General features: G+C 70.1%; 117 protein-coding genes, 1 tRNA gene and 2 pseudogenes (2 of these 120 running past the window's edge). 52 read left to right on the top strand and 68 right to left on the bottom strand.

Annotated elements, in window-relative coordinates; all coding sequences use genetic code 11:
• Positions 1-1,103: the 3' portion of a serine/threonine-protein kinase gene (locus OG194_RS22510; protein WP_327402622.1), read on the top strand. It extends 841 nt beyond the left edge of the window; 1,103 of the gene's 1,944 nt are visible here — the last part of the coding sequence; its start codon lies beyond the left edge, outside the window; the stop codon is at positions 1,101-1,103.
• A gap of 37 nt (positions 1,104-1,140) precedes the next feature.
• Here OG194_RS22510 and OG194_RS22505 read toward each other — a convergent pair whose 3' ends face one another.
• On the bottom strand, positions 1,141-2,481 hold the full coding sequence (locus OG194_RS22505) for a lipase family protein (protein ID WP_327407166.1): 1,341 nt from the start codon (positions 2,479-2,481) through the stop codon (positions 1,141-1,143).
• 160 nt (positions 2,482-2,641) lie between these two features.
• Positions 2,642-3,382 (bottom strand): alpha/beta fold hydrolase, encoded by a 741-nt coding sequence (locus OG194_RS22500; RefSeq protein WP_327402621.1) that lies wholly within the window; start codon positions 3,380-3,382, stop codon positions 2,642-2,644.
• 63 nt (positions 3,383-3,445) lie between these two features.
• Here OG194_RS22500 and OG194_RS22495 point away from each other — a divergent pair, with 63 nt between their 5' ends.
• The 5 genes from OG194_RS22495 (at position 3,446) to OG194_RS22475 (ending at position 5,818) form a co-directional block, all read left to right on the top strand.
• Positions 3,446-4,066 (top strand): TetR/AcrR family transcriptional regulator, encoded by a 621-nt coding sequence (locus OG194_RS22495; protein ID WP_327402620.1) that lies wholly within the window; start codon positions 3,446-3,448, stop codon positions 4,064-4,066.
• Between the two features lie 98 nt (positions 4,067-4,164).
• The gene (locus OG194_RS22490) at positions 4,165-4,632 is read left to right on the top strand and encodes a hypothetical protein (protein WP_327402619.1); all 468 of its coding nucleotides are present in this window, start codon (positions 4,165-4,167) and stop codon (positions 4,630-4,632) included.
• On the top strand, positions 4,629-4,973 hold the full coding sequence (locus OG194_RS22485; protein ID WP_327402618.1) for a winged helix-turn-helix domain-containing protein: 345 nt from the start codon (positions 4,629-4,631) through the stop codon (positions 4,971-4,973). Before OG194_RS22490 ends, OG194_RS22485 begins: the two co-directional genes overlap by 4 nt.
• A 13-nt stretch (positions 4,974-4,986) precedes the next feature.
• Positions 4,987-5,118 carry a hypothetical protein gene (locus tag OG194_RS22480; RefSeq protein ID WP_327402617.1) on the top strand — a complete coding sequence of 44 codons (132 nt, stop codon included), beginning with the start codon at positions 4,987-4,989 and terminating at the stop codon, positions 5,116-5,118.
• 61 nt (positions 5,119-5,179) lie between these two features.
• Entirely contained in the window at positions 5,180-5,818 is a 639-nt protein-coding gene (locus tag OG194_RS22475) for a DUF6518 family protein (RefSeq protein WP_327402616.1), read from the top strand.
• A gap of 213 nt (positions 5,819-6,031) precedes the next feature.
• On the opposite strand, the pseudogene OG194_RS22470 reads toward OG194_RS22475, so the two are convergent.
• A pseudogene (locus tag OG194_RS22470) lies at positions 6,032-6,394 on the bottom strand (winged helix-turn-helix transcriptional regulator); the annotation flags it as partial.
• Between the two features lie 117 nt (positions 6,395-6,511).
• On the opposite strand from OG194_RS22470, the gene OG194_RS22465 reads away from it, so the two are divergent.
• Positions 6,512-7,381 carry an SDR family oxidoreductase gene (locus OG194_RS22465; RefSeq protein WP_327402615.1) on the top strand — a complete coding sequence of 290 codons (870 nt, stop codon included), beginning with the start codon at positions 6,512-6,514 and terminating at the stop codon, positions 7,379-7,381.
• A 47-nt stretch (positions 7,382-7,428) separates the two neighbouring features.
• Here OG194_RS22465 and OG194_RS22460 read toward each other — a convergent pair whose 3' ends face one another.
• Positions 7,429-8,022 (bottom strand): TetR/AcrR family transcriptional regulator, encoded by a 594-nt coding sequence (locus tag OG194_RS22460; RefSeq protein WP_327402614.1) that lies wholly within the window; start codon positions 8,020-8,022, stop codon positions 7,429-7,431.
• 74 nt (positions 8,023-8,096) lie between these two features.
• On the opposite strand from OG194_RS22460, the gene OG194_RS22455 reads away from it, so the two are divergent.
• Positions 8,097-9,065: an alpha/beta fold hydrolase gene (locus OG194_RS22455; protein WP_327402613.1), complete on the top strand. Its 969-nt coding sequence runs from the start codon at positions 8,097-8,099 to the stop codon at positions 9,063-9,065.
• Positions 9,066-9,158: 93 nt separating this feature from the next.
• Here the strand turns inward: OG194_RS22455 and OG194_RS22450 are convergent, their stop codons facing one another.
• The 6 genes from OG194_RS22450 to OG194_RS22425 form a co-directional block, all read right to left on the bottom strand.
• Positions 9,159-10,211, bottom strand: coding sequence for a lactonase family protein (locus OG194_RS22450; RefSeq protein WP_327402612.1), 1,053 nt, complete (start codon positions 10,209-10,211; stop codon positions 9,159-9,161).
• A 47-nt stretch (positions 10,212-10,258) separates the two neighbouring features.
• The gene (locus OG194_RS22445) at positions 10,259-11,230 is read right to left on the bottom strand and encodes a sugar kinase (protein WP_327402611.1); all 972 of its coding nucleotides are present in this window, start codon (positions 11,228-11,230) and stop codon (positions 10,259-10,261) included.
• Positions 11,227-11,913 (bottom strand): bifunctional 4-hydroxy-2-oxoglutarate aldolase/2-dehydro-3-deoxy-phosphogluconate aldolase, encoded by a 687-nt coding sequence (locus OG194_RS22440; RefSeq protein ID WP_327402610.1) that lies wholly within the window; start codon positions 11,911-11,913, stop codon positions 11,227-11,229. Before OG194_RS22440 ends, OG194_RS22445 begins: the two co-directional genes overlap by 4 nt.
• Complete coding sequence (locus tag OG194_RS22435) at positions 11,910-12,827, bottom strand: carbohydrate ABC transporter permease (protein WP_327402609.1); 918 nt, start codon at positions 12,825-12,827, stop codon at positions 11,910-11,912. The genes OG194_RS22440 and OG194_RS22435 overlap by 4 nt, the downstream gene beginning before the upstream one ends.
• Positions 12,828-12,894: 67 nt before the next feature.
• Positions 12,895-13,767 (bottom strand): carbohydrate ABC transporter permease, encoded by an 873-nt coding sequence (locus OG194_RS22430; protein ID WP_327402608.1) that lies wholly within the window; start codon positions 13,765-13,767, stop codon positions 12,895-12,897.
• A 190-nt stretch (positions 13,768-13,957) separates the two neighbouring features.
• Positions 13,958-15,226 (bottom strand): ABC transporter substrate-binding protein, encoded by a 1,269-nt coding sequence (locus OG194_RS22425; RefSeq protein ID WP_327402607.1) that lies wholly within the window; start codon positions 15,224-15,226, stop codon positions 13,958-13,960.
• Between the two features lie 363 nt (positions 15,227-15,589).
• On the opposite strand from OG194_RS22425, the gene OG194_RS22420 reads away from it, so the two are divergent.
• The 4 genes from OG194_RS22420 (at position 15,590) to OG194_RS22405 (ending at position 21,962) form a co-directional block, all read left to right on the top strand.
• Positions 15,590-16,675: a LacI family DNA-binding transcriptional regulator gene (locus OG194_RS22420; protein ID WP_327402606.1), complete on the top strand. Its 1,086-nt coding sequence runs from the start codon at positions 15,590-15,592 to the stop codon at positions 16,673-16,675.
• Positions 16,676-17,126: 451 nt separating this feature from the next.
• On the top strand, positions 17,127-17,942 hold the full coding sequence (locus OG194_RS22415) for an SDR family NAD(P)-dependent oxidoreductase (protein WP_327402605.1): 816 nt from the start codon (positions 17,127-17,129) through the stop codon (positions 17,940-17,942).
• 154 nt (positions 17,943-18,096) lie between these two features.
• On the top strand, positions 18,097-19,242 hold the full coding sequence (gene dgoD / locus OG194_RS22410; protein ID WP_327402604.1) for a galactonate dehydratase: 1,146 nt from the start codon (positions 18,097-18,099) through the stop codon (positions 19,240-19,242).
• A gap of 206 nt (positions 19,243-19,448) precedes the next feature.
• Positions 19,449-21,962, top strand: coding sequence for a carbohydrate binding domain-containing protein (locus OG194_RS22405; RefSeq protein ID WP_327402603.1), 2,514 nt, complete (start codon positions 19,449-19,451; stop codon positions 21,960-21,962).
• A gap of 67 nt (positions 21,963-22,029) precedes the next feature.
• Here the strand turns inward: OG194_RS22405 and OG194_RS22400 are convergent, their stop codons facing one another.
• From OG194_RS22400 to OG194_RS22385, 4 genes are all read right to left on the bottom strand, one after another.
• Positions 22,030-22,707 (bottom strand): hypothetical protein, encoded by a 678-nt coding sequence (locus tag OG194_RS22400; RefSeq protein ID WP_327402602.1) that lies wholly within the window; start codon positions 22,705-22,707, stop codon positions 22,030-22,032.
• A 96-nt stretch (positions 22,708-22,803) separates the two neighbouring features.
• Positions 22,804-23,094: an Imm32 family immunity protein gene (locus OG194_RS22395; RefSeq protein WP_327402601.1), complete on the bottom strand. Its 291-nt coding sequence runs from the start codon at positions 23,092-23,094 to the stop codon at positions 22,804-22,806.
• 119 nt (positions 23,095-23,213) lie between these two features.
• Positions 23,214-24,062, bottom strand: coding sequence for an LppX_LprAFG lipoprotein (locus tag OG194_RS22390; protein ID WP_327402600.1), 849 nt, complete (start codon positions 24,060-24,062; stop codon positions 23,214-23,216).
• A 49-nt stretch (positions 24,063-24,111) separates the two neighbouring features.
• Positions 24,112-24,597 (bottom strand): DUF6221 family protein, encoded by a 486-nt coding sequence (locus OG194_RS22385; protein WP_327402599.1) that lies wholly within the window; start codon positions 24,595-24,597, stop codon positions 24,112-24,114.
• A gap of 304 nt (positions 24,598-24,901) precedes the next feature.
• Between OG194_RS22385 and OG194_RS22380 the strand changes: the two genes are divergently transcribed.
• The 3 genes from OG194_RS22380 (at position 24,902) to OG194_RS22370 (ending at position 26,441) form a co-directional block, all read left to right on the top strand.
• Entirely contained in the window at positions 24,902-25,243 is a 342-nt protein-coding gene (locus tag OG194_RS22380; RefSeq protein WP_327402598.1) for a hypothetical protein, read from the top strand.
• A 129-nt stretch (positions 25,244-25,372) separates the two neighbouring features.
• Complete coding sequence (locus OG194_RS22375) at positions 25,373-25,726, top strand: hypothetical protein (RefSeq protein ID WP_327402597.1); 354 nt, start codon at positions 25,373-25,375, stop codon at positions 25,724-25,726.
• 238 nt (positions 25,727-25,964) lie between these two features.
• A complete protein-coding gene (locus OG194_RS22370; protein WP_327402596.1) occupies positions 25,965-26,441 on the top strand; it encodes a hypothetical protein in 477 nt (158 codons plus the stop codon).
• Between the two features lie 87 nt (positions 26,442-26,528).
• Here the strand turns inward: OG194_RS22370 and OG194_RS22365 are convergent, their stop codons facing one another.
• Positions 26,529-27,371: an alpha/beta fold hydrolase gene (locus tag OG194_RS22365; protein WP_327402595.1), complete on the bottom strand. Its 843-nt coding sequence runs from the start codon at positions 27,369-27,371 to the stop codon at positions 26,529-26,531.
• A gap of 247 nt (positions 27,372-27,618) precedes the next feature.
• Here OG194_RS22365 and OG194_RS22360 point away from each other — a divergent pair, with 247 nt between their 5' ends.
• Entirely contained in the window at positions 27,619-27,894 is a 276-nt protein-coding gene (locus OG194_RS22360) for a hypothetical protein (protein WP_327402594.1), read from the top strand.
• Positions 27,895-28,054: 160 nt separating this feature from the next.
• Here OG194_RS22360 and OG194_RS22355 read toward each other — a convergent pair whose 3' ends face one another.
• Complete coding sequence (locus OG194_RS22355; RefSeq protein WP_327402593.1) at positions 28,055-28,234, bottom strand: hypothetical protein; 180 nt, start codon at positions 28,232-28,234, stop codon at positions 28,055-28,057.
• Between the two features lie 3 nt (positions 28,235-28,237).
• Between OG194_RS22355 and OG194_RS22350 the strand changes: the two genes are divergently transcribed.
• Together OG194_RS22350 and OG194_RS22345 are read left to right on the top strand one after the other, a co-directional pair.
• The gene (locus tag OG194_RS22350) at positions 28,238-28,738 is read left to right on the top strand and encodes an RNA polymerase sigma factor (protein WP_327402592.1); all 501 of its coding nucleotides are present in this window, start codon (positions 28,238-28,240) and stop codon (positions 28,736-28,738) included.
• The gene (locus tag OG194_RS22345; protein ID WP_327402591.1) at positions 28,735-29,685 is read left to right on the top strand and encodes a hypothetical protein; all 951 of its coding nucleotides are present in this window, start codon (positions 28,735-28,737) and stop codon (positions 29,683-29,685) included. The genes OG194_RS22350 and OG194_RS22345 overlap by 4 nt, the downstream gene beginning before the upstream one ends.
• Positions 29,686-29,841: 156 nt before the next feature.
• Here OG194_RS22345 and OG194_RS22340 read toward each other — a convergent pair whose 3' ends face one another.
• The 4 genes from OG194_RS22340 to OG194_RS22325 form a co-directional block, all read right to left on the bottom strand.
• A complete protein-coding gene (locus OG194_RS22340; RefSeq protein WP_327402590.1) occupies positions 29,842-30,465 on the bottom strand; it encodes an NADPH-dependent F420 reductase in 624 nt (207 codons plus the stop codon).
• Positions 30,466-30,489: 24 nt separating this feature from the next.
• Entirely contained in the window at positions 30,490-31,224 is a 735-nt protein-coding gene (locus OG194_RS22335) for an SDR family NAD(P)-dependent oxidoreductase (protein WP_327402589.1), read from the bottom strand.
• 101 nt (positions 31,225-31,325) lie between these two features.
• On the bottom strand, positions 31,326-32,261 hold the full coding sequence (locus tag OG194_RS22330; RefSeq protein ID WP_327402588.1) for an SDR family oxidoreductase: 936 nt from the start codon (positions 32,259-32,261) through the stop codon (positions 31,326-31,328).
• Between the two features lie 23 nt (positions 32,262-32,284).
• Positions 32,285-32,428 carry a hypothetical protein gene (locus OG194_RS22325; protein ID WP_327402587.1) on the bottom strand — a complete coding sequence of 48 codons (144 nt, stop codon included), beginning with the start codon at positions 32,426-32,428 and terminating at the stop codon, positions 32,285-32,287.
• A gap of 229 nt (positions 32,429-32,657) precedes the next feature.
• Between OG194_RS22325 and OG194_RS22320 the strand changes: the two genes are divergently transcribed.
• Positions 32,658-33,560, top strand: a complete 903-nt coding sequence (locus OG194_RS22320; RefSeq protein ID WP_327407165.1) for a LysR family transcriptional regulator — start codon at positions 32,658-32,660, stop codon at positions 33,558-33,560.
• A 169-nt stretch (positions 33,561-33,729) separates the two neighbouring features.
• Here OG194_RS22320 and OG194_RS22315 read toward each other — a convergent pair whose 3' ends face one another.
• Positions 33,730-35,106: an IS1380 family transposase gene (locus OG194_RS22315; RefSeq protein WP_327402586.1), complete on the bottom strand. Its 1,377-nt coding sequence runs from the start codon at positions 35,104-35,106 to the stop codon at positions 33,730-33,732.
• Between the two features lie 173 nt (positions 35,107-35,279).
• Here OG194_RS22315 and OG194_RS22310 point away from each other — a divergent pair, with 173 nt between their 5' ends.
• The gene (locus tag OG194_RS22310) at positions 35,280-35,750 is read left to right on the top strand and encodes a GNAT family N-acetyltransferase (protein WP_327402585.1); all 471 of its coding nucleotides are present in this window, start codon (positions 35,280-35,282) and stop codon (positions 35,748-35,750) included.
• Between the two features lie 236 nt (positions 35,751-35,986).
• Here the strand turns inward: OG194_RS22310 and OG194_RS22305 are convergent, their stop codons facing one another.
• The 4 genes from OG194_RS22305 to OG194_RS22290 all read right to left on the bottom strand — a co-directional run bounded on the left by OG194_RS22305 (position 35,987) and on the right by OG194_RS22290 (position 40,199).
• Positions 35,987-36,667: a hypothetical protein gene (locus tag OG194_RS22305; RefSeq protein ID WP_327402584.1), complete on the bottom strand. Its 681-nt coding sequence runs from the start codon at positions 36,665-36,667 to the stop codon at positions 35,987-35,989.
• Between the two features lie 154 nt (positions 36,668-36,821).
• Positions 36,822-38,009 (bottom strand): serine hydrolase domain-containing protein, encoded by a 1,188-nt coding sequence (locus OG194_RS22300; protein WP_327402583.1) that lies wholly within the window; start codon positions 38,007-38,009, stop codon positions 36,822-36,824.
• Between the two features lie 155 nt (positions 38,010-38,164).
• Positions 38,165-38,824, bottom strand: a complete 660-nt coding sequence (locus OG194_RS22295; protein WP_327402582.1) for a response regulator transcription factor — start codon at positions 38,822-38,824, stop codon at positions 38,165-38,167.
• Between the two features lie 79 nt (positions 38,825-38,903).
• Positions 38,904-40,199 carry a sensor histidine kinase gene (locus tag OG194_RS22290; RefSeq protein WP_327402581.1) on the bottom strand — a complete coding sequence of 432 codons (1,296 nt, stop codon included), beginning with the start codon at positions 40,197-40,199 and terminating at the stop codon, positions 38,904-38,906.
• A gap of 176 nt (positions 40,200-40,375) precedes the next feature.
• Here OG194_RS22290 and OG194_RS22285 point away from each other — a divergent pair, with 176 nt between their 5' ends.
• Genes OG194_RS22285 through OG194_RS22275 form a run of 3 tightly spaced genes read left to right on the top strand, consistent with a single transcriptional unit; the run spans position 40,376 to position 43,863 of the window.
• Positions 40,376-40,588: a hypothetical protein gene (locus tag OG194_RS22285; RefSeq protein ID WP_327402580.1), complete on the top strand. Its 213-nt coding sequence runs from the start codon at positions 40,376-40,378 to the stop codon at positions 40,586-40,588.
• Positions 40,585-41,328 carry an ABC transporter ATP-binding protein gene (locus OG194_RS22280; RefSeq protein WP_327402579.1) on the top strand — a complete coding sequence of 248 codons (744 nt, stop codon included), beginning with the start codon at positions 40,585-40,587 and terminating at the stop codon, positions 41,326-41,328. Before OG194_RS22285 ends, OG194_RS22280 begins: the two co-directional genes overlap by 4 nt.
• A gap of 3 nt (positions 41,329-41,331) precedes the next feature.
• Positions 41,332-43,863, top strand: coding sequence for an ABC transporter permease (locus OG194_RS22275; RefSeq protein ID WP_327402578.1), 2,532 nt, complete (start codon positions 41,332-41,334; stop codon positions 43,861-43,863).
• A 67-nt stretch (positions 43,864-43,930) separates the two neighbouring features.
• Here the strand turns inward: OG194_RS22275 and OG194_RS22270 are convergent, their stop codons facing one another.
• Positions 43,931-47,185 (bottom strand): FG-GAP-like repeat-containing protein, encoded by a 3,255-nt coding sequence (locus OG194_RS22270; RefSeq protein WP_327402577.1) that lies wholly within the window; start codon positions 47,183-47,185, stop codon positions 43,931-43,933.
• 334 nt (positions 47,186-47,519) lie between these two features.
• On the opposite strand from OG194_RS22270, the gene OG194_RS22265 reads away from it, so the two are divergent.
• From OG194_RS22265 to OG194_RS22235, 7 genes are all read left to right on the top strand, one after another.
• Positions 47,520-48,749: a serine hydrolase domain-containing protein gene (locus tag OG194_RS22265; RefSeq protein ID WP_327402576.1), complete on the top strand. Its 1,230-nt coding sequence runs from the start codon at positions 47,520-47,522 to the stop codon at positions 48,747-48,749.
• Between the two features lie 169 nt (positions 48,750-48,918).
• Positions 48,919-50,199, top strand: coding sequence for an NAD(P)/FAD-dependent oxidoreductase (locus OG194_RS22260; RefSeq protein ID WP_442811607.1), 1,281 nt, complete (start codon positions 48,919-48,921; stop codon positions 50,197-50,199).
• 47 nt (positions 50,200-50,246) lie between these two features.
• Positions 50,247-50,984, top strand: a complete 738-nt coding sequence (locus OG194_RS22255) for a DUF1365 domain-containing protein (protein ID WP_327407163.1) — start codon at positions 50,247-50,249, stop codon at positions 50,982-50,984.
• Positions 50,981-52,267 carry a cyclopropane-fatty-acyl-phospholipid synthase family protein gene (locus OG194_RS22250; RefSeq protein ID WP_327402575.1) on the top strand — a complete coding sequence of 429 codons (1,287 nt, stop codon included), beginning with the start codon at positions 50,981-50,983 and terminating at the stop codon, positions 52,265-52,267. The genes OG194_RS22255 and OG194_RS22250 overlap by 4 nt, the downstream gene beginning before the upstream one ends.
• A complete protein-coding gene (locus OG194_RS22245) occupies positions 52,264-53,070 on the top strand; it encodes a DUF1295 domain-containing protein (protein ID WP_327402574.1) in 807 nt (268 codons plus the stop codon). Before OG194_RS22250 ends, OG194_RS22245 begins: the two co-directional genes overlap by 4 nt.
• A gap of 62 nt (positions 53,071-53,132) precedes the next feature.
• Positions 53,133-53,801 (top strand): alpha/beta hydrolase, encoded by a 669-nt coding sequence (locus OG194_RS22240; RefSeq protein ID WP_327407162.1) that lies wholly within the window; start codon positions 53,133-53,135, stop codon positions 53,799-53,801.
• Positions 53,802-53,885: 84 nt separating this feature from the next.
• Complete coding sequence (locus tag OG194_RS22235; RefSeq protein WP_327402573.1) at positions 53,886-54,323, top strand: VOC family protein; 438 nt, start codon at positions 53,886-53,888, stop codon at positions 54,321-54,323.
• A gap of 24 nt (positions 54,324-54,347) precedes the next feature.
• On the opposite strand, the gene OG194_RS22230 is transcribed toward OG194_RS22235, so the two are convergent.
• A complete protein-coding gene (locus tag OG194_RS22230; protein ID WP_327402572.1) occupies positions 54,348-54,617 on the bottom strand; it encodes a DUF7848 domain-containing protein in 270 nt (89 codons plus the stop codon).
• Positions 54,614-54,850, bottom strand: a complete 237-nt coding sequence (locus OG194_RS22225; RefSeq protein WP_327402571.1) for a hypothetical protein — start codon at positions 54,848-54,850, stop codon at positions 54,614-54,616. The genes OG194_RS22230 and OG194_RS22225 overlap by 4 nt, the downstream gene beginning before the upstream one ends.
• Positions 54,851-54,954: 104 nt before the next feature.
• On the opposite strand from OG194_RS22225, the gene OG194_RS22220 reads away from it, so the two are divergent.
• The 3 genes from OG194_RS22220 to OG194_RS22210 are packed head-to-tail and all read left to right on the top strand — an operon-like array spanning position 54,955 to position 56,245.
• Positions 54,955-55,794, top strand: a complete 840-nt coding sequence (locus OG194_RS22220; protein WP_327402570.1) for a helix-turn-helix domain-containing protein — start codon at positions 54,955-54,957, stop codon at positions 55,792-55,794.
• Positions 55,791-56,000 (top strand): DUF397 domain-containing protein, encoded by a 210-nt coding sequence (locus OG194_RS22215; protein ID WP_327402569.1) that lies wholly within the window; start codon positions 55,791-55,793, stop codon positions 55,998-56,000. Before OG194_RS22220 ends, OG194_RS22215 begins: the two co-directional genes overlap by 4 nt.
• Positions 56,001-56,035: 35 nt before the next feature.
• Positions 56,036-56,245: a DUF397 domain-containing protein gene (locus tag OG194_RS22210; protein WP_327402568.1), complete on the top strand. Its 210-nt coding sequence runs from the start codon at positions 56,036-56,038 to the stop codon at positions 56,243-56,245.
• 1 nt (position 56,246) lies between these two features.
• On the opposite strand, the gene OG194_RS22205 is transcribed toward OG194_RS22210, so the two are convergent.
• A complete protein-coding gene (locus OG194_RS22205) occupies positions 56,247-57,260 on the bottom strand; it encodes a helix-turn-helix domain-containing protein (protein WP_327402567.1) in 1,014 nt (337 codons plus the stop codon).
• Positions 57,261-57,531: 271 nt separating this feature from the next.
• Between OG194_RS22205 and OG194_RS22200 the strand changes: the two genes are divergently transcribed.
• A complete protein-coding gene (locus OG194_RS22200; protein ID WP_327402566.1) occupies positions 57,532-59,010 on the top strand; it encodes a short-chain fatty acid transporter in 1,479 nt (492 codons plus the stop codon).
• Positions 59,011-59,104: 94 nt separating this feature from the next.
• On the opposite strand, the gene OG194_RS22195 is transcribed toward OG194_RS22200, so the two are convergent.
• From OG194_RS22195 to OG194_RS22165, 7 genes are all read right to left on the bottom strand, one after another.
• Positions 59,105-59,998, bottom strand: a complete 894-nt coding sequence (locus tag OG194_RS22195; protein WP_327402565.1) for a YihY/virulence factor BrkB family protein — start codon at positions 59,996-59,998, stop codon at positions 59,105-59,107.
• Positions 59,988-60,572: a hypothetical protein gene (locus OG194_RS22190; protein WP_327402564.1), complete on the bottom strand. Its 585-nt coding sequence runs from the start codon at positions 60,570-60,572 to the stop codon at positions 59,988-59,990. The genes OG194_RS22195 and OG194_RS22190 overlap by 11 nt, the downstream gene beginning before the upstream one ends.
• The gene (locus OG194_RS22185; protein WP_327402563.1) at positions 60,572-61,567 is read right to left on the bottom strand and encodes a DUF6286 domain-containing Asp23/Gls24 family envelope stress response protein; all 996 of its coding nucleotides are present in this window, start codon (positions 61,565-61,567) and stop codon (positions 60,572-60,574) included. Before OG194_RS22185 ends, OG194_RS22190 begins: the two co-directional genes overlap by 1 nt.
• Positions 61,564-61,749 carry a hypothetical protein gene (locus OG194_RS22180; RefSeq protein WP_327402562.1) on the bottom strand — a complete coding sequence of 62 codons (186 nt, stop codon included), beginning with the start codon at positions 61,747-61,749 and terminating at the stop codon, positions 61,564-61,566. Before OG194_RS22180 ends, OG194_RS22185 begins: the two co-directional genes overlap by 4 nt.
• Positions 61,750-61,811: 62 nt before the next feature.
• Positions 61,812-62,303 carry an Asp23/Gls24 family envelope stress response protein gene (locus OG194_RS22175; protein WP_327402561.1) on the bottom strand — a complete coding sequence of 164 codons (492 nt, stop codon included), beginning with the start codon at positions 62,301-62,303 and terminating at the stop codon, positions 61,812-61,814.
• A 126-nt stretch (positions 62,304-62,429) separates the two neighbouring features.
• Positions 62,430-63,080, bottom strand: a complete 651-nt coding sequence (locus OG194_RS22170; protein WP_327402560.1) for a fasciclin domain-containing protein — start codon at positions 63,078-63,080, stop codon at positions 62,430-62,432.
• A 105-nt stretch (positions 63,081-63,185) separates the two neighbouring features.
• Positions 63,186-64,784, bottom strand: a complete 1,599-nt coding sequence (locus OG194_RS22165; protein ID WP_327402559.1) for a sulfite oxidase — start codon at positions 64,782-64,784, stop codon at positions 63,186-63,188.
• Positions 64,785-64,999: 215 nt separating this feature from the next.
• Between OG194_RS22165 and OG194_RS22160 the strand changes: the two genes are divergently transcribed.
• The 3 genes from OG194_RS22160 to OG194_RS22150 are packed head-to-tail and all read left to right on the top strand — an operon-like array spanning position 65,000 to position 66,578.
• Positions 65,000-65,584 carry an RNA polymerase sigma factor gene (locus OG194_RS22160; RefSeq protein WP_327402558.1) on the top strand — a complete coding sequence of 195 codons (585 nt, stop codon included), beginning with the start codon at positions 65,000-65,002 and terminating at the stop codon, positions 65,582-65,584.
• A complete protein-coding gene (locus OG194_RS22155; RefSeq protein ID WP_327402557.1) occupies positions 65,581-66,222 on the top strand; it encodes an Asp23/Gls24 family envelope stress response protein in 642 nt (213 codons plus the stop codon). The genes OG194_RS22160 and OG194_RS22155 overlap by 4 nt, the downstream gene beginning before the upstream one ends.
• The gene (locus OG194_RS22150) at positions 66,219-66,578 is read left to right on the top strand and encodes a hypothetical protein (RefSeq protein WP_327402556.1); all 360 of its coding nucleotides are present in this window, start codon (positions 66,219-66,221) and stop codon (positions 66,576-66,578) included. Before OG194_RS22155 ends, OG194_RS22150 begins: the two co-directional genes overlap by 4 nt.
• 95 nt (positions 66,579-66,673) lie before the next feature.
• On the opposite strand, the gene OG194_RS22145 is transcribed toward OG194_RS22150, so the two are convergent.
• The 9 genes from OG194_RS22145 to OG194_RS22105 all read right to left on the bottom strand — a co-directional run bounded on the left by OG194_RS22145 (position 66,674) and on the right by OG194_RS22105 (position 73,134).
• Positions 66,674-67,426, bottom strand: coding sequence for an anti-sigma factor (locus OG194_RS22145; protein WP_327402555.1), 753 nt, complete (start codon positions 67,424-67,426; stop codon positions 66,674-66,676).
• Positions 67,423-67,566: a hypothetical protein gene (locus tag OG194_RS22140; RefSeq protein ID WP_327402554.1), complete on the bottom strand. Its 144-nt coding sequence runs from the start codon at positions 67,564-67,566 to the stop codon at positions 67,423-67,425. Before OG194_RS22140 ends, OG194_RS22145 begins: the two co-directional genes overlap by 4 nt.
• A complete protein-coding gene (locus OG194_RS22135) occupies positions 67,563-67,706 on the bottom strand; it encodes a hypothetical protein (RefSeq protein ID WP_327402554.1) in 144 nt (47 codons plus the stop codon). Before OG194_RS22135 ends, OG194_RS22140 begins: the two co-directional genes overlap by 4 nt.
• Entirely contained in the window at positions 67,703-67,861 is a 159-nt protein-coding gene (locus OG194_RS22130) for a hypothetical protein (RefSeq protein WP_327402553.1), read from the bottom strand. Before OG194_RS22130 ends, OG194_RS22135 begins: the two co-directional genes overlap by 4 nt.
• The gene (gene sigK / locus OG194_RS22125; protein ID WP_327402552.1) at positions 67,858-68,442 is read right to left on the bottom strand and encodes an ECF RNA polymerase sigma factor SigK; all 585 of its coding nucleotides are present in this window, start codon (positions 68,440-68,442) and stop codon (positions 67,858-67,860) included. Before sigK ends, OG194_RS22130 begins: the two co-directional genes overlap by 4 nt.
• Positions 68,443-68,586: 144 nt before the next feature.
• Positions 68,587-69,729, bottom strand: a complete 1,143-nt coding sequence (locus OG194_RS22120) for a lactonase family protein (RefSeq protein WP_327402551.1) — start codon at positions 69,727-69,729, stop codon at positions 68,587-68,589.
• 167 nt (positions 69,730-69,896) lie between these two features.
• A complete protein-coding gene (locus OG194_RS22115; protein WP_327402550.1) occupies positions 69,897-70,214 on the bottom strand; it encodes a hypothetical protein in 318 nt (105 codons plus the stop codon).
• A gap of 86 nt (positions 70,215-70,300) precedes the next feature.
• Positions 70,301-71,995: a transglycosylase domain-containing protein gene (locus OG194_RS22110; RefSeq protein ID WP_327402549.1), complete on the bottom strand. Its 1,695-nt coding sequence runs from the start codon at positions 71,993-71,995 to the stop codon at positions 70,301-70,303.
• Positions 71,992-73,134, bottom strand: coding sequence for a sigma factor-like helix-turn-helix DNA-binding protein (locus OG194_RS22105; protein ID WP_327402548.1), 1,143 nt, complete (start codon positions 73,132-73,134; stop codon positions 71,992-71,994). Before OG194_RS22105 ends, OG194_RS22110 begins: the two co-directional genes overlap by 4 nt.
• Positions 73,135-73,292: 158 nt before the next feature.
• Here OG194_RS22105 and OG194_RS22100 point away from each other — a divergent pair, with 158 nt between their 5' ends.
• Together OG194_RS22100 and OG194_RS22095 are read left to right on the top strand one after the other, a co-directional pair.
• Positions 73,293-73,868, top strand: a complete 576-nt coding sequence (locus tag OG194_RS22100) for a SigE family RNA polymerase sigma factor (RefSeq protein WP_327402547.1) — start codon at positions 73,293-73,295, stop codon at positions 73,866-73,868.
• A complete protein-coding gene (locus OG194_RS22095; RefSeq protein ID WP_327402546.1) occupies positions 73,861-74,598 on the top strand; it encodes a hypothetical protein in 738 nt (245 codons plus the stop codon). Before OG194_RS22100 ends, OG194_RS22095 begins: the two co-directional genes overlap by 8 nt.
• 17 nt (positions 74,599-74,615) lie before the next feature.
• Here OG194_RS22095 and OG194_RS22090 read toward each other — a convergent pair whose 3' ends face one another.
• The 11 genes and pseudogenes from OG194_RS22090 to OG194_RS22040 form a co-directional block, all read right to left on the bottom strand.
• Positions 74,616-75,209, bottom strand: coding sequence for a hypothetical protein (locus OG194_RS22090; protein ID WP_327402545.1), 594 nt, complete (start codon positions 75,207-75,209; stop codon positions 74,616-74,618).
• A 375-nt stretch (positions 75,210-75,584) separates the two neighbouring features.
• The gene (locus OG194_RS22085; protein WP_442811797.1) at positions 75,585-76,970 is read right to left on the bottom strand and encodes a hypothetical protein; all 1,386 of its coding nucleotides are present in this window, start codon (positions 76,968-76,970) and stop codon (positions 75,585-75,587) included.
• Positions 76,971-77,035: 65 nt separating this feature from the next.
• Positions 77,036-77,845, bottom strand: coding sequence for an ABC transporter ATP-binding protein (locus tag OG194_RS22080; protein WP_327402543.1), 810 nt, complete (start codon positions 77,843-77,845; stop codon positions 77,036-77,038).
• Positions 77,846-77,901: 56 nt separating this feature from the next.
• Positions 77,902-78,747: a zf-HC2 domain-containing protein gene (locus tag OG194_RS22075; protein WP_327402542.1), complete on the bottom strand. Its 846-nt coding sequence runs from the start codon at positions 78,745-78,747 to the stop codon at positions 77,902-77,904.
• Positions 78,744-79,304, bottom strand: a complete 561-nt coding sequence (locus OG194_RS22070) for an RNA polymerase sigma factor (RefSeq protein ID WP_327402541.1) — start codon at positions 79,302-79,304, stop codon at positions 78,744-78,746. The genes OG194_RS22075 and OG194_RS22070 overlap by 4 nt, the downstream gene beginning before the upstream one ends.
• Positions 79,305-79,780: 476 nt before the next feature.
• A pseudogene (locus tag OG194_RS22065) lies at positions 79,781-80,172 on the bottom strand (fasciclin domain-containing protein); the annotation flags it as partial.
• Positions 80,173-80,349: 177 nt separating this feature from the next.
• Entirely contained in the window at positions 80,350-81,102 is a 753-nt protein-coding gene (locus tag OG194_RS22060; protein WP_327402540.1) for an anti-sigma factor, read from the bottom strand.
• Positions 81,099-81,683, bottom strand: coding sequence for a sigma-70 family RNA polymerase sigma factor (locus OG194_RS22055; RefSeq protein WP_327402539.1), 585 nt, complete (start codon positions 81,681-81,683; stop codon positions 81,099-81,101). Before OG194_RS22055 ends, OG194_RS22060 begins: the two co-directional genes overlap by 4 nt.
• A 329-nt stretch (positions 81,684-82,012) precedes the next feature.
• The gene (locus tag OG194_RS22050) at positions 82,013-83,416 is read right to left on the bottom strand and encodes a VanZ family protein (protein WP_327402538.1); all 1,404 of its coding nucleotides are present in this window, start codon (positions 83,414-83,416) and stop codon (positions 82,013-82,015) included.
• An 84-nt stretch (positions 83,417-83,500) separates the two neighbouring features.
• Positions 83,501-83,908 carry a hypothetical protein gene (locus tag OG194_RS22045; RefSeq protein ID WP_327402537.1) on the bottom strand — a complete coding sequence of 136 codons (408 nt, stop codon included), beginning with the start codon at positions 83,906-83,908 and terminating at the stop codon, positions 83,501-83,503.
• A gap of 353 nt (positions 83,909-84,261) precedes the next feature.
• Positions 84,262-84,393, bottom strand: a complete 132-nt coding sequence (locus tag OG194_RS22040) for a hypothetical protein (protein WP_327402536.1) — start codon at positions 84,391-84,393, stop codon at positions 84,262-84,264.
• Positions 84,394-84,448: 55 nt separating this feature from the next.
• On the opposite strand from OG194_RS22040, the gene OG194_RS22035 reads away from it, so the two are divergent.
• From OG194_RS22035 to OG194_RS22025, 3 genes are all read left to right on the top strand, one after another.
• A complete protein-coding gene (locus OG194_RS22035) occupies positions 84,449-85,006 on the top strand; it encodes a TetR/AcrR family transcriptional regulator (protein ID WP_327402535.1) in 558 nt (185 codons plus the stop codon).
• The gene (locus tag OG194_RS22030; protein WP_327402534.1) at positions 85,003-85,905 is read left to right on the top strand and encodes an aldo/keto reductase; all 903 of its coding nucleotides are present in this window, start codon (positions 85,003-85,005) and stop codon (positions 85,903-85,905) included. Before OG194_RS22035 ends, OG194_RS22030 begins: the two co-directional genes overlap by 4 nt.
• 134 nt (positions 85,906-86,039) lie before the next feature.
• Positions 86,040-87,056 carry an NADPH:quinone reductase gene (locus OG194_RS22025; protein ID WP_327402533.1) on the top strand — a complete coding sequence of 339 codons (1,017 nt, stop codon included), beginning with the start codon at positions 86,040-86,042 and terminating at the stop codon, positions 87,054-87,056.
• Between the two features lie 320 nt (positions 87,057-87,376).
• Here the strand turns inward: OG194_RS22025 and OG194_RS22015 are convergent, their stop codons facing one another.
• Positions 87,377-88,012, bottom strand: a complete 636-nt coding sequence (locus OG194_RS22015; RefSeq protein WP_327402532.1) for a hypothetical protein — start codon at positions 88,010-88,012, stop codon at positions 87,377-87,379.
• A 185-nt stretch (positions 88,013-88,197) separates the two neighbouring features.
• Here OG194_RS22015 and OG194_RS22010 point away from each other — a divergent pair, with 185 nt between their 5' ends.
• Positions 88,198-88,797 carry a hypothetical protein gene (locus tag OG194_RS22010; protein ID WP_327402531.1) on the top strand — a complete coding sequence of 200 codons (600 nt, stop codon included), beginning with the start codon at positions 88,198-88,200 and terminating at the stop codon, positions 88,795-88,797.
• Positions 88,798-89,370: 573 nt separating this feature from the next.
• Here the strand turns inward: OG194_RS22010 and OG194_RS22005 are convergent.
• Positions 89,371-89,444 (bottom strand) — tRNA-Gly (locus tag OG194_RS22005).
• Positions 89,445-89,993: 549 nt separating this feature from the next.
• Between OG194_RS22005 and dcd the strand changes: the two genes are divergently transcribed.
• Together dcd and OG194_RS21995 are read left to right on the top strand one after the other, a co-directional pair.
• Positions 89,994-90,569 (top strand): dCTP deaminase, encoded by a 576-nt coding sequence (dcd, locus tag OG194_RS22000; RefSeq protein WP_318017687.1) that lies wholly within the window; start codon positions 89,994-89,996, stop codon positions 90,567-90,569.
• A 2-nt stretch (positions 90,570-90,571) separates the two neighbouring features.
• A complete protein-coding gene (locus OG194_RS21995) occupies positions 90,572-91,069 on the top strand; it encodes a phosphoribosyltransferase (protein WP_327402530.1) in 498 nt (165 codons plus the stop codon).
• 111 nt (positions 91,070-91,180) lie between these two features.
• Here the strand turns inward: OG194_RS21995 and OG194_RS21990 are convergent, their stop codons facing one another.
• The 4 genes from OG194_RS21990 to OG194_RS21975 all read right to left on the bottom strand — a co-directional run bounded on the left by OG194_RS21990 (position 91,181) and on the right by OG194_RS21975 (position 98,176).
• On the bottom strand, positions 91,181-92,200 hold the full coding sequence (locus OG194_RS21990; RefSeq protein WP_327402529.1) for a Yip1 family protein: 1,020 nt from the start codon (positions 92,198-92,200) through the stop codon (positions 91,181-91,183).
• 116 nt (positions 92,201-92,316) lie between these two features.
• Positions 92,317-93,813, bottom strand: a complete 1,497-nt coding sequence (locus OG194_RS21985; RefSeq protein WP_327402528.1) for an FG-GAP and VCBS repeat-containing protein — start codon at positions 93,811-93,813, stop codon at positions 92,317-92,319.
• A 1,472-nt stretch (positions 93,814-95,285) separates the two neighbouring features.
• Positions 95,286-95,687 (bottom strand): hypothetical protein, encoded by a 402-nt coding sequence (locus OG194_RS21980; RefSeq protein ID WP_327402527.1) that lies wholly within the window; start codon positions 95,685-95,687, stop codon positions 95,286-95,288.
• Positions 95,688-95,884: 197 nt separating this feature from the next.
• Positions 95,885-98,176: a (Fe-S)-binding protein gene (locus tag OG194_RS21975; RefSeq protein ID WP_327402526.1), complete on the bottom strand. Its 2,292-nt coding sequence runs from the start codon at positions 98,174-98,176 to the stop codon at positions 95,885-95,887.
• A 240-nt stretch (positions 98,177-98,416) separates the two neighbouring features.
• On the opposite strand from OG194_RS21975, the gene OG194_RS21970 reads away from it, so the two are divergent.
• From OG194_RS21970 to OG194_RS21950, 5 genes are all read left to right on the top strand, one after another.
• Positions 98,417-99,439: an MraY family glycosyltransferase gene (locus tag OG194_RS21970; RefSeq protein ID WP_327402525.1), complete on the top strand. Its 1,023-nt coding sequence runs from the start codon at positions 98,417-98,419 to the stop codon at positions 99,437-99,439.
• A 96-nt stretch (positions 99,440-99,535) separates the two neighbouring features.
• Positions 99,536-101,380: a molecular chaperone DnaK gene (gene dnaK / locus OG194_RS21965; protein ID WP_327402524.1), complete on the top strand. Its 1,845-nt coding sequence runs from the start codon at positions 99,536-99,538 to the stop codon at positions 101,378-101,380.
• On the top strand, positions 101,377-102,039 hold the full coding sequence (gene grpE / locus OG194_RS21960; protein ID WP_327402523.1) for a nucleotide exchange factor GrpE: 663 nt from the start codon (positions 101,377-101,379) through the stop codon (positions 102,037-102,039). The genes dnaK and grpE overlap by 4 nt, the downstream gene beginning before the upstream one ends.
• 33 nt (positions 102,040-102,072) lie before the next feature.
• A complete protein-coding gene (dnaJ, locus tag OG194_RS21955) occupies positions 102,073-103,263 on the top strand; it encodes a molecular chaperone DnaJ (RefSeq protein WP_327402522.1) in 1,191 nt (396 codons plus the stop codon).
• Between the two features lie 5 nt (positions 103,264-103,268).
• On the top strand, positions 103,269-103,721 hold the full coding sequence (locus OG194_RS21950; RefSeq protein ID WP_033284884.1) for a heat shock protein transcriptional repressor HspR: 453 nt from the start codon (positions 103,269-103,271) through the stop codon (positions 103,719-103,721).
• 76 nt (positions 103,722-103,797) lie between these two features.
• On the opposite strand, the gene OG194_RS21945 is transcribed toward OG194_RS21950, so the two are convergent.
• Positions 103,798-105,495, bottom strand: a complete 1,698-nt coding sequence (locus tag OG194_RS21945; RefSeq protein ID WP_327402521.1) for a PA14 domain-containing protein — start codon at positions 105,493-105,495, stop codon at positions 103,798-103,800.
• Positions 105,496-105,789: 294 nt separating this feature from the next.
• Between OG194_RS21945 and OG194_RS21940 the strand changes: the two genes are divergently transcribed.
• Positions 105,790-106,896: a sugar ABC transporter substrate-binding protein gene (locus tag OG194_RS21940; protein ID WP_327402520.1), complete on the top strand. Its 1,107-nt coding sequence runs from the start codon at positions 105,790-105,792 to the stop codon at positions 106,894-106,896.
• An 87-nt stretch (positions 106,897-106,983) separates the two neighbouring features.
• On the opposite strand, the gene OG194_RS21935 is transcribed toward OG194_RS21940, so the two are convergent.
• A complete protein-coding gene (locus OG194_RS21935; RefSeq protein ID WP_327402519.1) occupies positions 106,984-107,166 on the bottom strand; it encodes a DUF397 domain-containing protein in 183 nt (60 codons plus the stop codon).
• A gap of 9 nt (positions 107,167-107,175) precedes the next feature.
• Positions 107,176-108,057, bottom strand: coding sequence for a helix-turn-helix domain-containing protein (locus tag OG194_RS21930; protein WP_327402518.1), 882 nt, complete (start codon positions 108,055-108,057; stop codon positions 107,176-107,178).
• 227 nt (positions 108,058-108,284) lie between these two features.
• On the opposite strand from OG194_RS21930, the gene OG194_RS21925 reads away from it, so the two are divergent.
• Positions 108,285-108,743 (top strand): ATP-binding protein, encoded by a 459-nt coding sequence (locus OG194_RS21925; protein ID WP_327402517.1) that lies wholly within the window; start codon positions 108,285-108,287, stop codon positions 108,741-108,743.
• 405 nt (positions 108,744-109,148) lie between these two features.
• Here the strand turns inward: OG194_RS21925 and OG194_RS21920 are convergent, their stop codons facing one another.
• The 3 genes in view from OG194_RS21920 to OG194_RS21910 are tightly spaced (at most 1 nt apart) and all read right to left on the bottom strand, a layout consistent with a single transcriptional unit that may run on beyond the window.
• On the bottom strand, positions 109,149-109,991 hold the full coding sequence (locus OG194_RS21920) for a transglutaminase family protein (RefSeq protein ID WP_327402516.1): 843 nt from the start codon (positions 109,989-109,991) through the stop codon (positions 109,149-109,151).
• A 1-nt stretch (position 109,992) separates the two neighbouring features.
• Positions 109,993-110,925, bottom strand: coding sequence for an alpha-E domain-containing protein (locus OG194_RS21915; protein WP_019063003.1), 933 nt, complete (start codon positions 110,923-110,925; stop codon positions 109,993-109,995).
• Positions 110,922-112,056, bottom strand: the 3' portion of a protein-coding gene (locus tag OG194_RS21910; RefSeq protein WP_327402515.1) for a circularly permuted type 2 ATP-grasp protein. It continues 413 nt past the right edge of the window; 1,135 of the gene's 1,548 nt are visible here — the last part of the coding sequence; its start codon lies beyond the right edge, outside the window — the gene reads right to left on this strand; it ends in the stop codon at positions 110,922-110,924. Before OG194_RS21910 ends, OG194_RS21915 begins: the two co-directional genes overlap by 4 nt.

The raw sequence follows: 112,056 nt of genomic DNA, 5'->3' as shown, positions 1-112,056 counted from the left end.
GCCGCACCCTGGACCTGGAGTCGTCGACACTCCGGCTGGGCCGGCTGTCCCGCCGCACCCGGGACGTCCTCACCCTCTCGCTGCCGCGCCGCGTACGACGACGCCCCGTGGCGATCACGGCGGTGTCGCTGGTGACGGCCGCCGCCGTCGCGGGCGGCCTCGTCCTCTTCGGCCCATGGGGCTCAAAGGGCGGCCACGACAAGGGTGTCGGCCTGGCCGACGCGAAGCCCTCGGCCTCGGCGCGGGCCGGCACCATGGGCGACGAGCGGACGGCCGACCCCTGCGGGCTGATCGACACCGCCTCGCTGAGCCGCTTCGGCGACACCGTGCTGGACCCGGACTACGGCGAGATCGACCGGTGCGACGTCCTGGTGCACAACACCAGCGGTGACGACATCGCGGACCTCCAGGTCAACCTCGACGCGGACCGGGACGACTTCGACGACATCCGGTCCACCCGCCTGGTCGGCAGCCTCACGGTCGTGACCCTCAAGCGGGACGGGGAGACCTGCGAGCGGGCCGTCCTGCCCACCGACGGCACGCAGATCCGGGTCGTCGGACGGCAGTTGGCCCCGTCGTCGCCCGACCCGTGCCAACTGGCCGACGCCGCCACCGATCACGTGGTCGGCGTCCTGGCCGACGGCCCGGTACCCCGCCGCGCGTCGGCACCGGCCGCGAACTCCCTGGCCCGGCTGAACGCGTGCACGCTCCTCGACGCCGCCGACCTCAAGAGGGTGCCCGGTGTCCGACTCGCGAACCAGGAGCCCGGGTTCGGCTCCTGGGACTGCGACTGGTCCAGCGACGACGGCAAACGCGAGGTGGAGATCCAGTTCAGCCGGGACAACTCGCTCGACGCCGACGACGGAACGCCCGTGAACGTCGCCGGCACCAAGAGCTACTACGTCGCGGACGAGGCCGAGGACGACAGCTGCACCGTACGGACTCCGCATCGCACCTACCCGGACTCCGTCGGCGAGGACACCACCGAACTGTTCCAGCTGACCGTGTACGCACCGCAGCCGGGTAAGCAACTGTGCGACACCGCGGCCGAGTTGGCGGTGGCGGTTGTGGGGAATGCGGCGAGGGAACTTCCGGCACGGTGACGGTTCGGCGATGACGGCCGGACCCGTCCGGCCGGTCTCAGGGCTGGACGGGCATGGTCCAGCAGTTGGAGGCGGTGGACCGGCCCGCTAGGCGGTCGGTGAGCCAGGAGATCGCGTCGCCCTGGTCGGTGAGGAGGGGCGCGAAGTGGTTGAGGAGCGCGCTGCCGACACTGGGCAGGACGACGGCCTTGTACGTGACGTCACCGCCCAACGCGCACCAGTCGAGGGCGAGTTGGCGGGCCTGCGCGTGCGGGACGAGGTTGTCGCTGACGCCGGTCGCGAGCCGGACGGGCCCGGACGGCTTCAGCGTGCCGATACGCTGCTCGTCGAGGAACTTCCGCAACGCGGGAGTCGAGGCGATGATGTCGCTGATGGACGACCCGTCCGTGGTCCAACTGCTGCTCCGCGTATAGCCGTAGCCGAGCAACGCGTCCCCGACACACATGGTCGACAGATCGGTGAGCGCGGCCTTCCCGGCATCGTTGAGATGCGCCTCGGCGAGTGGCTTCAGATCCGGGTCGGACTGGAGGAACCCGTTGAGCGACCAGCCGAGCGCGCCCGCGAGTTCGCTGCCGTCGATGGCCTTGGTGACGGAGGTCAGATCGGCGGGCGGGGCACCGGCGTACGTCCCGGCGAGGGTGATGTCCGGGGCGTAGGAGGACCGGAGTTCGGCGGCGGCCGCGGTCGCTCCGCCGCCCTGGCTGTAGCCGTAGAGCCCGACGGGTGAGCCTGCGGTGACCGAGGCGCCGGTCACCGCACGGGCCGCGCGTACGGCGTCCAGCACCGCGTGCGCCTCGTCGATCCGGTTGACGTAGGTGTGCAGCCGGTCGGTGGCGCCCAGTCCGACGTAGTCGGTGACGACGACGGCGACGCCCTCGGCGAGGAGCCGGTAGATCGCCAGATCCTCGTAACCGACCGACACTGTCTGGCTGTTGAGGGACAGCGGATGCTCCAGGCCCATGGACGCGGAGCACTGGTCGCCCTGTCCCAGGGTGCCGGGGGCGACGGCGACGAGGGGGCGCGGGCCGGTGCCGGACCAGTCGGCGGACGGTTCGACGTAGGCACCGGTGACGGCGACGGGCTGCCCGTTCGAGTCGGTGGACTTGTACATCAGCCGGGTCGCGGTACCGGGCAGGGTGCTGCCGTCGAGGCCGGGCAGGCTCAGGGCGAGGGGGAGGGGCTCGCTGCGGACGAGGGTGCCGTCGGCGGCGGGCAGGGTGCTGGGCGGGTTGTAGAACTCGGGGATGGTGACGCCTCTGGAGACGACCTCGTCCGAGGCGGTCGCGGGGCCTGCGGTCGTGAGGGCGAGGGCCTGGGTGGTGAGGCAGGCGGCCGCGGTGATCGCGGCGGCGAGCAGGTTTCGTCGGCGTGCGGGCATGCGTGCGGGCATGGCGAACCTCCTGTGGAGCGGCCGTCCGGAGAATGGTTCGCCTGGAACTTACCTGCGGGTAAGTTACTCGTGATACCTGTCGGTAGGTTACGTTTCGGTAATGTGACTGACTGTCAGCCGATTCTGTGAGCGGGGTGTGGGGCGGCCGTCACTCCGCCGCCGCCGCGTCCGTCGCGGCCGCCACCAGCTCCAGGAACCCGGCGACGGCCTGCGGCTCGCTCACCATCAGATCGTGACCGGTGTCGATGTCCCACAACCGCCCGGCGGCGCGCGCCGGTTGAAGGTCCGCCGGGTCGCGGTACGGCAGCGTCGACGTGCATACGATCTGGGACTGCGGAAGCGCCCGTACCCCCGCCTCGTCGTGGAGCCGCAGCGGCTGGTCGAAGCACTTCCACGGATGCGGCGTGATCTTCGGCGCCAGCCAGGCGATGTCGTCCGGATCGGTCAACCCGTAGTAGGGCATGGGTCCTTCACCGGGAAAGTTCACCAGCTCCACCCCGTCGACCACCCGCCCCATGGCACGCGACGCGGCCATCAACTCCGGTGCCAGTTCGGCGAGGGACTGCCCGTTCGCCGGGGTGGCCGCGTCCAGGTAGACGAGGTGGCCGACACGGTCGAGGGCGCGGTCGGCGACACCGGTGATGACCATCCCGCCGTAGCTGTGCCCGACGAGGATGGCGTCGAACAGCCCCTCGTACACGAGGAGTTGGACGACATCGGTGATGTGGGTGTCGAGATCGACACCGGGCCCGAGCAGATGGGCCCGCTCACCGAGCCCGGTGAGTGTCGGGGTGTAGACGTCATGCCCGCTCGCCCGCAGGATCCGCGCGACGCGCTGATAACACCAGCCGCCGTGACTGCCGCCGTGCACGAGAACGTACGTGGCCATAGGGCGCTCCTGTCCAACAACTGTCGGATAACCGTCAGGTGTTGGGGAGAATACTGTTACCGCATGCCAGCGCAACCCCCCGAACGTCACGGAGTTCCCGACCCTCGCGTCCTCCGCTCCCGCGCCGCCCTCGAAGCCGCCCTCCGCGACCTGGTCACCGAGCGCGACCTGCGCCAGATATCCGTCGCCGACCTCACGAAACGCGCCGGCGTCAACCGCTCGACGTTCTACGAGCACTACGTCGACGTCCACGACCTGGCGGTGGCGGCGTGCACGGCGACGTACGACGAGTTGGTGGCCGTGGCGCCGATCCCGCACAGCCAACTGACTCCCGACGGAACCCCGTTGCCGAACCCTCTGCCCGCTCTCTTCACCCATGTCGCGGCCAACGCCCCGCTCTACCGCGCCCTCCTCTGCGACGAGGGCAGCGCCCGCATGATCAACCACCTCCTCCACCGCATCACGCTGGCGGCCCGCATCAGTCGCGGCCTGGACACCGATGAGGGAACCGCCGCGGACGACTTCCCGCACGACCCGGTCTCCGCCTTCCTGGCGGGCGCGGTCCTGGGCACGATCATCGACTGGCTGCAACGGGACTGCCCGGGGACGCCGGAGGAGATCGGGGGTGCGGTGTGGCCGTATGCGGTGGCTTGTGCGGAGGTCTCGGACATCCCCTCGACCTGACCAACTCCCGGGTGCGGCCTGGGGTGTTGCGGCCCTTCCTTATGGCATGTACTTTCCACTATGGAAAGTACATGCCATGCCATGCGGTGGAGGTTGTCATGAACGACGGCTCGCGGGACCTGGATCTGCTTCAACAGCAGCGGACGGCGTTGGCCCAGCGGTTGAGGCTTCCGTGGTGGTACCTGGCGGTGACCGCGCTGCTGCTGGCAGCGGTGCTGGCCCTGCCGTTCCTACAGCCGCGATACATCTCCGAGGAGGTGGGCCAGAGCGCATTGCTGGTGCTGATCCTGGTCCAGATAGGCCTCAGCCGGCTTCTGGTTCACACCACCGGTGTGAAGTACCGGGGCCGGGACACGATCTACCCGTCGGCCCGACCCGTCATGTGGGTCACGTTCGGGTTGGCGCTGGCATCCGTCGCGGGCGAACACGTGCTGCTCGGAAGAGGGGACACCGCACTCGCGATCACGCTGGGCATCGTCGTGGTGGCGGCGGTAGTGGGCATTCTGCTGTGGCAGAACGCGGCGATCCGTCACGACATCCGGCAAGGACGAGCGGTTTCGCGATGACCGGACATGAAGGACGCGGGCGACTGGACGAGATCATCCATCCGGTGACCCGGCTGTCGATCTGCGGACTGCTTGCCGCCGGCCCGCAGTGGGTGGAGTTCTCCGTTGTGCGGGACACCGTGGGGGTGAGTGATTCGGTGCTGTCCAAGCAGTCCCGGATCCTCGAAGACGCCGGCTACCTCGAAGTACGCAAGGGCGCGGTCGGACGACGTCCACGGACCTGGTTCCGGCTCACCGACGAGGGCCGCACCGCGTTCACCGAACACCTCACCTGGCTGCAGAACGCCGCGCGACTCGCCGCCGACCGGGCGCCGGCCGACGACGGCGACCCGGGGGGCTGAGGAAGGGGGCAAGGTGAGTGCGAGCGAGGAACGGGGGCGCCGGGAGCTGCTGCTCGCGGGTACGGAACCGGCCGGCCGCGATACAGAGCAGGCGCACCGGTTCCTCTTCGACTACGCGGCCGAGCCGCGCCGGCCCCCTTGGTGAAATCGACAGAGCCCCAGTGGCTATACACTGAGAGTATACGTCATGTGTATAGTGCTGAGGTATGACTACGGCAACCGCGTCCCGTTGCGACACCCCCGTCACCGTCCTCACCGCGACCGCGGCCTTCGGGCTGCTGCTCGGCTGGGCGACGTACGGACTGCACGGGACGACGCCCCTGTTGGAGCGGGCGACCAACTCGGTGTCCACCTGGATCATCTGGACTGCCGCGGCCGGTGCGCTGATCCGTGCCCGGCGGCTCGCCGTCTGGGGTGGGGCAGTCATGATGCTCGCCACCTGTGGCGGCTACTACGCGGCGTCCACGCTCGGGGAGACGTTCGGGGCCGGGGGGCTCGGAACCGCCGCCGTGTGGTCGGTGGCGGGGCTGGCCGGAGGTCCGCTGCTGGGGTGGGCCGGGTGGACGCTACGGCGCGGGCGGGGGGACGTGCGGGCAGTGGCCGGGGCGGTCATCGCGACGGTGGTGCTGGGGGAGGCGCTCTGGCTGGCTCTGGCGCTCCACTACTGGGGAGAGGCGGTCGTCTTCCTGGCCGCCGGCGCGCTGCTCACCGCTCTCCTGACCGTCTACCTGGCGCGCGCAGGGGTGCACCGTTACTGGCTGTGCGCCGTGCTCGCACCCGTGGGCGGCCTCGCCTTCTACCTCGCCGAGCAGGGCATCCTCGGCGGCCTGCTCGGATCGGTGTGACTCTGTCCAACTCCTCGCTCAGTCACATGTGTTGATCGCATGTGTTGGTCGCATGTGTTGGTTACAACCACTCGTTGATGGCCGCTACGAGGGCCGTGGCCTCGTAGCGGACTGCGAGCTCGTCGTACCTCGTGGCCACGGCGCGGTGCTTTTTGAGGCGATTGACGCCGCACTCGGTTCTTGCGGGAGGCGTACGCCTTGGCGCTGGCCCGCGTCCCCCGCCGACAACCGTCGCGTGATCCGGTCGAACAGTTCCGACAGCGGCTCGCCGACCTCCCGGCCGAACTCCGTGAGCCCGTACGTGACTTGGGGCGGTGTGGTCGGTTCGACCTCGCGCCAGAGGAGGCCGTCCCGGACCAGGGTGCGGAGGGTCTGCGCGAGCATCTTCTCGCTGATGCCCTGGATGCTCTCGCGGAGTTCGTAGAAGCGGAGGCTGTTGGTGCGCAGGGAGATCAGGACCCAGACGCCCCATCTGCTGGTCACGTGGTCGACGACATCGCGGGCGAGGCAGTCGGTGTGAAACACCTCATACCGGGGCCCTGTCCCGACCCCTCTCTCCTGCACGCCTTCCGTCATGTTATGAGCTTACCTCTTGGTATGTCCTTACCGAAAGTTAGCCCGACTCCTAGCGTGAGGGCCGTAGAGCGGATGCGGAACGCGCACCGCGTGCGACACATGTGACAGGAGCTGAACATGATCGTGGTGACCGGGGCTACCGGGAACATCGGCCGGCCGTTGACGCGGGCGTTGGCCGAGGCGGGACAGCAGGTGACGGCGGTGTCGCGGCACGCGGCGACGGGGACGGATACGGGTACGGGGGCGGGGAAGGTGCCGGACGGCGTCCGGCATGTCGCCGCCGACCTGGCCGAACCGGCGGGCCTCGAACCCGCGTTGGCCGGAGCGAAGGCGCTGTTCCTCCTCCTCTCCGGCGACCTGCACGCCGGCGGAGCCGACCCGGCCGACATCATCGCCGTGGCCGAGGCCGCCGGGGTCCGCCGGGTCGTCCTGCTCTCCACCCAGGGCGTGGCGACCAGGCCCTTCGGCCCGACACGGATCGCGATGCGCGCGCTGGAGGACGTACTGCGGGAGTCCGGCCTGGAGTGGGCGATCCTGCGGCCGGGCGGCTTCGCCTCCAACGCCCTGTGGTGGGCCGAGTCCATCCGTACGCGAGGGGTCGTGGCCGCGCCCTTCGGCGACATCGGGGTACCGATCGTCGACCCGGCGGACATCGCCGAGGTCGCGGCCGCCTGCCTGCTGGACAACCAACACACGGGCGGTGTCTACGAGTTGACCGGCCCGGAGGTGATCACGCCGCGCCGGCAGGCGGAGGCCATCGCCGCCGCACTGGGCTCGCCGGTACGGTTCCACGACCTCACCCGCGAGGAGGCCAAGGCCGCCATGTCCCAGAGCATGCCGCCCGAACTCGCCGAGGACACCCTGACCATCCTCGGCGCCCCCAGCCCCGCCGAACTGCGCATCAGCCCGGACATCGAACGGGTCCTGGGCCGCACCCCGCGCCCGTTCGCGGACTGGGCCGCGCGCCATGTCGCCGCGTTCCGCTGACACCGGACGCGTTATCTCCCGTTCCCCCTATGGCAGTTGACGGCGCTCTAGTCCCGGCCGCGCAAAGCCTGCGAGAGCGCGTTCATGCTGATGCCGACGATCGCGCCGAGCTGCCTGCCGCTCGCCCCGGCCCTGCTCATCACGGCCAGCGACTGGTTGACCGCCGTGATGTGAGTGGCGTGGTCCTCGGCGTCACCCTCGCTCAACTCCGCCGTGTGCAGGGCCGTTCGCAGCCGCGCGCGCTGAAGCCCCACGGCTTCGACCGCGCGCGCGGCGATGGCGGGGCTGAGCACGGGCGTCGCCATCGCGGTCTGGGCGACCAGGCATCCGTCCGGTACGTCGGGGTCGGCGATGCGGTGAAGGGTGACCTCGAAGAACGCCCGGATCGCCGACAACGGTTCCCCGAACACCCCGGAGGAGAGCGCCTGTTCGTACTTGTCCCCGTACCGGAGGGCGTACCGGTCCAGGCAACGCAGATAGAGCGACTCCTTGTCGCCGAACGAGGAGTAGAGCGAACTCCGGTTCAGCCCGGTCGCGTTGGAGAGGTCGTCGAGCGAGGTGTCGGCGTATCCGTCCCGCCAGAACTGAACCATCGCCGCGTCGAGCGCGACCTCCACGTCGAACTGCTTCTTCCCGGCCATCCGCACGCACCCCGTCCTCGATCCAGCCCATCGTATCCTGAACCGAACAGTCCAAGATGAGTTAGCCTGGATACATGACCGAAGCCGACGTCACCCCGAACGGCTCACCCGACCAGAACGCGACCCCCACCTCGGCCGGCGTCGCCGGTCTGCCGCTGCGCGACCTCCCCGGTTTCACCCACCGCTGGGTCGACGCGGACGGAATCCGCCTGCACGCCGTGGAAGGCGGCAGCCCGAGCGCCCCTACGGTCGTGCTGCTCGCCGGATTCCCGCAGAACTGGTGGGCCTGGCACCAGGTGATGCCCCGCCTCGCCGAGCGCTTCCACGTGATCGCGGTCGACCTGCCGGGCCAGGGCCACTCCGACCGCCCCGACGAGGGCTACGACAGCCACACCCTCGCCTCCCGCGTGCAGGCCGCGCTGACCGCACTCGACGTGCCGAAGTACTGGCTCGCCGCCCACGACATCGGGGCCTGCGTAGCCTTCTCGCTCGCCCTGAAGTACCAGGACCACCTGCACGGCGTCGCCCTCCTCGACGCCGGCATCCCCGGCATCACCCTCCCGGACACCATCCCCACGGACCCCGAACGCGCCTGGAAAACCTGGCACTTGGCCTTCCACCTGGTCCCCGAACTCCCCGAGACCCTGATCACCGGCCGCGAACGGGAGTACGTGGGTTGGTTCTTGAGGACGAAAACCCTCTCCCCGACGACTTTCAGCGCCGCCGAGATCGACTACTACGCCGCCTCCATCGCAGCCGAGGGAGGCCTCCGAGCGGCCCTCGCCTACTTCCGCGACGCCGAGGAGTCAGCCCGCGAGAACCGTGCCGCCCTCGCTTCCCTGGGCGGCCACCTGACCCTCCCGGTCCTCGGAATCTCCAGCTCCCACGGCTCGATCCCCGACATGGCCGCCTCCCTCGGCCCCTGGGCGAAGAACATCACCGGCGTCGTCGTCCCGGACGCCGGGCACTTCATTCCGGAGGAGCAACCCGACGCGGTTGTAAGGGCGTTGGGCGCGTTCGTCGATCACGTGGGAGTCGGGTAAAGGGCGGACGTGCGAGCTTGCCCGGCAGATGGCCGCGGCCTGACCGGCCAATCGTCCGTCTCTCAGATCTCAGCCAACCGCCCCCCACACCGCTCAGATCACCAACGCACACACCACCGACGCCACGGCGACCACCACCCCCGACTCCACCAACGACCCGTCCTCCAATATCCCCAACGCCGCGACAGTCCCGCTGTGTTGGTTGGCCACCAGCAGATGCCCCGCCGCCGTGGTCAGCCCCCGAGGCCAGTTACCTCCGCTGGGAATCTCCCCGAGGGGCTCAAGAGCCGTACCCGTGATCCGGAACGCCGCCACCGTGTCCGGGCCCCGGTTGGTGACCCAGACGTAGCGTCCGCAGTCCGAAGTCACGATGCCGGCGGGCTGGTTGGGGATGTCCGCTACGGCCGTTGCCGGTATCCGTGACACCTCGTGCAGGGTGCCGGTCTCGGCGTCGTAGCGGTGGCAGGTCACCGTCGAGGAGAGTTCGTCGGCGCTGAGGACCAGGTCGCCGCTCGGGGTGAAGGCGAGGTGGCGGGGGCCGGAGCCCGGGCGGAGTCGGGAGGCGGCCACGGGCTTCAACTTGCCTGGATCCGGCTCCAGTTCGTACGTGAACACCGTGTCCGCGCCCAGGTCCGTGGCCAGGACGTAGCGGCCGGCCGGGTCCACGACGACCTGGTGGGCGTGGGTGCCCTCCTGGCGGCCGGTCACCGGGCCCGAACCCTCGTGTTCGACCACGTCCGTCAGGTCCGTGAGCCGGCCGTCCGCGTCCAGGCGGTGGACCGCCACCGTGCCGGGCAACGTGTCCGTGCCGTAGTTGGCGGTGAGGAGGTAGTCGCCGCTCGGGTGGACGGTCAGGTGGCAGGGGTTCGCTCCACCGCTGGTCAGGGGTGCTCCCAGCGGTACCGGCGCCGCCCCCTCCCGCAGACCGAACGCGCTCACCGCGCCCGGCGTCGACTCGTGCGTCGTGTAGACGACGGGCAGGGTCGGGTGCGCCGCCAGGTACGACGCCCCGCTCGCCGCCACCGCGTCCACCACGCCCAGGCCGTCCCCCGGAGTGAAACGCAGCGCCGTCACACCGACGCCCTCACCACCCGTGTCCGGCGTGTACGAACCGGTCAGAACAACAACTCGCCCTGCTTCAGCCATGATTGATGAGTCGTCAACTGTCTTTTGTGCCATCGGAGTTCAGCTCCTCAGCGGAGTACGTCGTCGTGGTGGTCGAGCAGTGCGAGTTCGGCTCGGCGCGGGAGGCCCTCCCAGTCGCCCTCCGTGCCGACCGCGAACGCGCCCAGCCGAGCCGCCGTGTCCAACCGGAGTTCAGGCGCGGCGCCCGCCAGCAGCTCGGCCAAGTAGCCCGCCACGAAGGCATCTCCGGCGCCCACCGAGTCGTGGACGCGGGCGGGCAGCGCGGGTTGGCGGTACGGCCGGCCGTCGACGAGCGCGAAGGCTCCCTCCGCGCCCAGTTTGATGACTGCCCCCGACGGGCCCAACTCGCAGATTCCCTTGGCCAGTTCCTCGGGCTCGTGGCGGTCCGGTACCGCGAGCCGCGCCTCGTGCGGGCCCGCGAACACCAGGTCGCTGTCCCGGAGGAGAGGCAGGACCGCCTCCCTCGCCTCGTCCTCGTTCCAGAGGAGGGAGCGGAAGTTGATGTCGAGCGACACCAACACCCCCGCGCTTCTTGCCACATCCACCGCACGGCGGACCGCCCGTGCCGGACCCTCCCCCAACGCCGGTGTGATGCCGGTGATGTGGAGGACAGCCGCCCCCGCCACCACCTCCTCCGGAATGTCCTCGGGGGACAGGCGCACCCCCGCCGTCGCCGTCCGGTAGTAGCGCATCCGGTGATGCGTACTGGTGCGTTTCTCCTTGAGGAGAAGGGAAGTCGGCGCCGGATCGCGTACCGCGAGGGCGGTGACGCCCTCGGCTCGCAGCTCGCGCAGCACCAGCTCGCCCAGTTCGTCGTCGCTCACGCGGCCGATCCACGTCGCCCGGCCGCCCAGACGGCTGACGCCCACGGCCACGTTCGACTCGGCGCCGGCGATGCCGAGGCGCAGGGTGGTGCCCAGGGCGAGCGGGCCGGGGCCGGCGGCGGACAGGACGCCGAGGGTCTCGCCCACGGTGACGAGGTAGGGCTCGTCACCCTCAACTGGCTTGCGGGTGTTCACAGATGCTTCTCCTCGGCCCCGGTGTCGGGCCTGACCGTCTTCAGCAGTGCGCGTGCCCGTGCCGTGAGGGCGCTCAGCGCCTCCGGAGCGGGGTCCCGGTCGGCGCCGCGCAACAACGGGGACCCGACGCCCACGGCGAGTGCCCCCGCGGCCATGTACAGTCCCGCCGCCTCCAGGTCCACGCCGCCGACCGCCATGAGCGGTATCTCCGGTAGCGGGGCCCGGAGTTGGGCCAGGTGGGTCGGACCTCCCGTGCACGCCGGGAAGAGTTTCACGGCCGCCGCGCCCGCCCGCCACGCGGTGATCACCTCGGTCGCCGTCCAAGCGCCGGGGTAGAAGGGGACGTTGAGATCCGCAGCGGCGCGGATGACGTCCGGTTCGACGTTGGGGGCGACCAGGAACTCCGCGCCCGCCGCCAGCGCGTCCCGGGTGTCGGACGCGGTGAGGACCGTACCCGCGCCCACCGAGACGGCGGCGCCGAGTTCGTCCTTGATACGGGCGATCGCGTCCAGTGCGCCCCCGGTGGTGAGGGTGACCTCCAGGCAGGTGACCCCGCCGGCCGCGAGGGCACGGGCCGCGGCGGGCAGCCCGGAGGCGTCGGCCGACCTGAGGATGGCCATGACCCGGGTACTGGTCAACTGGGTTGTGAGAAAGGGCCGTTCAGGGATGTGATGCTGCGTCACTTCACCGCTCCCGCCGACATTCCGGCGACCATCTGGCGCTGGAAGAAGATGAAGATGACGAACAGGGGCAGCACGCCCAGCAGCGCGGCCGGGAAGAGAGTCGTCGGCTGCACGGTGTGCGGGTCGATGAAGGAGTACGCGTTCACCATGACCGTGCGCTTGCCCGGGTCCTGGAGGAACACGAGGGGGACGAGGAGGTCGTTCCAGATCTGGAGCGAGATGAACGTCAACAGGGTGCTGGTGACCGGCCGTAGCAGCGGCAGGATGATGACGAAGAACGTGCGCAGCGCGCCGCAGCCGTCGAGGGCCGCCGCCTCCTCCAGGTCGGTCGGGACCTGGCGGATGAAACTGGTGTAGAAGAACACGGCCAACGGCAGGTTGAGCGCGGTGTAGATGAAGACGACACCCGCGTATGTGTCGAGCAGGTTCAGGTCGCGCATCAGCAGGTACAGGGGTGCCACGACGACGAACACCGGGATCGACGTGCCGAGGATGAACAGCCGGTACACCGCCGTCGACCAGCCCGCGGTGATCCGGGCCAGCGGGTAGCCCGCGAGCGCGCCGAGCACGGTGATGAGCACGCACGAAAGCCCGGTGATCAGAAGGGTGTTGAGGGTGCTGGTGCCGTAGTGGATCTGGCTGAAGGCCTGCGTGAAGTTCTTCAGGGTGAACGAGTGCGGGATGCCCAGCGGGGAGCGCGCCACGTCCGCCGCCGTCCGCAGCGAGGTCACGATCGTGAAGACGAACGGCAGCACGAAGAGGACCGTGCCGAGGCAGAGCACCGTGGTGCCGAGGCCGGCGGCGAGCCTGCGCGGGGTCCATGGTTCGGCGGTGCGGGGCCGGGGCGCGTCACGCTTTCCGGCGGGGCGGCCGACTTCGGTCGGGGGGACCGTAGTTGAGAGGGGTGAGGTCATGGGGTGATCCGTCCGATTCCAACGGTGCCGACGGGGTGCGTACGTCCTTGGAGGCGTCCGTACGGCGTCACACGCGCCGTTCGCGCAGCCTGAGCAGGGAGTTGGTCGCGCTGGACAGGACGACCACGGTCACGAGGAGCAGCACCGCGAGGGCGACGCCGTAGGCGAACTTCCCGCCGCCGAAGATGTTCCGGTACACGAGCAGGGTCAGGGTGTCGGTCGCGCCGGCCGGGCCGCCGTTGGTCAGGACGAGCGGGAACTCGAAGACCTTGAGCGAACCGATCAGGCTGAGCGTCACGTTGACGGTCAACGCCGGTGCCAGCAGCGGCCATTCGACGCTGCGGAAGCGCCGCCAGCCGCTCGCGCCGTCCAGGGCGGCGGCCTCCAGGAGTTCGGTGGGCATGCTCAGGTAGCTGGCGAGGAAGATCGCGCACGAGTAGCCGGTGAACATCCAGATGTTGACGGTCGCGACCGAGTACAGCGCCGTGGACGGGTCGCCGAGCCAGACGTGCTTGAGCGCGCCGAGGCCGACCCCGTCGAGCAGCGCGTTGAGGCCGCCGTTCGGCGCGAAGAGGTACGACCAGATGAACGCGGCCATCAGCGGCGAGATCAGCGTCGGGGTCAACAGGACGACGTTCAGGGCCTTTCGGACTCGCGGGCGGCGGAACAGCATCGACGCGAAGAGCAGCCCGAGGCCGTTCTGTACGACGACGACCACGACGGCGTAGAGGACCGTGTGCCACAGGGCCGCGGAGACCTGCGGGTCGTCGGCCATCGCCTTGTACTGGTCCGTGCCGACGAAGTGGGAGATCGGGCCGCCGACGCTGTCGGTGAAGCTCAAGTACACGCCCTTGAACAGCGGATACAGGATGAAGAGCGCGTACACGGCGATCGCGGGGAGCAGGAAGGCGGCCATGGTGGCACGCCGTCGGTGGAACACGGGGGATCAACCTCCTTGGCCGACAGGCCCCTTGGGGGAGTGGGCGTAACGGGAGTGGGCGTAACGAGGGCGAGCGAGACGGGAGGTGGCGGGCTGCGGCGGCCCGTACGGCCGGCTCGATCATCCGGCCGGTCTGGTCACCCGGCCGGTGTTCGACGGGTCGGGCAGCGCAACTGCCCGACCAGTGCGGCTACTTGGCGGATGCCGCCGTCTGGATGTCCTTCAGCGTCTTCGCCGCGTCGGACTGGCCCAGCAGGAACGACTGGATCTTGGAGCCGGTGTCCGTCTCCGCCTGGGTGCCGTACCAGGTGTTGGAGGGCAGCACCCGGTAACGGCCCTCGTTGAACGCGGTGTTGAAGATGGTCGTCTCCGTCGAGTCGGGCGTGGTGCCACCGGTGAACGGGGACTCGGCGTGCTCGGCGTCCAGGTACTTCGCCAGATTCGCGCTCTGCGACCAGAACTTGACGTACTCCTTCGCGGCGTCCGCGTGCTGCGACTGGGAGTTGACACCCCACGCCGTACCGGAGAACAGCATCGCGTTCGGCTTGGTGCCCGCGGCACCGCCCGGCCAGGGCGCGAACGAGACCGGGAAACCGGCCTTCTTGATGTTGGAGACCTGCCAGGCACCCTGGTACCAGAACGCGCTCTTGCCGGCGCTGAAGTCCTGTGGGCCCTGCGACCACTCGTCGACGCCGAGCTCGTTCTTCCAGTTCACATAGCCCTTGTCGCCAAGGGACTTGAGCTGGGCGAGCGGCTCCTTCCAGTCCGAGCCGAAGGAGGCCTTGCCGGCCAGGAAGTCCGCGTCCCACTGCTTGTTCTTCTGGTAGACGGTCGTCGAACCGCTCGCCTGGAAGATGGAGCTACCGGTCCAACCCGCCTTGTCCGGAAGCGAGATGGGCGTGATCCCGGCCTTCTTGATCTTCGCGAGGTCGGCGAGGAACGTCGGCCAGTCGGCGGGGACCTCGGTGATCCCGGCCTTCTTCAGCAGGTCCATGTTGGCGTAGAGACCGATGCCGATCAGCTCCATCGGCATGGCCAGCGTCTTGCCGTCGCTCTGCGTGAACGGCTTCGCCGCCGAGGATATGGAGCTGGTCCACGACTCGTTCGAGAGGTCCGCGAGGTAGCCGGAGGCGCCCCACTTCTTCATCTTGTCCGCGTCGACCATGATGACGTCGCCGGCCTTGCCGCCGAGCAGCTCGGGCTGGAGCTTCTGGGTGTAAGTCGGGTCCGCGGTGGTGTACTTGAAGTCGATCTTGATCTTCGGGTGCGCCTTCTCGAAGGCCTTGTTGATCTCGGCGATGTTCGCCGGCTCCGCGCCGCCGCCCTTCCACGCCTCCACGTGGAGCGTGACCGTCCCGTCCGCGGAGGTCGAGTCGGACCCGCCGCCACAGGCGGCGAGCGACGTCGCCAGGGCGGCGACCGTGGTGGCGACCGCGAGCAGTCTCCCGGAGCGCTTCATTGCACACCTCACCCATCATCGGCGCATGCCGATTTCGTCGTGCTTGCAGGGGTTCTCTACGAAACCTGCTTGAAAGCAGGCTCTTCTACGGAAGTTGACGGTCCGTCACCTTCGCCGAGTCCCGTCGGCTGTGCGAGGACCATGATGGTTTGCCGGGCCTGAATGGATATATCACTGAAATCCATCGAAGGAAACCGGTTGACCAACGACTTCGGCGAACGCTAGGTTGCGGCGCCAGAGGGTGTCAAGAGGTCAAACGCAACACGGCATGCCGAACGCCACACCCCAGGCGAATGCGGCAGTCGGGGACGATTCGTACAGCTGGCAGAGTGGTCGACAACGTCGTTGACAGGGAGGGTTCGCGTGGCTGAACAGCCCGTACGGGCACGGCTGGTGGACGTCGCACGGGAGGCGGGAGTCTCCAAGGCGACGGTGTCCAAGGTGCTCAACGGACGGCAGGACCTGTCCGTCCGCCCCGAGACCAGACAACGCGTCCACGAGGTCGCCGCAGCCCTGGGCTACCGCCCGCACTCCGGGGCCCGCGCCCTGGCCGGGGCCAGCACCCACGCCCTGGCCCTGCTGGTGCCGGCCCTCAACAACCCTACGTACGTGACCATTTCGCGCGGCGCCTACCAGCGTGCCCGTGAACTGGGCTATCTCTCCCTGCTCGCCGAGGACTTCGACGGCCAGGAGGCCGACGACACCTTCAACGACCTGGTCAAGGAGGGCCGGGTGGACGGCCTGCTGATCGCGTCCGCCCGCCCGAACCACCCCCTACTGGAGACCCTGAGCCGCAACCCGGTTCCGCACGTCTTCCTCAACCGAGCCGTCAAGGACTCGGGCCGCAACGTCACGATGGACGTGGCGCGTTCGAGCATCACCGCGCTCGACCATCTCCACGCACTCGGTCACCGGGTGATCGGCCACATCGCCGGCCCCTCGGGGATCACCCCCAGCGAGGACCGCCGGGACGCGTTCCTACGGCACGCCGCCGCACTGGGACTCGTCGCGGCACCGGTCGCCTCCGGCGACTTCACCGAGGAGGGCGGCGCCTGCGCCGCCCGCGAACTCCTCACCCCCGCCGAGGACCGGCCGCAGGTCACCGCGCTGTACACCAGCTCGCTGGCCCAGGCCATCGGGGCGACACGGGCCATCCACGAACGCGGCCTGCGCATCCCCGAGGACATCTCCCTGGTCGGCAACGACGACCTCCCGGTCGCCGGTTACCTGACCCCGCCACTGACGACGGTCGCGATGCCGCTGCACGAACTGGGCACGGCGGCGGTCGACGCCCTGGTCGCGGAGATCCAGGGGAAGCCGCCGGGGGATGTGGTGGTGCCGACCGAGCCGCGGTTGGTGTTGCGGGGGTCTACGGCGCGGCCGGGGGCTCGGGGGTCCGGTGGGGCTGTGGGACTTGGCGGATCTGGTGGGTCTGGCGGATCTGCGTGATCTGGCGGGGCGAGTTGGCCGGGTGGGACGCGTAGTACCCGTAGGACCCGGATGGGCGAGTACGGCCTGACCTCGTAGTACCCGTAGTACCCGTAGTACCCGTAGTACCCGTAGTACCCGTAGTACCCGTAGTACCCGTAGTACCCGTAGTACCCGTACGACCCGTAGGGCTTGGGTTCGTGAGCGCGGCCTGCCCCGTAGTACCCGTAGGACCCGGGTGCGCGAGTGCGGTCGGGCCCGCAGAACCCCGTACGACCCGTACGACCCGGAGACGCGAGGACGGCCCGACCCCGCTGGACCCGTACGACCCGTAGTACCCGCACCCCCCGTAGGACCCGCACGACCTGACCGGACTGGTCGGCCCGAGCCGTAGGCCGACCCGGAAGGGCACTCCCGTAGGACGGATGACGGACGGATGACCGGACGGGCCGGTCACGCCGAGAGGAACGCCATGAGCCGCACCACCCCCGAGAGTCACCCCGAGAGCCGTCGCGACAGTCACCCCGACCACCGCCTCGCCCGCTTCACCGGCCGTACCGCCCTCCTCACCGCCGCCGCCTCCGGCATCGGTGCCGCCACCGCGCGGCGTCTCGCCGACGAGGGTGCGTCCGTGCTGGTCACGGACGTGGACGCGGCCGGTGCCGAGAAGGTGGCCGACGAGGTCCGCGCCAAGGGCGGCCGAGCGCGTCACCTGGGGCTGGACGTCACGAACCCCGAGGCCTGGCCGGAGGCGGTGCGGACGGTCGAGGAGTGGACCGGCCGCCTCGACCTCCTCCACCTCAACGCCGGCCGCAACCTTCCCGGCGCGATCCACGAACTCGACGACACCTCCTGGCACGAGCACCTCCGCCTCGCCCTCGACTCCGTCTTCTACGGCGTCCGGGCGGCCGTACCACTGCTCACCGCGGCCGGCGCCGGCGCGGTCGTCGTCACCGGCTCCGTGCACGCGGTGCTCGGCTTCAGCGGATTCCCGGCGTACGCGGCGGCGAAGGGTGGAGTCAGCGCGCTGGTACGGCAGTTGGCGGTCGAGTACGCGGGCCGGATCAGGTTCAACGCGGTGGTGCCCGGTGCGGTGGAGACCGGGCTGTGGACCGACGCACCGGACGAGTACCGGGTCCAGACGGCGGCCCGGACCCCGGTCGGGCGGCTCGGCGAACCCGAGGACATCGCCGCCGCCGTCGCCTTCCTCGGCTCGGACGACGCGTCGTTCATCACCGGCCAGAACCTGGTCGTGGACGGCGGTCGCAGCATCAGTTCGCAGGAGTGACACCGGCTCGGCTGCCACGAGAAGCCTCACCCCATACCCGTAGGACCCCTGGGACCACGGCCAGTCCGCCGTGCCCGCATCCGCACTCGTAGGCCCCGCACCCGTACGCCCATACCCGTACGCCCCATACCCGTAGGACCCGGAGGTCCGCAGCATGAAAATCACCGGATACGAGTTGTTCCTCGTCGAACCGCGCTGGCTCTTCCTGCGCGTCGACACCGACGAGGGCATATCCGGCTGGGGCGAGCCCATCGTGGAGGGCAAGGCCCACACCACGGCCCGGGCGGTCGAGGAGATGTTCGACTACCTGATCGGCCAGGACCCCGCCCGCATCGAGGAACACTGGCAGATGCTCGCCAAGGGCGGTTTCTACCGCGGCGGCCCGGTCCTGAGCAGCGCTCTCGCCGGCATCGACCAGGCCCTGTGGGACATCGCCGGCAAGACGCACGGCGTCCCCGTGCACCAACTCCTCGGCGGCCACGTCCGCGACCGCGTCCGCATCTACGGCTGGCTCTACGGCGAGAGTCCCGAGGAACTCGCCGAGTCGGCCGCGGGCCAGGTCGCCAAGGGCCTGACCGCCGTGAAGATGAACCCCTGCGCGCAACTTGAGCCGCTCGCGACCCCCGCGGCGATCGACGCGATCGTGGCCCGGGTGAGCGCCGTACGCGAGGCGATCGGCCCGGACCGGGACGTGGCGCTGGACTTCCACGGCCGTTTCAGCGGAGCGATGTCGCGCCGCGTACTCCCGTACCTGGAACCGCTGTTGCCGATGTTCGTGGAGGAGCCGGTCCTCCCAGAGTTCACCCGCGACCTCGGCGACGTCGTCCGCGCCACCTCCATCCCCATCGCGACCGGCGAACGCCTCTTCTCCCGCTGGGACTTCAGGGAGGTCCTCGGCGCCGGCATCGCGGTGGCGCAGCCCGACATCAGCCACGCGGGCGGCATCTCGGAGACCCGCCGTATCGCCGCGATGGCCGAGGCCTACGACGTGCTCGTAGCCCCGCACTGCCCGCTCGGCCCGATCGCCCTGGCCGCGAGCCTCCAACTCGACTTCGCCGTACCGAACTTCCTCATCCAGGAACAGTCCCTGGGCATCGGCTACGGCGACAGCAGCGGCCTGCTCGGCTACCTCGCGGACGCCTCTCCGTTCGAGGTCCAGGACGGCTACATCCACCGCCTCACCGCTCCCGGCCTCGGCATCACGGTCGACGAGGAGAAGGTCCGCGCCGCCGCCGAACGCGGCCACCGCTGGCGCAATCCGGTGTGGCGCAACGCGGACGGCTCACTGGCGAGTTGGTAGTCCGTGGCTTGGTAGCCCGCGACCTCAACGGCCCGTAGGCAGCGGGTCGTTGGCTCCGCGCTGCCCCGACGCCGTCGAATCCGGCGTCGGGACAGCGCCACACGCTCCAGGCGCACCGGCGGCAACCGGTCATCGCGCCTGGCGAAGAGGGGAATCTCGCCGCACGCAGCGGCAAGGGACACATCCACCCATCCAAGGAGCGCGCAATGAAGCGTCGCAGATTCGGTTCTCCCGGCAGAGCAGTTCCGGCCAACCCCCGCACAAGGCCCAGGACTTCAAAGGTCCTGGCCCTGCTGGCAGCGGTGACGGGCGCATTGCTCGTCCCCGTCACGGCTACCAACGCGGCGGCGGCCGGCACGAGTTACTACGTCGACTGCTCGGCCTCCTCCAACGGCACCGGCACCAGCGCCAGCCCCTGGAACTCGGTCAGCAGCGTCAACAGCACCACCTTCACCGCGGGCGACAGCATCCTCTTCAAGGCCGGCACCACCTGCACCGGCCAACTCGCCCCCGGCGGTTCAGGCGCCTCGGGCAGCAACATCTCGATGGCGTCGTACGGTTCGGGCGCGAAGCCGATCATCGACGCGGCGGGTGCGACGGGCGCGGTCATCCACCTCCTCAACCAGCAGTACTGGGACATAGGCGGCCTGGAGCTGATCGACAACTCCTCGTCCCCCGCCTACCGTTCGGGCGTCCTGGCCGAGAACAGCTCCGGCGGCGTCCTCAACCACATTCGCGTCCACGACATGTACATCCACAACATCGCGGGCTACGGCGGCGGTTGGTACGCGACGAACGCGGGCGTCGGCGTCCAGACCGACCACACGACACCCGTCTCCACGTGGAACGACGTGGTGGTCGAGAACAACACGTTCGACCACGTGGACCGCATCGCGGTCGCCGTGACCCCGGACGCGGACGGCCAGGGGACCGGCCTCACCACCGGCACGGTCATCCGCAACAACACGATGACGTACGACGGCGCGGACGACATCCTCGTCGTCAAGAACGACGGCGCCCTGATCGACGGCAACAAGGCGGGCTACGGCGGCGCCAAGTCGACCTGCCCGCCCTCCGGTCAGTACTGCAACGGCGCCTCCGCCGGCATCTGGATGTCCGGCAGCAGCAACACCGTCGTCCAGAACAACGAGGTCTACTGCCACGTCAACGGCGCCGACGGCACCGGCTTCGACGTGGACTGGGGCAACCACAACACCACGTTCCAGTACAACTACAGCCACCAGAACCTCGGCGGCTTCCTCCTGGTGATGCCCCCCTTCACCATCGCCAACGAGCCCACGTCGACGGTCCCCAGCGACGGCACGGTGGTCCGCTACAACATCAGCGAGAACGACGGCAGCAACTCCGGCTGCCCGACGTCAGGCACCCAGACCCACGGCGGCGGAGTCCTCCACTTCGTAGGCGGAGTCCCGAACCAGAGCGGCAGTTCGTCCGCGATCCCGCTCTTCTACAACAACACGTTCTCGGTGAGGGACGGCCTGAGCACCCCGATCCTCTACTCCCGCGCAGGCACATCGATCAGCGGAGCGTTGTCCTTCCAGAACAACGCGGTCTTCAACTACGGCTCCGGCAACTACTTCACCACCACCGGCAGTTCGACGTTCTCCAACAACCTCTTCTACGGCAACCACCCGTCCCGCGAGCCCGCGGACGCGGCCAAGGTGACGTCGGACCCGGAGTTCCGCAACGCGGGTAACGCGAACACGTCCTCGTCGTACACAGGCAAGAACGCCTACCAGGTCCACCCGTCGTCCCCGGTGATCCGAGCGGGCGCGGTCATCGCGTCCAACGGCGGCTACGACGCCTACGGCAACACGGTGTCGGCTACGGCGGCCCCCAACATCGGTGCGTACAACGGCACCGGCGGCAACCTGCTGTCCAACGCGGGCTTCGAGACGGGCAGTTTGTCCCCGTGGACGCAGGCGAGCGGCACGGCGTCCTCGGTGACGGCGTCCAACTCCCGTACGGGAGCTGACGCGTTGACGACAGCGGCGAGCGGCAGCGGCGCGAACCAGTCCCTGACCGGTCTCTCGCCTTCCACCACGTACCTGCTGACGGGCTGGGGCAAGGTGGCGACGGCCGGCGAAACCCTGGCGATCGGAGTGAAGAACTTCGGCGGCACGGAGACGTACACGAACGTGGCCTCGACCTCGTACTCCCAGGCGGCGATCGTCTTCACGACCGGTTCCTCCAGCACGACGGCCACGGTCTACTGCTGGAAGAACGCCGGTGGAACGGGGGCGGGTTACTGCGACGACCTGGCGGTCGAGCCCTTGTCCTCCTCCACGAACGCGGTCACGAACCCGGGCTTCGAGACGGGCGCGCTGACCCCGTGGACCCAGAGCGCGGGCACGGCGTCGAGCGTCGCTGCCGCCAACTCCCGCACCGGCACGTACGCGTTGCAGACGGGGGCGAGCGCGAGCGGCGCCATCCAGACGGTCACCGGCCTTACCTCCGGCGGCAGTTACCTGCTGGCGGCGTGGGCGAAGGTGGGCACCGCCGGTGAGGAGGTGGCCGTAGGCGTGAAGAGCTTCGGCGGTACGGAGACGTACCTGCGGGGCTCGACGACGACGTACACCCAGGAGCCGATCTTCTTCACGACGGGCGTCTCCAACACCTCGGCGTCGGTGTACTGCTACAAGAACTCCGGTTCCGCGGCGGGGTATTGCGACGACTTCACGGTGGTGAAGTTGCCCTGATCACTGCGGTTCGGCACGAACCCCCAGGTCTGTGATCTGGGGGTTCGTGGCGGTGCGGGGAAGGTGTTCACTCGTACCAAGGTCCTGGAAGGGGACCGCGCTTGGTCCTCGCCGGGACTCCGGGTATGACGCTGCCCTTGTCGAGGTCGCCCCGAATGTGCAAGTACAGGCTGGGAGTTGGCAGGCCGACGGTCTGGATCCACCCTTTGCCGTGCACGTGCCCCGCCGCGGTCAGCTCGGCTGCCTGGCCGTGCGGGGCCACTGTCTTCGCGTAGCTCTGGCAGAGCGTCTCGCCACTGTCGGCGAAGGCGTAGCGAGCTGCGTAGGCGTAGCCCTCGTGGAGCCAGACGTAGAGCACGATCGGCTTGTCGAGGACGGTGCGGAACCAGTCGGCGGCGGCCCGGGCGAGTTGGTCCGTCGATCCGGTGGCGTCAAGTGCCCACGCGTGGGGCCGATCCGGCAGCGTGTACAGCTGACTGTGCAGACGATCGCCCCGGACGCGGTCACCGACCAGGCGCACCCCCAGATCGACCAGGCTCAGGTGCCGGGGCTCCGCCCGGTCGGACAGGCCGACCCAGGCGAGCAGCGCCTCCCAGTCCTCGGTGCGCCCGATTTCCCCGGCGACATCGGCCGGAGCCCAGGCCATGCAGTGCCCGCTCAGTGCCGAGGCGAAGGCTCTCTCATCGTCGGTGAACTCGCAGTCGTCGTCGGGGTCGTCGACCTCGAACCATGGGTGTTTCCTCATGGGATGGACCCTATGGTGGTGGCCGTGCGGGCCCTCAACGAATTTCGGGCGGCGGTGAGTTGTACTCCGAGCTCGGGTGCTCCGGCTCGGATCGACTCATTCGGCGTCGCACCTTTCCAGAACGAGGCTCGCGGACCCCTCTTCGAGTCCGTCGTTCTCCTCCAGGTGGAGATGGGCGCCGTCCGGGGTGCCGTCCTGGGCGAGGGTGAGGAGATGGCCGGCCAGGGTCTTCAGCCCCGCGGAGTTGGCCTCGATGACGATCTCTCGGCCGAGGTCGCGGACCTCGATGCGTGCGCTTTCCTCCCACGTGAAGACTTCGGTGACTCCATCGGTGACCGCGGTGACGTGAGTGCTTGTGGGTGGAGTAGCGCTGGGATCAATGGCCATGCCTAAGCGTGGCTCACCCAAGGAGCCATGTGGAGTCGGGGGCGCGGGCTTTCCAACTGTGGTGGTGGGGCGGCGGGTTGGGTGCGGGCGCCGTTCACCTTCTTTTGCCCAGGTGCTGCTCAGGCTTTGGGTGCCTCGGCCGAGAGCGGGGTGGTGTCCTTGGCCGGTGGCGCTTTGATGGTCACGGGCTGGTTGATGTCGAGGAAGGTGACGGTCAGGTCGAGTGGCCCGTCTCCGGTGCCGACCATGTCGTCATTGTGCTGGGCCCGCATACGGAACTGTTTGGTGCGGCCGTCGCCGTCTGTCCACAGATCCATGGTCAGCGGGTCGGAGACCTCCAGTTGTATGAACTGATCGAGGCTCCCTTCGGTCAGGTCCTTGCTGTTGACCGTCCCCTTGTAGTGCGTGGTCTTGGCGCCGTCGACCGTCTCGGTCCCGATCAGCCGCAGGTCCTTGGACCCGGTCAGCAGCGTGGACTGCGCAACTGGGCTTGCCTGAAGCTGACTTGGCAGTATGCCGTAGGACTGGTTGTCCACTCCGCCGCGTCCCCATACGGCCGGCGCTGCCCAGAGCCAGCTCTTGCCCTTCAGCTTCTCGGGACGCACCGCACTCCCGCCGAGGTACATCACCTTGTCGACGAACCGGATCTCCAGCCGGCCGTTCCCACCCTGGGCGGCCGTAGCGGTCATCTTCATGCTCATGGCCAGCGGTTGAGTGCTCATGGAGGCCTCGGCCTCCAGATGGTCCTTCCCCGGCACGGTCCCGCTGATCCGATAGTGGAGCGACGTGATGCCCCTGGCGTTCTTCCCTGCCTTCGCCACGGCCGCCGCAGGAGTCACCGCGGGTGGATCGGCGGCGGCGGAGTTGCTCTTGGCACCTCCACCGCAAGCAACCGATCCCCCCGCGAGCAGTACGGCCACGAAGGCCGCGCTCGTCACTCTGCGCGGTACGGAGACAAGGACGGACATTCCCACAAACCCCCCAAGGTGGATGGCAGATCCATGCCAGGCCGCGAGCCTAACGCGGGGTGTTTCCCGAGGCGTGCCGGGGCTTGTGAGGCATGGCCGTCGGGGGTGTTCGCGCCGCGTTCGGCGGCCGGATGGGCGGTTGGACTCTCGGCTTGTAGCGCTCGGGAAAGTCGGGGTGCTCCTGGTACGGGAAGGCGAGATCGAGCAGGTCGTCGCACGGCCACAGCTCGCCGTCGAACCGGCAGTCCTCACGGTCGTCCCAGGGTCGCTCGGGATCACCTTCGGCCGGGCTGAGCGCGTGCCGGTCCAGCACGTGCCGCTTGGCCTCGACTTCGCGCAGCACGCGGGCAGGGTCGTACAGGGCCACGTGCCGCGCGACCGCGGTGTGGAAGCCGGTGGGATCCCCTTGGCCGAAGTCGACTGCGGCCCCGTGCGCGATCCACTCCGTAGAGAATCCGGCCCCGTCACAGCGCCGGGCGACGTCGCCCTCCTCGTCCAGGCGCGCCTTGAGGAACTCCACCAGGTCGTTGGTCATGGCGACATCCTCGACCTCGGGCCGCACGCCGGTACTCGCTTTACGCCCGTCGCTCACCTTCGGGTATTGGGCCAGCACGTTTTCCAACTGTGGGGGCGGAGCGCCGCTCGCGAGCGCTGATGGCCCGGAGGCGTCCGCGCTCGTGCGCCGTTGTCCGTCGGCGTTGTCACGCAGTGGACACTCACCCGCGTCCACCTCGGAACCGTGAATGGTGCGTTCGGTGTCGTGTCATGTCGTGCACACAGCCGAGCCGAGATCCACCTCCTGTCTCCCCTGGGCGGGCTCCGCATTGTTCGGAGCTGCTATGGGTGGCGTCGCCTGGTCGCTGACCGTCTGGGCGCGCGCATACTGCGACGCGGGTTACGACGCCGGCGGACGCTTCGAACTCAACTTCCTGTTCCCGCTTGTTGTGGGAGCCGAAGCACTCGTTGGGCTCGTGGCCAGGGCCTTCGGCCGACGTCTGGTGCTTCGCGCGCCAACGGCGGTCCGCGTCTCACTGCCGACGCTGCTGGTGGTTGTTGCGACGGTGTGGTTGGCATGGTGGTTCTTCGCGACCCGGGGGACGCTGGACGGCTATCCCGGCGACTCTGGCCTCTGCCCCGCGAGTAACGTTCCGCCGTCGTGGCCTGACTGGATCCCCGTCTGATCAGCCACAACTGATCACCGGTAGCCGGGACTTGCGGCCGCCCATAGATCAACCATCGGACGGGGGTGGCTGCCGCGGTTGCGGTGCTGCGCTGTCGTACCGCAGGATCGCGATGGGGGTGGGGTGACCATGGAGCGTCATGTGTTGATGCGGCTGCTGGCCGGCGACGACGAGGCGTCCGCGGCGGCCCTGGCTGCCTTCCAGGGTGGTGCCACGTACGTTGTATGGGATGGGACTGTTCCCGCGGAACGGCATGCCGGGGTCTATGCACGCCGCCTTCGGCGTGTGCGGCTGCGGGGCATCGAACCTCTGGGGCTGGAACGAGCGGTGCAACTCCTCCGTGAGCATGGTCGGCCGGTGCGCGGAGGACTGATCGACTCCGCCGATCGGACATGGACCTTTCTGCTCTTCCTCACCGAAGACGCCAGCGCACTGGTGGCCTGCGCCGGCGTGCAGCGGGTGGTCGAGGAATCACCGCTTTAGGAGTTCGATCCGTCCCCGCTCCAGGTGCTGCTGATGGTCGGTGTGACGGCCAAGTGGGGGCGCTACAGTTCATGCCCGTACAACACACCACGGATGCGTATCTGCCCTGATGAGCGCACCCTGAGGGTATGAACGGCGGGAGCGTTGCAGGCCGACAGCGAGTCGCTGTGGGGCAGCCATGACCTCGGACCAGCCGCCGCCACCCGCAGGACCACCCGTGACACCACATTCAGGTGCGGTGACATCGAAGCGGATACACCCGCTGTTCGTGGCTCTCGTCGGCGTCGTCATAGGTGCTGGTGCGGTCGGTGCTGCTTGGGCCATTGCGGGTGGTAGCGGGCACACCGCGAAGGAGACCCCGGCGACCCCGACCAGCGTCACGCACCGAGCACCTGCCTCGTTCACCCTGACCGGAACGTTTGAACTGACTGATGAGGTCGTCGGTGATGGTGCGGGTGGCTGTAAGGGTGGCGACGGCTACAGCGACATCGTTCAGGGCACAGCGGTCACGGTGTACGACGCGGCGGGGACGGTGGTCGCTACCGGTTATCTCGGCGGGTCGACACGTGAGGGTGGCACATGTCGGTTCGACGTATCTGTCAGTGACGTGCCCACGGGCAGGCGGTTCTACAAGGTCGAGGTGTCTCACCGCGGGACTGTGCAGCTGACCGAGGGGGAGGCCAGGGCCGGAGGGTTCGGCGCCACGCTGGGCTGAACACGGGTTGGCGCTCAGCGCCAGTTACGGCAGCCAGGGCCCAGGTTGATGACCCGGGTCCTGGCTGTGCGTGGGGGCTGAGCAACCTCAGTCCGTTGTTCCCGGCTTCACCACCGTGCTCACGAAGTTGGCGATCGACCCGAGCGTCGCGCCCAGTGCCTCGATCTGCGGGAAGTGGGCCGCGTTCGCGATCGGGGCGAAGTGGCCGTTGGGGAAGGAGTCGGCGTAGCCGCGGCCGTACTTGAGGGGGGCTATGCCGTCTTCCTCGCCCCAGACGACCAGGACCGGGACCGTGACCCGGTGGAGGCGGCCGCGGAGTTTCGGGTCGTAGGTGAAGTGGTCGCCGCCGTAGATCGCGAGGGTCTTCTGGTTGGCGCCGGCCGCGGCTCGCTGTTCGTCGGTGAAGGAGGCGAAGTCGGGGCGGAACTCGGCGTTGGCGAAGGAGAGTTGGCTGATGTCTGAGGGGGCCATGGTGCGCGGGTCGACGACGCGGTTCTCGACCATGTGGGCGTGGATGCCTACCGCGTTCAGGAGGGTCAGGGCGCCGATACGGCCCTGGTTGTCGCGGAGGGCCATCTCTGCGGCGATCCAGCCGCCCACCGAGTTGCCGATCACCATGACGCCCTTGAGGTCCAGGGTGTCGAGCAGGTCCAGGTAGGCGATGGCCAGGTCGGCGACCGTGTCGAAGCGTTCCGGGCGGGGTGTGCCGTCGAAACCGGGGTGGGTCGGTGTCACGACGTACACGTGCTCGGAGAGGGCGGAAGAGATGCCGGCGACCGTTCGCGGGCCCGCGCCGCCGTGGAGTATCAGCACGCCGGTGCCCTCGGTGTTCTCGCCGAACTCCTGGATGGTGACGGTGAGTCCGCCGGGGAGGGCGACGGTGCGGGGGGAGGTGGGGGCGGCAGTGGGGGTGGCAGTGGGGGTGGTCATGGTGAGGTCCCTGTTCTTGTTCTCGCTTGCTGAGAGCTGACTCTCATTAAGGTAGGGGGTGGACTCTCTTTATGCAAGTTAACTCTTACGACGGGGGTTGCTTGTCCTGCGCGAGGGCTGTAGGGGGCGGCTACTGGCGGGCCGTGGGTCGCGGGTGCTCGACGGGTGTGCGGGCGGGTAGGCCGCACAGGAGGGTGTCGAGGTACAGGTCGCCTTCGCGTCGCTCGGCGGGCTCGTCGTCGACGCCGTGCCCGCCGAGCAGACGGGCGCGGCCACCGGCGTCAACACGATCCTCCGGACCATCGGCGCCGCCGGCGCCCAACTCGCCACCGCGATCGTCACGGGTTCGGGAGGTTCGGTGGGCGGAGGCTCGGCGGTGCCTATGGAATCGGGGTACGGCACCGCGTTCTACGCCGCGTCGGTGGCGGCCGCGGCTGCTTTGCTGATCTCCGTCGGGGCGAGGGGTGGGGCCCGGCCCGCGCCGCCGTACGGCCCGACACGTACACCCGTACCGGGCCGGTGAACCGAGGGGCGCCGTCGTCGGCACGGTTCCTGTTTCCGGTGCCCCCGAACGCATCCGGGGTCCGACGACAAGTACTGGGTGAGACCGTCGTCCGGCGGTCGGAAACGGAGGCTCGGTGAAACCGGATGAACCAGATCAATCGGATGAACCGGGTGACCGGCTACGTGGCGGCCTCCGCCGTCACCGGCGCCGCGACAGCGACCAGCGCGGCACCACCGCCGAGCACGGCCACGACGCCGAGCACGGCCACCATGTCGACTACGGCCGCGATGCCCAACACGGGGACAGCGAAGCCCAGTTGACGCGATCGGCGCACGGCGACTCGGCGGCCTTCACTCACCTTGTGAAGACCCATTCCTCCGCCCTGCACGGCTACTTCGCCCGGCGGATGCCCGCCGCGTCGGAGGATCTGCTCGCCGAGACCTGGTTGCAGGCGTTCGCCGCCCGGCGCACGTTCGACCCGGCGCGCGGTTCGGCGCGGGGCTGGCTGTTCGGGGTGGCCCACAACGTGCTCGCCCAGCACCTGCGGCGGGCGGGACGGCAAGAGCCCGCACCGGGACCGGATGTCACCGACCCCTGGCAGGTGGTGGACCAGCGGCTGGACGCCGCCGCGATGGCCCCCGCGCTGCGCAGAGCACTAGCCGAACTGCCGCCCGAAGAGCGGGAGTTGCTGCTCCTGATCGGCTGGGAGCAGCTCACCCCGACCGAGGCCGCAGCCGTCGTGGGCATCCCGGCGGGCACCGCCCGTTCGCGGCTGCACCGGGCCCGCGGCCGACTGCGCGACCGCCTCACGCTGCCCCACCCGGCGGGACGGAACCTGACCGCGACAGGAGACCTCGCATGACCACGTACGACGACACGGAGGCTGACGGTATGAACGAGCGAGGCGCACTGCTGGACTTCCCCGGTGCCGATGAACTGGCGACGGCGGGTCACGTCGAGCCGCTGTCGGAGCGGGCGTTGGCCAGGGTGCTGGCCGAGGTCGAGGCGGCCGTCGCGACGGAAGGGGCGGCCGTAACCACCAAGGGAGCGACCGGCGTTGTCGTCGCGATGCCGGAACGGCGGTTGCTCGGGCGGCAGTTCGGGCGTCGCCGGGCACTGATCGGGCTGCTGACCACAGCCGCGGTGGCGACCGGCGTGGTGACGTACGCCAACAGCGGCACGACCTCGGCGGGCACGGGTGCGCACAGCGAGGCCCGCGCGAACACCGCGTCCGTCTTCCTGGACGACATCTCCACGGTGGCCGCCAGCCAGTCGGCGGCCTCGGGGAAGTACTGGAAGATGCGGACGACGGTCGGCGACGAGTACATCTCGCAGTCCATGGACTACTACGTCGTCAACAGCGGCAAGGTGTACCGGAAGGGGCTGCGGCCCGACTGGCAGGTCGGGCCGAAGGACCTCGACTGGAAGGGGCTGGAGCAACTGACCACGGATTCGGGGAAGTTGCTCGGTCTGCTCCAGTCCCCGCCGCGGCCCAAGAGCATCTCGCCCTTCGATCAGGCGGTCACCCTGCTCACCGACTCCCCGGCGAGCCCGAAACTGCGGGCGGGGGTCTTCAAGGCGATGGGCGGCCTGAAGGGCGTCAAGCTGCTCGGCCAGGTCAAGGACAGTACTGGGCGCGGTGGTACGGCAGTTGAGTTCGCGGAGGCCAGGAGTCTCGGCCAGGTGATCATCGACCCGAAGACCAGCGCGATCCTGGAGTACACCTTCACGTGGACGGCCGGGCCCAGCAAGGGCAAGGTCACCCACGAGACGTTCCTGTCGACGGGCTTCACCGACAAGCTCGGCTGATACGGAACGGGTGGGCGGGGGCGTCCTCTCCTCACCCACCCGTGTTGGCATGGCCATGCCGTTCCCGCCCGGCACCAGCCTTCGACCATGCGCGGCGCCTCGGTCTCCTCGGGCAGGACCGTACGCCGACTGTTCGGCTCCGAGGGCTCAGCCGGTTCAGCCGGTGAATTCGTCGACGCCGAGGGCGAAGTCCCAGTGGCCGACCCCGTTGCCGGCGAGGCCCACCGTGACCAGGCCCATTCCTTCCAGCCAGTGCGCCATATTCAGGCCGCCGACGTCCAGCGGGCGCAGCCCGAGGCTCTCGATGAATGCCGCCACGTCCGCCTTGGCCTGCGCACTGTCGCCGGCGATGAAGACGTCGGGCCGGCCCTTCTCCAGGACATTGCGGAAGATGGTGTTGAACCCCTTCACCACGTCGGCGCCGGCCGGGGCCACCTTGGCGACTTCCTGCGCGATCGAGGTCTCCTCGCTGTGGGCCAGTCCGTCGAACGTGGCGTTGAAGGGGTTGCTGATGTCGACGATGACCTTGCCGGCGAGGGCGTCTCCGTACTCGGTGACGACCGGGACGACACCGTCGTACAACAGGGCCGTGATGACGATGTCTCCGGCCGGGACGGTGCCCCACTTGCCCGTCGTCGTGCCGCCGCCCAGAGCCCTGGCCAGGTCGTCGGCCTTGGACTGATCGCGTCCCATGACCTCGACGGTGTTGCCGCCCGCCACCGCGAGCGTGCCGATGGCGCGGGCCATGTTCCCCGTACCGATGAGGGTGATGCTGCTCATGAGGTGTGCTCTCTTCCTGTTCGTTCAGATGGCGGTGGTGCCGCCGTCGGTGACCAGTTCCAGGCCGTTGACGTAGCTGGAGTCGTCGGAGGCGAGGAACAGGGCGACGGTGGCGATCTCTTCGGGGCGGCCCATCTCTCCGCGGGGGATGAGGGACTCGAACGCGGCCCTGGTCGCCTCGTCGAACAGTTCTTCCTGTTTGGCGGTGGCGACCTGGCCGGGGGTCAGGACGTTGACCCGGATCCTGCGGTCGCGCAGTTCGTTGAGCCAGACGCGGGCCCAGGCCTGCTGGACGGCTTTGCTTCCCGCGTAGAGGCTCCAGCCGGGGAAGGCACCGAGGGAGGCGTTGGATCCGGTCATGAGGATCGAGCCGTTGTCGTTGATCAGCGGCAGCGCCTTCTGCACGGTGAACAGGGTGCCGCGCGCGTTGAGCCAGAAGGCGCGGTGGAACTGTTCTTCGGTGATCTCGCCGAGGACGGCGGATTCGCCCGTCCCGGCGCTGGCCCACAGCACGTCGATCGAGCCCTTTTCCCGCTTGACGGTGTCGTACAGGCGGTCCAGGTCGTCCAGTTCGGCCGCGTCACCCTGGACGGCGGTGATGTTGCGGCCGATCAGCCTGACGGCGTCGTCCAGCGCTTCCTGCCGCCGGGCCTGGATGAAGACGTGCGCTCCTTCCTCGACGAACAGCTTGGCGCCGGCCAGTGCCATGCCGGTGGATCCACCGGTGATCACCGCCACTTTTCCATCGAGCTTTCCCATGGCCACTCCGTTGAATTGATGGGTATCCGAATGAATCGATGGGTGTCCGAAACAGTGAGCCCGTGTCATTTCCCGAATCGTTGCGATTCGGGTCCCGGCCGTCAGCCGGCGGAGAAGTAATGGCCGTTGTCCAAATCGGCGAGCAGGCCGGGCCGAGCGGGTTCCCAGCCGAGGGTCCGGCGGGTGATGAGATGGGACGCCGGGTAGCTCTGCGTGACTATGTTCGCGAGGAATCCGAAATATCCCGGCACCATCAGTACGTCCGCGGGAACGCTTACGACGGGCAGGCCCAGCCGGCTGCCGATGGCCTCGGCGATCTCGCGGAACGGGATGCCCTCGTCCCCGACCGCGTGCCAGTACTTGCCGGCGGACCCCTTCTCCAGCGCCAAGCGGAACAAGGAGGCGACATCGCGGGCGTGCACGGCGTTCCACAGGTTCGCGCCGTCGCCGGGGTAGCCGACGAAACCCTTCTCCTTCGCGAGCGCGATCAGCACGGGGAGGAAGCCGGCGCGATCGGTCGTGCTGTGCGCGATGTTGGCGATCCGCACGATCGAGGACCGCACTCCCTGCTCGGCGAGGCCGATCACGGTGGTTTCCACGACGTTGCGGACCCGCAGGGTGCCCTTGTACTCGTCGCCGCCGGGAAGTGCCGGGTCCTCCTCGGTGACCGGTCGGCCCAGGTCCCCGCCCGAGCCTATGCTCCCCGCCGCGACCAGCGGCTTTCCGGTTCCCGCGAGTGCCTCGCCGTACGCGAGCATGATCGGGAGCTCCGCGGCGGCCACGGCGTCGAGCCCGCCGGAGGGAAGCAGGTCCTGCCTGTGCGCGACGTGGATGACGCCGTCGGAGTCCGCGGCCGCCTCCTTGAGCCCGTCGAGATCCTGGAGATCGCCGCGACGCACCTTCGCGCCGAGCGCGGACACCGCCGCCGCGGCGGTGTCCGACCGGGCCAGGCCGGTGACCTCGTGCCCGGCGGCGATGAGCTCGGGGATGATGTACGAACCGGAATGGCCGGTCCCGCCGGTGACGAAAACGCGCATGCTGCTGCTCCTTGTGGGTGCGCTCAGCTGAGAATGCTGACGCCGAGCGAGAAGTCGGTGTGCTGGACGGAGCGGGCGACGAGGCCCAGTTGCAACAGGGCGACGTTCACCAATGCCCGCGCCGTGGGCAGTTCCCCGGTGTCCATCGGGCGCAGCCAGGGCGCCATGTCCACCCCGTCGTTGTTGGCGGTCGTGTCGTCGACGTCGTCGAATTATTGAGCCGAATTATTGAACCGAATTCACGTGCCGGATTCATGTACCGAATTCATGTACCGAATTCTCTTCGGCCCCATCAGGTACCTATTCAGGTTGCCATTGGCCCGCGTCGGTGTCCAAGACTTCTTTTAGCCGTGGTGATACCCTGAATGCATCACCGGGCCGGGAGGCGTCATGGATCTGGATCTGGACCTGCGCAAACTGCGTTACTTCGTCGCCGTGGCCGACCGTTTGCACTTCGGCCGTGCCGCTGATGAGCTGCATATCGCGCAGCCGGTGCTCAGTCGGCAGATCCGCGCGCTGGAGCAGGATCTCGGCGCCTCGCTGTTCATCAGGGATCGCCACGGCGTGGCGCTGACCGACGCGGGCCGGCAACTGCAGGCCGACGCCGGTCCGCTGCTCGCCTCCACGCACGCGGTCCGCCGTCGGGTGACCGTGGCCGCCCGTGGCAGCCGGCGGCTGATGGTCGGTTTCCGGGCCGGCATCCCGGTCATCCCGGCGGCGCGGGCCTTCGAGGCCCGGCACCCGGACGTGGTCGTGGACGTGCAGCGGATCGAAGGGGACGACCAGGCCCCGATGCTGCTCGACGGCCGCATCGACGTCGCCTATGTGCGGCTGCCCATCGACGAGGCCGGCCTGCGCGTCACCCCGCTGTACACCGAGCCGCGGGTGGCGGTGCTGCCCGCCGGCCACCGGTTGGCCGGCAAGGAGGAGGTCACCGAGGCCGACCTGGCCGGCGAACCGCTGGTCTGGCATGCCGACCCGAGCACGCAGCCCACCAGGCGCCCGCACCCCAACGCCGGGTACCTGGTGCGCGGGGTGGACGAGACGCTTGAGCATGTCGCGGCCGGCCGGGGCATCTCGTTCCTGGCCCGTTCGGCGACCGTGTTCTCCTCACATCCGGACGTCGTCTATGTGCCCATCCCGGAGCTGGCGCCCGAACAGGTGTGCCTTGCGGTGGCGGCATCGCGCACCTCGCCGGTGGTCGACGACTTCGTCACCGCGGCTCAGGCGACGGCCGAGATCACGGCGGAATGTGGGAACTATGAAATGTGGCAGCTGGGAGGCGATGCCGTTTCATAATGCTGGCCTCGATCTTTCGTGACGGCTCGTCAGTTCAACTGGCGGGCTGTTTCGGCTGGCTGTCGGGCTGGTGATGGGCATGCCGGTGGCCCGGCTGTCGCGTCGGGTGGGCGCCGGGTTCCACGGCTCCGGCGGGATGGTGCTGCTCGCAGGGACGGGAGAGTGCTGGTCAGCCGGGGTTCGGGAGCGTGTCGAGTCGGGCCGGGGCTTCCGTGATCAGGTGGGTCCGGGGCCAGTGCTTCGCGAGGCGGAGGATGTGCCGTCGGCCGGTGGTGACGAGCTGGGCGGTGGTCGAGAACAGCCGCAGCCGCAGGCGGCGGGGTTCCCACAGGCGGGCCTTGCCGGTCAGGGCGAGCATCGGCATCCAGGCCGGCAGGTCGAGCGCGATCTGGACGATCTCCAGCCAGATCTGGTTCTGTGCGGTGTCGTGGAGGGGGAGGTTGCGCAGGCCGGTGGCGCGGGCGGCGCGGATACGGTCCTCGGCTCTGGCGCGCAGGCGGTGACGCAGTTCGAGTGCGGCGATCGGCAGGTTCTTGGTGTTGGTGGCGAAGCAGGTCAGGCGCATGCCGTCGGCGTCCGTGAAGCGCAACTGGGCGCCCGGGTGCGGGCGTTCCTTGCGCACGATCAGCCGCATCCCCGCCGGCCGGCCTTTGAGACAGTCGCCGTCGAATTCGGCCACCCAGGATCCGTCGCGGATCTCATTGCCCGGCTCGACGGCGACCGTCCGGGCGGTGGCCGGGATGCGGAGCACCGCGGCATGGATGGCGTCGGTGATGGTCATGCCGACCGAGTACGACAGCCATCGGCCGCGCCTCGCGAGCCAGGCCACGAACTCGTGGGTGCCGCCGGCGGAGTCGGTACGGATCAGTGTCTGCCGGCCGCGCCGGTACTTCTTGGGCAGCTGGGCCAGGGCGAGTTGGGTGGTGGTGATGTGGTCGGCGGCGGTGTTGCTGCCCGCGTTGCCCGGCCGCGGCAGACCGGCGACCGGTTCCCCGCTGCCGCCTCGGCCGTGGTCGACGAAGCCCATCAGCGGGTGGTGGCCGAAGGTCTTCTTCCAGGTGGCGGTGGCGTCCTGCTTGTCGGAGTGCGCGATGACGAGCACGCCGTCGAGGTCCACGATCAGCTGCCCGCCTGAGTCGGGAGCGGACGGGCCGGCCAACTTCCATACCCGTTCGCGGACTTCGGCCCGTGCAGTCCTGATCGCCTCAAGCGCCTTCGGCCCGGCCGAGGCGAGGGCGTCGACGAGGCGGGAGACCGTCGGGTCGGAGGCCACCGGCCCGAACACGCCCGGCTCGGCTCGCAGCATGCCCACGTCCGCGAGGCAGTCCCCGCCCAGCGCGACTGACAGGGCCACGTCCAGCGGGATCTTGCCCGGGTCGTGCATCGTCCGCGGCTTGCGCCACGGTGCCAGTGCCGCCGATATCGCCTGATCCAAGCCGGTCTTGCGGACGGTCTTCACCAGCAGCACGCCGCCCGCCTGGCTGACAACTGCCCGCCCGCCGCCCTCGACGCGGACACGCGGATAGGACCCGATAGGCTTCTTCACCTGGGAAGTGCTTCTTTCCTCGCAACCGACAGGACCTTCGACAAGCCCTATCGTTGCAGGTCAGGAGCACTCTCCACTTATCTGATCAAGGTCTGGACGAGCTCGTTCGTGACGCCCGAGGTTAGGCTGAGTCGGCCAGCTTGGTAGCGATCTCGTGGAGATGACGCAGCACCATGGAGATATCCCTGCGTGAAACTCAGGCCCCTGACTTGCCCATCTTCTGGGAGCACCTGACGGACCCGGAGATGCAGCACATGGCGGCCGCTACGAGGAAGTACCACTATGACCGTGGCCACTTCGATCAGTACTGGGCCAAAGTGCGGTCCGATACAGCAAGGCTCTTGCGAACCGTTCTCGCCGACGGCGTCGTGGCAGGGCACGCCGTCGTAGCCGGGTCGCCCTCCGAGCGGGAGGTCTCCTATGTCATCGGGAGGGCTCACTGGGGTCGAGGCATCGCCTCGCAGGCGCTCGCTGAGCTGATCGAGCTGGAGGGCACCCGGCCGCTGCACGCCACCGCCGCCGCTGACAACGCCGGTTCCATCCGCGTCCTGGAGAAGTGCGGCTTCGTCATGACAGGTCGCAGCCGTCACTTTGCGCGGGCGCGGGGCCAGGAAATCGATGTCGTGCACTTGACGCTGAACTGAGCAAGAGGGTCCTGGCGGCCTCTCATTCGGCCCAACGCGACGTTGTGCAGGCGAGGCTGCTGCGGGCTCAGGCACAGTTTCCCTCGGCTTTCACCTCAGGAGTGCAACGTTCTTGACGGCGACCAGGGGCCCGGACAAGTTCATCCTCCCTGGCCAGAGGCACTCCGTACCTCCTTAACCAGGCTCCGGGCCGGTCGGTACGCGAAAGCACGAGGCTAGGGCGTCAGGTCATCGTGCTAGGCGTCAGGCAGCGAAGCCGCCAGGTCCTCCCAGGCCTCGTGCACGTCCTCCCCGACCATCCCGAACTGCGTGATGACAGCGACGCATCGACCGTCCTCGTCGTCGAGTTCGAGCGCCGAGGTCGGACCGTGGGCAGCTGCCGAGCGGACGAGATGGCACGCCCGGACGGCGGCCAGGTCGATCTCCACCGAACTCTCCGCGAGCGCCGCGAACACCCGTCCGCCTACGGTCCGATCGGTGACGTGGACCCGGCCGGCGCACGCCTGCATGACCGCCGGGGCGAACACCGCGACCCCGATGGGCAGTCCGACGGAACAGACGTGGTCGAGAACCGACGCCACCACGTCGACGTCGATCGGCCGGTGCTCGCCGCCGCGACAGCGGTCGAAGGCCGCGCGCCGGGCGAGGCCACCGTCCGCCAACACCGCGTCCAGCTGGGCGAGTTGATCGCCGTGCTCCCACGCCGGAACCTCGGGAGGCGCGGACTCTACGGCGGCCCGCGCGCCGGCGTTGACCGTGGGCGCCAGGCCGACCAGCAGCCGGTCCCCCTCGGAGAGCAACCGCCCCTGGTGCACGGTCCGGCCCTCTGCGTCGATCAAGCGCACGCTGCCGCCCCGCCGCGCGCCGCAGCACCCTTCGAACGCGCGATGCCGGTAGGGGGTGTTGTGGTCAGCCATGCTCAATACAGGTCCCGTACATAGCGCTTGGCCCGCCTCGCTGCTGGCGGTCTAGAGCTCGCCCGGGAGGGCCGCGTACCAGGGGCTGCACGGCATGCGGCGCCCCGATTTCGTGGACGCCGCCAGCTGAACCTGTCCCTCTGCTTCCTTCTGCCTACTTCCTTGCCCCGGCGCAGAGTTCGGTGTCGATCAGCGCGTTCTGCGCCGTCTCCGTCGACAGGTCGGGCGCGCCGTCGCCCGTCGCCTCCAGGACCACGGTCCGGCGGCCGTCCGCGCTGACTCCGTCGCGGGTGGTGTAGCCCATCAGGTCACCGGCGTGGCTGTAGTAGACGCCGCCGCAGGTCAAGGGGAGTTCCATCAGGCCCAGGCCGTAACGGGCGCCGGGCCACACGGGGTCGAGGGAGGCGGCTCGTACCGTTGTCTTCATCTCGGCGAGCTGGGCCGGGTGCAGCAGCCTGCCGCTCAGGAGGGCCGAGAAGAAGCGGGTGAGGTCGCCGGTCGTGCTGATCATCGCGCCGGCCGAACCGGCGGCCGTCGGGTTGACGTCGGTGACGTCGATGGTCGGGCCGGTGTCGCCGAAGTCCGAGTAGCCGTGCAGGTGTTGGCCGGGGATACGGGACGAGGTGTCGGGGGCCGAGGTGTCGTGCAGGCCCAGTGGACGGATGATGCGCCGGGTGACCTCCTGCTGCCAGGTGTGGCCGGTGGCCTTCTGGATGATCATTCCGGCGACGATGTAGTTCGTGTTGGAGTACTCCCACTGGGTGCCCGGCGCGAAGTCCGGGGCGTGGCGCATCGCGATGCCGACCAGCTGTTGTGGCGTCCAGGTGGTGTAGCGGTCCGCCTCGAAGTCCGCCACCGAGCTGATCTCGGGGAAGTCGGCGGTGTAGTTGAACAGTCCGCTGGTGTGGTTCAGCAACTGCCTTACGGTGATGGCGTTTCCGTCGTTGCCGTTCCCGGACACCACGCCGGGCAGCCAGTGTTCGACCGTGTCGTCCAGCGATACCCGTCCCTCGCCCACCAGTTGGAGCATCACCGTCGCCACGAAGGCCTTGGTGCTGCTCGCGATCCGGAACCTGTCGGTGACGCGGGCCGCCCGGCCGGTCGCGGTGTCCGAGACTCCGGTGGTGGCGTAACGCCGTCCGTCCGGACCCGTCGACTGGGCCACGACAGCGGCGGTTCCCGTCTTCTGGATGGCGTCCACGCTCTGCTGGAGCGTCGTGGTGCGCTGTCGGGACTCCGTGGTGCGCTGTCGGGACTCCGTGGCGCTCGCCATGGGTGTCGCGAGGCCGAGTCCTACGGCGGCCAGTGCGGCTGCGGCGGTGAGCTGACGGAACGTCATCATGGGCTGTTCCCTTGGGAGTTGGTGGTCACCCGCATCGGCTTGCGGTGTGTTCACCAACCTAGGGAGACAGCACGCGGTGATCTATCCAGCCCGCGGGCCGGTCCGCCGTACAGCCAGCTGTACCAAGGACCTGGGGCTGGCATCAGGGGCTGGCATCAGGTCAGCCGCCGTAGATCCTCCAGGTACCGCAGAACCGCCGCGACCCGGCGGTCCACCTGGTCCGTGGGGGACAGGTCGAGCTTGGCGAAGATGCTGCGGATGTGTTTGTGGACGGCGCCGTCGGTGACGACGAGCTTCCCGGCGATGGCGGAGTTGCCCAATCCCTCGGCCATCAGGGCGAGTACGTCCCGTTCGCGCGGGCTGAGCCGGTCGAGGCGGGTGTCCTGGCGGGAGCGGGTGAAGAGCTGGGCGACGACCTCCGGGTCGATGGCGGTGCCGCCGGCCGCCACGCGGTGCAGCGCGTCGAGGAACTCCTCGACCCGGCCCACCCGTTCCTTGAGCAGATAGCCGAGCCCGCTCACCCCGCCGCCGAGAAGCTCGGTGGCGAAGCTCTGCTCCACGTATGCCGACAGCACCAGCACCGCCAGGTCGGGTCGCCGTCGCCGGGCCTCGACCGCGGCGACGATGCCCTCGTCGGTGTGGGTCGGCGGCATCCGTACGTCGAGGATGGCGACGTCCGGTTTGTGGACGTCGATGGCGTCGAGAGCCTCGTCCGGGGTGCCGGCGGTGGCCACCACGTCCAGTCCCTCGGCGCGCAGCAGCAGGGCGAGGCCCTCGCGCAGCAACGCGTCGTCCTCGGCGATCACGATCCGCATGTCAGCCACGCTCCACAGCTCGCACTCCACAGCTCAAGTTCCGCATCGCAGGCTCTCTTTGCTCGTCACGATCCCCAACTCACCGGCCACAAGGGAGATCTACGGTGAGGACGGTCGGACCGCCCGGCGGGCTGGTCAGGGTGAGGTCGCCGTCATGCGCGGCGATACGGCGGCGGATGCCGGCGAGGCCGGAGCCACCCTCCGCATCCGCGCCGCCCCGGCCGTCGTCCTCCACCGACAGCGTCAGTCGGCCGCCGCTTCCACGTGCCGTGACGACGGCGTGCCGCGCCCCGCTGTGCTTGGCGATGTTGGTCAGGGCCTCGGCGACGACGAAGTAGGCCGTCGCCTCCACGGAGGCCGCGCAGCGTGCGGGGACGTCCACGTCGATCCGGCACGGCACCGCGCAGTCCGCCGCGAGTCCGGAGAGCGCGCCCGCGAGCCCCCGGTCGGCCAGTACCGGCGGCAGGATGCCGCGCGCGACCGTCCGCAGTTCGGCCAGCGCCATCTCGGCGGCGGACTGGGCGCGTTCGAGGAGTTCGTCGGCGCCCGCCGGGTCACGGGCCACCATGCGGCGGGCGGCCCCGAGCAACACGGCCACGGAGACAAGGCGGTTCTGCGCGCCGTCGTGCAACGAGCGCTCGATACGCCGGAGTTCGGTGGCGTGGGCGTCGAGCGCGGCGGCTCGGGTGGCGGTCAACTCCGCGACGCGCAGGGAGAGATCGACGTCGGGACCGGCCGCGAGGAGGTGCCGTCCGGGCCCCGCCTGCAACCGGGCCATGCCGGGCGCCAGCCCCAGGATGATGGCGATCCAGCCCACGCCCAGCAGTGCCACGGCGAGGGCGTCCGGCCAGGTGTGCGCGTTGCCGATGCCGAGCGACGTGGCCGTCGTGTTCGCCGGCATGAACGTCCAGTACAGCGGGAACGCGCTGTCCCGCACGGCCGTGATCGGCAGCAGCACACCGAGCAGCCCGAGCAGCAGACCCAGGGTGGAGTGCCGTAGCAGCCACCGCAGTTCGCGGTGGGTGGTGGGGTCGGCGAGGGCGAGTCGTAGGCGGGTGGGCGGGGGCTGCGGCGCTACGACCTCGGGGCCCCAGCGGGCGAGGCGGTCGCGCTCCCGGCCGGAAAGGGCGTGCAGGGCGCGCAGCGGCGCGGGTGCCATGAGCAGCCCCACCCCGACCACGCTCGTCACGGCGGTGAGGGCCAGCCAGAACAGCAACAGGGCGGCGAGCACAGCTGTGTTGAGCCCGGAGGCGAGCTGGGCGATGGCTCGGCCGGCGGCGCTCAGGGTCCGTAGCGCGATGCCCTTGAAGCGCTCGCGTGGCGCGGCTGCCCCGGCGCCCGCCCCACCGCCCGCCTCGCTCGTGCTCGCTGTCATGCGAACGACCCTATGCCGTACGGGAGTTCTTCGTGGCGGAGGAAGAGGGGAGTACAGCCTGCTGTACCCCGAACCGGGCGGGCTGCGGGATCCGCCGCGAGGGGTGCTGATCCATAGCGTCGGTGACGACAGCCGGACCCCCGGAACGCACCGCGCAGCACCACGGGAGAAGCCCCATGACGTCGCAGACGACGACCACCGAACCCGACCGTCTCACCCGGGGTGAGATCGCCCGCATCCTCCTCTGGACCGTGGTCGTGGCCAGCGCGCTCACCAATATGGCGGCCTCCTTCGGCGGCGCCGACACCTGGGTGCACCTGGTGTGCGGCGCGGTCACCGTCCTGTGCGCGGGCGCCCTCGTCGTACGCAACCTGCGGGGCCGGCGATGAACACCACGGCCACCGCCCTGACCGCCGCCGCCATCGCCCTGGAGGGCGTCAGCAAGGCCTACCCCGGAGGCGTACGCGCCCTGGACGATGTGTCGTTGACCGTGGAACGCGGCACCTTCCTCGCCGTGATGGGCCCCTCCGGCTCCGGGAAGAGCACGCTGATGCACTGCGCCGCCGGGCTCGACTCGCCGACCTCGGGCAGTGTCCGTATCGACGGTCACGAGATCGCCGGGCTGAACGAGACCAAGCGCACCCAACTTCGGCGCGAACGCGTCGGGTTCGTGTTCCAGGCGTACAACCTGATCCCCTCCCTCTCCGTCGAGGACAACATCACGCTGCCGCTCCGGCTGGCGGGCCGTACCGCCGACCGCGACTGGCTGCGCACGCTGGTGGAACGGGTCGGACTCGCGGACCGGTTGTCCCACCGTCCGGCCGAGCTCTCCGGAGGGCAGCAGCAACGGGCCGCCGTCGTACGGGCGTTGGTGGCCCGCCCGGCGGTCGTGTTCGCCGACGAACCGACCGGCGCGCTCGATCTGCGCAGCGCCCACGAGGTCCTGGACCTCCTCCGTGACCTCGTGAACGACCTGCGCCAGACGGTCGTGATGGTCACCCACGACCCGGCCGCCGCCGCCCGCGCCCACCACGTCCTGGTGATGGCCGACGGCCGCGTGGTCGACGCCCTCAAGGCGCCGACCGCCGACGAACTGGCCGCCCGTCTTGTCGAGTTGGGGAGGGGCTGAGCCATGTTCCGTCTCGCGATACAGATGGTCGGGCACCGCGTCACCGCGCTGATCGCCGTGGCCTGCGCGGTCCTCGGCGGCGCGGCGCTGATCACCGCCACCGGCGTCCTGGCCGAGTCCGGCCTCCGTTCCCACCTGCCCGCAGGGCGTCTCGCCGGGGCGTCGGTGGTGGTCGCGGCCGACCAGGAGTTCCATCCGACCGGCGATCTCCCGCTCGCGCTGCCGGAACGCCGTCGGATCCCGGCCCAACTGGTCGGGGAACTGGGCGAGTTGCCCGGGGTGACCGCGTCCGTCGGCGACATCGGCTTCCCGGCCGCTCTCGTCGACGCGCACGGTCGGGTCGTGGCGTCGTCGTCCGGAGATCCTCAGGTGTCGGGGCACGGTTGGTCGTCGACGAAGCTGCTGGCGGGGGCGCGGGTCACCGGGAGTGCGCCGACCGCCTCCGGCGAGGTCGCGGTGGACAGCGCCACCGCCGCGGCGGCCGGTATCAAGCAGGGTGACCGTGTCCAGGTCGTCGTCAACTCCCGCCCCGCGAGCGGCTATCGGGTATCGGCGGTCGTCAACACGCCTGGTGCCGGGGTCTACTTCGCCGACAAGACGGCCGTAGCTATGTCCGGTCGGTCCGGCCGAGTCGATCTGGTGGGCCTCCGCACCGCGCCCGGTGCCGAGGAGCGGGTCGCCGCCGAAGTCCGTACGAAGCTGAAGGGCACCGGGCTCCTGACCGTCACCGGGGCCGAGCGGGGCGACACCGCCGCACCCGGCGCCGGAGCCTCACGCTCGCTGCTGGTGCTGCTCGCCGGGTCGCTCTCCGGGATCGTCCTGCTGATCACCGGGTTCGTGATGGCGAGTGCGCTGGCCGTGGCGATCGGCGGGCAGCGGCGGGACCTGGCGTTGATGCGGGCCGTCGGCGCGACCCCGAAGCAGATCCGCAGGCTGGCCGCCGCGCAGTCCACCGTCGTGGCCGCTGTCGCCGTGGCACCCGGGGTGGGGCTCGGGTATCTGCTGGCGGGACAGTTCCGCGGGCTGCTCGCGGACCGAGGGGTCATCCCGGCCGAACTGCCGCTGACCTTCAGCCCGTTGCCCGCGTTCGCGGCGATCGTGCTGATGCTTCTCGCCGTTCAGGTGTCGGCCCGTTGCTCGGCGTGGCGCACCTCGCGGATGCCGGCCACCGAGGCGGTCGCCGAGTCGCGGAGCGAGCCGCGTAATCCGTCGCGGGCCCGGACCCGTATCGGCGTGGCCGTCATCGTCGTAGCGACGGTCATGTCGGCCCTGCCGCTCTTCTCCCGCACCGTCATCGGCGCCACGGCCACCTCCCTCGCCGGCATCATCGGGGCGATCGGGCTGGCCATGGCGGGACCGGCGCTGGTGCGGGGCATCGGGGGTGCGGCGGCGCGAGTGACGAGGTCAGGGGCTTCCGCGCCGACCTGGCTGGCGATGGCCAACCTGCGCGCCTACGCCCTGCGCAACGCGGGGATCGTCTCCACGCTGGCCATGGCGGTCGTGTTCGTGCTGACGTACACCTTCACGCAGACGACCGTGCTGGCCGCGACCGCGCAGGACACCAGCACCGGGACCCTGGCCCAACTGCGCCTCAGCGCACAGGGGTTGGGCGGGCTGCCCGACGGCACGCCCGCCGCCGTACGGAAGACGGCCGGGGTGAAGGCCGCCGCTCCCGTCGGGACGACCACCGTGGTGTGGGAGTACGAGCAGTTCGGTGACCCGGCGGTCGACTCGGGTCCGGCGACGATCCTCACGCCGGACGCGGCGGGCGTTCTCGACCTCGACGTACGGGACGGCAGCCTGAGTCGGCTGTCCGGCAGGACAGTTGCTGTCAGCAGTGATGTGGCGCGAACCCGTTCCGCGACGGTGGGGCACACCGTGGGTCTGGTCCTCGGGGACGGAACTCGCGTCGACGCCAAGGTAGTTGCCGTGTACGGGCGGGGGCTCGGCTTCGGCACGGTGGTGCTGTCGCACGACCTGGCCGCCGGGCACACGACCACGGCGCTCGACCAGTCGCTCCTGATCCGTACGGACGGCTCGGCGAAGGCGCGGCAGAACCTCGCGGCCCTCGCCGCCGCCCGCCCCGGTCTGACCCTCGGACCCGCCAACTCCCCCTCCACGGGCGGACTTGAGGACGCGCCGCCCGAGGTGTGGATCAACCTCGCCACCATCATCGTCCTGCTCGTCTACCTGCTGCTCAGCATCGCCAACAAGCTTGTCGCGGCCACCGCCCAGCGGAGGGTGGAGTTGGGTGCCCTCCGGCTCAACGGCACAACTCCCCGCCAGATCCGGGCGATGATGCGCCGAGAGGCCGCGATGACCGCCGCCACCGCGCTGACCACGGCACTCCTGCTCTCCGCGATCCCGCTGGCGTTGTTGGGCCAAGGTTTCCTCGGCCACCCCTGGCCTGCGGGGCCGGTCTGGCTGCTCCCGGGCCTGGCGCTCACGGTCACGGTGACGGCTTTCCTGACCATCGAACTGCCTACGCGGCAGGCGCTGCGGACACCGCCCGCGGATGCGATCCGCGCGTACTGAGCCGGATACGGGAGACAGCGGAAGGCCCGGGTCGACGACCCGGGCCTTCGCGAGGGAACGAGAGGGTTCACGCGACGGACTTGTACCCCTGCCAGCCCGAAGCGATCTTCGTACGGCCGCCGAACGACCCCTTGCCGTTGCCACTGTTGCGCCACACGTTGCCACCGGTGTCACGCGAGACCAGATCGGCCTTCCCGTCCCCGGTGATGTCGCCGACCCCGACGACCGCGTTGTACGACCCGCCCCAGGCGGAGAACACCTTCACCCGCGCCCCGAACGTCCCCTTGCCGGTGCCGTTGTAGCGGTACAGGTTGTTCGCCTTGTCCTGGACGAGCAGGTCGCCGATGCCGTCACCGTTGAGGTCGCCGGCGCCGACGACCTTCTTGTACGTCTTCCAGTCCGCGTACAGCTTCACGCGCGCCGACAACTTCCCGGTGCTGGTGCCCTTGTAGAGGTAGACGGCGCCGGTCGAGGCGTTGCGCGCGATCAGGTCCGGGCGGCCGTCCTTGGTCACGTCACCGGTCGAGGTCAGCACGTCGTACTGGTTCCAGCCGGAGGTGCCGAGCGAGGTGTACCGGGTCGTCGGCGTCGGTGCCTTGCCGCAGGCGGGGTGGTAGGCGCGCAGCGCGCCGCTGCTCAGCCGGACCAGGATGTCGTTGCACCGGTCGCCGTCGAGATCGCCGTACGGCACGGACTTCGCGCTCGTCGGCCAGCCGTTGCCGGACACCTTGCTGCCCAACGTGCCCTTGCCGGTGCCGCGTTGGACGGTGAGGGTGCCGGAGGAGCTGAGGGTGACGAGGTCGCCGACGCCGTCGTTGCCCGCGTAGTCGCGCGGTGCCGCCGCTCCCGCCGTCACCGCGAGGCTGCCGGAACGGGTGAGGGCGGCGCCCTTGCCGTCGGCGGGCCGGGCGGTGAGCGTCCAGGTGTAGGCGCCGTTGGGGACGAGGCGGCCCGCGGAGTCCTTGCCGTCCCAGGCGGCCTTCAGCAGCCCGCGGGCGTCGGCGCCGGACAAGGTGCGCACGGTGGTTCCGGCCGTGTCGCGGACCGCCACCTGCCATCCGGCGGCGGGCTTCGACAGCCACCAAGTACCGGACCAGCTCGCCGAGTTGGCGGTGACCGTGGAGTCGATCGCGGTCAGCGCGGACGCCGCGAAACCGGCCGGCACGACATGGACGCGCTGCTCGGTGTCGGTGTACGCGACGCCGCCGCCGAAGCGGTCCACGGTCCAGTCGGTGCCGATCCGGCCCTTGTCCTTGCCGATCTCGGTCCAGTCGGCCACCTCGTGGCTCGGCAGATCGGTGTAGGCGCCGCTCGACGGCAGTCCGCCGTGCAGGTCGAAGAGCGTCAGCCCGCCGGTCGCCCCGGTGCCGGCGAGATGCTGGACGAAGTAGCCGTCGCCGAGCAGGACCCCGCCCTGGGGAGCGGTCGACGTCTTCCTGGTCGTACGGTCGTAGACGCCCGCGCCCCGGGAGACGCCTCCGAAGTCCTCGCAGGTCCAGTACACCCAGCGGCCCACGGCCTGGAGGTCGGCCGGGGTGCAGCCGTTGCGGGTGGTGAAGGACTCTCCCGCGCTGCCGGACGGGAGCCCGGTGGCAGTGATCGTGCTCCCGGTGGCCGTCCCGCTCCACAGGGTGTCGCCCCACACGGCGGCGGCGACCCGGGCGCGCTTCTGGAGGACCTTCGGCGCCGTGCCGTCCACGGGGAACTCGGCGACGTACTGCTGGCCGGAGGACGCCCCGTCGATGATCGCGTACCGCCCGGAGAGACCCTTCAGCTGCGGGGAGTCGTCGCCGGTGTCGAGAGTGGGGCCCCAACTCGTGGCGCCGTTGGCGTACAGCATGGTCAGGCCGGACTCGGTGGAGTCCACGCGGCCGTGCCGACCGGTGCCGTCGGCCAGCAGCTCATTGCCGTCCCGGCCGTTGACCAGGGCGTCCACACTCGACGTGACCACGCCGGGGGTGGTGCCGGTGGCGAGCCAGGTGCTGCGATACGCGCCCTCGACCGTGGACGGCTCGTACAGCGTGCTGTTGCCGGCCGTGGTGAGGACGCCGCTGCCGAGCGCGAGTCCGTTCACCGTCGCGGGCATCGGCTCCACGGCGCTCACCCGGCTGCGGGTGACCGAGCCGTCGGCGCCCTTGGCGATCCGGTACACGCCCCAGTCGAGGTCGCCCCGCTCGACGTACGTGTCGGCCCCCGCCACGAGGACGGAACCGTCCGGAGCCTGGACGATCTGGTGGGCGGCCGGGTCCATGACCTTGGCCATGGACGTGTCCGTGCCGTCGGAGCTCAGGGCCCACAGGGGCTGGCCCCGGTACAGGTTGTCGCCGGGCGACACCGGTTCCACGCCGAGCAGCTTGTCGCCGACGATCCCGTACGTGGCCTGGTAGCTGAGGGAGCTGGTGTCGAACGTGCGCGGTGCGGCGGACAGGTCGGCACGGTCGTACACGTCGGCCTTGCTGCGCCCGCTCCGCACCCGCACCACCGAGTCGGCGCCCAGCCGGAAGCCGCTCACCTCCCAGCCGTTGTCGGCGTCGACGCGGTCGGGCAGCGCGCTGAGGACGCCGGTGGAGAGGTCGACGAGGCCCCAGTGGCTGTAGCCGTCCCCGTCGGCGCCGGTGTCGTAGCGGAGGATGACGGATCGCGCGTCGCCGTCCTCGACCTGGATGTTGGCGGCGCTGTCGGGCAGCCCGGTGACGGCGGTCTGAGCGGCCTGGCCCCCGTCCTGGACGCGCCACAACTGATAGGCGTTCGGGTTGCCGTCGGCGGCGTCGGTGCTGGTGAGGACCGTGTCGCCGAAGGTGCCCTGGTAGGTGGAGCCGTCGGGAACCGGCACCACACCGGTGTTGCCCGAGGTGCCCGCGCCCTTGAGGAGGGTGACCCGGGCGTCCGCCGCCGAGTAGAGGGCGACGGTGTCCGAACCGTCCCCGTAGTAACCGGTCTTGAAAGAGGCGGCGTGGGTGAAGTAGCCGGTGTCGATGTCGTACGCGAGCGGGGCGTCGAGCCGTTGCTCCAGTGCGGTGGTGGTGCCGGAGGCGTAGTCCGTCCACAGGAGCCGGTCGTCGCCCTCCTGGGCCCAGAGGAAGCCGCTGGTCCCCGCGTCGAGGATCTGCGTGGCCCTGGGAACGGCACGGGCCGCGGCGTCCACCACGACCTCTCCGGCCACGGTGGCGAAGGCCGGGGACGGCAGGGTGGCAAGGGGGAGACTGAGCGTCAGCGCCGCCGCCAGGACGGCCGCGACACGTGCCGGTGGCGGGACGAGGTGCGCCTGACCCGCCCCGAAAGAGGGTCTCTGTCTGTGCCGACGTCGGCCGAGTCGGGCCACGATTCCTCCAGAAGGCAAGAAGAAGGCATGGCGGACGTACGGCAACGCCCTGGCATTTTCCCCCGGCCCCCCGACGGCTCCCCCATGCGCGTAAGGGAAGCGAGCCTAACAGCATGGGCATGACCAACCGGGTACGAGGTTCAGGCCGTGGCCCGGTGTCCCGACCGCGCGGCGGGCCCGTCGTCGAACGCCTGTCGGGTCGGTCGGGTGTTGCGGCCGAACACCGGTCCGATCGAGTGGACTCGCAGGGACGCGTACCGCAGGACGGCCTTCCGCCGGACTCCGGATGGTGGCGTTGCACCCCTCAGCCCCGAACCGGAAGAAGCGCCCCCACATGCGACGCACTCCGTCCCGACGCCTCTTCGCAGCTGTGCTGCTGGTGGCGTCCGTACTGACCCCGACGATGGCGGCTTCCGCCGCCGCCGCGACTCCCGCCGCCACCGCGGTCCGCCTCGCGAGTGTCGATCGGCACCACCACGACGACTGCCCGTCGCACGGCCTCGGCCACGGCGTCACCGCCCGCCTCGACAAGGCCATCGCGGATGTCCGCAAGGACGCCGCCATCCCCGGTGTCGCCGTCGGCCTGTGGATGCCGGGCAAGGGCTGCTACGTCCGGGCGACCGGTGTCGCCGACAAGGTCACGCGGCAGCCGATGAGCACCGACTTCTACTCGCGGATCGGCAGCGAGACCAAGACCTTCACGGTCACCGCGCTGCTCCAGCTCGTCGACGAGCGGCGGATCGGGCTCGACGACCCGATCTCGCGCTACGTCCACGGCGTGCCGAACGGCCGCCACATCACCCTGCGCCACCTGGCCGAGATGCGCAGCGGACTGTTCCCGTACAGCGCGGACGCCGACTTCGCGCACGACCTGCTGAGCGACCCGACCCGCTCGTTCACCCCGCAGGAGCTGCTCGCGTACGGCTACAAGCACCGCAACACCGCCGCGCCGGGCAAGGTGTTCGTCTACAACAACAGCAACCTGGTGCTGCTCGGCCTGGTGATCGAGAAGGTCACTGGCCATCACATCGCCGAAGTCATCAACCGGCGGGTGCTGCGCCCGGCCCACCTGGACCAGACGCTGTTCCCCGACGGCCCGAACGTCCGTGAGTTCCCCGAGCCGCACGCGCACGGCTACACCAACCAGACGCTGAGCGGCGCGGTCGCCGACTCCACCGACTGGAACCCGAGTTGGGGCTGGTCGGCCGGCGCGATGATCTCGACCATGCACGACCTGCGCAGCTGGGCGAAGACCGTCGCCACCGGGGAACTGCTCAGCCCCGAGACCCAGAAGCAGCGCCTGAAGGTGCTGCCGACCAGCTTCCCCGGCCTCGACTACGGCCTCGGCATCTTCGAGACCGGCGGCTGGATCGGGCACAACGGGTCCATCCCGGGCTACGAGTCCGTGACCGTCTACCTCCCCGCCCTCAAGGCGACCCTGGTCGTGCTGATCAACACCGACATCACCACCGGGGGCCAGGAGCCGTCCACCCTGCTCGCCCGCGCGATCACCCAGATCGCCACACCCGGTCACGTCTACGACGGCTCGACCCCCACGCGCTAGAGACGTCCCGCCCGCTCGACACCACGCCCCCGGGTCTCTGACCTGGGGGTTTCGTGTCGGTCCTGGTGGCCCCACCTCCTGTTTCGCTCGTCGGCCAATCCGGCCCGCGACCTGATCCGGATTACGCGTGAACCCCTGACCGGCGGGAGGACACGTGACGGAGATGGCGATGGAACGGACAGCGCGGTACGGACGCCGGACCGCCGTGATCGGTTCCGGGGTGGCGGGGCTGACCGCCGCGTACCTGCTGGGCTCGGCCGGTCACGTCACCCTGTACGAGGCCGACGACCGGCTCGGCGGGCACGCGCACACCCATGAGCTGACGTCGGCGCACGACGGGCGGGTGCACCGCGTCGACTCCGGGTTCATCGTGCACAACCGGCGCACCTACCCACGCCTGCTACGGCTCTTCGACGAACTCGGCGTCCCCACGCAGGAGTCGGAGATGAGCATGTCCGTGCGCTGCGAGGAGTGCGGGCTGGAGTACGCCGGTGCGCGCGGCCCGGCCGGGCTCTTCGCCCAGCCCCGCAACCTCCTGCGCCCCCGCTATCTGCGGCTGCTCGCCGAGGTGCCCCTCTTCCACCGCGCGGCCCGCCGGTTGCTGGCCCGGGGCGGTGAAGAGGCCCTCACCCTGGGGGAGTTCCTCGACCGGGAGGGCTACTCCGCCTATTTCCGCGCCCACTTCGTCACCCCGATGGTGTCGGCCGTGTGGTCCTGCGACGCCGTCACCGCCCAGCGCTACCCGACCGCCTATCTGTTCCGCTTCCTGGAACACCACGGCATGCTGTCGGTCAGCGGATCACCGGTGTGGCGCACGGTCACCGGCGGTTCGGGCACCTACGTCGACCGGATCGCCAAGCACATCGGCGAGATCCGGACCAGCACCCCCGTGCGGTCCGTACGGCGTCACGCCGACCGCGCGGACGTCACCGCGGAGGACGGCAGCACCGAGTCCTACGACGCCGTCGTCATCGCCGTCCACCCGGACCAGGCGCTCCGGCTGCTCGCCGAACCGACCGAGCTGGAACGGGAGTTGCTGGGCGCGTTCCCGTACTCCCGCAACACCACACTCCTGCACACCGACACCCGGCTGCTGCCCCGCGCCCCGGGCGCCCGCGCCTCCTGGAACCATCTGATGCCGTCCTGCACGGCCGACTCCGGCCAGGTGCGGGTCAGTTACGACATGAACCGGCTCCAACACCTGGACGCCACCGAGACGTTCGTGGTCACCCTCGGCGGCCAGGACCGCGTCGACCCCACGCGGGTGCTGGCCCGCATGGTCTACGAACACCCCGTCTACACCCCCGAGTCGGTGGCCGCGCAGCAGCGGCTGCCCGAACTCGCCGGTGACGTCTGCGTGTTCGCGGGCGCCTACCACGGCTGGGGTTTCCACGAGGACGGCTGCCGGTCGGGTGTCGAGGCCGCGGCGGCGCTGGGGGTGCGCTGGTGAACGCCGCACCCGAGCGAGCGAGTGCCGCCCCGGATCGACCGGCGCAGGTGAGTGCCGTACCGGCGCTGTACTCCTGCACGATCGCGCACGTGCGGACCACCCCGAGGCGTTACGCGCTGCGGCACCGCACCTACATGTGGCTCATAGACCCGGACCACCCGCCCCAACTCCCGCGCCTGCTCCGCCCCTTGGCGCGCTTCGCCCCCCGCGACCACTTCACCGGCGGCGACCTGCCCTCGATCCGGGCCGGCCTCGACGCCTTCCTCGCAGAGCACGGCGTCCACCTGGACGGCGGCCGGGTGCTGATGCTCACCCACGCCCGGGTCTTCGGCTATGTCTTCAACCCGCTGACCCTGTACTGGTGTTACGGCCCCGACGCGCAGCCGCGCTGTGTCGTCGCCGAGGTGCACAACACCTACGGCGGTCGGCACTGCTATCTGCTGCACCCGGACGCCTCCGGCACCGCCCGCGCCGAGAAGAGGCTCTACGTCTCGCCGTTCTTCCCCGTCGACGGCGGCTACCGCATGCGGCTGCCGGCGCCCGGCGCCCAACTCGCCCTGACCGTCCACCTGGACCGTGAGGGCGGCCGTGCCTTCACCGCGACGGTACGCGGCACCCGGCGCGAGGCGAGCACCGCGCGGCTGCTGCGGCTGGCGCTGCGCCACCCCTGGTCCACCCTCGCCGTGTCGGCCGCGATCCGCTTCCACGGCATCCGCCTCTACCTGCGGGGACTGCCCGTTCAGCCCCGAACCGACGACCACCGCGCCCCGGAGAACGTGACATGACGACAGCAGAACCCCGCACCACCCCCCGCGTGCGTACCGCGGCCGTCGACCCCGCCCACTGGCCCGACATCGCCGCCGTACCGCCCGCCTCCCGCGTCCGTACGGCGCTCACCGCGGCCCTCGTCCGACGGGCCCTCGGCCAACTGCCGCTCCGGGCCCGGTTCGCGGGGTCCCCGGACCTCGGCAAGGGCGGCCCGCTGATCGACGTCCGCGACCCGGCCGCGTTCCACGCCCGCGTCGGCACCCACGGCCTGGTCGGGTTCGGCGAGTCGTACATGGCCGGTGAGTGGGACGCCCCCGACCTGGTGGCCGCCCTGACCGTACTGGCCGGGAACGCCGCCGAGTTGATCCCGGCCCCGCTGCAACGGCTGCGCGCCCTGTGGGTACCGCGCCACCCGCACGCCGAGCGCAACACACCCGACGGCTCGCGTGCCAACATCAGCCGTCACTACGACCTGTCCAACGACCTCTTCGCCCTCTTCCTCGACGACACCCTCACCTACTCCTCGGCCGTCTTCCGGGGCTTCCCCGCGAGTCACGATCTCCTCGCGGCGGCCCAACACCGCAAGATCGACCGGCTGTTGGACCTCGCCGACGTGGGCGAGGGCACCCGGCTCCTGGAGATCGGCACCGGCTGGGGCGAACTCGCCCTGCGGGCCGCCGCCCGGGGCGCCCGCGTCACCTCGCTCACCCTCTCCCGCGAACAACGGGACCTGGCGCTGGAGCGGGTGCGCGAGGCCGGCTACGAAGACCGGGTCTCCATCGAACTACGCGACTACCGCGAGGCAGTTGGGACGTACGACGCCGTCGTCAGCGTGGAGATGATCGAGGCGGTCGGCGCCGAGTTCTGGCCGGTGTACTTCCGCGCCATCGACCAACGGCTCGCGCCCGGCGGCCGGTTGGCGCTCCAGGCCATCACCATGCCGCACGACCGGATGCTCGCCTCCCGGGACACCTTCACCTGGATCCACAAGTACGTCTTCCCCGGCGGCCTCATCCCCTCCACCGAGGCGATCGAGGACACCGCCCGCGACCACACCGGCCTGCGCCCCGCCCGCCGCGACGCCTTCGGCGCCCACTACGCCGAAACCCTGCGCCTGTGGCGCGAACGGTTCACCGAGCGGGCCGGGGAGGCGGCGGCGCTCGGTTTCGACGAGGTCTTCCACAGGCTGTGGACCTTCTACCTCGCCTACTCCGAGGCGGGTTTCCGCTCCGGCTACCTCGATGTCCAGCAGTACCTGTTCACCAAGCCGAACTCCGCCGAGGGCATGGCGCGGCCATGAACGGCTTCCCCTGGAGCGCGTTCGCGCTCAACCTCGCCTGGTCCGCCGCCGCGGCCCTCGCGGTCATGCTCGCCACCTTCGCGGTCGCGGTGCGTGTGGGCCTGCACCGGATCGTCGACATCGCCTGGGGCCTCGGCTTCACGGCGGTGGCCGTCGTGACCTTCGCCGTCTCCGCCGGTGAGGGCGATCCCGTACGACGACTGCTGGTGACCGTGCTGACGGCGGTCTGGGGGCTGCGGCTGGCGGTCCACATCGCCCGCCGGGGCCGGGGGCACGGCGAAGACCCGCGCTACGAGCGGATGTTGGCCAAGGCGCCCGGCAGCCGGAACGCGTACGCCCTGCGCATGGTCTACCTCCTCCAGGGCGCGCTGGTCTGGCTGGTGTCCCTGCCCGTGCAGGCCGCGCAGTACCTGCCCGGCCGGCCTTCGGTGCTCAACTACGCGGCCGGTACGGCGCTTTGGGCGGTCGGCATCGGGTTCGAGGCGGTTGGGGACGCCCAACTGGCCCGTTTCCGCGCCGACTCCGCGAACCGGGGCCGGATCATGGACCGGGGGCTGTGGTCCTGGACCCGGCACCCGAACTATTTCGGCGACTTCTGCGTGTGGTGGGGCCTGTTCCTGCTCACCTGTGACTACCCGGCGGCGGCCGCCGTGTCCGTCGTAGCGCCGCTGGTGATGAGCCTGTTGCTGACCCGGGGCAGCGGAAAACGCCTGCTGGAACGGCACATGGCGGACCGGCCGGGATACGCCGAGTACCGTGCCCGCACCAGCGGTTTCCTCCCGCGTCCGCCGAGGCCGGAGTGAGCAAGGAGCACCTCATCGAGCCACAGCACGACACCACCCGACACGCCGATCAGCAGGCTCCGTTGAAGGTGCGCCGACGTCCGGCGCACCCCCGGGCGGCCGTCCTCGTCCTGCACGGCGGCCAGGAGACGAGCGAACGACCCGCCCGGCCCTGGCAGTCGGCCGCGCTGCGTATGGGCCCGGTCGCACGCGCGGTGATGGCCCAACTGCCGTACCAGGACGTCCTGGTGGCCCAGGTCCGTTACCGCCTCCGCGGCTGGAACGGCGACCGCGCGGACGCGGCCCGCGACGTCCTGCGCGCACTGGACGCCCTGGCCGAACTCACCGGCCCCGTACCGACGGTGCTGCTCGGCCACTCCATGGGCGGCCGGGCCGCCCTGCGCGCCGCCGGTCACCCGCTGGTGACGGGCGCGGTCGCCCTCGCCCCCTGGTGGCCGCGGGGCGAACCCGTCGAGCAGACGGCGGGGCGTCACATCGTCGCCCTGCACGGCGAACGCGACCACGTCACCTCGCCCACGGAGACGGCGGACTGCGTACGCCGGGCACGGGAGGCGGGGGCGACGCGGGCGGGCCTGGCGTTCATCGCCGACGGCGACCACGGGATGCTGCGCCGCCACGGCCTCTGGCATCACACGGCCGCTGCGCTGGTCGCCCACCTGCTCGACCCGGGGACTGTCCCGGACCCCTTGCCCGCGGGGGGTTATGGGGTGGGGGAGATTCCGGTGCTGTGAGCGGTGTTCCCGATGAGCCGCCGCACCGGACGCGGACCGGAACACCCTTCGCCACGGGGCAGTCCGGACCATAGGATCATGTCCATGACTGAGGCAATGCCGCCTGGCTCGGGCGGGCCCGGCGTGATCGACTCCACGACGCACATCCGTGTCGCCCGCCCCTCGCGGGACCTCGCCGCGGCGGAACGCTTCTACGTGGACGGGCTCGGGCTCGACGTCCTGTGGCGGACCACCGAGCGCGTCCGGGGTGAGCACGATCTCCTGATGGTCGGCCCGCCCGGCGGCTCCTGGCACTTCGAGCTGACCCACGATCCCGAGCATCCGCTGGAACCGACCCCGACCGAGGACGACCTTTTCGTGGTCTACCTGGGCACGCCCGTGGACGAGGCCCTGGTCGAGCGCCTGGTGGCCACCGGCGGCACCCGGGTCCCCGCGCACAACCCGTACTGGGACGAGCACGGAGTCACGATCGCCGACCCGGACGGCTACCGCCTCGTCCTGTGCTCCCGCACCTGGGGCTAGTTGAGCCAACCGATCGGTGACCGGTCACGCCGGACCCCCCTCCCACATCACCCACGGCCGCTCGATCACCTCGGCGTAGCTGGTGTGCCCGGGGTGGTCGCGCAGGTGGGCGAAGGCCCAAGTCTGGGGTTCTGTCGGGTCGTTGCTCGGGGAGGAGCGTGCGGCGCACTCCGTGTCGTCGGCGTTGAGGGCCAGGCAGCGGAACGCGTACGTCAGGGGTGGGGCGTCCGTGTCGTGGTCGGGTCGTAGCGTCCAGTCGACGAAACGGAAGGTGCGGCGGATCGGGACGGTCACAGGACCTCACCCCGGCTTCGGGCGTTCGCGCGGGCGGTCTCGGCGCGCAACCGCTGCTGCGGGTCGGCCGGTTGTACGTCTTCAGGGTTCACGGTCCACTCGGTTCCGCCCGTGACCGGCCGAAGGGACCAGAGCCCGCACCACTCGCCGCGAAACTCGCCGATCCGTTCCTGTGCGTCCACCAAGAGTGTGCCGGGGGCGGGGAGTTGAGGGGGTTCCGTCTCGTCAGACATGGGTCGCTGCTCTCCGTAGTCGTTCCACTACCGATGCGGCTCAGAGTGACCTAGAGTCGGTACCTCTTCAACTTGTGGGCGGCGAGCGGAAAGTTGGGCGGAGAATGGTGAACCGCAAGGAGCTGAACCCTGAGAGCAGTCCATCGGCCGCCTTCGGTGCGCGTCTGCGCAGCGCACGGGAGGCACACGGATGGACGCAGGAAGAGCTGGCGCCGAAGTTGGGATACTCCAGCACGCATATCTCGGCCGTGGAAACCGGTCGCAAGATGCCAACTCTTCGGTTCTCGCGTAGTGCTGACCTCGTTTTCGGGACCAGTGACACCGCTGACACGTTCGAACGCCAGTGGCGTGAGATCCGCACCGGCAGTCTCCTGGAAGGCTTCCCGGAGTACGTCGGGTACGAGGGCCGGGCAGTGGAGATCCGGCTCTACAACATCGGGATCATCCCCGGTCTGTTGCAAACACCGGAGTACGCACGGGTGTTGGCCGACAGCAACGTGCGGCGCGGTGCCATCACTCCCGAACAGGCTGATGAACGGGTCTCGTTCCTCGCGGAGCGACAAGCGGCGCTCGTGAGGCCTCGGCCTCCGATGATGTTTGTGATCATTGACGAAAGCTGCATCCGGCGCCCCATCGGCGGGGCCGTGGTCATGGAGGCCCAGCTCGCGCGTCTGGTCGAGTTCGCCGGACAGCCGAACACGCTGCTTCAGATCGCGCCGTACGAGATCGGCGAGCGCCGCACGTTCGATCTGCCCGTGAACCTGTTGACGTTGCCGGATCGATCAGTGGTCTGTTACGCCGAATCCCAAGCTCAGGGGCATCTGGACCGGGAAAGCACGTCCGTGATGCCCATGCTGACGGCCTACCATCAACTACAGGCCGAAGCGTTGTCCCAGGCGGCGTCTGTGGCCATGATCAACCAGTTACGAAAGGGCACCCCGTGACGACCGAATCCCCCCGCTGGTTCAAGTCCTCGTACAGCAACAACGGCGGTGACTGCGTTGAGGCCGCCGCCAACCTCGTCGCCCCCCACGGCATCGTTCCCGTCCGTGATTCCAAGAACCCGACCGGCCCGGTGCTCGGCTTCCCGGCCCGTGCCTTCACCTCCTTCATAGCGGGCGTCAAGGCGGGCACGTTCGGCACCGTCTGAGTCACGCTGATCAACCAGTTGCGAAAGGGCATCTCGTGACGACCGAAAACCCCCGCTGGTTCACGTCCTCGTACAGCAACAACGGCGGTAACTGTGTCGAGGCCGCCGCCAACCTCGTCGCCCCCCACGGCATCGTCCCCGTCCGTGACTCCAAGAACCCGACCGGTCCCGTTCTCGGCTTCCCGGCCGATTCCTTCACCTCCTTCATAGCCGGCGTCAAGGCGGGCACGTTCGGCGCCGTCTGAGTCACGGGACGTCCCGCGTGCCCTGGGCGCGGGCGTACTGCGCGGGTGTCTGGCCGTACTGCTTCTTGAAGGCGCGGACGAAGTGGCTGGTGTCGGCGAACTGCCAGAAGCGGGCGAGTTCCGAGATGCCGGGGCGGGCGAGTGGTCCGGTGAGGGCGAGGCGGGTCTGTTCCAGGCGCTGGTGGCGGATGTGGGCGGTGACGGACTCGTCGGTCGCGGCGAACGCGCGGTGCAGGGTGCGGACCGAGATGTTCAACTCGCGGGCCAGCAGCCGTGGTGACAGCTCCGGGTCGGACAGATGGCCGCGGACGAGGTCCTTGGCCGCCTGGACCAGGGCGGGGGCGAGCTGCGGTTCGGTTCCGTCGACCTGCTGGGTGAGGACGCCCAGGGCCAGTTCGAGGAGGGCGTTGCGGGCGGCCCGGGCGCCTGCCGGGGAGAGGTCGTCGAGGCGGTCGTCGATCATGCGCGCGTGCGCCAGGAGCAGCCGCATCTCGGCGGAGTCCGCGGAGCCGAGCACCGGCCGCCGGTGGATGAGCGGTCCCAGGTGGGCGACGGGCAGGACCAGTTTCGTTGTCGTGTTCGTGTGTGCTTTTACCGCGAACCGCCAGGGCGGACCGGTGTGCCGGACGATGAACTGCCCGGCCGAAACCAGCAGTTGGTCGCGATCGCGCGCACGGGCGAAACCCCAGGAACCCTTCTCCACAACATCCACGACCAGCATGTCGGAGAAATAGCGGGAATCGATCCAGGCTCCGTCGGCAGCCGTAGACGCATAACACAGCTGCGTTATCAGAACGTCATGAATTCTGAGGCCGTGGATGCTCGCCCGGGAATCCGCGGAACTCGTCAGCCCGGCCGCCGGCAGCGGAACGGACCGGCCCGCCTGGATGTCCCACTGGTGCCGGAGAACGGCCCGCCGCTCTCCCGTGCACGGGCCGACCAGACGCGCGGAGAACCTCCCGCGCGGGGCGCGCGCGATGCCGTGTGCGGGCTGGGTGTCTGTCCTGTCGTTCATGCCCTTCGAACCTGCTCTCCGGTCGCTCGTCAGCCAGTCTCCGTGCCCGCGCGCCGCCAGGTGTGGAACATCGGCGCCTACTTGATGGAATGCGCGCGCCAAGAGGGAACGCGCCCGGCCCGGGTGTGCGGAGGCGGTCTACGGTTCCGGTCCCGGCCGAGTTCCTTTCCACGGTGATATCGGCGCGCCGCACCGGCAGGCCATACCGGCAAGCCGCATCGGCACGTCATATCCGCAATCCCAAGTTATCGGCAATGAGGTGAGGAGCACCATGTCCGAAGCCGTGCCCAAAGTGCCCGAATCGACGGCGAAAGGCGGCGAGACCTGGATCGCCCGGCTGGCGCTGCGTTTCACCGACTTCACCGAGAAATGGCTGCCCGACGCGCTGGGTTTCGTCCTGGTCGGCACCTTCCTGATTCTCGCGCTGGGACTGGCCTCCGGCGAGAAACTCCTCGGCGCACCGGCCGACCCGACAGCCACGAGCGGCTTCGGTCTGGTCGACGCGTGGGGGCAGGGATTCTGGTCCCTGATCACCTTCACCCTGCAGATGGCGATGATCATCATCGGTGGGTACGCGGTCGCGGTCTCCCCGCCCGTGGGACGCCTCATCGCCCGCCTCGCCGCCTGGCCCGCGACCCCGCGCGGCGCCATCACGTTCACCGCCGCCGTCGCCATGCTCACCGCCTACGCGAACTGGGCCTTCAGCCTCGTCTTCACTGCCATCCTCGCCAAGGAGATCGCCCGTCGGGTCCCCGGTGTCGACTACCGCGCCCTCGGCGCGATGGCCTTCCTGGGACTCGGCACGGTCTGGGCCCAGGGCCTGTCCGGCTCCGCCGCGCTACAGGTGGCGAGCGCGGGGTCGAGCCCCGAGTCCGTGCAGAAGGTCATCGCCGAGGGGCGCGGCAGCGGACTGATCCCGCTCACCGACACCATCTTCCTGTGGCAGGGCGTGGTGGCCACCGCCATCATCTTCGTCCTCGCCGTCGGCATGGCCTGGCTCCTGTCACCCGCGCCGGAGAACGCCAGAACCGCCGAACGGCTCGGGATCGACCTCGGCCCCGCCCTCGTCCTGGAGCGGTCCGAGAGCAGGCGTAGCAGACCCGGCGAATGGATCGAGCACAGCCCGGTCTTCACGATCCTGGTGTTCCTCCTCGGCGCCTGGTACCTCGCCCGGCACTTCACGAACACCGCGGGCAACCCGCTCAACGCCCTCGACCTGAACACCATCAACCTGATCCTCATCCTGCTGGCGCTCATCCTGCACTGGCGGCCGGTCAACCTCGCCCGCGCCGTCCGCGACGGCGTCCCCGCGACCTCGGGCGTACTGCTCCAATTCCCTTTGTACGGCGGCATCTTCGGGATGATCGCGTACACCGGCCTGCACCAGACGATCGCCGACTGGCTGGTCTCGGTGTCGAACGAGTTCCTCTACCCGGCCTTCATCGCGATCTACAGCTGCGTCCTCGGCGTCTTCGTCCCCAGCGGCGGCAGCAAGTGGGTCATCGAGGCGCCCTACGTCCTCGACGCGGCGAACCAACTCCACGTCAACCAGGGCTGGATGGTCGTCGTCTACGACCTCGGCGAGGCCGGCGCCAACCTGCTCCAACCGTTCTGGATGCTCCCCACCCTGGCGATCCTCGGGCTCAAGGCACGCGACATCATGGGCTACACCTTCGCGATGTTCCTCGCCCTCTTCCCCGCCACCCTGGTCCTCGTCACCCTCTTCGCCCGCACTCTCCCGTTCCCCTGACGACCCGCCCCCGATCCGGTCCCCAGGCCCAGGGACGACGAGGGCCGTCGTCGGCAGGATTCACGGCGCATGTGGTCGATCGACACCGCCTGAGTCACGCTGCCTCGCGGGTCTTCGCCAGCTCCGCCGCGAACTGGGCCCCGCTGAGCAGCGCGAGGTTCGACAGCCACAGCCAGATCAGGAAGACGACGCTGCCGGAGAGCGAGCCGTAGAGCCTGCTGTAGGCGCCGAGCGTCGTCGCGTACGTAGAGAAGCCGGCGGAGACGATCAGCCACAACGCGGCGGCCAGTACGCCGCCGGGCAGGCTGTGGCCGCGGCGGCGGGCGCCCGCCGGGCCGGTGTGGAAGACGACCACGACCAGGAGCGCGACCAGGCACAGCAGGACCGGCCAGCGCAGCAGGTCCCAGGCCCAGGCCGCGGTCTCGTCCACGCCGGCCATCCGGCCGACCGCCTCCGCGAGCGGGCCCGTCAGCAGCAGCGTGAGTGAGCCGATCAGGAGCAGGCCCAGCAGTACCAGCGCGGTCAGTACGATGCGGGGCGCCTTGCGCCAGGGCGAGCGGTGGTCCTGGGTGCCGTGCATGCGGTGCAGGGCGCGGCGGAACACCGCGAGGTAGCTCGTGGACGACCACAGCGCGCTGACGCTGCCCGCCACCAGCAGGGGCCATGCCGTGCGGTCGGTGCGCAGGACGTGGGTCAGGGCCGCGTGCAGTTCCGTGCCGGAGTCGGCGGGGGCGTACGCCGTGACGTGGGTGACGAACTCCTTGGCCGTGTCCGGGCTGATCATGCCGAACGCGATGACCGTGGCCAGCATGGCGGGAAGCACCGCGAGGATCGCGTAGTACGTCAGCGCCGCCGCGTAGTCCGAGATGTCGTCGTTCCACAGCGACACGGGTGTGCGGCGCAGCGCGGGCCACCAGGCCGCCGGTGGCCGGAACCCGGCGATCCGGCGGACCCGGCCGACGTACGACTCGGCGGACTCAGCGGACATGGGGCGCCCGGTGCTTGGCGGCGCTCAGCCGGAGCCGGGTGCGGGTCGTGTACGGGGCCGCCGCGCCCTCGGCCTCCGCCGTCACCGCGCGCAGGGCGGGGAGTACGGCGTCCGGGGAGGTGTCCGGGGCCAGCCAGACCCGGAGCTCCAGCTCCAGGCGGCGGCCGCGCCGGGGCAGTACCCGCGCGTGTCCGCGTGCGACACCGGGTACGGCGGTCGCCCGTGCCGTCACCGCCTCGGCCAGCGCCTGCGGACGTACCGTGCAGCCGGGGGAGGGCAGTGCCATCCGCCGCCCCGACCCCGAACGCAGCTGCCCGAGAGCCCAGTACGCGAACAGCACGGTCAGCCCGATCGACGCGGCGATGACCGTGGGCGTCCACCAGCCCTCGCTCCGCACCTGCGCCAGCCGGCCCGGCTCCAACAGCACGGCGTGCGTAGGGGAGTTGGGCCACCAGGTCGGCAGCCGGTGCGCGACGGTCCGGTCCGTGGCGGCGAGCAGGGAACCGGTGAGGAGGAGCGCAAGTCCGCCCGCGCCGAGGGCGGTTCGGTTGACGGCCGTGCGGGCGGTGCGCATCACTGGTCAACTTCCTCGGCCGCAGGGGTGGTTGTGGGTACGGAGGGTGTCGTGGGCGGTTGCCACACCGGTTCCGGGGTGACGGTGACGCGTACCCGGGGGGCGCGGCGCAGCCGACAGGAGGATACGGCGGCGTGGGCGGCGGCCGTGACCGCGGTGTGCGCCTCGGCCCGGTCACCGAAGGCGAGGGACGCCCATACGGTGATCCGCCGGCGGCCTACCCGTACCCGTACCGCCGTGATGCCGGGCACGTCACCCGCCGTGTCGCGGACCAGGGACCCGATCGCCGAGCGGTCCACGGCGGCGTCGACGCGCTCCGCCTCCGTACGGACGGTGGACCGGTGCCGTAGACCCGGGGTGAGGGCGAGCACGATCATCCAGACGCCGAGCAGGGCCGTGAGACCGCCCGCGATGACGACGGCCGGGTCGCCGGGCCCGTGCCCGGACAGCCAGTGCACCGCCGAGACGCGCCAGGCCGCCGCCGCGCGGTGGGCGGTGTGCACCTGGACCAGATCGAGGGCGAGCGCACCGCAGGCCAGGGCCGCCGACGAGGTGAGCAGGGCGACCGGGGTCCGGCGCGCGGACCACCAACGCCCGGGTGTGCTGGGCGAGTTGGTCTTCTCGGCCGGGGACACCGGAGCGCGGGAGTACCTCGGCGGGGCGAGCGAGGTGACGCCGACGCGCGCGGTCGGTACGTCCAGACCCGTCAACTCCCGCGTGCGTTCCAGTACATGGCGCTGGACGTCCCGGGCGCCGTCGGCCAGCGGGGCCGGATAGGGGAGCGTCACACCGAGGGACAGCTCCGCCCTTCCGCCCCGTACGGTCGCCGCCGCCCTGGCCGTACGGCCGGGCAGCGCCTCGGCGGTCGCCCGCTCGGCGATCCTGCGTACCGCCCGCTCCGAGACGGTGGTGGTGCCCCGTTGCGCGGCCGGTGCCGGTGCCGGTGCCGGTGCGGGGACGGGGGCGGGTACGGCCTCGGCTGGGGCGGTGGTCATCGACGGCTCCGGTCGAACGCGTCCCGTACGTCCTGGACGGTGCCGCCGCGGTCGAACCACCGGCCCACCGCCCAGCCCAGGCCGCCGAGCGCGGCCACGAGCAGGAAGGCGCCGAAGCCGCCGAACCAGCCGGCGAACGCCAGGGCCATGCCCGCGATCATCCCGACGAACGGTGTGCTCATGCCCGTCCACCTCCACCAGTCACCCGATCCACCACTCCTGCCCGTGCCCTCGACCGGCCGCCCTACTCCACCCGGGCCTCGCCGGTGTGCGCGGGCTCGTCGTCGTCGGGCAGGTGGACGTCGTTGACGGTGACGTTGACCTCGACGACCTCAAGGCCGGTGATGCGCTCCACGGCGGAGATCACGTTCTCCCGCACGTCCTGGGCGACATCCATCACGGACACCCCGTACTCGACGACCAGGTCCAGATCGATCGCCGTCTGCCGCTCGCCCACCTCGACCTTCACCCCGCGCCCCACGTTGGGCCGGCCACCGGGCACGCGGTCGCGCACGGCGCCGATGCTCCGCGAGAGGCCGCCGCCCATGTCGTGGACGCCGGGGATCTCGCGGGCCGCGATGCCGGCCACCTTCACGACGACGACATCGGCGATCGACGTACGGCCGCGGTCGGCGGCGGGCTGATCGGCACCGGTGGTTCCGCCGGAGACAGCGGTGGTGGCCGGGTCCTTGGCGGGCCGGACCTGGGTGGTGACCGGTGCGGTCTGCGTGGTCATGGCATACCTCTTTCTGCCTCGTGCGCTGCCTCGTGGCCGATGTGCTCTCACTTCTTCAGACCCGTGCCCGCCGGGTCTGTGACGCGGCGGGCACGGGAAATCCTTCGGGGCGTCAGCCGATCGGCGTCAGCTGGTGGGCATCAGCACCGTGTCGATGATGTAGACGTTGGCGTTGGCGGTCTTGACGTTGCCGCAGACCACCTTCGCGGAGTCGTTGACGGTGTACGACTCACCGGAACCGGCGGTGGTCAGCTTCGACTTCTCCAGGGTGTCGAAGGAGCCCTTCTCCAGGTTCGCGGGCGTCAGCTTCTGCCCCACCACGTGGTACGTGAGGATCTTCGTCAGCTGGGCCTTGTCGGCCAGGACCTTGTCCAGGGTGGCCTTCGGGATCTTCGCGAAGGCGTCGTTGGTCGGCGCGAACACCGTGATGTTCTGGGCGTTGTTGAGGGTGTCGACGAGCCCCGCCTTCTTCACCGCGGCCACGAGCGTGGACAGGGCCGGGTTGTTGGAGGCGGCGGTGGCCACCGGGTCCTGCGCCATGCCGTCGAAGGAACCGGAGCCGCTCTTCGGGACGGCCGCGCAGCCGGTGCCGAAGGGCTGGTCGGCCGTGGTGGCGTCGGAACCGCTCATGCTGTTGTCGGTGGCGGAGGCGGACGCCTTGGTGGACGCGTCGGACTTCGCGGAGTCGCTGCCGCTGTCGGAGCAGGCGCTCAGAGCCACCGGCAGCACGGCCGCGGCGGCGAGGACGACGGCGGTACGGCGGATACGGGTGTTCATGCGGGTTCTCCTTGTGATCGGTGTGATGGGTGTGATCGGTACGGCGACGGGCGCCGGTACGCGGGGGCGGTCTGTGGGGGCGGGAAGTGCGGGCGGTCGGTGGGGTCAGTCGACGGTCACGACCACGGAGTGCCATCCGCTCGCGCCGTCGGGGATGGTCTTGGTCCGCTTGTCGGTCTGCACCGCGCCGGTGCGGTCGGTGGCGCGGACGGTGAGGGTGTGGCCGCCCTTGGTCGCCCGCCAGGGGAAGGACCACTGGCGCCAGGTGTCGCGGGTGTCCTCGGCGGCCAGCCGGGCCTCCTGCCAGGGGCCGTCGTCGACGCGGATCTCGACCTTGTCGATGCCGCGGTGCTGGGCCCAGGCGACCCCGGCCACCATCACCGTCCCCGTTTTCGGCCGGGCGAACGGCTTCGGGGTGTCGATCCGCGACTCGGTCTTGATCGGGGCCTTCCGGGCCCAGCCCCGCTTGACCCAGTAGGGGTCGTAGGCGTCGAACGTCGTCAGCTCGATGTCCTTGATCCATTTGCAGGCCGAGACGAAGCCGTACAGGCCGGGCACGACCATGCGGACGGGGAAGCCGTGCGCGAAGGGCAGCGGTTCGCCGTTCATGCCGAGGGCGAGGAGGGCGTCGCGGCCGTCCATCAGGTCCTCGACCGGGCTGCCGATCGTCATGCCGTCCACGGAACGCGCCACCAACTGGTCGGCGGAGCCTCCCTCGGAGGGCGGCTTCACCCCCGACTCGGCCAGCAGATCGGCCAGTCGTACGCCGATCCAGCGCGCGTTGCCGACGTAGGGGCCGCCGACCTCGTTCGACACACAGGTGAGCGTGATGTCGCGCTCGACCAGCTCGCGCCGCAGCAGGTCGTCGAAGGTGAGGGTGAGAGGCCGTCGTACGCCCTGTCCGTGGATGCGCAGCCGCCAGGTCGTGGCGTCCACCTTCGGCACCACGAGGGCGGTGTCGACGCGGTAGAAGTCGCCGTTCGGGGTGACGAAGGGGCTGACGCCGGGGACGCGCAGTTGGGCGCCCTTCGGTACGGCCCGGGCCCGGGAGGCCGGTACCGGCAGGACCAGGTTCCGGCGGGAGGCGACCGCGTCCCGGCCGCCGGCACCGCTCAGCGAACGGCCGAGCAGCCCGGCACCGGCGGACCCGACGGCGGCGGCACTCGCCGCGATCACGAACCCGCGCCGGTCCCATCCCGCAGCGGGCGGTGCCACGGCGTCCTGGTCGGCAGGCTCCGGTCCCCGGGGCCGGAGCCTGCCGACCAGGACGTACAGCACCGCGGCCCCGACGACGGCGCCGGCCACGGAGGGCAGCGCGTCCGTGATCCCGGTGGAATCCGGGCGGCCGGTCGCCGCGAGGGCGCCGACGACTCCGAACAGCAGCACACCGGCCGTCCCCGTACGCCGGAATCGCAGCGCGACAATTCCCAGGGCCAGCGCGAAAACCGCGAGTACCGCGAGAATTCCCAGCTGGAGAAAGAGTTTGTCGTTCGTGCCGAAATGGCGGATCGCCCAGTCCTTCACGGCGGCGGGCGTACGGTCGATCGCCGCGCCCCCGACCGCGACGACCGGCCCGGCCTGCGGACGCGTCCCGCCCGCCACGGCCTCGGCGACCGCGAGCGCGGCGAGACCCGCCAGCACGCCGCTGAGCGCGGCGAGCGGCAGCGGCAATGCCGCGGCGGTTTTCTTCTCGTTCTCGGTCACGGTGGGAATCCGGCACCGAATGGGGCGAGGATTGGTCGCCCGCTCGATCGGATGAATTTCTTTTTCCGACCCATCCGCGGCCCCTTCGGCTCCGGAAAGAGAAGAACAAGGAGAAGGCAACGAGAAGACAAGGAGAAGAAGCGGGCGCACGCGCGTCACAGACGCCGCGCGGCCGTGTCCAACCCGCAGACAGACCGGACGAGAGGAGCCGCCCAGTGGCGGGGCCCCGCACACCCGACGCACCACCGGACACCCGGGCCGAGACCGATGACGCCCTGCTGGCGGTCCGGGCCGCGGAGGGGGACGAGGACGCCTTCGCCGTGCTCGTGCACCGGCACGCCCCCGCGCTGATCCGGCTCGCCACGAGCCTGCTCGGTACCGGCGCGGAGGCAGAGGACGCCGTACAGGACGCCTTCCTCAGCGCCTGGCGGCGGCTCCCGGAGTTCCAGGGCCGCTCCGCCTTCGGCACCTGGATGTACCGCATCGTCACCAACCGCTGCCTGAACGTGCTGCGTTCGCGCCGACCCGTGGCCTCGCTGGAGGCGGCCGGTGACGTGGCCGCCGCCGAACACACCACCTCCCCGGCCCGGATCGCCGAGGGCCGCCACGCGGTCCGCGAACTGCGCGACGCCCTCGACCTCCTCTCGGCCGAACAGCGCGCGTGCTGGGTGCTGCGCGAACTGGACGGCCGTTCCTACGAGTTCATCGCGGACGCGGTCGGCATCAGCCAGGAGGCCGTCCGCGCCCGGGTGTTCCGCGCCCGCCGATCTCTGACCCAAGCACTGGGGGCCTGGCGATGACCGACCGCACCGACCAGCCGAACACCACGCCCACCCAGGCCGACGACGAACTCCTGCCCTGCGGACGGCTGTTGTCGCGGACCTGGGACGACTGGGAGCGAGGCGCGGACGACCCGCACCTCCGCACCTGCCCGCACTGCCGCCAGGCCGTGCGCGGACTCGACGATCTGGAGTCCGTGGTGCGCGGACTCCAGGCGGAGACGGACACCGCCGCCTCCGCCTACGACACCGAGCCGCTGACCCGGCGGATCATGGACGTCGTACGCCTCGAACTGCGCCCGGGCCGCCCCCTTCCTCTCGGTGAACCCGCCGAGGACCTCTGGATCATGGAGGCGGTCGCGGCCCGTGCGCTGCGCGCGGCGGCCGAGTCGGTGCCGGGCGTCCGGGCCGGTTCCTGCCGCCTTCTCGACGGCGGTGCCGACGGCACGGTCGAGGTCCGCCTCGACATCCACGCCCCGGCCGACGCCCCGCTGCCCGAGCTCGCCGCCCGGGTCCGCGAACGCGTGTGGGAGGCGGCGGACCGTGAACTGGGCATGGAGGTCACGGCAGTTGACATCCGCGTGACGGACCTCGTGTCCACCCCGATGTCGGACGACGATGCCGATGCAGATGACGATCAGGAAGGCGGTACGGCATGACCGCGCAGCGCTCCGAGGATTCCGCGCCGTACGGGCAGCCCGCGCACGCGACGCTGGCCGCGGAGGTCGCCGCGGCCGTCGAGGGCGTCTCCGGGGTCGCCTTTCTCCGGCCCGGGCTGACCGACCGGCTGCGGTCGGTGGTGTCGAGACCCGGGGCGGCGCCCGCCGGGGTGCGGATGACCCCGCCGGACGGCGACGGTCCCTGGCGGGTCGAGATCCACGTCGTCGCGCTGCGCCGGGCCAGGACCGTGGACGTGGCACGCGGTGTCCGGGACACCGTCGAACGGCACCTGGACACCCTGGCACCGGCACGGCCCGCACCCCGGGTCACCGTGACGGTCACGGGCCTCGTCTGACCGGCCCGGCTCAGGTCGGGAAGGTCGGCAGGGCCGGCGGCGCGGAGGTGGGCTGGGGTGAGCCGCGGGGCGGTTCTACGGTGATGTCCGTCGCCTCAGCCCGGGAAGGTCAGCAGGGCCAGGGGCGCCGAGGTGGGGTGGGGTGAGCCGCCGGCCGGTTCGACGGTGATGCCCATGCCCGACGAGCCGTCGACGGTGCCCCGCAGCAGGACGGCCTGGTCGGTGCGGGCGGGGTTCATCAGACCGGCCGACCGCATGGTCCCGGAGTCGTCGAACCACAGCTGGTAGACCTTGCCGCCCGGCGGCCGGGTCATCCCGGAGACGACGAACACGGCCCGGTCCCGACCCTGCGAGACGACGACCGTCCCGGTGGCACCCCCGGCCAGTCCGGCGACCCGGGTCCTGGCGTCCGGGGCGGCCAGGACGGCGGCGATCTCGTCCGACGCCCGCACGGCCTGACGCGCCCGGTCGCGGGCGTCCTCGGCCCGCTGGTGCTGCCAGACGGCCGTACCGCCGAGCGCCGTGGCCGCCGCGAGACAGGCGGCGAGCGCCCAGCGGGAGAGCGTACGGGTCCGCGGGCCGGCCGGTGCGGTGCGGTTCCTGGGGTGCCTGCCGGGGGTCTCCTGGCGGACGGCGGTGATCCGGCGCAGCACCCGCTCGCGCAGCGCGGTCGGGGGCGTCGCGGCGACGGCGAGGCCCAGGCGGGCGGCGGTCGCGGTCAGCTCGGCGGTCTCCTCCGCGCAGGGTTCACAGCCCGCGAGGTGCCGTTCGAACGCCGTGCTCTCCTCGTCCGGCAGCGCGTGCAGGGCGTAGGCGCCCGTCAGCCGGTGCAGATCGACGGTGGTCACGCGGTCACCCCCGGGCGGTCGGTCGGCGTGGGTGTGGTGTTCGGGCCGGTCTGGTGGTGGGGGGCGGTGGTGGTCGTGCGGGCGCGCGGTGTGTGCGGGGCGGGTGGGCTGGTCGGCTGGTGCGGGTCGACGGTGGTCACGCGGTCACCCCCGGGCGGTCGGTCGGTGTGGGTGTGGTGTTCGGGCCGGTCTGGTGGTGGGGGGCGGTGGTGGTCGTGCGGGCGCGCGGTGTGTGCGGGGCGGGTGGGCTGGTCGGCTGGTGCGGGTCGACGGTGGTCACGCGATCACCCCCGGGCGGTCGGTCAGCGTGTGTACGGCGTTCGGGCTGGTCGGCTGATGGGGGTCGGCGGTGGTCGTGCGGTCGGTCTCCGGGCGGGCGCGCAGTGTGTGTGCGGCGTTCGGACTGGTCGGCCGGCAGGTGTCGGTGGTCGTCACGCGGTCACCCCCAGGCAGTCGCGCAGGCGGATGAGTCCGTCGCGCAGCCGGGTCTTCACGGTCCCCAGCGGCAGCGCCAGCGCCTCCGCCACCTCGCGATAGGTCAGGCCCCGGTAGTACGCCAACGTGACGGACTGGCGCTGGAGTTCGGTCAGGGTGCGCAGACAGCGCCGTACCTGTTCGCGCTCCAGCCGGGCCTCGACGCGCTCGGCCACCTCGTCGTACTCGGGGAGCTGCGCCAGCAGCGCGGCCTTGTGGTCGCGGGCCGCCGCGGCGTCCACCGAGCGCACCCGGTCCACCGCCCGGCGGTGCGCGAGGGTGAGGATCCAGTTGACGGCGGTGCCGCGGTCGCGCCGGTAGCGGGGAGCCGTCCGCCACACCTCCACCAGCACCTCCTGCGTCACCTCCTCCGACTGCGCCTGGTTGCGCAGCACCGCCCGCACGACACCCAGCACCGGCCCCGCCACGGCGTCGTAGACACCCGCGAAGGCGTCCTCGTCCCCGAGGGCCACCCGGCCGACCAGTTCCTCCAGGTCGGGCCCCGCGTCCGGGTTCCTGCCGATATGCACTGCTTCTTTCACCGAGGGCCTCCGCGGTCGGGACATGTCCGGGCGTAATCCGTTCCTGCCGGGACCCTGGATTGGATGCGGTGCCAACGAGAACACGGGGAGAGCGGGTACGGGTCCGGGGCCCGCCGCGGGTGCGGGCCCCGGTGTCGGTGCCGGTCAGCCCGCGGCGATCCCCTCGCCGCCGACGGCGCCCGGTACGACGACCGAGCCGATCGCGGTGAGTGCCCCCTTCGGGCCGACCCGGAACTCGTCCACCGTGCCCTGGGCGCCGGTCTGGACGTACAGGTACCGGCCGTCCGAGGAGGCCGCCGCGTCCACCGTGCCGGGGTGGGTGGCCGTGTTGCCCAGCGCGGTCAACTCGCCCTGGGCGCCCACCCGGTAGCCGGACAGGGTGCCGCTGGCGGCGTTGGAGACGTAGAGGTGGTTGCCGGCGGTCACCGCCCAGCAGGTGGCGGTCTGGCCCGTCGGGACGGTCCCCTTCGCGGTCAGTCTGCCGTCGCGGCCGACCGTGAAGGTGCCGACCGAGTTGGTCCCGGCCTCCGTCACCCGGATCCGCCCGGCGGAGTCGAAGGCGAACCCGAACGGCACGGCGCCGGGGGTGGATGTCACCACGGGCCGCGCCGACGGACCGCCGCGCACGCCGCCGACCGGGAAGACGTCGATGCTCTGCCCCGAGGCCTTGGTGGTGACGACGAGCTTCGAACCGTCCGGGGTGAAGGAGATCTGCCCGATCGCCGAAGTCGCCTTGTCCAGACCGAGGTCGCGGTGCCAGGACGGAACCTTCACCAGCCGTTCGCCGGTCCGCGCGAAGCCCTGTACGGAACCGCCGCCGAGCGTGTTGGCGACGTAGACCCGGTTGCCGTGGAACGTGACGCCGACCGGGAAACTCCCGCCGCTGGAGATCTCCTGCACCCGCCGCAGCTGCGTGCCGTGCACGGCGAAGACGGTCACGGTGTCGCTGCCCGCGTTCACGGCGTAGAGCAGCTGGTGGTGCCGGTCGTAGGCGAGCGACCCCTGCGAGGCGAGGTGGTCCGCGACGGTGCCGGCCAGCATGCCGCCCTTGCCGCCGGTGGAGTAGACGCCCTTCTGGGCGAGGGTGCCGTCGGCGGCACGGGCGTAGGCCACGACGGTGTTCGCGTCCGTGTTGTCGCTCTGGACGAACACGGTTGCGCTGCCGCTGTGTTGAGCAAGGGAGTCGGGGGTGTGGTGTGCGTCGGCGGCAACGGCGGCGGGCGCGGCGAAGAGGGCGGCCGCGGCGAGGGCGGCGGCTGTGGCGACGGTGCGGGTGGCGAGGGTCATGCGTGCGTACTCCTCTTGTGGAGAAGGGGAATTGGAGCCGGCGGGGTTCTCACGCTCGTCGCCGGACGATTCGCAACGCTAGACCGAACGAGGGGGGACGAAACGACCATAAGCCGCACTCCGGGTCGACGTCCCAGGTTCGTAAGAAGGCCATGGGGATCAGGGGATCAGCGGACGCCGAACCGCCGTGCCCGCCGGGTGGCGCTCCCGGCACCCGTGCGACTGTCCTTGCCGAAGAGGAAACTCAGCACGACGGCGACAGTGAAGGCGACGGCCAGCCGAAGCCCCCACGCGGCGGCCGAACCGTCCTCGATGACGGACGCGAAAGCGGCCTGCCGCATCAGGGCGCTCCCCAATGGAAACGACCCCGCGCAGCTCAACACGTAGACCCACAGCGGCGGTTCGTTGAAGGCGATGAGGACCGAGGCCGAGACGACGACGATCACACTGAGTACGACGGTGAGCGAAGCGATGTCCATGTCCATGTCCGTAAGCATGTCGTCGGGCGGACGACGAATCGTCGACGCAGCGGAGGAGGGGGGCCTCTATCCAAGGGTGGAGAAGCTTCCGCCTATCCCCGCCCCGCCGTGGCCAGTTGCCAGATCTGGGCCGCCGTCTCCTCCGCGGACTCCGTCGGTGGTGGGTTGTTGGGGAGTTGGGCGGGGACGGTCGTGTTCTTCTTCTTGCCCGGGCGGTCGGCGAAGAGGGCGATGGTCAGGGTGAGTTGGGGGTCCTGGGTGGTGGACCAGATGGTTCGGCGGGTGATTCCGCCGCCTGCTCCGGCGGTGAAGGAGGTCTGGGGGGTCGGGGTCTTCTGGGCGGTGGGGGTCGAGGGGATCGCCTCCTCGGGTGTCTTGGAGGGCTCTGACGTCTTGGGTGTCTGGGACATCTGCGCGTTCACCATGAAGACGTCCCGCTCGTCCAGCATGTGTCGTGTGTCGGGGTGGGCCGTGTATATCTGGCGGCCGTCCCGGGTGATCTTCGTGATCGTGTACGGGGTCGCGTACAGCCCGTTCGCCGCCACGGTCGCGTAGGCCGAGGCCAGTTTCAGTGGGGTGGGTGCGGGGGTCTTCTGGAGGTCGGTCAAGGGGGAGCCGAGGAGGACCTTGCCGAAGGGGTCCAGGGCCGTTCCCGCTTCTACGGCGCCACCGACCGCGTCGTTGAACGGTTGGCGGGCGTAGTCCGAGCCTCCGTACAGGAGCCGGACCGCTCCGTCGCCGGGTTTGATCGCCACGACCGCTGTGTGCAGGGTCGTGCCCTTGGTGGACTTGAGGTTCTTCACCGCCTCCGTCGTGGCGTCCTGGAGGGCCAGGTCGAACGTGGTGTGGACGGTGTAGCCGCCGCGGGCCAACTGGTCCTCGGTGATGCCGAGTCGGTCGGCGGCCTCCTGTGCCGCCACGTCGATCATGTACTGGCGTTGGCCCTCGGTCGTGCCCGGCGGGTAGAAGCGGAAGGCCGGGAAGGTGGCGTCGGCGCGTTGCTTCGGCGTGATGGCGCCGCTTGTCGCCATCGCGTCGAGCACCCATGACCAGCGTGCCTTGAGGGTCGCGGTCACCTTCGGATCGGAGCCCGCCTTCTCGTAGTACGACGGGATGTTGACGATCGATGCGAGCGCGGCGCCCTGGGAGACGGTCAGGTTTCGGGTGTCCACGCCGAAGTAGTTGCGGGCGGCGGCCTGGATGCCGGCCGAACCCCGGCCGAAGTAGACCGTGTTGAGATAGCCCGCCAGGATGTCGTCCTTCGATCGGGTGCGGTCGAGTTTGATCGCGATCAGGGCCTCGTGCGCCTTGCGGGACAGGGACTGTTCCGGGCTCAGCAGTGCGTTCTTCACGTACTGCTGGGTGATGGTGGAACCGCCCTGGCGTTCGCCGCCGGTCAGCGAGGCCAGCACCGCGCGGGTGATGGCTCGCGGCGAGACGCCGTCGTCCGTGCGGAACGAGCGGTTCTCGGCCGCGATCACCGCGTCCTGGACGTATCGCGGGACCTGGGACAGGGGTACCTCCTGGCGGTCGACCGGGCCGCGTCGGCCCAGGTAGGAGCCCTTGTCGTCCACGAAAACCGTGCTCTGCGTGACCGTCTCCGGGTGCGGCTCGGGGATGTCGGTCAGGCGGTACGCGACGACCGCGGCCGTGCAGAGTGACGCGATCAGGAGCAGGACGGCGATGAGCAGTCGGCGCAGCAGGCGGCCCCGGGTGCGGCGGAGGCGCAGGCGGAGCGGGATGCGCCGCAGGTGGGCGTGGGCGCGGGTGCGGATGCGGTGCTTCACTCGGCTGCCCCGCCCCGTGCGACGGCCTTGCCGGCCGCGTCGTACACCGTGACGGTCGGGCCGCCGTCGACGGAGCTCGACTTCAACTCCTGCGGCGTCAGCGGTGTGCGCGCGTACCAGACGCCCCAGCCGGGGCTGCCCGCGAGCGTGAGGACCGTACCGGTGATTCTGTGGTCCTCGACGGTGACCTCGACGCGTGCCGGGTCGGCGGACAGGCCTCGGTACAGGCCCGACAGGAAGTACGACGTGTTGTTCAGCGGGTCGGGTTGTACGGAGACGGTCGGTTTCCCGCTCTCGGCGCTGACCTTCTTGCCGCTCCCGTACCTGTACGTGTCCCGGTACTTGTTCGTGTAGGTGTCCTCGTCACCGGCGTCGGTCAGGCCGAGGAACTGGTTGGGCGCTTCCGGTGTGGACCAGTGCTTGCCGTCGGTGGTCAGCCAGACCTGTACGCCTGGTACGGCGTCCACGCGTTCGCCGGGCGCGACGATCCGGATCGGGCTCTGCGCCACGGCGGAAGCCCCGCTGCCCGACCCGTCCGTGGAGCCGCCGCTCATGAACCGGTTCGCGCCGAACACGGCCCCCGGCACGAGCAGCAGCGCGCAGACGGCTGCGACTGCTCCTCTACGACGCCGTCGTAGCGCCCTGCCGTCCTGTTCGACGGCATCGAGCGGAACGTCGAACGGGACGATCCCGGCGGCGGACTCCGCAGCCTCCGCGGACTCCGCAGCCTCCGTGAAGAGACCCCGCAGGCGCTCGGGATCACCCCCGTGAGCCGCCGATCCCCGCCGGGCCCGGCTCCTGACCGCACCGGCCGACCAGCCGAGCAACTGGGCGATCTCCGCCTCGCGCAGGCCTTCCCAGTGCAGCAACACGAGCACGGCTCGTTGGGCCTTCGGGCGGTGCGACCGCCCCCGCGCCCCGCGCAGATACTCCTTGACCAGGAACCGTCGTACATAGAAGTCCACGTCGGCCCGAGGTATTCGGCGCCACCGGGCGCACACCTTCACCAGGGTTCTCCGCACCAGCTCGGTCGCCTCGCGGCGGTCGCCGGGGGTGCCGGTGAGCAGGTGGGCGGTGGTGACAAGCCGGGGCAGGCTCGCGCGGGCGTACGCGGTGAAGTCGTCGGGGGAGTGCGGCACTTCGGGGGTCCTCCGGTACGGCTGTGGGGGAAGTGGATCCAGGGACGCGTGTTTGTCGTCTCTCCTGTGGGGCGTGTGGTGAGGACGCGGCCATCGGGACCTGTACGCACGGCGAGGGCGGTCAGGTTGCACGGGAATTCCAAGACTCCGGTGAGGTCATGACCGAGGACGAGTTCGACGCTTTCTACGCGGCCACGTTTCCCCGTCTCACCGGCCAGCTCTCGGCGTTCACCGGTGACAGGGAGGAGGCGCAGGACGTGGTCCAGGAGGCGTTCGTACGGGCCTGGGACCGGCGCGGGGACTTCCTCGCGGACGAGGCGCCCGAGGCGTGGATCCGTACGGTCGCCATGCGGTTGGCGGTGAGCCGTTGGCGCCGGGCCAGGCGCTGGCTGGAGTTGGTGCGCCGTACTCCGCCGCCCGGGTCGATGCCGGGACCCGACCCTGATCACACGGCACTTGTCGCCGCGCTGCGCCAACTGCCCAAGGCACAGCGGATGGTGATCGTCCTGCACCATCTGTGTGACGTGAGTGTCGAGCAGATAGCCTCCGACACGGGTGCGCCTGTGGGGACGGTCAAGGCCAGGTTGTACCGGGGGCGGGCGGCGCTCGCGAAACATCTGACGGTTGACGAGGCCGACGAGGCCGACGGGGCAGACGGGGCCGAAGGCGCCGATGAGGCGGGCGACGCGGGCAACGCGGACGCGTCGGTTCGGAAGGAGAGCGGTCGTGTCTGACGAACTCTCCAAGGACGGAGTCCCCGCCGCCGAAGTTTCCGTCGACTCCGAACTCTCCACCGCCCTGCGCGAGTTGGCGGCACGCCATGAGACCCTCCCGGTGCTCTCCGGCGCTGCGGTCCGCGGCCGTGCCGTGCGCCGGGGGCGCCGTCGGACGGCGGGCACGTTGGGCGCGGGTGCGGTGGCTTTCGCCCTGGTCGCCTTCGCGTTGAGCGTCGGTTTCACGCACTCCGCGGACGACGGGGACGGGCGTCAAATCCCGGCCGCCACCCACGCCGACCCCGTCCCGTCGCCCCGCGTCACCTCCCCCGAGGTGACAACTCCCGTACCGCGCGCGTCCGCCACGGGCACCGTCGTCCTCGGCAAGCGCGCCCTGATCGTCGGGGACCGGGTCATGCCGATGACCTCCGGCCTCCCCGACGGCCTTGACCTGGCAGGGCCGTTGACCGTCTACAAGAAGCACGAGACCAAGGTGGAGACGGTCACCGATCTGGCCGGCGGAGTCGCCTACACCACGGAGGTCTCGCTCGCGGTCGAACTGCGCGACACCGACGACCAACCGGTCTACGTCGGCATCGCCTTCTCCTCCAAAGAGCAGAGCACCGGCAAGCGCGACACGGGCGCCGGCTGGATCGGCCTGGACTCGGCCGACGCCAAGTGGTTCTACGAGGACGCGAAGATCGGGAGCGTCCTTTCGGTTACCGGTGCCGTGTCCCGAACGCCGGGATGACCGTCGAAAACCCCCGCTCACCGCCTCGGTCCCGCGAAGGCGTACGCCGCGGTGCCAACTCCCAGGAGCAGCAGGGCGGTCCAGGTACCCGCCGCCGAGCCGGCCGGCAGCAGCATCCAGGTCGCCACCCGCGTCGCCGTACTCGTAGCGGCCGGGGCGAAGAACGTGAACGACAGCCAGGCGAACGGCAGCGTCCACGCGTACCGCCCGCCCGAGAACGCCGCGCCCAGGGCGGCAAGCCCGGTCAGTCCCGCGCTGTCCCGCACGACGAACTCGGTGACGGCCATGGACGTCCCCACGGGCGTGCCCGCCCCCTGCACGGCCAGCAGCACCGCCGCGACGACCGCCCCGGCGAGCAGCACATGCGCCGCTCTCCGCGGCACCCAGCGGATCGCGGCCGTCCGGTCCAGCGCGAGGTCCTGCCCACTGAACCCGATCGAGGCCGCCATCACTCCCGTGGCGAGGACGAGCACGGGCAGCCGCCCATCACCGAACCCTTGGGCGCCGCCCCCGGCGAGTGCCCGCATCGCCGCCGCGCTGATCACCAACGCGACGAGGGACGCGGGCACTTGACGCGAGCGGGCGTACAGCGTCAGCCATCTCCCCGGCATCCATGTCACGGGCTCCCCTCCCACCGGACGCACCTCACCGGCATCCATGTCACGGGCTCCCCTCCCACCGGACGCACCTCACCGGCATCCGCCTCGCCGGCACTCCTCTCATCGGGACGCACCCCTCCGCACCCATGTCACCGGCACCCCGTCTCCCCGGGATGCACCTGTCCGGCACCCGTCTCATCGGGACGCACCCGCCCGGCTCCCGCCTCACCGGACGCGCCTCCCCGGCACCCGTGTCCCGGGCACCCGTCCCACCGGGAGGCACTTCCCCGGCACCTGCCTCCCCGGCACCCATGTCCCGGGCACTCGTCATACCGGGACGTACATCCCCGGCACCTGCCTCCCCGATATCCGCCTCTCCGCCCCACCTCACCGAACCCCCCGCCCCGACAACACCTCGAACGGATCCCCCGTACAAGCCAGCGCAGCGCCCCGCATCGCATCGATCCGTGAGACCTGCTCACCCCGCGGAAGCGCCATGAGCTTCTTCCACACCGGACGGGCCTTGGCGTCGACCTCCTCGCGCAATCCGGCCGTCAGGCCCGGCAGCGGCTTCAGCTCCCCGAGGACCCATCCGACCGCGACAGCCTGCGCGTACTGGTCGTCGCCGAAGCCGCTCCAGCCGGTCGGGGTGCAGCCCGGGACCAGGCCCTTGGCGAGCAGGGCCCATGTCAGTTGGTCCTTGCCCTTCGCCGCCGCGACGAGGTCGTCGTCGAAGTCGAGGAGCACAGTCGTACGGGACCACTTCGGTGTGGAACCCTCCGCCTGCACGGCGGTGTCCTCCCGGACCGAGACCGGCGCCCGTTCGCCCAGCGCGCCGTGCAGCAGCCGTAGCGCCTCCTTGCCGGGACCGGCCAGTTCGGCGAGCCGGTCCTCGTGAGTCCTCGTCACGCACACCGGGCCGTCGCACACCGGCTCCGCGGCGGTCTTGTCGACGACGTACATCCGGCTCGGGTCGGAGGGGAGGACGAGCAGGGCGAGGACCGCGCCCGCCAGGACCGGGGTGAGGGCGAGCAGTCGGGTGCGCCGGGTCGCGGCGATCAGGAGGGCGAAGCCGGTCGTGGCCATGCCCAGGGCCCAGATCGTCTGGCCGATGTGCACGGAGGTGGAGAGCGTGACGAGGGCGCTGTGGACCTCGTCGACCTCGGGTGACAGGAGGGAGACGCGGTTCGGTTCCGTGGTCGGGAATCCCGCCGCCGGGTCGGTCGTCGCCGTCCGGCCGAGCGACAGGTGCATGAGGGCGGCGAACGCGAAGGCGCTCATGGTCAGCAGGGGCGGGGTGAGCGCGGACGGCAGGGCCCGGCCGACGCCCATGCCCAGCAGGGCCCCCGCCACCAGGAACAGCGCCCCCACGAGGGAGATCGGTAGCCAACCGGCGTGTGTGTAGGCGGTGTTGGCGAGTACTTGGACCCCGCCGACCAGGATGAGGAGTGCGTAGGCCGAGGCCAGTGTGATCGCCGTCGCGCCCGCCGGTACGGCCGCGCGGTGCCGGGCCGGACGCGGTGTGCTCGTCAGCAGTTCGACCATCCTCGAACGGTGGTCGCGCAGCCCCTGCAACGCCCCGAACCCCACGGCGATCGGCCACAGATAGAACAGCAGGCTCCGGGTCCACAGGGCCAGGGACGTCCACTGGGCCGTCCACGCCGTGGTGCCGTTCCACCAGCCGCCGTTCACCAGATACAGGAACGCCAGCGCGCTCGTCAGGATCACGCCGCCGGCCCAGGGGGCGACGGAACGTCTCAACTCGGTACGCAGGACACGGAAGTCGACGTCGACGCGCGGGACACGGAAGTTCGCGCCGGCGCGTGGGACACGGCCGTTCACCAGGAGCCCCTCTCCCGCTCGGGGTCCGACAACAGCGCTGAATATCCCCGCTCCAACGGGCTGTCGCCCACATCCTCGGGCCCACCCACCGCGGCCAGCTCGTCCGGAGTGCCCTGGAAGACCAGCCGCCCCTCGGCGAACAGCACCACGTCACCGCACGCGGCGGCGACATCCTCGACCAGATGGGTCGACACGACCACACACGTGTCCGCCCCCAACTCCTGCAACAGCTCCCGGAATCGCAGCCGTTGGGCCGGGTCCAGACCGGCCGTGGGTTCGTCGAGCAGCAGGATCGCCGGGTCGTTGACGATGGCCTGCGCGATCCCGACCCTGCGCACCATGCCACCGGACAGCGCCTTCATCCGGTCGTCGGCCCGGTCGGCCAACCCCACCCGTTCCACGGCCCGTTGCACCGCCCCGGGGATCTCCGCCTTGGGCACTTCCTTCAACCAGGCCATGTACTCGACGAATTCACGCACGGTGAACCGCTTGTAGTAGCCGAACTCCTGCGGCAGATACCCGATCCGCCGCCGCAGCGCCCGGTGCTCACCCATCCCGCCCGCGGACTCCCCGAGCAGTTCCAGGGTCCCCTCGGCGGGCCGCAGCACGGTGGCCAACGCCCGTATGAGAGTGGTCTTTCCGGCCCCGTTGGGCCCGAGCAGACCGTGCACACCGGTCCCCAACGACAGATCGAGCCCGTCGACGGCCATCCGTTTCCGACCGACCCTGACCTTCAACCCCGTGGCCCGGATCTCCCAGGCGTAGGGCGTAGGCGCGATGTCGGCCGCGCTCACCGCGGGCATCATGTGCTGGTCCTTTCCAACGGATTCCCCTCTGGCCCTTCTCATCGATCTCCCACCGGTCACCGATGGGCTCCCAGCACGGAGTACGCGCCCCGGCGGACGACCACGACCCCGACGCCGACCGCGAGAACCAGCCCCCACACAGCCAGCCCGCCCGCCTGCAACGCGAAGGTCGCACGGCTGGCGACCACGGTCGGTGCCAGAACCACGGCGGCCCATACGCCGACCACCGCCACGGCGGCACGGGTCACCCCGACGACACCGCCGAGCGCCAGGGTCGTAGAGGTGAACGCCAGACAGGGCAGCAGCCACTGCGCGGCCGTCACGCCCGGCACCCCCGTGGCCCAGCCGCCCACGAGCAGCGCGGGAACTACGACGGCAAGCACGGACGCCGTACGCCGCAACACCAGTTGGAGCCCGGCCCTCGGCACGGAAGCCGTCAACTCGTAGGCGGGATCGAGCCCTTGTGACCACGACGCCGCGACACCGAGCACCGGCAGAACCGGCGCGAGCAACAACACCAGCGACACACGGCCGGACCCGGGCCCGAACCCGTAACCGCCCCCGACGAGATCGAGTAACAGCGCGAGCACAGTGACGCTCACGACCGTCCCCAGCCACGGCACCATCACCGGCGTCAGCCAACTCGACACCCGCACCGACCGATACCGCCGCCGCGCCACGGACACGCCCAGTCGAGGCTCAAGCCCGTCCCGCACACTCCCGACGAGCGCCGCCACGTCCGGCACCTCCGCGGCAACGGCCGCCGCGAGCCGGTCCCGACAGACCCCGCACGTCTCCAAATGGGCTTCCACGGCCCACACTTCATCGGCGGTGAGGTCGTCGCCACCGAGGCCGCGCGCGTAACTGCCGATGATCCGGGTCGACGCATGTTCCACGCTCATGTCAGCGCCCTCCGCATCGCGATCCGGGCCCGGCGCGCACGGGTCTTGACCGTGCCCTCGGGCAGTCCGAGCAGGACGGAGGTCTCCCGGACGGACAGCCCGTCGAGCACCAACGCCTGTAGTACTTGCCGGAGTTCCGGCGCGAGACACCGCAGCGCGTCCCCGACGTCACCGCCGACGGTCGCCGCGAGCACCTCCTCCTCGGCGCCGGGGGCGACGTCGACGGGTGCGGCGGCCGGCGGCGGCTCGGCGTGATGGGCCCGGCGCCGGAAGGCGTCGACGAGCCGCCGCGCCGCGATCGTCCACAGCCACCCGACGGCCGTCCCGCCCACCGAGGCCCCCGCGAACGCCCCCGCCGCCCGCCACACCGCCAGATACGTCTCCTGCATCACCTCGGCGACGATCTGCTCGTCGGCACAGCGCCGGCGCAGCCGTACGGCCATCCACGGCGCGGTACGCCCGTACAACTCGTCGAACGCCGCACGGTCCCCCCGTGCCACCAGCCGCACGAGCCGCTCCTCGTCCAGCTCACCGAGTGCCTTCCTGACTGCTCTCACACCGGCTAGACGCCGGGCGGGGACCGCAGGTTTTCCATCTGACGTGAGCCCCGTCACATGGTTGTCGGTGCTGGGCCGGGGGAGCGTGCGACGAATCCGGAAGGGCGGGCGGTCTCGGACCAAGGGTGAGCGGTCCGGGACGGCCGACGCTCACTCCGGAGGCTGAATCGCGTGATCACCTTGGTCCTGATCGGGCTGCCGGGAGGACTGATCACGGCTGTGCCGCCCCGCATCCCGCCGGCGCTTCCGGTGGCGTTCCTGGCCGGAGGCCCGGGAGGGCGGACAGGCGCGGGTGCGGGATCCCTGGCGAGGCGAGGCCGGCTGCGGACGGGCGCCCCGGTTCCGAGCACGGCGCCGGGGCGCCGGGGCGGTGCCGGGTGATGCCCTCGTGGCCGCTCCGCGGCCCGCCGCGACCGTCCGCGACAGCAGCCGTCCCTACGTCGTCGTCACGGGCCTGGTGTGGTGAAGGAGCCCTACTCCAGGGTGGCCTTCGGGATCTTCGCGAAGGCGTCGTTGGTCGGCGCGAACACTGTGATGCCCGGGCGTTGTTGAGGGTGTCGACCAGGCCGGCCTTCTTCACCGCGGCCACGAGCGTGGATAGCGCCGGGTTGTTGGAGGCGGCGGTGGCGGGGTCCTTGGCCATGCAGTCGAAGGAGCCGGCGCCGCTCTTCGGGACGCCGGAACAGGCCGTACCGAAGGGCTGGTCGTCGGTCGTGGCGCCGGCGTTGTTCACGCTGTCGCCGGACGCGGACGAGGACGCCCTGGTGGAGGCGCCGGACTTCGCGGAGCCGCCGGCGTTGCCGCCGCAGGCGCTCAGAGCCAGCGGAAGCACGGCCGCTGCCGCGACGACGACCGCGGTACGGCGGATACGTTGGCCGTCTGCCCGATCGGATGAAAATTTTCCCCGACCAACCGGGGCCGCATTGGCTACGGATATGCCGCTACGAATACGCGGCTACGGTCCACCTGCCGCTCGCTCTTCACGGGCCGGGCCATGCCACCTGAGACGGGACGCGGGAAGGTCCCCTGAGTCGGAGAAGGTTGCTCAGGCCGAGAAGCGGGTCAGGGCGAGCGGCGTGGTCGTGGGCTGTTTCGAGCCGCCCGCGGGTTCGACGGTGATCCCCATGCCCGAGGCCCCGTCCACGGCGCCTCGCAGGAGGACGGCCTGGTCGGCGCGGTCGGGGTTCATCAGGCCGGCCGACCGCATGGTGCCCCCGTCGTCGAACCAGAGCTGGTAGACCTTCCCGGCAGGCGCGTGGGCCATCCCGGAGACCACGAACACCGCCCGGTCCCGGCTGCGGGAGACGACGACCGTGCCGTCGGCGCCCCCGGGCAGCGGCACGGCCTGGGCCCGGGCATCCGGCGCGGCGAGCACGGCGCTGATCCGTGTCGTCCCCTGTTCGGCCCGGTGTGCCTGGGCGAGCGCGCTCTCGGCCCGCTGGTGCTGCCACACGGCGGTCCCGCCGAGCGCGGCAGCGGCGGCCAGGCAGGCGGCCAGCGTCCACCGCGACAGCACGCGGGCCCGCAGCACCGCGCGACCGGAAGGGATCGCCGGATTCCCGCCCGGTGCCTCCTGACGGACCGCGGTGATACGGCTCAGGACCCGCCCGCGCATATCCCGGTCGGGTTCCACGGACACGGCGAGGCCCAACCGGGCCGCGGTGGCGGACAGTTCGGCCGCCTCCTGGGCACACGCCTCGCAGCCCGCGAGGTGCCGCTCGAACATCTCGCACTCCTCGTCGGACAGGGCGTGCAGGGCGTACGCGCCGGTCAGCAGGTGCAGGTCAGCGGTGATCACGCGGTCACTCCCAGGCAGTCGCGGAGCCGGATGAGGCCGTCCCTCAGCCGGGTTTTGACGGTGCCGAGCGGCAGGGTGAGCGCCTCGGCGACCTGGCGGTAGGTCAGTCCCCGGTAGTAGGCGAGGGTGACGGCCTGGCGCTGGATCTCGGTCAGCGTCCGCAGACAACGCCGTACCTGTTCCCGCTCCAGCCGCGCCTCGACCTGCTCGGTGACCTCGTCGAACTCCGGTGTACGGGCGAGCAGCGCGGCCTTGTTGTCCCGGGCCGCCGCGGCCTCCACCGAGCGCACCCGGTCGATGGCGCGGCGGTGGGCCAGGGTGAGGATCCAGTTGATGGCCGTCCCGCGGTCGGCGCGGTAGCGCGGGGCGGTGCGCCACACCTCGACCAGGACCTCCTGGGCGACCTCCTCCGACTGGGCGTGGTCGCGCAGCACGGCTCGGGCGACACCGAGAACCGGGCTGACGACGGCGTCGTAGACAGCTGCGAAAGCCTTTTCGTCGCCCAGGGCGACCCGGCCCACCAGCTCTTGCAGATCGGGCTGCATCGACGGATTTCCGCCGATACTGATGGCTTCTTTCACAGGGATCCTTCGTGAGCGGGACATCTCCGGACGTAATCCGATCCTGAACCCTGCCGAGGATTGGTCCCGGAGCGCCGGAGGTTCACCCGTGGGCCGTGGGCTGTGGGCTGTGGGCCGTGGGCCCGATGACCCGCACGGAACCGCGGGAGGCGGTCGCCGGACCGGCCACGGCGGAGGGCCTCACCGCGACGGGTGGCGGCCATGGCCGCACATGAACGAGCCCCCACCCATCAGGGCGGGGGCTCTGCCGCATCGCTCGGCATGCGGTTCGGGCGGGCGGGATGATCCCGTTCGGCCCCGGGCCGGAGCGGAACCTGTCGACGACGGGGTCAGCCGGTCGTGAGGAGTTGCCCGGCGGTGTCGTACACCTGGCCGGTGACGCCGTTCACGCGGTACGTGTCGACCGCTGCCGCCTCCTGCGAAGCAGCGCCCTTCCCGTCGCCGGGCCACGTCACGTTCACCAGCCAGTTCGGCTGCCAGACACCGTCCTGCTCGACTGCTTTCACCGTGACCGTCCTGGTGTGGAATTCCGCACCGGTGTTTCCGTTGGCCCGAAGTTTCGCCGCCACCACCTTGTTCACTTCCTCTTCGGCCTGCCCGGCGTCGAGCTTGGCCTTGGGAAGATTCGCCCGGGTCGGGCCGAGGGTGACGTCGATCTGGGACACCCGCCCGGCCCTGTCCACCTGGACGTCCAGCATCCGGGGCATGAGGACGTTGTCGTGAGCCCATCTCCAGGCCGTGATCCAGCCGAGTTCGGCCTTTTCGCCCACGGGGGACGTCTGCGTCATGGTCGCGCTCATCGCCCACGGGTACTTTCGCTGGGCGTACGACTTCGTGAGGCGAGAGGCTGCCGCATCGCTGGCCGGGGCTTTCGCACCTTCCAGCGGGTATCCCATGACGGTGGACCGGTCGCTGTTCTCCAGCTGTACGTTCAGGTGCTTCTTGTCCGGCCAGGAGAGACTGCCGGTGCCGAAGGCTTCGGAGTGTCCCTCTTCACGGCTGTACAGGTTGAAGATGACGGTGGTGCATGAGGGGCCCGCACACGGCCGCTCGTACAACTGCCCGAGCTTGTAACGGTCGCCGAACGCTTCTTTCACGGCGGCCTCGACGGCCCGCTTCTGCGCGGGGTCCGCGTCGGCGAGGCTGCTGCCGTCGATGTTCGTGACGTCGAGCATCGGGCGCGCTAGTCCCGATCCCAGGAGGAGCAGTGCCGCGAAGGCGATCAACGTCCCCTTCGTGCCCGCCTTCCAGACGAGCGAGTGGCGGATCGCGAGGACGGCCGCGGCGACGGCGAGCCCTGTCAGACCTCCGACGATGCTCATCTCGGCGTCCGAGCTGTCGCAGACACGCCCCAGGCCATTGACGGAGGCCTGAGTGAACTCGATGGCCAGAGGCAGCGCGACGACGCCGAACAGGACGGGCAGCGGGCGACGGACGGCCAGGACGGCGCATGCGCCGACCGGGACCATCATGGCGAGGTTCCACCACCCCCGCGTGGTGTGGAAGGGCTCGGCGAACTCATGGTTGAGGACACACGCGCCGCTGGCCGAGCCGGCGCCCATGAACGTGACACCGAGGACGCCGGTGAGAACGAAGGCGAGTCCGGACCACCATGCGCCGTGAGGGTTCCCCCGTTTACGGGCGAGCGTCCACGCCGCGCCGCCGCACATGAGGCCGATCAGTGTGCACACGGCCAGATAGCCGATGTGGTGCTGGAAGATCGCGGAAAACACGGCGCGGTTCCTTGCTTGGTCAGGGCGAGGTGAGCGGATTGGGACAGGCCCCGCCCTGGCGGGCGGGGCCTGTGGGGCTCTGCTTTAGCAGTGCGAGGTGGGCGTCTGGTACGTGCTGCCGCTGTTCATCAGGCCGATGATGTTCGAGCAGTAGGCGTCGGCCCCCAGCGACCACGACGCGTTCTTGGTCTGGCCCGAACTGATGGAGACGGCCGCCTTGTAGTGGGTGGTCCCCGAGCGCGAGTAGCCGAGGCTGGCGGAGATACCGGATCCGCCCGACTTGTAGTACTGGGTGGTCATGACGCCGCTCCCACCCTGGTGGATGGTCAGGATGCCGTTGGACAGCGAGGTACACCGTTCCATGGGCTCGCTGGTGGCGGTGTAACCGGAGCTGTCGCAGTAGGCGGCGGCCGAGGCGGTCGGCGCACCGAACATGAGAGATCCCGCCGCGATGGCAAGGGCGGCGAGAGTGGCGTTGGTACTACGGCGCATGAAGTCCCCCTGGATGTAATGCGCATGCCAACATCTCCGGCGCGTGGACACGCGGAGAGGTGGTGCTGGGTGGAAGGTCGTGACCACTTGATCACACACTGCTTACTTGGTAAAGATCACTTGACCATCCCATGGGGATCCTCTGAGCTTCATCTGAGGTTTGAGTCACCGGCCGCGTCACGGTCACGCGGCGCATACGGACACCTGGCGGACCTGCGCGGCAACCCACCGGATCGATCCGAACCCGCGGGCGTCATGAAGCACGGCGACATGTGTGCGCCGGAACTCTGAACGCGAGGCGAACCGTGGCCTGCGATGTCGTTCCGCCGAGTGGTGCGGCGGCGCGGAGTTCATCACTGTGCGGGCAGGTTCAGCAGTGTGGCCGTCTCCGTGCCGGACCGGGGTTCCGCGGTCGGTGCGGCCTCGTCCTGCGCGGCCTGCCCCATCGCAAAAGGGGTCTGCTCCAGCACAAAAGAAACGGCCATTCTGTTAGTGTCCCCCCGCAAGCAGAACAACAATTCTTTTTGTGAGGGGGGTGTGGTGCCGCGACTCACCGACGCGCGCAAGGAACTTCGGCGCGCCCAGATCGCCGAGGCCGCTGTCCGCTGCTTCGGCCGCAACGGCCTGGAGCGGACGTCGATCGCCGACATCATCGCCGAGTCAGGCCTCTCGGCCGGCTCGATCTACGCGCACTACCGCAACAAGGCCGACTTGGTCCAGGCAGTCGCCCGCGGGGATCTCGCCGAGCGCGCCAGGGTCCTCGGCGAGCACGCCGCGAGCGACGTCCCGCCGGACCCCGACGAACTGCTCGCCCGGCTCGTCGCGGCGATCGACCCCGTCAGGGCCCGGCTCGCCGTACAGACCTGGGGCGAGGCGACCACCAACCCGGCCGTCCGCGACATCGTCGTCGACATGACCGACCGGATGCGCGCGATGCTGCACGACTGCGTCACGGCGTGGCTGGTCAAGGTCGAGCACCACGACCCGGCCGGGGCCCGGGAGAGCGCCACCCCGATCGCCCACCGGGTGATGGCGCTCTATCAGGCCGAACTGCTCTACACCGCCCTCCAGTCACCGCCCGAGGAGGCAGCGCCATGACCACTCCCACCACTCCCACCGCTACGTTCGCCGGCCGCACCGTTTCCCGGATCGGCTACGGCGCGCTCCAGTTGGAGCGCCTGCGCGACCGCCGCGCCGAGGCCGTCGCGTTGCTGCGCCGCGCGGTCGAGCTGGGCGTCGACCATGTCGACACCGCCGAGTTCTACGGCTTCGGTTTCGCCAACGCCGTGATCCGCGAGGCACTGCGCCCCGAGGACGACGTCCTGGTCGTCACCAAGGTCGGCGCCGACCCCGACCCCGGCGGTCACCCGCCGCTACGTCTCGCGCAGCGGCCCGAGCAGCTGCGCGCCAGCGTCGAGGACAACCTGCGCAGCCTCGGCGTCGACCGACTCCAGGTGGTCAACCTCCGCCGTCTCGACTCCGGCCCCGGGCTGCGTCCCGAGGGCGACCAGGTCGTCGACCTCGACGACCAGCTCGCGGTGATGACCGCGCTGCGCGACGAGGGCAAGATCGGTGCGATCGGCCTGAGCAGCGTCACTCTCGACGTCCTGCGCCGCGCCCTGCCGGCGGGCATCGCCTGCGTGCAGAACGCCTACAGTCTCGTCTCCCGCGCCGACGAGGACATGCTGGAACTGTGCCTGGCCGAGGGCATCGCCTGGGTGCCGTACTTCCCGCTCGGCGGGGCCTTCCCGGGCCTGCCCAAGGCGACCGACGAGCCGGCGGTGCACGCGGCGGCCACACACCTGGGCGTCACGGCCACTCAGGTCGGCCTCGCCTGGTTGCTGCACCACGCCCCGAACGTGCTGCTCATCCCCGGCACCGCCGACCCCGCCCACCTGGAAGCCAACACGGCGGTCAGCGAGATCACCCTCGACGCCGCGACCCTGGCCGCTCTCGATGCCGTCGAGTCCCGTTCCAACGAGGTCCCCCTCGGCTGACCGGAGCCAACGAGATCTCCCTCGGCTGACCGGAGTCGACCAGACCCCGGGCGCGACCACACGCCACCGGACACCCCGACGGAACTCCCGGCCGCGCCGGGAACCCCTCCTCCACCAGGTTCTGAGGACGAATCATGAAGGCCATCGTGTACCGCGACGCCGGCGGCCCCGACGTTCTTCGACTCGTCGACCGTGACCTGCCCGCGCCCGGCCCCGGCGAGGTACGCGTCCGGGTCGCCGTGTCCGGGGTCAACCCGACCGACTGGCAGACCCGCTCCCGCGCTGCCCACCCCGGGCACTTCTCGGAGGTCACCCCGCACCTCGACGGCGCCGGCACGATCGACGCCGTCGGTGAGGGGATCGACCGGAGCCGGGTCGGTCAGCGGGTCTGGCTGTTCATGGCCGCCGCGGGGCGGCCCACCGGTACCGCCGCCGAGTTCACCGTCGTGCCCGCCGAGCTGGCCGTGCCGCTGCCCGACGAGGTCGGGTTCGACGTCGGCGCCTCACTCGGAGTCCCCGCGCTCAGCGCACACCGCGCGCTCACGGTCGCCGAGGACGGGCCGCGCCGTCTGCGGCCCGGAGCGCTCGACGGCAGGGTGGTGCTCGCCGCGGGCCGCGCCGGAGCGGTCGGGCACGCGGTGATCCAACTCGCGCGGTGGGCCGGCGCCACCGTGATCAGCACGGTCAGCGGCCCGGAGAAGGCCCGGCTGGCCACCGCCGCGGGGGCCCACCACGTGCTCAACTATCGCGAGGGCGATCCGGCCGCGGAGATCCGCAAGATCGCCCCGGACGGCGTCGACATCGTCGCCGAGGTGGCGCTCGGCACCAACCTCGCACTGGACCTGGCCGTGCTGCGGACCCGCGGCACGATCTCGGCCTACGCCAGCGACGGTGGCAGGCCGGTCGAACTGGACGTGCTCCAGAGCATGGTGCTGAACGCACGCCTGCAGTTCCTGGTGCTCTACACGGCCGGTCCGGAGGCACTCGCCGCGGCTGTCGACGACGTAGCCGCCGCAGTACGCGACGGCGCGCTGCCGGTCGGCGAGGAGCACGGCCTGCCGCTGGTCCGCTTCCCGCTCGACCGCACCGCCGACGCGCACCGGGCGGTGGAGAGCGGAGCCGTCGGCAAGGTCCTGGTGAGCGTCATGTAGTGACACGCGTCCGGCCACTGCGCCGCCCCAAGCGCCTGTACGCGGACCGCGGTTATGACCACGAGGTCTACCGGGACAAGGCCCGCCGGTTCCGGATCACCCCGCACATCGCCCCGTACGTCGCCCGGCGCGGCGCCGGGCACGGCTCCGGCCCGGGCGTCTACCGCCGGGTCGTGGCAGTCGAGCCCGCACAGCCTCACAGTCAAACAGCCTCACAACCGGGATTTCAGCACGTCGACCTCACATCGTCCGCAGGGCCCGCTCGAACGCCGCGTCGCCGCCCGGTCCGTACTCGAAGCGTGCCGGCTCGGTGTTTCGGGTCAGCGGTGGTCGACGTAGGCGACGAGTCCGCCGATGGTCAGGCCCAGCTCGCATCCGCGGTGGAAGGCTTCGTGGCGCATGCGCGGGGTGTGCTGGGCGTCGGTCATCGCGTACGGTGCGCGGATCCCCAGTTCCACGCCGCACAGGCACACGACGTAGCCGTGACGCAGGGCGGCGGCTGCCCACTCGGGGTCGTGCGGGACCCAGGTCCGGGAGTAGATCTCCCCGTCGGGCGTCCGCAGTTCCAGCCGGGAGTAGGTGTATCCGTAGCACCGCTCCAGTTTTGGCTCTTCATCGGGTATCTCGTGCAGCTCCCATCCGGGGATCGAGCACAGGTCGGAGACCTCGGGCGGTATGCGCCTCATGCCGAACAGGATGGCGCCTTCGATCTGCGGTTCCTCGGGTATGTCGTCGAGGGAGGCTCCCTCCGGCGCGATGTACCCGAAGTAGCCCACGCCCAGGGCATGCCTGAACTCGAAGAGAGCAGCGGGCATGCGGTGTGTCCGTGCGGGATCGAGGGTGACCGTGCCTTCCGCGGTCTCCAGACCCGTCAGCACACCCAGCCGCAGCGCGGGGTCGTCGCAGAACAGGATCTCCCCGAGGTCGTCGACCTGTTCGAACTGATGCCGGCTCATCTTCTTCAGCCCTCCGGTTGGTTACCGTTCCGCGTCCGCGAAGCAGACGACTCATTGTTGAACCATCCTATTGAAGGATCGTTCAACAATCCATACATTGGAACGCGTGCACCACCAGGTCGGCGGTTTCGTCGAGAGCAGGGGTGAGGGTGAGCGCGGAGGAAGCAGACCAAGGGCGAACAGGCGTGGCCTGGCGGGTGCTGGTGGGCGCCGCGAGCACCGGCGCGGCGTTGGCGCTGTGGGCGATCGTGCGCGCAGCCGTCGTCGCGCACGCCCAGTGGATCGACGTGCTGTGCGCGCTGGCGATCCTCCTCGCCTGCGTGTTCCTGGGCACGTGCCGGTACTTGGACATCCGGTGGCTGCTGTGTGCGGTGTGCCTCCTCGGGGTGCTGATCCTCCAGAACCTGGAGCTGGATCAGCAGGCACTGCACCAGCACGGGCGTACCGAACACGTCAGGGTCCGACAGATTCGGTGGTCCGCCGGCGACGGCATGGGTGACAGCGCCCACCTCTACACCGTCACCGTCCTCGACGGCCCACCGCTGGCTCCGATCGAGGAGAACGGGCTCATGGGCTGGAAGTGGGCGGTAGGCGGCACTTACACGGTGACCGTCGATCCGCAGGGCAGTGCCCCGCTCAGGCGAGGTGACAAGCCCGGGCCTCCGGTGATCCAGCAGTTCCTGCGGATCCCACTCGTCCTCGGCCTGGCCTTCGCCCTGCGGCGGCCCGCAGAGCTGCTCCTGCGCCGACAACGCGTCCCGTCAGCCGGCCCCACTCAGCCATAGGGGGCTGTCTCACCCGCTCTTGTCCCGGGAGTGTGGACGGCCGGCGTCGTCTCGGTTGACCTGGTCCCGCCCGCTGCCGTGACGACCGGCCTCAAACACGCCGACTTGTCGAGCTTCCTGTCACCCGCGGCGGTTCCAGCCCTCGTGACAAAGCGCCAACTGTCGTGTCACAGCTCATTGCGCACATTGTGGGCGCCGCAGGAGTGAAAGATGTCGCGCCCAAGTCCCAACCACCTGGCTCAATCACACCCCGGGGCGCCGCGGTGATCGCGAGCACGGGCGGCTTGCGCCGAAGGACTTCCCGGGGCGGGACCGACACCAGGGTCATCGCCTCGACCTCGACCTCGACGTCGATGCGTGCCTGGTCGCCGGGTCTGGCGCGTGCGATTGCGCGGCTGACTGCATCCCGCTGCTCGGCGGCCTCGTGCACGACATCGACCACTGACCAGGCCAAGTCCAGCACTTTTGTCGGGAGTCCCAAGCCCGAAAAGCCTCCTGGCACGAACCTGGCACGCGACAGCTGACCACAGCGGACACCAAAAAGGCCCCGGTCAATGACCTGGGCCTTCGTCATGGAGCGGGTGACGAGAATCGAACTCGCACTCTCAGCTTGGGAAGCTGATGTTCTACCACTAAACTACACCCGCGAAAAACGCCGGTTGAACCGGTGTCGGAACGCGCCGTCACTGTACCGCATGTCAGGTCCCCGGCGCTGAAGCCATAGGGGCCCGGCTGCGTTTCGTAGGGCGGACGAGGCTGCGGCGGGCCGGAGTTGGGGCGTACGGTGGAGGCGTGGAAGAGGGTCTGGGTGGGACCGGAGTGCCGCCTGGAGAGTCGTTCCTTTCATCCCGTAATGTGGCATTTGGCGTCCGGCGAGCAGCAGTCGGGCGCGGCTCTTGGGGAAGGGACTCATGGACTTGATGGAGCGCACCGTCGTCCGATGTGCCGATGGGCACGTGTTCAGTACCGCTTCGTTCCCGATGCAGCAGGCGGAGCGGCTCGGCCCCGGCCGACTCGTGAGGTGTCCGCGGTGTGCCCGGCTCCGCAGTGTGGTGCTGGTGACCTTGGAGAAGCAGTAGAAGTAGCCGTGGAACCGGCAGTAGCAGCAGGGGTATCAGCAGCGGTATCGCAGTAGTCGCTGGCGCGCGGGTCCGTCCGATTGTGGTCGGTCCGCGCGTCTTGCGTATCCTCGGGGCGTGCTTCTCTCAGACAAGGACATCCGGGCCGAGATCGACGCCGGGCGGGTCCGGATCGATCCCTACGACGAATCCATGGTGCAGCCGTCGAGTGTCGACGTGCGCCTCGACCGCTACTTCCGGGTGTTCGAGAACCACCGCTACCCCCACATCGACCCGTCCGTCGAACAGGCGGATCTGACGCGGCTGGTGGAGCCGGAGGGCGACGAGCCGTTCATCCTCCACCCCGGCGAGTTCGTGCTCGCCTCGACCTACGAGGTCGTGACCCTCCCCGACGATCTCGCCTCGCGCCTCGAAGGGAAGTCCTCCCTCGGCCGGCTCGGGCTCGTCACACACTCCACCGCGGGCTTCATCGACCCCGGTTTCTCCGGCCATGTGACGCTGGAGCTCTCCAATCTCGCGACCCTCCCGATCAAGCTCTGGCCGGGCATGAAGATCGGCCAGCTGTGCCTGTTCCAGCTCAGCTCGGCGGCCGAGTTCCCCTACGGCAGCGAGCGCTACGGCTCCCGCTACCAGGGCCAGCGCGGCCCGACAGCCTCCCGTTCCTTCCTCAACTTCCACCGGACGCAGGTGTGACCGTGGCCGGTGCGCGGGAGAACCTGACCTACGAGGCGTTCGGCGTCGCCGTGCGCGAACTCGCGCAGACCATCGCCGACGACGGCTACGAGCCCGACATCATCCTCAGCATCGCCCGCGGCGGAGTCTTCGTCGCCGGCGGCCTCGCCTACGCCCTCGACTGCAAGAACATCAGCCTCGTGAACGTCGAGTTCTACACGGGCGTGGGCACCACCCTCGACATGCCCGTCATGCTCGCGCCCGTCCCGGACGTGATCGACTTCTCCGACAAGAAGGTCCTGATCACCGACGACGTAGCCGACACCGGCAAGACCCTCAAACTGGTCCGCGACTTCTGCCTCGACGCCGTCGCCGAGGTCCGCAGCGCGGTCGTCTACGAGAAGTCGCAGTCACTGGTGAAGTGCGAGTACGTGTGGAAGCGCACCGACGAGTGGATCAACTTCCCGTGGTCCGTCGAACCGCCGGTCGTGCGCCGCACAGGCCAGGTCCTCGACGCCTGAGCGGTGGTGGCGTTTCCTACGACGGCATCTCCTACGACGGCGAAGGGCTCCCGGCGCGTACCAGGAGCCTTTCGCCGTCGTAGCGGAGAGACTGTCGTAGCCCAGGAGCCTCTAGAACGTGCCCAGTTTCACGATCGACAGCAGGGCGATGAGTTGGATCGCCGATGCGCCCAGGGCCTTCGGCCAGGGGAGGTCGTGGGAGCGGCTGACCATCATCGTGAGGAGGGCGCCGGCCGCTACCCAGGTGGCCCAGCCGAGGGCCTGGACGAAGGTCGCGTCGCCGCCGAAGAACATGGCGAAGACCAGGCGGGGGGCGTCCGTGAGGGACATGATCAGCATGGAGAGGCCGACCGTGGGCTGCCAGGCCCCGTCGCCGCCGAGCTGGCGGGCCAGGGTGTGGGTGACCACGCCCAGGACGAAGGACGACAGGACCATCGCCACGGCCGTGATCAGGACGATCGGGACCGCGTTCGCCAGGGTGGCGCCTATCGCGTCCGCGCGGGCGCCGTCGAAACCGAAGACCGCGAGCAGGCCGTAGAGGAACGTCACGATCAGGGCGGGGCCCCACATCGTGTAGTCCCGCATCTGGAGGAAGGTCTGCTGGGGGGCGAGGACGATGCCTCTCAGCAGGTCCTTCCAGTGCAGGCGGGGGCCGATCGGGCCCGTGGGCGCCTGGGCCGAGCCCGCGCGGTACGTACCGCCCTGGGTGTACGGGTCCTCCCCTACGGCGAAGGCCTGGGTGCTGCCCGGGTTGTTCGCCGCGTACGGGTCCGGGGTGCCCGGGTGGGCGCCCTGGCCGTACCCGCCGCTGCCGTCGCCGAAGTACTCCGGCTCGTCGCCGTAGGCGCCGTTGCCGCCGTTCCCCTGGGACCACTGCCGGCCGCCGCCCGCAGCGCTTCCGTACTGCGGTCGCTGCTGCGGAGCCGCGGGGTAGCCGTACGGCTGTCCCTGCGGCGCCGGGGGTGCCTGCTGCCCGTACGGAGGTTGTTGAGGGCGCGCTTGCGGGGCCCTGCCGTCCCGGCCGCCGCGTCCGATCCTGAATCCAGCCACGTCATCGAACGTACCTGGTTCCACGGAGACACGTGTCGGGCCGGGGGTTTCGGGCGGGGCTTTGCTGCCGAGCTGTGACATCCCCTAAGGGGAATCCGGTGGGATCCCTGAGGGGGTGACAGGGGCCGGGCCCGTGTCGGCCGTGGTGGTCGGTCGGCACGGGCCCGGCGGAGAAGAAGTGCAGGCCGGGGCGGGTCCTAGTCGGCGAAGAGGGAGCCGAACTGGGCTGTGCCCGAGGTGGAGACGCCCACCGAGGTCACGGAGAGGGCGCGGGAGCCGGTCGTACCGATCTTCGTGCCGGTGGAGGGCAGGTAGGTCACCGCTCCGTCGCCGCCGTCCTCGGCCTGGCCGATGATCAGGTCCGCCTTGCCGTCGCCGTTGACGTCGTCGAGCTTGACGTCCTCGCCGAACAGGTCGTTCTTCTCGTCCGTGCCGGGGACACCCGCCGTGCTCTGGGCGAAGGACTGGAGGCCGGTGGAGGTGTTGATGCCGCTCGCGGAGCCGTACATGACGGTGACCATGCCGGCGTTGGAGACGCTGCCGAGGTCCTCCGCCGGGGTGGAGACCACGAGGTCCTGGTAGCCGTCGCCGTTGACGTCACCCAGGTCCAGGTCCCAGCCGAAGCCGTCGCCCTTCTCCGAACTGCCGGGTACGTTCCCGGTGTTCTGGGTGATGCCGGTGGTCGAGGCCGGGCCGGACGCGGAACCGTAGGTGATGCTGGCCTTGCCGCCGTTCGCGGCGTCGGGGATGGTCTGGCCGTCGCTGGTGGTCGCGTCCCAGTCGGCGCCGGTGACGATGTCGCCGTAGCCGTCGCCGTTGATGTCGCCGATGCCGGTGACGATGCCCGGCTTGAGGGTCTTGACGCCCGTGACGCTCAGGCCGGTCGCGCTGCCGGGCAGGTAGTAGTTGGTGTTCCAGCCGTTGTCGGTCTGCGTCTCGTAGCCGTCGACCACCAGGTCGGTACGGCCGTCGCCGTTCACGTCACCGGCGGTGAGCTGCTCCGGGCCGTACGGGAAGCCTGAACTGCCGGGCTGGATCGGGGGTTTGACGGTGTAACGGCCGCCGGGCTGGCCGGTGGAGCTGCTGAAACCGCCCTTGTAGACGTAGAGGGTGGCGGCCGAACTGCCCACCGCCAGGTCTGCCTTGCCGTCGCCGTCGAAGTCGCCGGCCGCCAGGGACAGGCCCCAGTAGTCGTGCGAGGAGACGGCCGGGTCGGGTACGTCGCTGCTCTTGCCGGTGAGGCCGCTCGCGGAGCCCCACAGGATCGCGAGGGCGCCGCCGTCGGTGTCGGTGCCGACCTTCTCGCTCGGCGAGGCCACGGCGAGGTCGTCGTACCCGTCGCCGTTGAAGTCGGCGTACGCCGTCGCGCCGCCGAACCAGTCGCCGGCCTCGGCGGTGCCGGGCACGGTGCCGGAGTTCTGGCTGATGACAGAGCGCTTGGCGGAGGTCACGCCGGTGGCGCTGCCGTACAGCGCGACTATCTGGCCGGCGTTGGCGTGGCCGCTGACGGAGGCGCCGGGGGCCGAGGCCACGACGTCGCCGAATCCGTCGCCGTTGAAGTCGGCCTTCGCGACCTTGAACGAGTCGGCGGCGGTGGCCGTCGTCGCCGAGAGCGTGAGCAGACCGCCCGTGAGCGCGGCCGCGGCGGCCGTCGCGAGGGCGAGGCGCAGGTGCAGGTGATGCTTCTGGTGCATGCGGGGTTCTCCTGCGGCATGCGGGGGATGCGTGGCGGGCATCCGCGTCGATGGGGTGCGGACCGTCCGTGTTTGCCGGGAGTTGTCCTTGGCTTCACGGGTGGTTGGCGATCAGGAGACCTGTGGTGGTGCGCAAGGGTTGTACGTGAGTTCGGTAAATCTCTGGGGTGAGTGAGTGAGTGAGTGAGTGGGTGGGGGCGTTGGGGGCGGGTCAGGTGCGTGCGGTGATGACGACTGCCGGTGCTCAAGTCGCCGCCCTGATACGCCACTTGTGCCACTTGCGTACGCCGTGATGTGACCGTTGGGCCGCCCGCTTCTTGGTCAGTGTCGGGATTGCGGGAGCCGAGTAAAGGGCGCTCCCTGCGGTCGCGTCGGCTACGCCGATTCCGCTCCGCTCCACCCTTGACTCACCTCCCTCAATCCCGTTTCAGAAGCGAGCGGGCGGCCCCGAGGGATGGGTGGCCAGGCAAGAATCCCCCTGCCTGTACTGAGTTCCGGCCCGGCGCCCGGGGGCGCGCTCGCGTCTCGCCAGCACGCCGGGCCGGCTCAGCGGCCAACGGTGGGTGGGCGGATGAGTGGATGGGCGGACGGGTGGATGGGTGGTTGCGGGAAGCCGGGGGTAAATCTAACCACCGTAGCGGGCTGTGACCGGTTAGAAATAGACACAGCTTCCAGAGAGACCAGGGCGGGGCGGAGCCGGGGCGAGTGCGACGCGTTGACGTCTCGCCCGCACGCCGGGTCGGCTCAGCGGCTACCGGTTGGTGGGGTGCGCGGGGGTCGACCTCGGCCTCGCGAGCAACGGGCCATGGGTGACAGGCGGTGGGTTATGGGCCCTCCCTGGGCCACGGGGCGCCCGGTCCGCAGAAATGTGACAGCCGTAGCGGAAGGGGAAGCGGAAGTGTCACATTTCGCGGCCCCTCCGGCCTGGCCCCCGGGTCTCCGGTCGTGTCTGCTCTGTAGGCTGTGGTCTTTTCTAACCGGTCAGAGGTCACGACGGTGGTTAGATTTACCCCCGGCTTCCAGCACCTACCCACCCGGCGTCGGCCGCTCAAGCCGAGGCGGTGTGCGGGTCGGACGGCAGCATGCCCCCCTGCACTCTCCACTCGTGTCGCGCCTCCCACTCCACCGGCGGGTAGCCGCTAAGCCAGCCCGGCGTGCTGGCGAGACGCGAGCGCGCCCCTTCGCACCGGCCGGCAACACGGTTCAGGCAAGGGGGTCCCTACCTGGCCACCCGTTCCTCCGGGCCGCTCGCTCGCTTCTGAAACGGGCTGGAGCGGCCCTAGTCAAGGGTGGCCCGCAGGGCCATCGCCGAAGGCGACGCGACCGTAGGGAGCGCCCTTTACTCGGGCCGTGGAAGCACGACACTGGCCAAGAAGCGAGTGGCCCAACGTCCACGTATCAAGTCGCGTTCGCCTTCCCGATGTCGTGCTTTGGAGACGTCGGAGGAGGCAGAGGGGGCGGTTGGGGTGGGGTCAGGCCCAGGGTTCTTCCAGGCGGGGCTTGGTGGTCGGCTCGTGGCGGTTCGCCAGCAGGCCGCCCGCCGCGCCCAGGGAGACCAGGCCCATGCCCGCCGCGGTCGCGATGCCCTTGACGCCGTCCATGGAGAGGTAACAGAACGCGGCCACACCGCCGTTGAAGAGGAACAGGAACCACAGCGTCGACCGCTTCGACAGGAACGCCTTGATCTTCGGCTTCTTCGCTATGCGCGAGCCGGCCAGGAGCGAGACGGCGATACCGGTGTAGGTGGCGGCGTTCTTCGCCGTACCGTCCAGCACCGCCCCGGAGGCCGTGCTCGCGGCGAGGCCGCCGACGAAGAACGACCAGAGCAGGAGGTTGGCGCCGAGCGACTTCAGGGTGGCCAGCAGCGACTTCACGGGAGTTCCTTCGGAGGGGATCGGAGGCATCGGAGAGGGGCGTGATCTCTGGCCTCTACGATTCCGTCGCGCGCTCGCCGTCACGAGGGACCGTTCTCCCGGATCAGGGGTGTAGCCCGCTACACCCCTCCCCCTACGACGACGGCGCCCCGCACCCTTCGAGGAGGGTGCGGGGCGCCGTCGTAGCGGATCGGGCCTTACTTCACCGGCTGGGGTTCCGGGGCGTTCTCCGGTTCCGCGGTGCCTGCCGGGGGCTCGTCGTCCGACGGCTTCCTGACCGAGTCCAGGAGGAGTTGGGCCACGTCGACCACCTGGATCGATTCCTTGGCCTTGCCGTCGTTCTTCTTGCCGTTGACCGAGTCGGTGAGCATGACCAGGCAGAAGGGGCAGGCCGTTGAGACGATGTCCGGGTTCAGGGAGAGGGCTTCGTCCACGCGTTCGTTGTTGATGCGCTTGCCGATGCGCTCTTCCATCCACATGCGTGCGCCGCCGGCGCCGCAGCAGAAGCCGCGTTCCTTGTGGCGGTGCATCTCCTCGTTGCGGAGGCCGGGGACGCTGGCGATGATCTCGCGCGGGGGCGTGTAGATCTTGTTGTGGCGGCCCAGGTAGCAGGGGTCGTGGTAGGTGATGATGCCCTCGACCGGGGTGACCGGGACCAACTTGCCCTCGTCGACGAGGTGTTGGAGCAGCTGGGTGTGGTGGATGACCTCGTAGTCGCCGCCGAGCTGCGGGTACTCGTTGCCGATGGTGTTCAGACAGTGCGGGCACGTTGCGACGATCTTCTTCGCCGACTTCGGCTTCGCGGACTCGGCTACGACCTTGCCGTCGTCGTCCAGTTCCTCGCCGAACGCCATGTTCAGGGCCATGACGTTCTCCATGCCGAGTTCCTGGAACAGGGGCTCGTTGCCGAGCCTCCGTGCCGAGTCGCCCGTGCACTTCTCGTCGCCGCCCATGATCGCGAACTTGACGCCCGCGATGTGCAGGAGTTCCGCGAAGGCCTTCGTCGTCTTCTTGGCGCGGTCTTCCAGCGCGCCCGCGCAGCCGACCCAGTACAGGTACTCGACCTCGGTGAGGTCCTCGATGTCCTGGCCGACGACCGGGACCTCGAACTCGACCTCCTTGAGCCACTCCAGGCGCTGCTTCTTCGCCAGGCCCCAGGGGTTGCCCTTCTTCTCCAGGTTCTTGAGCATCGTCCCGGCCTCGGACGGGAACGCGCTCTCGATCATCACCTGGTAGCGGCGCATGTCGACGATGTGGTCGACGTGCTCGATGTCCACCGGGCACTGCTCGACGCAGGCGCCGCAGGTGGTGCAGGACCATAGGACGTCCGGGTCGATGACGCCGTTCTCTTCGAGCGTGCCGATCAGCGGGCGTTCGGCCTCCGCGAGGGCGGCGGCGGGGACGCCTGCGAGCTGCTCCTCCGTCGCCTTCTCCTCGCCCTCCATCGACTTGCCGCCGCCCGCCAGCAGGTACGGGGCCTTGGCGTGCGCGTGGTCGCGGAGGGACATGATCAGGAGCTTGGGGGACAGGGGCTTGCCCGTGTTCCAGGCGGGGCACTGCGACTGGCAGCGACCGCACTCCGTGCACGTGGAGAAGTCCAGCAGGCCCTTCCAGGAGAACTGCTCGACCTGGGAGACGCCGAAGACGTCGTCGTCGCCCGGGTCGGTGAAGTCGATCGGCTTGCCGCCCGACGTCATCGGGAGCAGGGCGCCGAGCGAGGTCTCGCCGGTCGCGTTGCGCTTGAACCAGATGTTCGGGAACGCCAGGAAGCGGTGCCAGGCGACGCCCATGTCCGTCTTCAGGGCGACCGTGATCATCCAGATGAAGGAGGTCGCGATCTTCACGCCCGCGAAGAGGTACGTGAGGTTCTGGAGTGTGGAGACGTCCAGGTGCTCCAGGGCCGACACCACGGGGTACGAGATGAAGAAGGACGCCTCGTAGGCGTCGACGTGGTGCTGGGCGCCTTCGAGCGCGTGCAGCATGAAGATGCAGACGCCGACGATGAGGATGACGGCCTCGACGAAGTACGCCTGGCCGAAGTTCGAGCCGGCGAAACGGGACTTGCGGCCTGGCTTGTTCGGCTTGCTCAGCTGGCGGATCACGATCAGGGCGAGGATGCCGAGGACCGTCATCGTGCCGATGAACTCGACGAAGACGTTGTACGGCGCCCACTCACCGATGACCGGCAGCAGCCAGTCGGCCTGGAAGAGCTGGCCGATGGCGTTGACGATCGTCAGCAGCAGCGAGAAGAAGCCCACCGCCACGAACCAGTGTGCGACGCCGACGACACCCCAGCGGTTCATCCGGGTGTGGCCGAGGAACTCCTTGGCCACGGTGAGGGTGCGCTGCACGGGCTCGTCGGTGCGGGTGCCCGCTGGCACGTTCTGGCCGAGTCGCATGAAGGTGTAGATCTGTAGGACGGCGCGGGCGAACAGCGCCACACCGACCACGATCAGTACCAGCGACACGATGATCGCGGCGAGTTGCATTTCAGGGCTCCTCGGGCCTGCGAGGGGTCATGGCATTACCACCCAGCACATTACTAAGCGGTAACTTAATCGGTTCGACCGAGACTACCCCTATCCTGCGTCGCACTGTAGCCAGCCGTGCGGTGATGTGTGTCGCTGAGGGTTGCCTAAAAAGACCTGCTCCGGGCTTGTTCCCGAGCTTGTTACGGTCTGATCGTGTTATTCGTACTGAATTGGTACATTTGCGTCTAATTTGGATCCGTGCTCTACGGGATTCTCGCCGCCACGACCGCCCTGCTCCTCTCCGCCCTCCTCACCGCACTGCTCCGGGTGCCCGCACTGCGGGCGCGGATCGTCGACCGCAGACGGCGGACGCGTCCGGTACCGCTGCTCGGGGGACTCGCCGTCGTGCTCGCCGTCGTCTCGGTGACCTGGGCGTGCCACTGGACCGGCGTCGCCCCGCTCGGCGACGGGGTCGGCGGACTGCTCGGCGCCGGGTCCGCCGTGGCCGCGCTCGGGCTCGTCGCCGACGTGTGGCGGCTGAAGACGCGGTTCCTCGTCCTCGGTACGGCCGTGGCGGCGGCCTGTGTCGTGCCGTACGGCGAGATCGGGGTGCCCGGTGGAGTGTTGGCCGCGGTCTGGATCGTGTTCGTCGCCGGCGCCTTCAAGGGGCTCGATCACGCCGACGGGCTCGCCGGGACCGTGGGCGTGATCACCGCCTTCGGGGTCGGGGCCTGCGCCGCGATGGAAGTGATGGACGGGTTCGCGGTGTTGCTGAGTGTGCTGGCCGCCGCGCTCACCGGGTTCCTGATGCGCAACTGGCATCCCGCGCGGATCGCGCTCGGCGCGTGCGGGTCGCTGTTCACGGGGTTCGTGCTCGCCTCGGCCGCCGTGGTCACGCAGGCCGGGCGCGGGTTCGCGTCCAGTGTGGGGGTGTTGTTCGCGCTCACCGCCGTCGCGAGTGCGGATGCCGTACTGGTGTTGCTGTCGCGACGGCTGGCCGGGCGGGCGTTGCTGCGGGGCGGGCCCGACCATCTCGCCCATCGGCTGCGGCGGTTGGGGCTCACTCCGCAGGGGGCGGTGGTGGTCCTGGCCGTCGGGGGGTTCTCCGGAGTGCTCGTCGGGGTGCTCGTGAACAACGGGTGGGTGGGTGAATCCGCCGTCGTGTGGGTGGCGGGCGGGGCCCTGGTGGTCGTGTTCGGACTGCTTAAAGTCACTGTCTACGGGGCGAGGCGTGCCGCGTCCACGCAGGTCAGGGCGCAGTTGCGTGTAAGGAACGGATAAGAGTTGAGCCTGGTCGACTCAGCTCTGTTGACCCAGCGGTGAGTGTCGTGCACACTTGAGTCCGTTCCACTCAAGTCATTGCTGGAGGAATCAACCATGGCACGTGCGGTCGGCATCGACCTGGGCACGACTAACTCCGTCGTCAGCGTTCTTGAAGGCGGCGAGCCCACCGTCATCACCAACGCAGAGGGCGCCAGGACCACGCCGTCCGTCGTCGCCTTCGCCAAGAACGGCGAGGTGCTCGTCGGAGAGGTGGCCAAGCGCCAGGCGGTCACGAACGTTGACCGGACCATCCGTTCCGTGAAGCGTCACATGGGCACGGACTGGAAGATCGAGCTGGACGGCAAGAGCTTCAACCCGCAGCAGATGAGCGCCTTCATCCTGCAGAAGCTGAAGCGCGACGCCGAGGCCTACCTGGGCGAGAAGGTGGCCGACGCGGTCATCACCGTCCCGGCGTACTTCAACGACTCCGAGCGTCAGGCGACGAAGGAGGCCGGCGAGATCGCGGGCCTGAACGTCCTGCGCATCGTGAACGAGCCGACCGCCGCGGCGCTGGCGTACGGCCTCGACAAGGACGACCAGACGATCCTCGTCTTCGACCTCGGTGGCGGCACCTTCGACGTGTCCCTCCTGGAGATCGGCGACGGCGTCGTCGAGGTGAAGGCCACGAACGGCGACAACCACCTCGGTGGTGACGACTGGGACCAGCGGGTCGTCGACTACCTGGTGAAGCAGTTCGCGTCCGGCCACGGCGTGGACCTGGGCAAGGACAAGATGGCCCTCCAGCGTCTCCGTGAGGCTGCCGAGAAGGCCAAGATCGAGCTGTCGAGCTCCACCGAGACCTCGATCAACCTGCCCTACATCACGGCGTCCGCCGAGGGCCCGCTGCACCTGGACGAGAAGCTCACCCGCGCCCAGTTCCAGCAGCTGACGGCCGACCTGCTGGAGCGCTGCAAGACGCCGTTCCACAACGTCATCAAGGACGCCGGCATCTCGATCAACGAGATCGACCACGTCGTCCTCGTCGGTGGCTCCACCCGTATGCCGGCCGTCGCCGAGATCGTCAAGGAGCTGACCGCCGGCCAGGACGCCAACAAGGGCGTCAACCCGGACGAGGTCGTCGCCATCGGCGCGTCCCTCCAGGCCGGTGTCCTCAAGGGTGAGGTCAAGGACGTCCTGCTCCTCGACGTCACCCCGCTGTCCCTCGGTATCGAGACCAAGGGAGGGATCATGACCAAGCTCATCGAGCGCAACACCACGATCCCGACCAAGCGGTCCGAGATCTTCACCACCGCCGAGGACAACCAGCCCTCCGTGCAGATCCAGGTCTACCAGGGCGAGCGCGAGATCGCGGCGTACAACAAGAAGCTCGGGATGTTCGAGCTGACCGGTCTGCCGCCGGCCCCGCGCGGTGTCCCGCAGATCGAGGTCTCCTTCGACATCGACGCCAACGGCATCATGCACGTCACGGCCAAGGACCTCGGCACCGGCAAGGAGCAGAAGATGACCGTCACCGGCGGCTCCTCGCTGCCGAAGGACGAGGTCGACCGCATGCGCCAGGAGGCCGAGCAGTACGCGGACGAGGACCACCGTCGCCGCGAGGCCGCCGAGTCCCGCAACCAGGGCGAGCAGCTCGTCTACCAGACGGAGAAGTTCCTCAAGGACAACGAGGACAAGGTCCCCGGCGAGGTCAAGACCGAGGTCGAGGCCGCCGTAGAGGAGCTGAAGGCCGCGCTGAAGGGCGAGGACACCGCCGAGATCCGTACGGCCACCGAGAAGGTCTCCGCCGTCTCCCAGAAGGTCGGCCAGGCCATGTACGCCGACGCGCAGGCCGCGCAGGCCGCGGGCGGCGACGCCCCGGGTGCCGAGGCGCCCAAGGCGGACGACGACGTGGTGGACGCCGAGATCGTGGACGACGAGCGCAAGGACGGTGCCGCGTGACGGAGGAGACTCCGGGCTTCGACGAGAAGCCCGACGTCCCCTCCGGCGCCACCCCCGACGACGCCGAGCCGCAGGCCGCCTCCCCCTCCAGTAGTGGGGAGGGGGCGGCCCCGGCAGGGGACGCAAGTGCACAGATCGCCGGTCTGACGGCCCAGCTGGACCAGGTGCGCAAGGCGCTCGAAGAGCGCACCGCGGACCTCCAGCGGCTCCAGGCCGAGTTCCAGAACTACCGCCGCCGGGTCGAGCGGGACCGCATCGCGGTCAAGGAGATCGCCGTGGCGAACCTCCTGACCGAGCTGATGCCCACCCTCGACGACATCGGCCGCGCGCGGGAACACGGCGAACTCGTCGGCGGTTTCAAGTCGGTGGCGGAATCCCTGGAGACCGCCGCGGCGAAGATGGGACTGCAGCAGTTCGGCAAGGAGGGCGAGCCCTTCGACCCGACGATCCACGAGGCCCTCATGCACTCGTACGCGCCGGACGTCACCGAGACGACCTGCGTCGCGATCCTTCAGCCCGGGTACCGCATCGGCGAGCGCACCATCCGCCCCGCGCGGGTGGCCGTCGCCGAGCCGCAGCCCGGCGCCACGGGGACCGGCAAGGCGGAGGACGAGTCCGAGGCCGCCGACGAGAAGGACAACGGCCCTGAAGAGGGCTGACGCACCGAGCGAAGAGAAGGAGGGGCGTCGAGGATGAGCACCAAGGACTTCATCGAGAAGGACTACTACAAGGTCCTCGGCGTCCCCAAGGACGCCACCGAGGCCGAGATCAAGAAGGCGTACCGGAAGCTCGCCCGCGAGTTCCACCCGGACGCCAACAAGGGCAACGCCAAGGCCGAGGAGCGCTTCAAGGAGATCTCCGAGGCCCACGACATCCTCGGTGACCCCAAGAAGCGCAAGGAGTACGACGAGGCCCGCGCCCTGTTCGGCAACGGCGGCTTCCGCCCGGGGCCGGGCGGCGCGGGCGGCGGCAACTTCAACTTCGACCTGGGCGACCTCTTCGGAGGCGGCGCCCAGGGCGGCGGTGGCGCCGGGGGAGCCGGCGGCTTCGGCGGCGGGATCGGTGACGTCTTCGGGGGCCTGTTCAACCGCGGCGGCACGGGCACGACCCGTACGCAGCCCCGGCGCGGCCAGGACATCGAGTCCGAGGTCACGCTCAGCTTCACGGAGGCCATCGAAGGGGCCACGGTCCCGCTGCGGATGTCCTCGCAGCAGCCCTGCAAGGCCTGTTCGGGCACCGGCGACAAGAACGGCACACCGCGCGTGTGCCCGACCTGCGTCGGCACCGGCCAGGTCGCGCGCGGCTCCGGCGGCGGCTTCTCGCTCACGGACCCGTGCCCGGACTGCAAGGGCCGCGGCCTGATCGCCGAGCACCCCTGCATGGACTGCAAGGGCAGCGGGCGCGCCAAGTCGTCCCGGACCATGCAGGTCCGGATCCCCGCGGGGGTCACGGACGGCCAGCGCATCCGGCTGCGCGGCAAGGGCGCTCCGGGTGAACGGGGCGGTCCCGGGGGCGACTTGTACGTCATGGTGCACGTCGACGCGCACCCCGTGTTCGGCCGCAAGGAGGACAACCTCACGGTGACGGTCCCGGTGACGTTCGCCGAGGCGGCACTGGGCGGCGAGGTCAGGGTGCCCACCCTGGGCGGGCCCCCGGTGACGCTGAAGCTGCCCCCGGGCACGCCCAACGGCCGCACGATGCGCGCCCGCGGCAAGGGCGCGGTCCGCAAGGACGGCACCCGGGGTGACCTCCTTGTGACCGTCGAGGTGAGTGTCCCGAAGGACGTCACGGGGAATGCTCGTGACGCACTGGAGGCGTATCGAGAGGCGACCGCGGGCGAGGACCCGCGGGCGGAGCTGTTCCAGGCCGCGAAGGGAGCATGAGAGTGATGGACGGCCGTCGACGCAACCCGTACGAGCTGACCGAGGAGACCCCGGTCTACGTCATCTCGGTGGCGGCCCAGCTCTCCGGCCTGCACCCGCAGACGCTGCGCCAGTACGACCGCCTCGGCCTGGTCTCCCCGGACCGCACGGCCGGGCGCGGTCGCCGTTACTCGGCCCGCGACATCGAACTGCTGCGCACCGTCCAGCAGTTGTCGCAGACCGAGGGCATCAACCTGGCCGGCATCAAGCGCATCATCGAGCTGGAGAACCAGGTGGTCGCGCTCCAGCAGCGCGTCGCCGAGCTCCAGTCGGCGGTCGAGGGCGCGGCGGCGACGATGCAGCAGCGCGAGGCCGCGGTGCACGCGTCGTACCGGCGCGACCTGGTCCCGTACCAGGAGGTCCAGCAGACCAGCGCGCTGGTGGTGTGGCGGCCGAAGCGGCAGCAGTCCTCGGACTGACGTCCACTCACTCGCGAAAGGGGCCCGGAGGTTCAACCTCCGGGCCCCTTCCGTGTGCTCAGGGCGTTTCAGGGCGTCAAGGTGTCAGGGCCGCCCAGTCGCCCGCCGGCACGGACTCCGTGCCGTCCGCGGCCAGGGTGGTCACCCAGTAGAAGGACGTGGTGCCGCGCGCGGCGCCGGCGTCGTGGTACGCGCCGACGTCGCTGCCGAGGTCGGCGATCTTCTCGTACGTCCCGGTGGCGGGGTTCCAGCGGTGGACGCGGAAGCCGGTTGTCTCCTGGGAGGCGGAGCTCCAGTTCCAGTCGAGGTCGATCCCCGCGCCGCCCTCCGTCGCGGACGCGTCCAGTTCCAGCGGGGAGCCCTCCGGAGTGGTGACGCTCGGCGTCACGTCGAGTTCCGTCTCCACCACGATGTCGGCCTCGCCGGTCGACCTCCAGGTGGAGAGCCAGTTGTCGTCGTACGCGTCGACGAGGAAACAGGCCTCTTCACCGTCGGGCAGGGTCGCGTACTCGTACGACGTGGTGGCGGCGGACAGCCACGCCACCTCGTGGACGGAGCAGACCTTCTCCTCGTCGCCCAGGAGCCGGCCCCGGTAGACGAGGTACCGCCCGAGGTCGGGCGCCGGGTTCGGGTCCCAGGTCAGCGAGAAGCCGTACCGGGTCGGCGTGACCGTCAGCCCGGTCACCGCGGGGGGCGCGGTGCTGTCCGGGCGGGTGGCCCTGAGGGCGGCGGAGCGGGCGGACTCGTTGCCCGCCGCGTCCAGGGCGGTCACCCGGTAGGTGTACGTGCTCTCCTCCACCGCCGAGGTGTCCAGGTACGAGGCCTTGGCGGTGTCCCCGATCCTGGTGTACGAACTGCTCCCGTCCGGCGCCCGGTACACGCGGTACGACATCGCTCCCGCGACCGCGGTCCACTCGACCGGGATTCCGCCCACCGAGAGGGAGGTCTCCAGCCCGGTGGGCACGGCGGGGGCGGTGCGGTCCGCGGTGGTGACGGGCTTGTCGGCGGTCCCGGCGGACTCGTTGCCGGCCGCGTCGATCGCGCGGAGCTCGTAGTAGTACGTGTCCTCACCGGTCACCGGGAGGCTGCTGTCGGTGTACGAGGTGGAGGCGGTCGTGGCGAGCGGTGTGCTGCCGAACGAGGCGCCCTTCAGGCGCCGGTAGACCCGGTAGCCCGTGAGGTCCATCTCCTTGTTCTTCGACCAGGTGAGCTTCGCCTTGCCGGTCGCGGAGGCGTACGTCACCGACGTGCCCGTCGGGGCGAGTGGCTTGACCTTGTCGACGGTGGCCGAAGTCCGGGGTGTGTACGTGAACTTGACCTTGGCGGTGCCGGTCCAGTTGGCGTAGTCGATCCGCAGGGCGTGCTTGCCCTTGGGGATCGTCACGTTGGCCGTCTTGCTCACGGTCTTGGAGGTGTTCTTCCACAGGTCGACCTTGCGGACGCCGTCGACGTACACCCGTATTCCGTCGAGCCCGGAGGCGGCGAGGGCGAAGGGCCCGCCGGAGCCGAAGTCCCGGGTGACACTCCAGCGGACGCCGAAGGTGTCCTTCGGGAGGCCGGAGGCGGGGGCGCCGGTCCAGGTCTGGTCGATCGCGTTGTCGCAGTCCGTCTTCTTCGCGGTGCCCGAGAAGGAGGTGTTCGCGAAGAACTGGCGCTTGAAGACGGGCGAGGTGCAACTGGCCGCCGCGGAGGCGGAACTCGTCGCGCCGGCGAGCAGGCCGCCCGCGACGGAGAGGGCGACGGCGGCGGCCGTCGCGTGTCTGGCTGGGTTCATTCGGTCCTCTGTCGGATCGGCACGGCAGGGGGTGGCCGCTGATGATCACGACTCGTGGGGAAAGGAGTTGGTTGTGCTGATCTTTGCCTTCTCATGAACTCCCGTTGAGTGGAGGGTCCGTAAAGAGCGTTTGGATGGGGTTCCGCAGCGTCTCCACATACCAAACGGAACGTGGCGTTGCCATCTCGTTAAGTAGTTCCGCTTGACGCCGGTGGTCGTGGCCGCGTTGGCTTTTCAGTCACCTGGGTTGCAATGCTGCACCCACGTCCGCACGGCACCAGAAGTGAGCTCCCAATGCGTCGTATCGCCATATCCGTGGCCGCGTCCTCGCTGGCCCTCCCCCTGGCCGCCTGTGGCGTGCTCAACTCGTCGGGGAGCAGCACGGACGCGACTCCGGCGAAGGGCAACGACGTCACGGTGGGGGTGCTCATGCCGGAGAAGACGAACACGCGGTACGCGGAGTTCGACTTCCCGATCATGAAGGCGAAGATCCAGGAACTCACCGCGAACAAGGGCAAGGCCGAGTACGAGAACGCCGGTGGCGTCGCGGCCACGCAGGACAAGCAGATGCAGAAGATGATCGACGAGAAGGTCGACATCATCGTGCTCGACGCCGTCGACTCGCACGCCATCCGGACCATGGTGACGAAGGCCAAGACCGCGGGCATCCCGGTCATCGCCTACGACCGGCTGGCCGAGGGCCCGATCGACGCGTACGTCTCCTTCGACGGCGAACTGGTCGGCGAGGTGCAGGGCCGCTCCCTGGTCGAGGCGCTGGGTAGCAACGTGGACACCTCCGACAAGATCGTGATGATCAACGGCTCGCCGACCGACCCCAACGCCGCGGTGTTCAAGGGCGGGGCGCTGTCCGAGTTGCAGGGCAAGGTGACGATCGCCGAGAGCTACAACACCAAGGCCTGGGACCCGGTCGTGGCCCAGCAGGAGATGACCGAGGCGATCAACAAGCTCGGCAAGAACAACATCGCCGCGGTGTACTCCGCCAACGACGCGATGGCCGGCGGCATCATCAAGGCCCTGAAGAACGCGGGCCTGACGAAGATCCCGCCCGTCACCGGCCAGGACGCCGAACTCACCGCCGTGCAGCGGATCGTCACCGGCGAGCAGTACATGAGCGTCTACAAGCCGTACCCCGACCTCGCCGAGGCCGCCGCGAAGATCGCGGTCGCCAAGGTCCAGGGCAGGGACATCGAGTTCGACGCCCTCACCCGTGACACGGTCGACAGCCCCACGAACAAGAAGATCCCCTCGCAGCTGGTGTCCGTGGTCGCGCTGACCCAGGACAACATCAAGTCGACGGTGGTCGCGGACGGGATCTACAAGATCTCCGACATCTGCACGGCCGACTACAAGTCGGCGTGCGAGGCGCACGGGCTGAAGTAGGTCGGCTTCGGCCGGGCGCCTCGACGGCGTCCGGGACGCCGTCGCTGCCCGCGTACGCGACTCCGGCCGCGGGTACCTCGCCGGATGTCAGCCGCGGGACTTGAGGTGCCGCAGCAGGGCGGCGAGGCCCTCGGGGGCGGCGGTGAGGGTGACGTCCGGGGTGTCGCTCTCGCGGAGGCGGATCGTTTTGTCGGGGGCGGGGGCGACGTAGAGGCAGTTCTGGTCGGGGGCGCCGCTGAACGAGGACTTCTGCCAGTGGAGTTCGGACACGCGGGCCTCCTAGAGCGTGTAGAGCAAGTGCTGGATGAGGGACAGTGAGTCCTTCACCGAGTGTGCTTCGGGGGCCAACGATACGTCGACAGGATCAAGGGCGTTGTCGGCGAGCCGGGCGAACAACGAGCTGTACTCGTCCAGTTGGTGCGGCTCACGCAGGTAGTCGGTGCCAGTCGCGCGGTCGAGGACCACAGTGCCGAGCTGTGGCGTGCGGGGGACGGCATGGACGAAGTTTCCGCTGAGGGCCGCGTACGCCTGTGCGCTGAACGGATAGATCTGGATGGTCACGTGGGGGAAGCGGGCCAACTCGATGAGCCGCACCAGTTGTTCACGTACGACCTGGACGCTGCCGAACCTCATGTGCAGCGCCGCTTCGTGGATCACGGCATGGATGGCGGGCGAGTTCCTGCCGGTCAGGATGCTCTGCCGTTCCATGCGGAACTTCACGGCTTCGTCGATGTGCTCGAAACCCAGCTCCGGGCTGTTGAAGATGGCCCGTGCGTAGTCGGCGGTCTGGAAGATCCCGGGGATGAACAGGGACTCGTGCATCCGTAGTGCCACGGCTTGGGCTTCTAGTTCGGCGAGGTTGAGGCCGCCGGAGCCCAGGTGCTTCTTGTACGCGCTCCACCAGCCCTTGCCTGTTGCCTCGGACAGGGACACCAGCGCGTCAACGTAGGGCTTGTCTGTGCAACCGTATGTGTGGCACAGCTCCAAGAGCCGCTCGGTCAGGATGGACGTGCGGCCCAGTTCGATGTGACTGAGTTGGGCGCGACTCATGTCGATCCGCTGGGCGGCTTCAGCTGCGTTCAACCCTGCTTGTTCGCGCAGTTGTTTGAGTTCGAAGCCGAGGCGGCGCTGTCGTTCGCTGATGGTGGTGCGTAGTCCCACGGTGACTCCTTGCTGGCTCGCTCAAAGTCTGCACTGTGCCGGGTGGGTGGTCCACCAAATCAAGAGAACGGGTTGAGATGTATAACCTCTTGCCTCTACCGTGAGTGCGGGATCGGTAACGCATCGAAACCGCTCGGTCCCCCCTGCCCGCAAGCCGACAGAGCACCCGCGCCCCGCGGGCGACGCCATCGCCGGGCTCGGACCCCTCACAGACAGGAGTCGTCCCCATGGACCCGGCCCGCCGCGCACCCCACCGCCCCGCCCAACTCACCCACGACTACAGCCTTTTCGCCCCGGCCGACGCCACCGCACCCCGCGTCTGCCGGGACTTCGTCCGCGCTGTCCTCTTCACCCACGACCGCGAACCCCTCGTCATGCCGGCGGCCCTGTGCACCTCGGAACTCGTCACCAACGTCCACCTGCACACGAAGGGTTCCGCGATGATCCGCCTCCGGCTGGGTCCGGCCCGGCTCCGGGTCAGCGTCTTCGACGAGAGTCCGGACCCGCCGGTGGTCGCGCAGCCCACCGCCGGAGTGATCGCCTGCTGGGGGCGGGGGCTCACCCTCGTCGCGGAGATGGCGGACACGTGGGGCGTCGCCGACGGGAGGGCGGGGCGGTTCGCGAAGGGGGTGTGGTTCGAGCTGGGTGGGAGCGGTGGATCGTTCCGCTTTCGGTCGGACGGGTGAAGCGGGTTTATCAGAACTCCCCGAGGGCTACCGCGCCGAGACCATCGAGGGAGTCATCGAGGTGTCGCCCACCGGCCGCCTTCCGCATGCCCGGGTTGTCAACCGTCTGCGTAGCGCCTCCCCCGGGAAGAGCGACCAGGACCGTGACCGCATCCGCAGGCGCCGCGAGTACGCCCGCGCCGGCATCCCCATGTACGTCCTCATCGACGACTACGACGGCCAGGGCGCCGTAACCCTCTTCACCCCCCCGCCCCGACAAGGCCGACTGGGAGGACATTCACCGCGTCCCCTACGGCACCGAGGTCGAGACCCCGGACGGCCCCGCCAAGGGCTTCGTGACCGGTGAGGCGATCACCGGCCCGAAGCGGGGCTGAGACAGGGCGCGACCCCGGTACGACCCTGGGGCTATGCCACCCGCGTGAACTCCACCGTCACCTCCGGCGGCCCGCCCGCCACCCCCCGGTAGATCCCCTTGTGCGGGGTCACGTCGTCGTAGTCGCGCCCCCGGCCCACCACCACATGGGACTCGTCGGGCCGGGTCCGGTTGGTGGGGTCGTAGCCGCACCAGTCGCCCGCCCAGTACTCGATCCAGGCATGGCTCTGGCCGGCCACCGGGCGGTGCAGCTCCGCCTCGCTCTCCGGGTGCAGGTAGCCGGAGACGTAGCGCGTGGGCAGACCGAGCCCCCGCAGCAGCGCGATGGTCACATGGGCGATGTCCTGGCAGACGCCGGCGCCCTGTTCCCAGGCCTCGGCGGCGGAGGTGTTCACGCCGGTGACACCGGGGAGGTACGCCACCCGGTCGGCGACGAGCGCGGCGACCGCGATCGCCGTCCCGTGCGGATCGAGTCCTACGGCCGCCTTGCGCGCCTTCTTCAGCAGCTTCGGCGGGACCGTCGTACGGACCGTGGGGCCGATGAACTCCAACAGGCGTGAGTTCGTGGTCCGTTCGGTCACCTCCTGCCAGGTGGGGGAGGGGCCGAGGAGGTCCGGCGGGGACGTCTCGACCAGGCTCGACGCGGTGATCGTGAGGTCGGCGTGCGGGTCCATCAGGTCGAAGCCGGTGACCTGGGTGCCCCAGTAGTCCCAGTAGGACCAGGTGGGTGTCGTGGGGTTCACCGTGACGCGCGCGTCCAGCGTCGTCTGGCCGGGGAGTGTCAGCGGTGTCATCCGCACCTCGTTGTGGGAGGACACCGCCGCCTGGGCGTACGACACGCGGGTGGTGTGGCGGATGCGAAGCCTACGGGTCATCTCAGGCTCCTTCCTGGGCCCACTCGACGGGGCCCTGGTACGGGAAGAACAACTCCGCTACCGCCTCCGCCGAGTCCATGCAGGCGTGCTGCAAGTCCTTGAGGAGGGCGGGCAGTTGCTCTTCCAAGGCGTGCGAGTCCAGGTATTCGAGACGGGTGCGGAGGCGGCCGATGGGGCGGCGGGCCGGGTCCTGCCGCTGCCGCCCGAGCGCGGTGAGGCACTCCTCGGCCGTCGTCAGCGCGTGCAGCGCCGAACGCGGGAAGTCCCTGTCCAGCAACAGGAATTCGGCCACGCGCGGGGTGTCGCCGAAACCGCCGTACACCCGCGCGTACGCCTCGTCGGCGCCCGAAGCGCTCAGCAGCGTCGGCCAGTCGGGCGCGTGCGCCGCGTCCAACACCCGTACCGACAGCAGCCGTACGGTCATGTCCACCCGCTCAAGGCTCCTGCCGAGGACGACGAAACGCCAGCTGTCGTCGCGGCTCATCGTGGAGTCGGCGAGGCCGAAGAACAACGCGGCGCGTCTGCGCACGAGTTCGAGATAGGCGTAGGGGCCCGTACGGCGGGCCGCGAGGCGTTGGTCGGCCAGGGCGTGCCAGGTGGAGTTGAGGCACTCCCACATCTCCGAGGAGACGGCCTCCCGGGCACTGCGGGCGTTGAGGCGGGCGGCGCCGAGCGCGCCCTCGATGGAACACGTCGAGCGGGCGTCGAAGGCGAGCTGGTCCAACACCTGCTGCATGTCCACGCGTTGACCGCCCGCGTCGACCCCGAGGATCGCGTACAGCGACCGGCACGCCACGTCCTCGTCGCGCCAGGGGTCCTCCAGCAGGCGGTGCAGATAGGCGTCGAGGATGCGCCCGGTGTTGTCGGCGCGCTCGACATAACGGCCCGTCCACGTCAGGGCCTCGGCTATCCGGGAGAGGATCACGTCGTTCACTGCTGCTGCGCCCCTTCCTGTACGACCATGGGGTTGCCGTCGGGGCCGAGTTGACGGGGTGCCACCTCGGGCAGTCCGCCGTCCAGAGGCATCTGCTCCGGTTGCTCGGCGGGGCCCTCCGCGAGCACCCAGGTGTCCTTGGAGCCGCCGCCCTGGCTGGAGTTGACGATCAGGTTGCCCTCCTGGAGGGCGACGCGGGTGAGGCCGCCGGGCAGCACCCAGACGTCGCTGCCGTCGTTCACGGCGAACGGGCGCAGGTCGATGTGGCGCGGTGCCATGCGTTCGCCCGCGAGGGTGGGGGAGGTGGACAGGGCGACCGGGCGTTGCGCGATCCAGCCGCGCGGGTCGGCGGCCACGGCTTTGCGAGTGCGTTCGAGGGTCTTCGCGTCGGCCTTGGGTCCGATGACGATGCCCATGCCGCCGGCGCCGTCGACGGGCTTCACGACCAGCTGGTCGATCTGGTCGAGGACCGCCTCCAACTGCCCTGGTTCGTCGGGTCGGTAGGACTCCACGTTGGGGAGGATCGGTTCCTCGGAGAGGTAGTAGCGGATGAGGTCGGGGACGTAGGTGTAGAGGAGTTTGTCGTCGGCGATCCCGTTGCCGACCGAGTTCGCGAGTGTGACGTTCCCGGCCTGGGCGGCGTTCATGATGCCCGGGCAGCCGATCACCGAGTCGGGGCGGAAGTGCAGCGGGTCGAGGAAGTCGTCGTCGAGCCGCCGGTATACGACATGGACGGGCACCTCGCCGCGCGTGGTCCGCATCCACACCCGGTTGTTGCGGCAGGTGAGGTCGTGCCCCACCACCAGTTGCACGCCCATCAGCCGGGCGAGCAGGGCGTGTTCGAAGTAGGCGGCGTTCCCCGGTCCCGGGGTGAGGACCACGACCCGGGGATCCTGGGTGCCCGTGGGCGCGGCGGCCCGCAGAGCGGCCAGCAGTCGCCCCGCGTACCCGTCGACGGGGACCACGTGCTGCTCGGCGAAGAGCGAGGGGAAGATCCGCGTCATGGCTCTGCGGTTCTCGATGACGTACGAAACCCCGCTCGGGACGCGGACGTTGTCCTCAAGGACCCGGAAGTCGCCCGCCTCGTCGCGTACGAGGTCGATGCCGGCGACGTGGATGCGGACCCCGCCC

The sequence above is a fragment of the Streptomyces sp. NBC_01288 genome (assembly GCF_035982055.1).
Lineage (GTDB): Bacteria > Actinomycetota > Actinomycetes > Streptomycetales > Streptomycetaceae > Streptomyces.
This window is presented reverse-complemented; position numbering and strand designations above follow the sequence as displayed.

Coding starts and splice junctions, on each gene's coding strand:
- OG194_RS22485 (WP_327402618.1), top strand. CDS start 4,629: ATGACCGGACATGAAGGACGCGGGCGACTGGACGAGATCATCCATCCG.
- OG194_RS22195 (WP_327402565.1), bottom strand. CDS start 59,998: ATGTCCGCTGAGTCCGCCGAGTCGTACGTCGGCCGGGTCCGCCGGATC.
- OG194_RS22365 (WP_327402595.1), bottom strand. CDS start 27,371: ATGACCACCCCCACTGCCACCCCCACTGCCGCCCCCACCTCCCCCCGC.
- OG194_RS22075 (WP_327402542.1), bottom strand. CDS start 78,747: ATGAGCGTGGAACATGCGTCGACCCGGATCATCGGCAGTTACGCGCGC.
- OG194_RS22330 (WP_327402588.1), bottom strand. CDS start 32,261: ATGCGCGTTTTCGTCACCGGCGGGACCGGCCATTCCGGTTCGTACATC.
- OG194_RS22290 (WP_327402581.1), bottom strand. CDS start 40,199: ATGACAGCGAGCACGAGCGAGGCGGGCGGTGGGGCGGGCGCCGGGGCA.
- OG194_RS22495 (WP_327402620.1), top strand. CDS start 3,446: ATGCCAGCGCAACCCCCCGAACGTCACGGAGTTCCCGACCCTCGCGTC.
- OG194_RS21975 (WP_327402526.1), bottom strand. CDS start 98,176: ATGCAACTCGCCGCGATCATCGTGTCGCTGGTACTGATCGTGGTCGGT.
- OG194_RS22405 (WP_327402603.1), top strand. CDS start 19,449: ATGAAGCGTCGCAGATTCGGTTCTCCCGGCAGAGCAGTTCCGGCCAAC.
- dnaK (WP_327402524.1), top strand. CDS start 99,536: ATGGCACGTGCGGTCGGCATCGACCTGGGCACGACTAACTCCGTCGTC.
- OG194_RS21985 (WP_327402528.1), bottom strand. CDS start 93,813: ATGCACCAGAAGCATCACCTGCACCTGCGCCTCGCCCTCGCGACGGCC.
- dnaJ (WP_327402522.1), top strand. CDS start 102,073: ATGAGCACCAAGGACTTCATCGAGAAGGACTACTACAAGGTCCTCGGC.
- OG194_RS22245 (WP_327402574.1), top strand. CDS start 52,264: ATGAACGGCTTCCCCTGGAGCGCGTTCGCGCTCAACCTCGCCTGGTCC.
- OG194_RS22450 (WP_327402612.1), bottom strand. CDS start 10,211: ATGGCTGAAGCAGGGCGAGTTGTTGTTCTGACCGGTTCGTACACGCCG.
- OG194_RS22250 (WP_327402575.1), top strand. CDS start 50,981: ATGACGACAGCAGAACCCCGCACCACCCCCCGCGTGCGTACCGCGGCC.
- OG194_RS22295 (WP_327402582.1), bottom strand. CDS start 38,824: ATGCGGATCGTGATCGCCGAGGACGACGCGTTGCTGCGCGAGGGCCTC.
- OG194_RS22505 (WP_327407166.1), bottom strand. CDS start 2,481: ATGCCCGCACGCCGACGAAACCTGCTCGCCGCCGCGATCACCGCGGCC.
- OG194_RS22190 (WP_327402564.1), bottom strand. CDS start 60,572: ATGCGCACCGCCCGCACGGCCGTCAACCGAACCGCCCTCGGCGCGGGC.
- OG194_RS22310 (WP_327402585.1), top strand. CDS start 35,280: ATGGAGATATCCCTGCGTGAAACTCAGGCCCCTGACTTGCCCATCTTC.
- OG194_RS22080 (WP_327402543.1), bottom strand. CDS start 77,845: ATGATGCCCGCGGTGAGCGCGGCCGACATCGCGCCTACGCCCTACGCC.
- OG194_RS21920 (WP_327402516.1), bottom strand. CDS start 109,991: ATGACCCGTAGGCTTCGCATCCGCCACACCACCCGCGTGTCGTACGCC.
- OG194_RS22260 (WP_442811607.1), top strand. CDS start 48,919: ATGGAACGGACAGCGCGGTACGGACGCCGGACCGCCGTGATCGGTTCC.
- OG194_RS22040 (WP_327402536.1), bottom strand. CDS start 84,393: ATGGCCGTTTCTTTTGTGCTGGAGCAGACCCCTTTTGCGATGGGGCAG.
- OG194_RS22180 (WP_327402562.1), bottom strand. CDS start 61,749: ATGAGCACACCGTTCGTCGGGATGATCGCGGGCATGGCCCTGGCGTTC.
- OG194_RS22275 (WP_327402578.1), top strand. CDS start 41,332: ATGTTCCGTCTCGCGATACAGATGGTCGGGCACCGCGTCACCGCGCTG.
- OG194_RS22015 (WP_327402532.1), bottom strand. CDS start 88,012: ATGAGCCGGCATCAGTTCGAACAGGTCGACGACCTCGGGGAGATCCTG.
- OG194_RS22305 (WP_327402584.1), bottom strand. CDS start 36,667: ATGGCTGACCACAACACCCCCTACCGGCATCGCGCGTTCGAAGGGTGC.
- OG194_RS22425 (WP_327402607.1), bottom strand. CDS start 15,226: ATGAAGCGCTCCGGGAGACTGCTCGCGGTCGCCACCACGGTCGCCGCC.
- OG194_RS22475 (WP_327402616.1), top strand. CDS start 5,180: ATGACTACGGCAACCGCGTCCCGTTGCGACACCCCCGTCACCGTCCTC.
- OG194_RS21990 (WP_327402529.1), bottom strand. CDS start 92,200: ATGTCACAGCTCGGCAGCAAAGCCCCGCCCGAAACCCCCGGCCCGACA.
- OG194_RS22150 (WP_327402556.1), top strand. CDS start 66,219: ATGACCGCGCAGCGCTCCGAGGATTCCGCGCCGTACGGGCAGCCCGCG.
- OG194_RS22235 (WP_327402573.1), top strand. CDS start 53,886: ATGACTGAGGCAATGCCGCCTGGCTCGGGCGGGCCCGGCGTGATCGAC.
- OG194_RS22120 (WP_327402551.1), bottom strand. CDS start 69,729: ATGACCCTCGCCACCCGCACCGTCGCCACAGCCGCCGCCCTCGCCGCG.
- OG194_RS22220 (WP_327402570.1), top strand. CDS start 54,955: ATGGTGAACCGCAAGGAGCTGAACCCTGAGAGCAGTCCATCGGCCGCC.
- OG194_RS22200 (WP_327402566.1), top strand. CDS start 57,532: ATGTCCGAAGCCGTGCCCAAAGTGCCCGAATCGACGGCGAAAGGCGGC.
- OG194_RS22185 (WP_327402563.1), bottom strand. CDS start 61,567: ATGACCACCGCCCCAGCCGAGGCCGTACCCGCCCCCGTCCCCGCACCG.
- OG194_RS22465 (WP_327402615.1), top strand. CDS start 6,512: ATGATCGTGGTGACCGGGGCTACCGGGAACATCGGCCGGCCGTTGACG.
- OG194_RS21940 (WP_327402520.1), top strand. CDS start 105,790: ATGCGTCGTATCGCCATATCCGTGGCCGCGTCCTCGCTGGCCCTCCCC.
- OG194_RS22030 (WP_327402534.1), top strand. CDS start 85,003: ATGACCACTCCCACCACTCCCACCGCTACGTTCGCCGGCCGCACCGTT.
- dgoD (WP_327402604.1), top strand. CDS start 18,097: ATGAAAATCACCGGATACGAGTTGTTCCTCGTCGAACCGCGCTGGCTC.
- OG194_RS22045 (WP_327402537.1), bottom strand. CDS start 83,908: ATGCGCCGTAGTACCAACGCCACTCTCGCCGCCCTTGCCATCGCGGCG.
- OG194_RS22455 (WP_327402613.1), top strand. CDS start 8,097: ATGACCGAAGCCGACGTCACCCCGAACGGCTCACCCGACCAGAACGCG.
- OG194_RS22400 (WP_327402602.1), bottom strand. CDS start 22,707: ATGAGGAAACACCCATGGTTCGAGGTCGACGACCCCGACGACGACTGC.
- OG194_RS21925 (WP_327402517.1), top strand. CDS start 108,285: ATGGACCCGGCCCGCCGCGCACCCCACCGCCCCGCCCAACTCACCCAC.
- OG194_RS22385 (WP_327402599.1), bottom strand. CDS start 24,597: ATGACCAACGACCTGGTGGAGTTCCTCAAGGCGCGCCTGGACGAGGAG.
- OG194_RS22435 (WP_327402609.1), bottom strand. CDS start 12,827: ATGACCTCACCCCTCTCAACTACGGTCCCCCCGACCGAAGTCGGCCGC.
- OG194_RS22390 (WP_327402600.1), bottom strand. CDS start 24,062: ATGTCCGTCCTTGTCTCCGTACCGCGCAGAGTGACGAGCGCGGCCTTC.
- OG194_RS21950 (WP_033284884.1), top strand. CDS start 103,269: ATGGACGGCCGTCGACGCAACCCGTACGAGCTGACCGAGGAGACCCCG.
- OG194_RS22380 (WP_327402598.1), top strand. CDS start 24,902: ATGGGTGGCGTCGCCTGGTCGCTGACCGTCTGGGCGCGCGCATACTGC.
- OG194_RS22285 (WP_327402580.1), top strand. CDS start 40,376: ATGACGTCGCAGACGACGACCACCGAACCCGACCGTCTCACCCGGGGT.
- OG194_RS22205 (WP_327402567.1), bottom strand. CDS start 57,260: ATGAACGACAGGACAGACACCCAGCCCGCACACGGCATCGCGCGCGCC.
- OG194_RS22280 (WP_327402579.1), top strand. CDS start 40,585: ATGAACACCACGGCCACCGCCCTGACCGCCGCCGCCATCGCCCTGGAG.
- OG194_RS22460 (WP_327402614.1), bottom strand. CDS start 8,022: ATGGCCGGGAAGAAGCAGTTCGACGTGGAGGTCGCGCTCGACGCGGCG.
- OG194_RS22335 (WP_327402589.1), bottom strand. CDS start 31,224: ATGGGAAAGCTCGATGGAAAAGTGGCGGTGATCACCGGTGGATCCACC.
- OG194_RS22115 (WP_327402550.1), bottom strand. CDS start 70,214: ATGGACATGGACATCGCTTCGCTCACCGTCGTACTCAGTGTGATCGTC.
- OG194_RS22265 (WP_327402576.1), top strand. CDS start 47,520: ATGCGACGCACTCCGTCCCGACGCCTCTTCGCAGCTGTGCTGCTGGTG.
- OG194_RS22415 (WP_327402605.1), top strand. CDS start 17,127: ATGAGCCGCACCACCCCCGAGAGTCACCCCGAGAGCCGTCGCGACAGT.
- OG194_RS22345 (WP_327402591.1), top strand. CDS start 28,735: ATGACCACGTACGACGACACGGAGGCTGACGGTATGAACGAGCGAGGC.
- OG194_RS22100 (WP_327402547.1), top strand. CDS start 73,293: ATGACCGAGGACGAGTTCGACGCTTTCTACGCGGCCACGTTTCCCCGT.
- OG194_RS22025 (WP_327402533.1), top strand. CDS start 86,040: ATGAAGGCCATCGTGTACCGCGACGCCGGCGGCCCCGACGTTCTTCGA.
- OG194_RS22340 (WP_327402590.1), bottom strand. CDS start 30,465: ATGAGCAGCATCACCCTCATCGGTACGGGGAACATGGCCCGCGCCATC.
- OG194_RS22170 (WP_327402560.1), bottom strand. CDS start 63,080: ATGAACACCCGTATCCGCCGTACCGCCGTCGTCCTCGCCGCCGCGGCC.
- OG194_RS21945 (WP_327402521.1), bottom strand. CDS start 105,495: ATGAACCCAGCCAGACACGCGACGGCCGCCGCCGTCGCCCTCTCCGTC.
- OG194_RS22490 (WP_327402619.1), top strand. CDS start 4,165: ATGAACGACGGCTCGCGGGACCTGGATCTGCTTCAACAGCAGCGGACG.
- OG194_RS22090 (WP_327402545.1), bottom strand. CDS start 75,209: ATGCCGGGGAGATGGCTGACGCTGTACGCCCGCTCGCGTCAAGTGCCC.
- OG194_RS22375 (WP_327402597.1), top strand. CDS start 25,373: ATGGAGCGTCATGTGTTGATGCGGCTGCTGGCCGGCGACGACGAGGCG.
- OG194_RS22500 (WP_327402621.1), bottom strand. CDS start 3,382: ATGGCCACGTACGTTCTCGTGCACGGCGGCAGTCACGGCGGCTGGTGT.
- OG194_RS22325 (WP_327402587.1), bottom strand. CDS start 32,428: ATGGCGCCCTGGCTGCGCCCGATGGACACCGGGGAACTGCCCACGGCG.
- OG194_RS22225 (WP_327402571.1), bottom strand. CDS start 54,850: ATGTCTGACGAGACGGAACCCCCTCAACTCCCCGCCCCCGGCACACTC.
- OG194_RS22155 (WP_327402557.1), top strand. CDS start 65,581: ATGACCGACCGCACCGACCAGCCGAACACCACGCCCACCCAGGCCGAC.
- OG194_RS22395 (WP_327402601.1), bottom strand. CDS start 23,094: ATGGCCATTGATCCCAGCGCTACTCCACCCACAAGCACTCACGTCACC.
- OG194_RS22175 (WP_327402561.1), bottom strand. CDS start 62,303: ATGACCACGCAGACCGCACCGGTCACCACCCAGGTCCGGCCCGCCAAG.
- OG194_RS22300 (WP_327402583.1), bottom strand. CDS start 38,009: ATGATGACGTTCCGTCAGCTCACCGCCGCAGCCGCACTGGCCGCCGTA.